The sequence below is a fragment of the Ancylobacter koreensis genome (assembly GCF_023016525.1).
GTDB classification, from domain to species: Bacteria; Pseudomonadota; Alphaproteobacteria; order Rhizobiales; family Xanthobacteraceae; genus Ancylobacter; species Ancylobacter koreensis.
The window spans coordinates 1,473,551-1,557,427 of the sequence record NZ_JALKCG010000001.1; the positions used below are offsets into that span (position 1 = coordinate 1,473,551).

General features: G+C 68.7%; 79 protein-coding genes (1 of these 79 running past the window's edge). 39 read left to right on the top strand and 40 right to left on the bottom strand.

Annotation, left to right across the window (positions count from 1 at the left end; all coding sequences use genetic code 11):
• The 9 genes from MWN33_RS06765 to MWN33_RS06805 all read left to right on the top strand — a co-directional run.
• A protein-coding gene (locus MWN33_RS06765) for a carbohydrate ABC transporter permease (RefSeq protein WP_247199659.1) crosses the window boundary here: on the top strand, window positions 1-452 show its 3' portion. 373 nt of this gene lie to the left of the window's left edge; only the last 452 of its 825 coding nucleotides appear in the window; its start codon lies off the left edge, out of view; its stop codon occupies window positions 450-452.
• A gap of 56 nt (window positions 453-508) precedes the next feature.
• Window positions 509-1,804 carry an extracellular solute-binding protein gene (locus MWN33_RS06770; protein WP_247199660.1) on the top strand — a complete coding sequence of 432 codons (1,296 nt, stop codon included), beginning with the start codon at window positions 509-511 and terminating at the stop codon, window positions 1,802-1,804.
• Between the two features lie 80 nt (window positions 1,805-1,884).
• Complete coding sequence (locus MWN33_RS06775) at window positions 1,885-2,775, top strand: carbohydrate ABC transporter permease (protein ID WP_247199661.1); 891 nt, start codon at window positions 1,885-1,887, stop codon at window positions 2,773-2,775.
• Between the two features lies 1 nt (window position 2,776).
• Window positions 2,777-5,071 carry a propanediol/glycerol family dehydratase large subunit gene (locus MWN33_RS06780; RefSeq protein WP_247199662.1) on the top strand — a complete coding sequence of 765 codons (2,295 nt, stop codon included), beginning with the start codon at window positions 2,777-2,779 and terminating at the stop codon, window positions 5,069-5,071.
• Entirely contained in the window at window positions 5,064-5,495 is a 432-nt protein-coding gene (locus tag MWN33_RS06785) for a diol dehydratase small subunit (RefSeq protein ID WP_247199663.1), read from the top strand. Before MWN33_RS06780 ends, MWN33_RS06785 begins: the two co-directional genes overlap by 8 nt.
• Window positions 5,496-5,510: 15 nt before the next feature.
• A complete protein-coding gene (locus MWN33_RS06790) occupies window positions 5,511-6,599 on the top strand; it encodes an ABC transporter ATP-binding protein (RefSeq protein ID WP_247199664.1) in 1,089 nt (362 codons plus the stop codon).
• The gene (locus MWN33_RS06795) at window positions 6,596-7,369 is read left to right on the top strand and encodes an SDR family NAD(P)-dependent oxidoreductase (RefSeq protein ID WP_247199665.1); all 774 of its coding nucleotides are present in this window, start codon (window positions 6,596-6,598) and stop codon (window positions 7,367-7,369) included. The genes MWN33_RS06790 and MWN33_RS06795 overlap by 4 nt, the downstream gene beginning before the upstream one ends.
• A gap of 32 nt (window positions 7,370-7,401) precedes the next feature.
• Window positions 7,402-8,460 (top strand): phosphotransferase, encoded by a 1,059-nt coding sequence (locus tag MWN33_RS06800; protein WP_247199666.1) that lies wholly within the window; start codon window positions 7,402-7,404, stop codon window positions 8,458-8,460.
• A 2-nt stretch (window positions 8,461-8,462) separates the two neighbouring features.
• Window positions 8,463-9,779, top strand: coding sequence for an aspartate aminotransferase family protein (locus MWN33_RS06805; RefSeq protein ID WP_247199667.1), 1,317 nt, complete (start codon window positions 8,463-8,465; stop codon window positions 9,777-9,779).
• Between the two features lie 27 nt (window positions 9,780-9,806).
• Here the strand turns inward: MWN33_RS06805 and MWN33_RS06810 are convergent, their stop codons facing one another.
• The 5 genes from MWN33_RS06810 to MWN33_RS06830 form a co-directional block, all read right to left on the bottom strand.
• On the bottom strand, window positions 9,807-10,685 hold the full coding sequence (locus tag MWN33_RS06810) for a carbohydrate ABC transporter permease (protein ID WP_247199668.1): 879 nt from the start codon (window positions 10,683-10,685) through the stop codon (window positions 9,807-9,809).
• Between the two features lie 135 nt (window positions 10,686-10,820).
• Window positions 10,821-12,095 (bottom strand): extracellular solute-binding protein, encoded by a 1,275-nt coding sequence (locus MWN33_RS06815; RefSeq protein ID WP_247199669.1) that lies wholly within the window; start codon window positions 12,093-12,095, stop codon window positions 10,821-10,823.
• Between the two features lie 85 nt (window positions 12,096-12,180).
• Window positions 12,181-12,978 carry a carbohydrate ABC transporter permease gene (locus MWN33_RS06820; RefSeq protein ID WP_247199670.1) on the bottom strand — a complete coding sequence of 266 codons (798 nt, stop codon included), beginning with the start codon at window positions 12,976-12,978 and terminating at the stop codon, window positions 12,181-12,183.
• Between the two features lie 16 nt (window positions 12,979-12,994).
• Window positions 12,995-14,119 carry an ABC transporter ATP-binding protein gene (locus MWN33_RS06825; protein WP_247199671.1) on the bottom strand — a complete coding sequence of 375 codons (1,125 nt, stop codon included), beginning with the start codon at window positions 14,117-14,119 and terminating at the stop codon, window positions 12,995-12,997.
• Between the two features lie 151 nt (window positions 14,120-14,270).
• Window positions 14,271-15,071, bottom strand: coding sequence for an SDR family NAD(P)-dependent oxidoreductase (locus tag MWN33_RS06830; RefSeq protein ID WP_247199672.1), 801 nt, complete (start codon window positions 15,069-15,071; stop codon window positions 14,271-14,273).
• A 160-nt stretch (window positions 15,072-15,231) separates the two neighbouring features.
• Between MWN33_RS06830 and MWN33_RS06835 the strand changes: the two genes are divergently transcribed.
• From MWN33_RS06835 to MWN33_RS06850, 4 genes are read left to right on the top strand one after another with little or no spacing between them, the layout of a single operon-like run.
• On the top strand, window positions 15,232-16,092 hold the full coding sequence (locus tag MWN33_RS06835) for a DeoR/GlpR family DNA-binding transcription regulator (RefSeq protein ID WP_247199673.1): 861 nt from the start codon (window positions 15,232-15,234) through the stop codon (window positions 16,090-16,092).
• 40 nt (window positions 16,093-16,132) lie between these two features.
• On the top strand, window positions 16,133-16,933 hold the full coding sequence (locus tag MWN33_RS06840) for a BtpA/SgcQ family protein (RefSeq protein ID WP_247199674.1): 801 nt from the start codon (window positions 16,133-16,135) through the stop codon (window positions 16,931-16,933).
• A 34-nt stretch (window positions 16,934-16,967) separates the two neighbouring features.
• A complete protein-coding gene (locus MWN33_RS06845; RefSeq protein ID WP_247199675.1) occupies window positions 16,968-18,470 on the top strand; it encodes an FGGY-family carbohydrate kinase in 1,503 nt (500 codons plus the stop codon).
• The gene (locus tag MWN33_RS06850; RefSeq protein WP_247199676.1) at window positions 18,467-19,114 is read left to right on the top strand and encodes an HAD family hydrolase; all 648 of its coding nucleotides are present in this window, start codon (window positions 18,467-18,469) and stop codon (window positions 19,112-19,114) included. The genes MWN33_RS06845 and MWN33_RS06850 overlap by 4 nt, the downstream gene beginning before the upstream one ends.
• Here the strand turns inward: MWN33_RS06850 and MWN33_RS06855 are convergent.
• The 9 genes from MWN33_RS06855 to mdcA form a co-directional block, all read right to left on the bottom strand.
• The gene (locus MWN33_RS06855; protein ID WP_247199678.1) at window positions 19,111-19,860 is read right to left on the bottom strand and encodes an SDR family NAD(P)-dependent oxidoreductase; all 750 of its coding nucleotides are present in this window, start codon (window positions 19,858-19,860) and stop codon (window positions 19,111-19,113) included. The genes MWN33_RS06850 and MWN33_RS06855 overlap by 4 nt on opposite strands.
• 82 nt (window positions 19,861-19,942) lie before the next feature.
• The gene (locus MWN33_RS06860) at window positions 19,943-20,854 is read right to left on the bottom strand and encodes an AraC family transcriptional regulator (protein WP_247199679.1); all 912 of its coding nucleotides are present in this window, start codon (window positions 20,852-20,854) and stop codon (window positions 19,943-19,945) included.
• Window positions 20,855-20,917: 63 nt separating this feature from the next.
• The gene (locus tag MWN33_RS06865) at window positions 20,918-21,850 is read right to left on the bottom strand and encodes an ACP S-malonyltransferase (protein WP_247199680.1); all 933 of its coding nucleotides are present in this window, start codon (window positions 21,848-21,850) and stop codon (window positions 20,918-20,920) included.
• Window positions 21,841-22,734 carry a triphosphoribosyl-dephospho-CoA synthase gene (locus MWN33_RS06870; RefSeq protein WP_247199681.1) on the bottom strand — a complete coding sequence of 298 codons (894 nt, stop codon included), beginning with the start codon at window positions 22,732-22,734 and terminating at the stop codon, window positions 21,841-21,843. Before MWN33_RS06870 ends, MWN33_RS06865 begins: the two co-directional genes overlap by 10 nt.
• Entirely contained in the window at window positions 22,728-23,453 is a 726-nt protein-coding gene (gene mdcG, locus MWN33_RS06875) for a malonate decarboxylase holo-[acyl-carrier-protein] synthase (protein WP_247199682.1), read from the bottom strand. Before mdcG ends, MWN33_RS06870 begins: the two co-directional genes overlap by 7 nt.
• 5 nt (window positions 23,454-23,458) lie before the next feature.
• Complete coding sequence (locus MWN33_RS06880; protein WP_247199683.1) at window positions 23,459-24,196, bottom strand: biotin-independent malonate decarboxylase subunit gamma; 738 nt, start codon at window positions 24,194-24,196, stop codon at window positions 23,459-23,461.
• The gene (locus MWN33_RS06885) at window positions 24,193-25,089 is read right to left on the bottom strand and encodes a biotin-independent malonate decarboxylase subunit beta (RefSeq protein WP_247199684.1); all 897 of its coding nucleotides are present in this window, start codon (window positions 25,087-25,089) and stop codon (window positions 24,193-24,195) included. Before MWN33_RS06885 ends, MWN33_RS06880 begins: the two co-directional genes overlap by 4 nt.
• Window positions 25,086-25,406 carry a malonate decarboxylase acyl carrier protein gene (gene mdcC, locus MWN33_RS06890; protein ID WP_247199685.1) on the bottom strand — a complete coding sequence of 107 codons (321 nt, stop codon included), beginning with the start codon at window positions 25,404-25,406 and terminating at the stop codon, window positions 25,086-25,088. Before mdcC ends, MWN33_RS06885 begins: the two co-directional genes overlap by 4 nt.
• A gap of 11 nt (window positions 25,407-25,417) precedes the next feature.
• A complete protein-coding gene (gene mdcA, locus MWN33_RS06895; protein WP_247199686.1) occupies window positions 25,418-27,070 on the bottom strand; it encodes a malonate decarboxylase subunit alpha in 1,653 nt (550 codons plus the stop codon).
• 369 nt (window positions 27,071-27,439) lie between these two features.
• On the opposite strand from mdcA, the gene MWN33_RS06900 reads away from it, so the two are divergent.
• The 6 genes from MWN33_RS06900 (at window position 27,440) to MWN33_RS06925 (ending at window position 32,491) form a co-directional block, all read left to right on the top strand.
• Window positions 27,440-28,423, top strand: a complete 984-nt coding sequence (locus MWN33_RS06900; protein ID WP_247199687.1) for a Bug family tripartite tricarboxylate transporter substrate binding protein — start codon at window positions 27,440-27,442, stop codon at window positions 28,421-28,423.
• A 93-nt stretch (window positions 28,424-28,516) separates the two neighbouring features.
• Complete coding sequence (locus MWN33_RS06905; RefSeq protein WP_247199688.1) at window positions 28,517-29,014, top strand: tripartite tricarboxylate transporter TctB family protein; 498 nt, start codon at window positions 28,517-28,519, stop codon at window positions 29,012-29,014.
• Window positions 29,015-29,023: 9 nt separating this feature from the next.
• Window positions 29,024-30,535 carry a tripartite tricarboxylate transporter permease gene (locus MWN33_RS06910; RefSeq protein WP_247199689.1) on the top strand — a complete coding sequence of 504 codons (1,512 nt, stop codon included), beginning with the start codon at window positions 29,024-29,026 and terminating at the stop codon, window positions 30,533-30,535.
• Between the two features lie 64 nt (window positions 30,536-30,599).
• A complete protein-coding gene (locus tag MWN33_RS06915; protein ID WP_247199690.1) occupies window positions 30,600-30,896 on the top strand; it encodes a DUF6166 domain-containing protein in 297 nt (98 codons plus the stop codon).
• A gap of 7 nt (window positions 30,897-30,903) precedes the next feature.
• Window positions 30,904-31,695 carry an alpha/beta fold hydrolase gene (locus MWN33_RS06920; protein ID WP_247199691.1) on the top strand — a complete coding sequence of 264 codons (792 nt, stop codon included), beginning with the start codon at window positions 30,904-30,906 and terminating at the stop codon, window positions 31,693-31,695.
• A gap of 67 nt (window positions 31,696-31,762) precedes the next feature.
• Window positions 31,763-32,491 (top strand): GntR family transcriptional regulator, encoded by a 729-nt coding sequence (locus tag MWN33_RS06925; protein ID WP_247199692.1) that lies wholly within the window; start codon window positions 31,763-31,765, stop codon window positions 32,489-32,491.
• Between the two features lie 76 nt (window positions 32,492-32,567).
• Here the strand turns inward: MWN33_RS06925 and MWN33_RS06930 are convergent, their stop codons facing one another.
• The gene (locus tag MWN33_RS06930; RefSeq protein WP_247199693.1) at window positions 32,568-33,677 is read right to left on the bottom strand and encodes a Zn-dependent alcohol dehydrogenase; all 1,110 of its coding nucleotides are present in this window, start codon (window positions 33,675-33,677) and stop codon (window positions 32,568-32,570) included.
• Window positions 33,678-33,845: 168 nt separating this feature from the next.
• Here MWN33_RS06930 and MWN33_RS06935 point away from each other — a divergent pair, with 168 nt between their 5' ends.
• From MWN33_RS06935 to MWN33_RS06980, 10 genes are all read left to right on the top strand, one after another.
• Window positions 33,846-34,649 (top strand): sterol desaturase family protein, encoded by an 804-nt coding sequence (locus tag MWN33_RS06935; protein ID WP_247199695.1) that lies wholly within the window; start codon window positions 33,846-33,848, stop codon window positions 34,647-34,649.
• A gap of 38 nt (window positions 34,650-34,687) precedes the next feature.
• On the top strand, window positions 34,688-35,083 hold the full coding sequence (locus tag MWN33_RS06940; protein ID WP_247199696.1) for a hypothetical protein: 396 nt from the start codon (window positions 34,688-34,690) through the stop codon (window positions 35,081-35,083).
• Between the two features lie 81 nt (window positions 35,084-35,164).
• Window positions 35,165-35,347, top strand: a complete 183-nt coding sequence (locus tag MWN33_RS06945; RefSeq protein ID WP_247199697.1) for a hypothetical protein — start codon at window positions 35,165-35,167, stop codon at window positions 35,345-35,347.
• Between the two features lie 173 nt (window positions 35,348-35,520).
• Complete coding sequence (locus MWN33_RS06950; protein WP_247199698.1) at window positions 35,521-36,435, top strand: glycosyltransferase family 2 protein; 915 nt, start codon at window positions 35,521-35,523, stop codon at window positions 36,433-36,435.
• Window positions 36,432-37,901 (top strand): sulfatase-like hydrolase/transferase, encoded by a 1,470-nt coding sequence (locus tag MWN33_RS06955; protein ID WP_247199699.1) that lies wholly within the window; start codon window positions 36,432-36,434, stop codon window positions 37,899-37,901. Before MWN33_RS06950 ends, MWN33_RS06955 begins: the two co-directional genes overlap by 4 nt.
• Window positions 37,898-38,578, top strand: a complete 681-nt coding sequence (locus MWN33_RS06960; RefSeq protein ID WP_247199700.1) for a 2-C-methyl-D-erythritol 4-phosphate cytidylyltransferase — start codon at window positions 37,898-37,900, stop codon at window positions 38,576-38,578. The genes MWN33_RS06955 and MWN33_RS06960 overlap by 4 nt, the downstream gene beginning before the upstream one ends.
• A gap of 130 nt (window positions 38,579-38,708) precedes the next feature.
• Window positions 38,709-39,734 carry a polysaccharide biosynthesis protein gene (locus MWN33_RS06965; RefSeq protein ID WP_247199701.1) on the top strand — a complete coding sequence of 342 codons (1,026 nt, stop codon included), beginning with the start codon at window positions 38,709-38,711 and terminating at the stop codon, window positions 39,732-39,734.
• A gap of 60 nt (window positions 39,735-39,794) precedes the next feature.
• Window positions 39,795-40,685, top strand: a complete 891-nt coding sequence (locus tag MWN33_RS06970) for a dTDP-4-dehydrorhamnose reductase family protein (RefSeq protein ID WP_247199702.1) — start codon at window positions 39,795-39,797, stop codon at window positions 40,683-40,685.
• Window positions 40,679-41,845 carry a non-hydrolyzing UDP-N-acetylglucosamine 2-epimerase gene (wecB, locus tag MWN33_RS06975; RefSeq protein WP_343312644.1) on the top strand — a complete coding sequence of 389 codons (1,167 nt, stop codon included), beginning with the start codon at window positions 40,679-40,681 and terminating at the stop codon, window positions 41,843-41,845. Before MWN33_RS06970 ends, wecB begins: the two co-directional genes overlap by 7 nt.
• Before the next feature lie 24 nt (window positions 41,846-41,869).
• Entirely contained in the window at window positions 41,870-42,586 is a 717-nt protein-coding gene (locus MWN33_RS06980) for a sugar phosphate nucleotidyltransferase (RefSeq protein WP_247199703.1), read from the top strand.
• Between the two features lie 18 nt (window positions 42,587-42,604).
• Here the strand turns inward: MWN33_RS06980 and MWN33_RS06985 are convergent, their stop codons facing one another.
• From MWN33_RS06985 to gcvA, 8 genes are all read right to left on the bottom strand, one after another.
• Entirely contained in the window at window positions 42,605-43,834 is a 1,230-nt protein-coding gene (locus MWN33_RS06985; protein ID WP_247199705.1) for a polysaccharide biosynthesis protein, read from the bottom strand.
• A 98-nt stretch (window positions 43,835-43,932) separates the two neighbouring features.
• Window positions 43,933-47,736, bottom strand: coding sequence for an NAD-dependent epimerase/dehydratase family protein (locus tag MWN33_RS06990; RefSeq protein WP_247199706.1), 3,804 nt, complete (start codon window positions 47,734-47,736; stop codon window positions 43,933-43,935).
• Between the two features lie 253 nt (window positions 47,737-47,989).
• Window positions 47,990-49,870, bottom strand: coding sequence for a response regulator (locus tag MWN33_RS06995; RefSeq protein ID WP_247199707.1), 1,881 nt, complete (start codon window positions 49,868-49,870; stop codon window positions 47,990-47,992).
• Window positions 49,857-50,750, bottom strand: coding sequence for a CheR family methyltransferase (locus tag MWN33_RS07000; RefSeq protein ID WP_247199708.1), 894 nt, complete (start codon window positions 50,748-50,750; stop codon window positions 49,857-49,859). Before MWN33_RS07000 ends, MWN33_RS06995 begins: the two co-directional genes overlap by 14 nt.
• The gene (locus MWN33_RS07005; RefSeq protein ID WP_247199709.1) at window positions 50,747-53,866 is read right to left on the bottom strand and encodes a response regulator; all 3,120 of its coding nucleotides are present in this window, start codon (window positions 53,864-53,866) and stop codon (window positions 50,747-50,749) included. Before MWN33_RS07005 ends, MWN33_RS07000 begins: the two co-directional genes overlap by 4 nt.
• A 191-nt stretch (window positions 53,867-54,057) precedes the next feature.
• A complete protein-coding gene (locus MWN33_RS07010; RefSeq protein WP_247199710.1) occupies window positions 54,058-55,365 on the bottom strand; it encodes an ATP-binding protein in 1,308 nt (435 codons plus the stop codon).
• The gene (locus MWN33_RS07015) at window positions 55,362-56,114 is read right to left on the bottom strand and encodes a response regulator (protein WP_247199711.1); all 753 of its coding nucleotides are present in this window, start codon (window positions 56,112-56,114) and stop codon (window positions 55,362-55,364) included. Before MWN33_RS07015 ends, MWN33_RS07010 begins: the two co-directional genes overlap by 4 nt.
• A gap of 453 nt (window positions 56,115-56,567) precedes the next feature.
• Complete coding sequence (gcvA, locus tag MWN33_RS07020; protein WP_247199712.1) at window positions 56,568-57,461, bottom strand: transcriptional regulator GcvA; 894 nt, start codon at window positions 57,459-57,461, stop codon at window positions 56,568-56,570.
• Window positions 57,462-57,648: 187 nt separating this feature from the next.
• On the opposite strand from gcvA, the gene MWN33_RS07025 reads away from it, so the two are divergent.
• The 3 genes from MWN33_RS07025 (at window position 57,649) to MWN33_RS07035 (ending at window position 60,002) form a co-directional block, all read left to right on the top strand.
• Window positions 57,649-58,476 (top strand): EamA family transporter, encoded by an 828-nt coding sequence (locus tag MWN33_RS07025; RefSeq protein WP_247199713.1) that lies wholly within the window; start codon window positions 57,649-57,651, stop codon window positions 58,474-58,476.
• 37 nt (window positions 58,477-58,513) lie between these two features.
• Window positions 58,514-58,927, top strand: coding sequence for a GFA family protein (locus tag MWN33_RS07030; RefSeq protein WP_425531959.1), 414 nt, complete (start codon window positions 58,514-58,516; stop codon window positions 58,925-58,927).
• Window positions 58,928-59,096: 169 nt separating this feature from the next.
• The gene (locus MWN33_RS07035; protein ID WP_247199715.1) at window positions 59,097-60,002 is read left to right on the top strand and encodes an NAD-dependent epimerase/dehydratase family protein; all 906 of its coding nucleotides are present in this window, start codon (window positions 59,097-59,099) and stop codon (window positions 60,000-60,002) included.
• Between the two features lie 16 nt (window positions 60,003-60,018).
• On the opposite strand, the gene MWN33_RS07040 is transcribed toward MWN33_RS07035, so the two are convergent.
• From MWN33_RS07040 to MWN33_RS07065, 6 genes are all read right to left on the bottom strand, one after another.
• Window positions 60,019-61,215, bottom strand: coding sequence for a glycosyltransferase (locus MWN33_RS07040; protein ID WP_247199716.1), 1,197 nt, complete (start codon window positions 61,213-61,215; stop codon window positions 60,019-60,021).
• Window positions 61,203-61,712, bottom strand: a complete 510-nt coding sequence (locus tag MWN33_RS07045) for a hypothetical protein (RefSeq protein WP_247199718.1) — start codon at window positions 61,710-61,712, stop codon at window positions 61,203-61,205. Before MWN33_RS07045 ends, MWN33_RS07040 begins: the two co-directional genes overlap by 13 nt.
• A gap of 336 nt (window positions 61,713-62,048) precedes the next feature.
• A complete protein-coding gene (locus MWN33_RS07050; RefSeq protein WP_247199719.1) occupies window positions 62,049-63,023 on the bottom strand; it encodes a Bug family tripartite tricarboxylate transporter substrate binding protein in 975 nt (324 codons plus the stop codon).
• Between the two features lie 98 nt (window positions 63,024-63,121).
• The gene (locus MWN33_RS07055; RefSeq protein ID WP_247199721.1) at window positions 63,122-63,886 is read right to left on the bottom strand and encodes a GntR family transcriptional regulator; all 765 of its coding nucleotides are present in this window, start codon (window positions 63,884-63,886) and stop codon (window positions 63,122-63,124) included.
• A 93-nt stretch (window positions 63,887-63,979) separates the two neighbouring features.
• Window positions 63,980-65,383, bottom strand: a complete 1,404-nt coding sequence (locus tag MWN33_RS07060; RefSeq protein ID WP_247199722.1) for an MmgE/PrpD family protein — start codon at window positions 65,381-65,383, stop codon at window positions 63,980-63,982.
• A gap of 1 nt (window position 65,384) precedes the next feature.
• The gene (locus tag MWN33_RS07065) at window positions 65,385-66,197 is read right to left on the bottom strand and encodes a phosphosulfolactate synthase (protein ID WP_247199723.1); all 813 of its coding nucleotides are present in this window, start codon (window positions 66,195-66,197) and stop codon (window positions 65,385-65,387) included.
• A 110-nt stretch (window positions 66,198-66,307) separates the two neighbouring features.
• On the opposite strand from MWN33_RS07065, the gene MWN33_RS07070 reads away from it, so the two are divergent.
• From MWN33_RS07070 to MWN33_RS07080, 3 genes are read left to right on the top strand one after another with little or no spacing between them, the layout of a single operon-like run.
• Window positions 66,308-67,381: an ornithine cyclodeaminase family protein gene (locus MWN33_RS07070; protein WP_247199725.1), complete on the top strand. Its 1,074-nt coding sequence runs from the start codon at window positions 66,308-66,310 to the stop codon at window positions 67,379-67,381.
• Between the two features lie 22 nt (window positions 67,382-67,403).
• Window positions 67,404-67,901 (top strand): tripartite tricarboxylate transporter TctB family protein, encoded by a 498-nt coding sequence (locus MWN33_RS07075; RefSeq protein ID WP_247199726.1) that lies wholly within the window; start codon window positions 67,404-67,406, stop codon window positions 67,899-67,901.
• A 33-nt stretch (window positions 67,902-67,934) separates the two neighbouring features.
• Complete coding sequence (locus tag MWN33_RS07080; RefSeq protein WP_247199727.1) at window positions 67,935-69,422, top strand: tripartite tricarboxylate transporter permease; 1,488 nt, start codon at window positions 67,935-67,937, stop codon at window positions 69,420-69,422.
• Window positions 69,423-69,439: 17 nt separating this feature from the next.
• Here MWN33_RS07080 and MWN33_RS07085 read toward each other — a convergent pair whose 3' ends face one another.
• Window positions 69,440-70,537 carry a LysR family transcriptional regulator gene (locus MWN33_RS07085; RefSeq protein ID WP_247199728.1) on the bottom strand — a complete coding sequence of 366 codons (1,098 nt, stop codon included), beginning with the start codon at window positions 70,535-70,537 and terminating at the stop codon, window positions 69,440-69,442.
• A 286-nt stretch (window positions 70,538-70,823) separates the two neighbouring features.
• Here MWN33_RS07085 and MWN33_RS07090 point away from each other — a divergent pair, with 286 nt between their 5' ends.
• Genes MWN33_RS07090 through MWN33_RS07100 form a run of 3 tightly spaced genes read left to right on the top strand, consistent with a single transcriptional unit; the run spans window position 70,824 to window position 73,247 of the window.
• A complete protein-coding gene (locus tag MWN33_RS07090) occupies window positions 70,824-72,137 on the top strand; it encodes an NtaA/DmoA family FMN-dependent monooxygenase (RefSeq protein WP_247199729.1) in 1,314 nt (437 codons plus the stop codon).
• Window positions 72,138-72,177: 40 nt separating this feature from the next.
• Complete coding sequence (locus tag MWN33_RS07095; protein WP_247199730.1) at window positions 72,178-72,693, top strand: flavin reductase; 516 nt, start codon at window positions 72,178-72,180, stop codon at window positions 72,691-72,693.
• A 35-nt stretch (window positions 72,694-72,728) separates the two neighbouring features.
• The gene (locus MWN33_RS07100; protein ID WP_247199731.1) at window positions 72,729-73,247 is read left to right on the top strand and encodes a flavin reductase family protein; all 519 of its coding nucleotides are present in this window, start codon (window positions 72,729-72,731) and stop codon (window positions 73,245-73,247) included.
• 15 nt (window positions 73,248-73,262) lie between these two features.
• On the opposite strand, the gene MWN33_RS07105 is transcribed toward MWN33_RS07100, so the two are convergent.
• The 5 genes from MWN33_RS07105 to MWN33_RS07125 are packed head-to-tail and all read right to left on the bottom strand — an operon-like array spanning window position 73,263 to window position 77,779.
• A complete protein-coding gene (locus MWN33_RS07105) occupies window positions 73,263-74,045 on the bottom strand; it encodes an amino acid ABC transporter ATP-binding protein (protein WP_343312655.1) in 783 nt (260 codons plus the stop codon).
• Window positions 74,042-74,818: an ABC transporter permease gene (locus MWN33_RS07110; RefSeq protein WP_247199732.1), complete on the bottom strand. Its 777-nt coding sequence runs from the start codon at window positions 74,816-74,818 to the stop codon at window positions 74,042-74,044. Before MWN33_RS07110 ends, MWN33_RS07105 begins: the two co-directional genes overlap by 4 nt.
• Entirely contained in the window at window positions 74,815-75,543 is a 729-nt protein-coding gene (locus tag MWN33_RS07115) for an ABC transporter permease subunit (RefSeq protein WP_247199733.1), read from the bottom strand. Before MWN33_RS07115 ends, MWN33_RS07110 begins: the two co-directional genes overlap by 4 nt.
• Window positions 75,544-75,567: 24 nt before the next feature.
• On the bottom strand, window positions 75,568-76,410 hold the full coding sequence (locus MWN33_RS07120; RefSeq protein ID WP_247199734.1) for a transporter substrate-binding domain-containing protein: 843 nt from the start codon (window positions 76,408-76,410) through the stop codon (window positions 75,568-75,570).
• A gap of 49 nt (window positions 76,411-76,459) precedes the next feature.
• The gene (locus MWN33_RS07125; protein WP_247199735.1) at window positions 76,460-77,779 is read right to left on the bottom strand and encodes an NtaA/DmoA family FMN-dependent monooxygenase; all 1,320 of its coding nucleotides are present in this window, start codon (window positions 77,777-77,779) and stop codon (window positions 76,460-76,462) included.
• Window positions 77,780-77,950: 171 nt separating this feature from the next.
• Between MWN33_RS07125 and MWN33_RS07130 the strand changes: the two genes are divergently transcribed.
• The gene (locus tag MWN33_RS07130) at window positions 77,951-78,304 is read left to right on the top strand and encodes a substrate-binding domain-containing protein (RefSeq protein WP_247199736.1); all 354 of its coding nucleotides are present in this window, start codon (window positions 77,951-77,953) and stop codon (window positions 78,302-78,304) included.
• A gap of 107 nt (window positions 78,305-78,411) precedes the next feature.
• Here the strand turns inward: MWN33_RS07130 and MWN33_RS07135 are convergent, their stop codons facing one another.
• The 5 genes from MWN33_RS07135 to MWN33_RS07155 all read right to left on the bottom strand — a co-directional run bounded on the left by MWN33_RS07135 (window position 78,412) and on the right by MWN33_RS07155 (window position 83,357).
• The gene (locus MWN33_RS07135; protein WP_247199737.1) at window positions 78,412-79,428 is read right to left on the bottom strand and encodes an ABC transporter substrate-binding protein; all 1,017 of its coding nucleotides are present in this window, start codon (window positions 79,426-79,428) and stop codon (window positions 78,412-78,414) included.
• Between the two features lie 92 nt (window positions 79,429-79,520).
• Window positions 79,521-80,315 (bottom strand): ABC transporter permease, encoded by a 795-nt coding sequence (locus MWN33_RS07140; protein ID WP_247199738.1) that lies wholly within the window; start codon window positions 80,313-80,315, stop codon window positions 79,521-79,523.
• Window positions 80,312-81,160, bottom strand: coding sequence for an ABC transporter ATP-binding protein (locus MWN33_RS07145; RefSeq protein ID WP_343312659.1), 849 nt, complete (start codon window positions 81,158-81,160; stop codon window positions 80,312-80,314). Before MWN33_RS07145 ends, MWN33_RS07140 begins: the two co-directional genes overlap by 4 nt.
• A 26-nt stretch (window positions 81,161-81,186) precedes the next feature.
• Complete coding sequence (locus tag MWN33_RS07150; protein ID WP_247199739.1) at window positions 81,187-82,131, bottom strand: hydroxymethylglutaryl-CoA lyase; 945 nt, start codon at window positions 82,129-82,131, stop codon at window positions 81,187-81,189.
• The gene (locus MWN33_RS07155; RefSeq protein WP_247199740.1) at window positions 82,128-83,357 is read right to left on the bottom strand and encodes a CaiB/BaiF CoA transferase family protein; all 1,230 of its coding nucleotides are present in this window, start codon (window positions 83,355-83,357) and stop codon (window positions 82,128-82,130) included. The genes MWN33_RS07150 and MWN33_RS07155 overlap by 4 nt, the downstream gene beginning before the upstream one ends.
• Between the last annotated feature and the right edge of the window lie 520 nt (window positions 83,358-83,877).

The window sequence follows — 83,877 nt, forward strand, 5'->3', positions numbered from 1 at the left end:
TCCTCATCTTCAAGCAGCTCGGCCTCGCCGACAGCCATCTCGGCCTCGTCATCACCTACCTGACCTTCAACCTGCCCTATGTGGTCTGGTTGCTGATGAGCTTCTTCAGGCGGGTGCCGCGCGAACTCGACGAGGCGGCGCTGATCGACGGTGCCGGCCCGTTCACCGTGTTCTGGCGCATCGTGCTGCCGGCGGCGCTGCCGGGCATCGGCGCGGCGGCGGTGCTCTCCTTCGTGCTGTGCTGGAACGAGTTCCTGTTCGCCCTGATGCTCACGGGGCAGCAGACCAAGACGCTGCCGGTCGCCATTTCCAGCCTGGTGACGCAGCAGGGCACGGCCATCGGCGCGGTGTGCGCCTCCACCATGCTCGCCATCGCGCCGATGGTGCTCATCTACTTCGCGATCCGAAAGCTCCTCGTTGCCGGGCTCAGCCTCGGCGCGGTGAAGGGCTGACCAACAAGCCCGACCCGATAACCGGCCTTCCAGTGTCAAAGCATAAGGGAACTGTCATGAAACGCGTGAAATTCGGCACCAGTGCCGCCGTGCTCGCCTTTCTCGCCGCCTCGCCGGCGCTGGCCGCCAGCGACGTCTGCAAGGGCTCGGACATCAACATACTGATGGAGACGGTGCCCGACACCGATGCCCTGCAGGCCGTCAAGGGCGACTTCGAGAAGGAATACGGCGCCAAGGTCAACATCGAGGCGGTCAACTACTCGCTGATGCACGAGAAGCTGGTGCCGAGCCTCACGGCCTCGACCTCCAGCTACGACGTGCTGATCGTGGACAGCTACTGGGTCGGCGAGTTCAAGACCGCCGGCTGGATCAAGGACCTCGACGCCCTCATCGCCCGCGACAAGGTCGACACCAGTCTCTACTTCCCAGCCCTGATGGCGCTGAACGGCACGGTGCAGGGCAAGACCTACATGCTGCCCTTCTGGCAGTACGCGATGGGCATCCTGTACCGGAAGGATATCGTCGACGATCCGGCCTTCCAGGCGGCCTACAAGGAGCAGTTCAAGCGCGACTGGCGCATGCCCGCCACGCTTGAGGAATTCGCCGAGGTGGTGAAGTGGGCCGGCAAGTACAAGGACATGTACGGCATCGCCATGGCCGCCCAGCGCGCCGACCCGGTGGTGATGGAAGCCACCAACTATCTCTTCGCCGAGGGCGGCGACTTCTACGACCGCACGACGTGGAAGCCGACCATGGACACGCCCGAGGCGGCCAAGGCCGTTACCGTCTATGCCGACCTGATCAACAGCGCCGCCCAGCCGGGCGCGCTCGGCGCCAATTTCGACGACGTCGCCAACACGCTGAAGCAGGGCAAGGCGATCTTCGCGATCAGCTACCTGTTCCTGTTCCCGACGCTGGAAGACCCCAAGGATTCCACCGTGGTCGGCAAGATGGGCTTCGCCCCCGTGCCGGGCAAGGACAGCTTCCTCGGCGCCTGGGGCTGGGCAGTGCCGTCCAACGCCAAGAACCCGGACTGCTCCTGGGAATTCCTGAAGTGGGTGGAATCGAAGGACGTCGCCTACAAGCGCGCCCTTGCCGGCGGCCAGCCCACCCAGATGTGGATCTACAACGATCCCGAATTCATCAAGAAGTGGCCGGCCATGTCGCAGGTCGGCACCGCGCTGGAACACTCGAAGGGCCTGCCGATCATGTCGCGCTCCACCCAGCTGGTGGAGACCTTCGCCGAGGTGATGGGCTCGGTGCTCGCCAACAATGTCCCGCCCGCCACCGCGCTCGCGGACTCGCAGGACAAGTTCGGCCGCCTCGTGAAGGGCGACCCGCTCCTCAAGTGAGCCGCGCCGTCCACCGCACCATCCGCTCCGGGGGCTCGGCCCCCCGGGGTTCGGGCCACACGACGTCAGGGTCGCGACCGATGACCACCGCCACGATCAGGGCCGGTTCCCCCGGCCGCCGCCGCAACCTCGCGCAGTACGTCTTCGTCGCTCCGGCGGTGATCGTGCTGGCGCTCGTGGTGGCCGCGCCCCTGCTGTACTCGATCTATCTGAGCTTCCAGGAATACATCATCACCTACGGCATGGGCGACTTCGCCGGCTTCGCCAATTATCTGGCGGTGCTGTCGGACGACTTCGCCCATGTGTCGTGGGTCACGCTGAAGCTCACCCTGCTGTGCGTCGTCTTCGAGTTCGTCATCGCCTTCGGCCTCGCGCTGCTGCTGAACCAGCCGCATCTGCCGGGTCGCTCCTTCTACCTCATCGTGCTGATGATCCCGGTGCTGATGACGCCGGTCGCCGTCGCGCTGATGTTCCGCCTGATGTTCAACCCGAGCCTGGGCATCGTGAACTGGGTCATCGGCCTTCTCGGCATCCCGCCGCAGGGCTGGTTCGGCGATCCCTCGCTGGCGCTCGGCACCGTGGTCTTCGTCGACGTCTGGCACGAGACCTCGCTGATGCTGCTCATGCTCTATGCCGGCCTCAAGGCGATGCCGGGCGAGCCGGTGGAGGCCGCGCGCATAGACGGCGCCAGCCGGCTGCAGATCCTGCGCTACGTGACCTGGCCGCTAATGAAGCCGGTGATCATGGTCACGCTGATGATCCGCATGATCGCGGCGCTCAAGAGCTACGACCTCATCTACATGCTGACCCAGGGCGGGCCGGGCAAGGCGACGGAGACCATCTCCTTCTACGCCTACCGCCTGGGCTTCCGCTTCCTCGACATCGGCCAGGCGGCCGCGGTCTCCTTCATCCTGCTGATCGTCGTGACCCTGCTGACCCTGGTGCTGCTGCGCACCATGCGGGAGAACTGAGATGAGCGAGGCGCGCAAGGACGGCGCGGCGCCCGCCAGCAACCGCTGGCGCCGCTTCGGCGAGTGGGATGCCCGCCCGCTGCGGCAGGACCTGTTCGCCGCCGAGAACCCGGAAGCCGGCTTTTCGGTGTTCCGCAGCCCGCACGATCCCGCCCCCTCGCTCACCATCGAGGACGGGCGCGTGAGCGTCATGGACGGCAAGGCGGCCGGCGATTTCGACATCATCGACGCCTTCATCGCCGCCCACCACATCGACCCGGAGATGGCCCCGGTCGCCATGGCCATGGATCCGGGCGCCATCGCCCGGATGCTGGTCGATATCAATGTGCCCCGACAGGATCTGGAGGCGCTCGCTCGCGGTTTGACGCCAGCGCGCCTCGCCGAGGTCGTGGGCCGGTTGTCCGCGCTTGAGATCACCTTTGCTTACGCGAAGATGCGCCAGCGCCAGAGCCCCGGCAACCAGGCCCACGTCACCAATGCCAAGGACGACCCACTCCAGCTCGCCGCCGATTCCGCGACCGCCGTCGCGCTCGGCTTCGACGAGATCGAGACGACGATGCGGGTTGCCTCCAATGGCTGGGCCAATGCGCTCGCCTGCACGGTGGGTGCGGCGGTCGGCCGGGGAGGGGTGCTGTTCCAGTGCTCCATCGAGGAGGCGGAGGAACTGCAGATCGGCCTCGCCGGCCTTGCCTCCTACGCCGAGACGGTCTCGGTCTACGGCACCGAGCGCGCCTTCATCGACGGCGACGACACGCCGTGGTCCAAGGCGCTGCTGACCGCTGCCTACGCCTCGCGCGGCATCAAGGCGCGCTGCACCTCGGGCGCCGCCTCCGAATTGCTGATGGGCTTCCACGAGAAGCGCTCGCTGCTCTATCTGGAGGCCCGTTGCCTGTGCCTCCAGCGCGCCATGGGCGTGCAGGGCACGCAGAACGGCGGCATCGACGGCGCCCCGCTCACCGCCTCCATGGCGGGCGGCGTGCGCGAACTGATGGCGGAGAATCTGATCGCCGTCTGGCTCGGGCTGGAGTGCGCCTCCGGCAACGACACGCGCACCAGCGAATCCGAGATCCGCGTCGGCGCCAAGATCACGCCCTATCTGCTCGCCGGCTCCGACCTCATCTGTTCGGGCTTCGGCTCGATCAAGAAATACGACAACTCGTTCAACCCCTCGCTTTTCAACGGCGAGGAGATCGAGGACTACCTTGTCCTCCAGCGCGACTTTCAGGCCGATGGCGGCCTCACTCCCGTCGACGAGGACCAGGTGCTCGGCGTGCGCATGCGCGCGGTGGAGGCGCTGGCCGACGTGATGGATGAACTGGGCCTCGCCAAGGTCGGCCGCGACCGGCTGCTGTCGGTGGTCTTCGCCTCCGGCTCGCAGGAAACCGAGAGCTTCACCGCCGGCGAGGTCACGCCGATCAGCGCGCAGATCAAGGCGCGCGGCATCACCGCCGTCGACGTGGTGCGCGCGCTCGCCCGGCGCGGCTACGAGCCGGAGGCGGAGAACCTCCTCCTCATGCTGCGCCAGCGCCTGTCCGGCGACTATCTCCAGACCTCCTCCATCGTCCGCGACGGGCGGGTGATGAGCGCCATCAACGATCCCAACACCTATCGCGGCCCGCAGACCGGCTACCGCATGAGCGCGCCGCGCTGGGACGCCGTGCAGGGCATCCGCAACGTGCTCACCCGCGAGCGCGTGCTGGCCGCCGAGGACATCAAGGATGCGGCCGAGGTCGACTGGCTGGTCGCGCGCGGGACGGCCGGCAGGGGCACGGACCCGAATGAGGTGGTGATCGGCGTCAGCCCCGGCTTCGCCCGCCAGCTCCACCGCACCACCGCCGGCCACCGGCTGGAGGATGTGGCGGAGGCGCTCGTCGGCGGCATCGCGGAGGGCGGCGGCACGGCGCGGCTGGTGCGCATGCTGCACACCGCCGACACCTCCTTCCTCGGCCTCGCCGCCGCCCGGCTGTCGGGCTCGGGCTACGGCATCGGCATCCAGGCCAAGGGCACCACGGTGCTGCACCAGGCCGACCGCATGCCCCATCTCAACATCGAGCTGTTCTCCAACGCGCCTCTGGCCAGCCTCGACCATTACCGCGCGCTCGGCCGCAACGCCGCCCGCTACACCCATGGCGAGGCGCCCGAGCCGGTGGTTGTGCCCACGCAGGGCGAGGCGCTCGGCGCCCGCTTCCATGTGCGCGTCGCGCTGCTCTACGCCATCGAGACCGCGCTGACCGATCCCGCGGCCGATCCGGTGGAACTCGACTATCGCCCCGACGCGGGAGGCGCGAATGTCTGACGATCCCGCCGACGACCTGTCGCTCTACCCCGTCTCGGAGAAGGCGCCCGAGCGCGTGCGCACGCCCACCGGCAAGCCGCTCTCCGCGCTGACGCTGGAGGCGGTTCTCTCCGGCGAGATCGGGCCGGAGGACGTCGCCATCACGCCGGAGGCGCTGCTCCTGCAGGCGCGCATCGCCCGCGCCGCCGGACGCGCCACGCTGGCGGAGAACTTCGAGCGCGCGGCCGATCTCGTCCGCGTGCCGCAGGAGCTGATCCTCGACACTTATGAGCTGCTGCGCCCGGGCCGGGCCCGCGACGCGCAGCAGCTTCTCGACCGTGCGACGCTGCTGCGCCGCGACTATGGCGCCGCGCGCGTCGCCGCGCTGATCGAGGAGGCCGCCGACGTCTATACGCGCCGCGGCCTCTTCGTGAAGCGCTACTGAGTGGGAGCACCGGCCTTGGCAGGCGTTACAATTCGGCAAGTCTCCAAGCATTTCGGGCCCGTGCGCGTGCTCGACGGGCTGGACCTCGCGATCGAGGACGGGGAGTTCGTGGTGCTCGTCGGTCCTTCGGGCTGCGGCAAGACCACGCTCCTGCGCATGATCGCCGGCCTTGAATCGGTCTCCGGCGGCGAGATCCGGATCGGCGAGCGGGACGTCACCTGGGTGGCGCCCAAGGACCGCGACATCGCCATGGTGTTCCAGTCCTACGCGCTCTACCCGCATATGACCGCCGCCGAGAACATGTCCTTCGGCCTCAAGCTGAACAAGACGCCCAAGGCCGAGATCGAGGCGCGCGTGGCCGAGGCGGCCCGCATGCTCAAGATCGAGCACCTGCTGGCGCGCAAGCCGCGCGAGCTTTCCGGCGGCCAGCGCCAGCGCGTGGCGATGGGGCGCGCCATCGTGCGCCGGCCGGCGCTCTACCTGTTCGACGAGCCGCTCTCCAATCTCGACGCGCAGCTGCGCACCAGCATGCGCACCGAGATCAAGCGCATGCACCTCGCCGAAAAGAAGACGGTGGTCTACGTCACCCACGACCAGATCGAGGCGCTCACCCTGGCCGACCGCATCGTCGCCATGAACAAGGGCGACATCCAGCAGATCGGCACGCCCGACGATCTCTATCGGCGCCCGGCCTCCGTCTTCGTCGCCTCCTTCATCGGCTCGCCGGCGATGAGCTTCCTGCGCGGCACGCTGACGGCGCCCGGTGCGGTGGCGCTGGAAGGGGTGGACACGCCGCTGCTGCTGCCGCCCTCCTGGGCCGGCATCGCCGCCGCGCCGGGCACGCCCGTGCTGCTCGGCCTGCGGCCGGAAGCCTTCGTCTACGCGCCCGGCAGCGCGGGGCGCTACGGGCTCGACGTGCAGGTCAACGTCGTCGAGCCCTGCGGCGCCGAGGTCTACGTCGTCGGCGAGGTCGCCGGGCAGGAGGTCACGCTGCGCTGCGCGCCCGGCAACGTGCCCCCGCTCGGCACGACCACCCGCGTCGCGATCGACCTCGACGGCATCCATCTGTTCGACGCGGCGAGCGAGCGGAGCCTGCGGCCATGATCCTCAAGGACCGCATCGCCATCGTCACCGCCGCCGGCTCGGGCATCGGCCGGGCGGTCGCCATCGCCTTCGCGCGCGAGGGCGCCCTCGTCTACGCCACCGACCGCGACGGCGCGGCGGCCGAGACGACCGCCGGGCTCGCCGGGAAGGGCGCGCAGGGGCATGTCCTCGATGTCTCAGACAGCGCAGCCATTGAGGCGCTTATCGCCGATATCCGGTCCCGCCATGGCCGGCTCGATATCCTGCACAACCATGCCGGTCTTCAGGTCGCCGGCGGGCTCGAAGAGATCGACGGCGGGCAGCTCGACCGCTCCTGGGCGATCAATGTGCATGCCCAGTTCGCCGCCTGCCGGGCGGCGATGCCGATCATGAAGGCGCAGGGCGGCGGGGTGATCCTCAACACCGCGTCGAATGCCGGCGTGTTCCTCGACAAGGGGATGCTCGCCTACATCACCACCAAATCGGCGGTCATCACCATGACCAAGCAGATCGCGCTCGACTATGCCCGCTTCGGCATCCGCGTGAACGCCATCTGCCCGGGCTGGGTCGATACCGCCTTCAACGACCCCTACACCGCCCAGCTCGGCGGGCGCGGGGCGCTGGAGAAGGTGGTGTCCGGCATGGTGCCGATGGGCCGCTTCGGCCGGCCGGAGGAGATCGCCGAGGCGGCGCTGTTCCTCGTCTCCGACCGTTCCTCCTACATCACCGGCCATGCGCTGGTGATCGACGGCGGCGAATGCCTGGCGGGCGGCGCCAACTCGACGCCGTGACCCCGGCCCCGCGTGCAGGTGCGAGTCTCCCCATGTCCGATGTCCTGACGGACGCCCCGCGGGCCGACGCGCTCGCGACGCCGTCCCCCTCGCTCACCGCCGGCCGGATCGAGCGGATCGTCCGCGACGAGTACGGGTTTGAGGGCCGGGCGCGGCTGCTCACCTCCGAGCGGGACCAGAACTTCCATTTCGCCGTGCCCGGCGGCGAGGCGCTGGTGATCAAGGTCACCAACCCTGCCGAGGACCGGCTGGTCACCGATTTCCAGACACGGGCGCTGCTGCACATCGAAGAGCGCGACCCCGCGCTGCCCGTCCCCTGCCTGCGCCGCACGCTCAAGGGCGAGGCCGTCTTCGTGCTGGAGGAGGACGGCGCGGGCATGGTGGTGCGCGCGCTGAGCTGGCTGGAGGGCGTGCCGCTCTATCAGGTTGAGCGCACCCCCCGCCAGCGGGCGGCGCTCGGCGCGGCGCTGGCACGCATGGGGCTGGCGCTCAGAGATTTCCGCCATCCGGCGGCCGGCCATTTCCTGCAATGGGACATTCAGCACGCCGCGAAGCTGCGCCCGCTGCTGGAGCATATCGAGGACCCGACGCGGCGGGCGCTGGCGACGGAATTTCTCGACCGCTTCGATGCCGAGGTCGCGCCCGTGCTGCCGGGCCTGCGCCGGCAGATCGTCCATAACGACCTCAACCCGTTCAACGTGCTGGTGGCCGCCGACGACCACGACCGGGTGACGGGCATCTTCGACTTCGGCGACATGGTGGAGACGGCGCTGGTGAATGACGTCGCCGTCGCCTGCAGCTACCAGCTCGCGCCGGGTGACGATCCGCTGGCCGGCGTCATCGACTTCGCCGCCGCCTATTGCCGGGTGCGCCCGCTCGACGAGACCGAGCTCGGCCTGCTGTTCGACCTCACCGCCGCGCGCATGCTCACCACCGTCGCCGTCACCAACTGGCGGGCGCTGCGCTACCCGGAGAACCGCGCCTACATCCTGCGCAACAGCCCCTCCGCCTGGGACGGGCTGCAGCGCTTCGCCGTCATCGGCCCCGAGCGCGCCCGCGCGCGGCTCGTCGCCGCCTGCCTGGGGAACTAACCATGTCCATGGTCAATGCGTTCGATCCCGATGCCGCCGCCGCCCTGCCGGAGGCGGAGAAGGAGCTGATCCGCCGCCGCGAGAAGCTGCTCGGCCCGGCCTACCGGCTGTTCTACCAGCAGCCGGTGCATATCGTGCGGGGCGAGGGCGTGTGGCTCTACGACCCGCAAGGCAACGCCTATCTCGACGTCTACAACAACGTCGCCTCGGTGGGGCACTGTCACCCGAAAGTGGTGCAGGCGCTGGCGCGGCAGGCCTCCACCCTCAATACCCATACGCGCTACCTGCACGAGACCATCCTCGACTACGCCGAGCGGCTGCTGGCGAAGGTGCCGGCCGAGCTCGGCCATATCATGTTCACCTGCACGGGCTCGGAGGCGAACGATCTCGCGCTCCGCATCACCCGCGCCTATACCGGCCGGCAGGGCATGATCGTCACACGCCTTGCCTATCACGGGCTCACCAGCGCGGTGTCGGAGCTCTCGCCCTCGCTCGGCGACTTCGTGAAGCCCGGCCCGCATGTGCGCTTCGTCGCGCCGCCGGACGGCTATCGCGGCGAGGCCGATGTCGGCGCCGCCTTCGCTGCTGGGGTGCGGGCGGCCATCGACGACATGCGCGCGCAGGGCATCGAGCCGGCGGCGCTGCTGGTCGACACCATCTTCTCCTCCGACGGCGTGTTCGCCGATCCGCCGGGCTTTCTTAAGGAGGCGGTCGCGGCCATCCGCGAGGCGGGCGGCCTGTTCATCGCCGACGAGGTGCAGCCGGGTTTCGGCCGGGTGGGGCCGCAGTTCTGGGGCTTCACTCGCCACGGGCTGGTGCCGGATATGGTGACGGTCGGCAAGCCGATGGGCAACGGCCACCCGATGGCGGGCGTCATGATGAAGCCGCATCTGGTCGAGGAGTTCGGCCGCAAGGCGCGCTATTTCAACACCTTCGGCGGCAATCCGGTGGCCTGCGCGGTCGGCCTCGCCGTGCTCGACGTGATGGAGGGCGAGGGCCTGCCGGAGCGGGCGCGCGAGGTGGGCGACTATATGCGCGCGGGCCTGCGCGATCTCGCCGGCCGCTGTGAGGCGATCGGGGACGTGCGCGGTGCCGGTCAGTTCACCGGGCTGGAGCTGGTGGAGGACCGGGCCACCAAGGCGCCGGCCGCCGGCCTCACCACCCGCATCGTCAACGGCCTGCGCGAGCGCCGCGTGCTGATCAGCGCCACCGGGCCGGGCGCCAACATCCTGAAGATCCGTCCGCCGCTGGCCTTCGCCCGCGAGCATGCCGATATCTTCCTCGACCGCTTCGCCGACGCGCTCAAGGCGAACGCCTGAGCGACGCCGCCGGGGCGTCGACGCCGGCTAGCGGCGGCGCTCCAGCGTGGCGAAGAACAGCACGGTCAGCCCCAGCACGATCAGCAGCAGCACGAAGGAGGCCGCCGCGCCCTCGTTGAGATGCAGCCCGAGAAAGGCACGGCGATAGGCGAAGAAGCTCAGCACCTCGGTGGAGGTGCCCGGCCCGCCCTTGGTGAGGATGTAGGGCAGGTCGTAGGTGCGGAATTCGTTGATGAGCTGGATGATCACCGCGATGGCGGCGACCGGCCGCAGCATCGGCAGGGTGATGTACCAGAACTGGTGGAAGGGCGTCGCCCCGTCGACCTCGGCGGCCTCATAAGGGTCGCGCGGCAGCGAGGCGAGGCCGGCGGCGAGGATCAGCACCACGAAGGACGTCTGCTGCCAGATGTCGATGCCGGCCATGGTCCACAGCGCGAGGTCGGCATTGCCGAGCCAGTCGACGCGCGGCAGGCCCAGCGCTTCCAGCGTATGGTTGACGATGCCGAGGTTGGGCTGGAGCAGCATGCGCCAGATCAGCGCCACGCTCACCGGCGACATCGCCATTGGAATGGTGAGCACGGCGAAATAGACCGGCTTCATCGTCACGGTGCGGTTGATCATCAGCGCCACCGCGAGGCCGATGACGAACTCGCCGGCCACCGTCACCACGGAATATTTGATGGTCAGCCACAGCGCGCCCCAGAACAGCGGATCGTTCATCATCGCCGCGTAGTTGGCGAGGCCGACGAACGGGGTGAGGGAGGGGCGCAGCAACGTGAGCGAGGAGACCGAGATCACCGCCGCATAGGCGAGCGGAAAGCCCATGACGACGGCGAGCATGAGGAGGCCCGGCGCCGCGAAGGCCCAGCCGTTCCGCCAGTCCCGATCCATGAGGGCCGCACGCATCGTGTCGTTCCGTCTCGTTCAAAGGCCCGCAGGCCGCATCGAAAGGGGGAGCCCCGCCCGGCGGGCGGGGCTCCAACGCTCACACATTGAGGGGTCGGGCGTGAGCGTTTCTCGTTCGCCTTTTGGCGAATTGGCTCACTTGGCGAGAAGCTGGGTCAGGCCGTCAGCCGCCGCCTTGAGCGCGTCCTCGGGCTTGGCCTGTCCGCCCGCCGCCAGCGAGAGCTGGGCGCCGAGCACGTCCTCGTACTGCGCGGAATAGGCGAAGATCGGGAAGGATTTGCCCGAGGCGACGACATCCAGCGCGGTCTTGTAGAAGGGGTACTTCGCCAGCACCGCCGGGTCGGTGTAGACGTCCGCGCGCACCGGTGCGTGGCCTTCCAGCGCGCGGGCGACCGAGGCCTTCTTGCCCTGCACCCACTCGATGAACTTCCAGGCCGCCGCCTTGGATTCATCCGAGGTGTTCTTCGGGATGCCCCAGCCCCAGCCGCCGCTCTCGCCATGGCCGCCCGGCATCACCGACAGCGCCAGCTTGCCGGCGACCTTCGGGCACTTCTCCTTGTTGTCGAGCTGCGGCAGCATCCACCAGTAGGTGACCATGCTGAAGGCGTCGCCCGCGCACATCAGGCGCATCGTGTCGTCGAGCGTGGCGGAGAGCGCGCCCTGCTGCGCGCCGTTCTGCACGTTGTCGGCGTAAAGCTTGAGCGCGGTCAGGCCCTCGGGGCTGTTCAGCGCCACCTTGCGGCCGGCATCGAGATAGGCGCCGCCGGCGGAGAACAGGTAGTTTGAGAACTCCATCGCGTTCGGGTCGCCGCGCTGGCCCTGCATGGCGGCGCCGACCACCTGGCCGCCCGCCTTGAAGAACTTGGAGAGCTCGACATATTCGGCCAGCGTCTTCGGCGGGACCAGCTCCTTGCCGGTCTTCGCCTTGTAGGCCGCCTTGACCTTGGCGTCTTCCAAGAGGTCCGTGCGGTAGATCAGGCCCATCGAGTAGTTGTACATGGGCAGGATCGGCGTCGCGTCCTTGGTCTGGCCGAGCAGGTCCAGCATGGACGGGATGAAGGGCTTCAAGTCGAAGCCGGACTTGGCGATGTAGGGGTTGAGGTCTTCCAGCCAGCCGGCGGTCGGGAATTCGCCGGCCCAGAGGAAGTCGACCTCCAGCACGTTGTAGTAGCTCTCCGGCGAGACGAGCTGGGCCACCAGCTTGTCGTGCATGTCGCCATAGCCGATCTTCTCGAACTCGACCTTGATGCCGGTCTCCTTCTCGAATTCCGGCAGCATCTTCTCGATGATCTGGGTCTCCGGCACGTCCTCCATCAGGGCGCGCAGGGTGACGGACTGGGCGTGGGCGGGAACCGCCGCCAGCAATGTGGCGCCGAGCAGCGCCGCCTTAAGGCTACACTTCAACTGCATCTCGTTCTCCTGTTCCTCTGGTTCGGGCATCGCCCGGCGGCGCACCCGTTGGGTCGTCCGCGCCCGCGAGGGCACGCTGGCGGCGTCACTTCACGCTGCCGAAGGTCAGTCCCTGCACGATGAAGCGCTGGATGAAGCGCGAGGCGATCACCAGCGGCAGGATGGCGAGCACCACGCCGGCGGAGACCTTGGCGATCTGCACGCCGTTCGATGTCTGCAGCGAGGAGAGCGCCACCGGCACGGTGGCCGTCTGTGGCCCGCTCAGCACCAGCGCGAACAGGAACTCGTTCCAGGTGAGGATGAAGCCGAGCACGCCGGCCGCCGCGATTCCCGGCAGCGAGACCGGCAGCACCACCCGCCAGAAGGCGCCCCAGGCGCTCGCCCCGTCGGTCTGCGCCGCCCATTCGAGATCGACCGGGATGCCCTCGAAGAACCCCATCAGGATCCAGATGAGGAAGGGCAGGTTGAGCGCGGCATAGACGATGATGAGGCCGGTCAGCGAGTTGGTGAGACCGACGGCGCGGAACAGCGCGAAGGCCGGCAGCACGATGGCGACGGGGGGCAGCATCTGCGTCGCCAGCACCGCGAAGCGCCCGCCCTTGCCGCTGGTCTTGAAGCGGGCAAAGGCGTAGCCGGTCATCGCCGCGAAGGGCAGGGCGATCACCACCGAGCCGGTCGCGACGATCAGGCTGTTCAGATAGGAGCGCCCGTAGCGGGTGCTGGTGAACAGGTCGACATAGTTGTCGAGCGTGAAGGCCGGCATCAGGTCGGAGGAGTAGGACAGCGGCTCGGGCAGGAAGCTGGTGCGCACCACCCAGAGCAGGGGCAGGAGGATGGCGGCACAGACGAGGAGCAATCCGAAGTGAAGAGCGAGCCGCCGCATGCCGTTTCCTCCGGGCTCAGGCCGCGACCGCGAGGCGCGGGCGCGGAAGGGCGCGCGTCGTCTGCGGGTCGAACAGGTGCATGGGGGTGAGGTCGAGATGGAGCGGCACGCGCGCGCCGACCGGTGCCGTGAAGTGCCGCGACAGCCGCGCCGAAATCTCGACCGGCGTGCCGGTGCCCGTCTGGCCGACCAATATGTTCTCGACGCCGAGCGCCTCCATGGCGACGACGTCGACGTCGAGGCGCTGGGTGCCGGGTTGCTGCGTCTCATGCAGGTCCTCCGGCCGCAGGCCGAAGATCACCTCGCGCCCGGCATGCGGGCCGTAGGCCTCGCGGTGGCGCTCCGGCACGGCGAGCTCGAAGCCCGGCCCGACCACGGCCAACCCGTCGCCGCGCCCTTCGAGGCGGGCGGGGATGAGGTTCATGGTCGGGGTGGCGAGGAAGCGGGCGACGAAGGTGTCCACCGGGTCGGCATAGACCTCCAGCGGCTTGCCGACCTGGATCATCCGCCCGTCGCGCATGATGCAGATGCGGTCGCCCATCGTCATCGCCTCCACCTGGTCGTGCGTGACGTGGACGATGGTGCGGCCGAGCCGGCGGTGCAGCTTCACGAGTTCCAGCCGCATCTCGGCGCGCAACTGCGCGTCGAGGTTCGACAGCGGCTCGTCCAGCAGGAAGGCGACCGGATCGCGCACGATGGCGCGGCCGAGCGCCACGCGCTGGCGCTGGCCGCCGGAAAGCGCGGCGGGCCTGCGGTCGAGATAGGGGGTGAGGCCGAGCAGGGCCGCCGCCTCGCGGATCTTCTCGTCGATGACCGGACGTGCCACGCCGCGCATCTTGAGGCCGAAGCCCATGTTCTCGCGCACGTTCATGTGCGGATAGAGCGCGTAGGACTGGAAAACGACGGCGATGTTGCGGTCGCGCGGGGCGACGTTGTTCACGCTGCGCCCGCCGATGCGCAGATCGCCCGACGAGATGCTCTCCAGCCCGGCGATCATGCGCAGCGTGGTCGACTTGCCGCAGCCCGAGGGGCCGAGGAAGATCACGAACTCGCCTTCCTCGATCCGCAGGTCGACGTCACGCACGCCATAGGCGCCGTTGGCGTAGAGCTTGGAGACATGATCGAGCTCGATCGACGACATAGATCTTCCTTGGGTCTTCCTCGGGCTGCCCAGCGGGACCCTCCCAATGCTGCGTCCGCAGCGGCGGGTCGTGTCGGCGGGCAGGGTCGTAAACAAACAAGTTCGAACGTAATGGGAAAATACGAACGCCGGCATCAGCCGGCGTTGTCGATCAGGTTGTGTAGACGCCGCCGGTCACGTTGACGCCCTGGCCGGTCATGAAGCGGGCCTGCTCGGAGGTGAGGAACACCACCACGTCGGCGACGTCCTCCGGCTGTTCGAGGCGGCCGAGCGGGGTCATGCCGATATAGTCCTCGATCACCCGCTCGGGGGTGACGCTGCGCAGCTTGGCTTCCCATTCGACTTCGCGGGTCTGCATGCCGGTCGCCACGAAGCCGGGGCAGACGGCGTTGACGCGGATGCCTTTGGGCGCCAGCTCGCGGGCGAGCGCCTGGGTCCAGCCGAGCACGGCGAACTTCGAGGCGGAGTAATGCGCCAGCAGCGGCGCGCCGACCTTGGCGGCGAGCGAGGCGGTGTTGACGATGCAGCCCATGCCCTCCTTCACGAAATGCCTTGCGGCGACTTGATTCGTGAGGAATACGCCGCGCGTGTTCACATCGAAATTGAAGTTCCATTCCTCGTCAGTGAGGTCGAGCGCGGGGTTCATGGTGGAGACGCCGGCATTGGCGGCGAGCAGGTCGCAGCCGCCGAGCTTCTCCAGCACCGACTGGAAGCCCGCTTCCACCGAGGCGCGCTCGCGCACGTCGATGGCGACCGCCACGGCGCCTTTACCGACCTCGTTCGCCGCCTTTTCGGCCGCCGCGAGGTTGATGTCGCCGATCGCCACCCGCACGCCCTGCCGCGCTAGCGCACTGACGATGGCCCGCCCGATGCCCGTCGCCCCGCCGGTCACGAGGGCGCGCCGGCCGGCGAGTTCGGGATAGGTCGGCGTCGGTGCGGCGCTGGCGGGCATCTGTGCAACTCCTCTGTTGGGCGCCGACTTTATCCGAACATCATCACACATCAAGTGGAAATGTGTGTTTGATCTTGTTCGTTTTCTGCGCTAGACAGAGTCAGCCGGGTTTGCGCACAAGGCTGTGAGGCGGGGCTGCGCAACCGGGCAAGGGGCAGAGATGAGCGACGACGTGTCATTTCGGGACAGGATGGGCGGGGAAGCCGCCAGTGGCGAGGAGCGCCAGCGCATGCTCTCGCATGTGCGCCACGCGCGCATTCTCGACCAGCTCAGCCAGTCCGGCGCCATCACCGTCACCGCCATCGCCGCCGATCTCGGCGTCTCCGACATGACCATCCGCCGCGATCTCGTCGAGCTGGAGCGGGAGGGCCGCCTCGTGCGCGTGCATGGCGGCGCGGTGCTTTCCGAGGCGCCGGCCAGCGTCGCCATGGACAGCGAGGAGCCGCGCTTCGACGCGCGCCTGCGCCGTGGCGCCGACGCCAAGAGCGCCATCGCCGCCTATGCCGCCAACCTCGTCACCGGCTACCGCACCCTCGCCATGGATGTGGGCACCACCACCTTTCTGATGGCCGGCCATCTGCGCGAGCTCGGCCATCTCAAGATCTTCACCAACAGCCTGCGCATCTCCGCCGTGCTCGATGGCGGCGCGCCCGAGGTCTATGTCGCGGGCGGACGGGTGCGGCCGGAGGAGATGTCGGTGCACGGGCCGACCGCCATCGCGCAGTTCGAGAAGCTGTGGTTCGACGCCGCCGTCATCGGCACGTCCGGCATCACCGCCGAGGGCTTCTTCGACTATTCCTTCGAGGACACCGACATGAAGCGCGTCTATCTGCGCCGGTCGGGCCTCAAGATCCTCTTGTGCGATTCCGCGAAGTTCCAGCGCATGTCGCTGGTTCAGGTCGGCGCCTTCAGCGAGATCGGCATGCTGGTCACCGATGCCGAGCCGCCCCCGCGCATCGCCGCCGCGCTCGCCGCCGCGCGAGTCGACGTGCGCATCGTCTCTCCACTTTCCGGAAACTGACGCGCGCGTGCCGCGCACCCGCCTTCAAGGAGTAGCGAGAATGGTATTCGAGTGTTTTGGCGACAAGAAGAAGGTCGTCATCGCCATGGCCCACATCGGAGCCCTGCCGGGTGCTCCGCTCTATGATGCCGATGGCGGCCTCGACAAGCTCATCGAGGGCGTGCTGGCGGATGTCGAAAAGCTGCAGGCGGGCGGCGTCGACGCCATCATGTTCGGCAACGAGAACGACCGTCCCTATGTCTTCAAGGGCTCGCCCGCCTCGGTCGCGGCGATGAGCGCCATCGTGCGGGCGGTGAAGCCGCATCTGAAGGTGCCGTTCGGCGTCAACTATCTCTGGGATCCGGTCGCCACCGTCGCCATCGGCGCGATCAACGGCGCCAGCTTCGTGCGCGAGATCTTCACCGGCCTGTTCGCCTCCGATATGGGCCTGTGGGAGCCGAACTGCGCCGAGGCAGCGCGCCTGCGCCACGATCTCGGCCGCGACGACATGAAGATGCTGTTCAACATCAATGCCGAGTTCGCCCACTCGCTCGACCAGCGCCCCATCGAGCTGCGCGCCAGGAGCGCGGTGTTCTCCTCGCTTGCCGACGCCATCCTCGTCTCCGGCCCGATCACCGGCCAGCCGGCGGACCAGTCGCACCTGCGCAAGGTGGCCGAGACCGTCAAGGACGTGCCGATCTTCGCCAATACCGGCGTCAACATCGACAATATCCGCGACATCTTCTCCATCGCTTCGGGCGTGGTGATCGGCACCCACTTCAAGGTCGACGGCAACACCTGGAACCCGGTCGAGGCCGCCCGCGTGTCGCGCTTCATGGATGTGGTGAATTCCATCCGCTGACCGCGCCGTCCTTTACCTGAAGGGTTTCCGCTCCATGGCCTATGTTCTCGGCCTCGACATCGGCACGACCTCGACCATCGGCCTGCTGCTGCGTCTTCCCGGCGAGATCGTCGGGGTGACCTCGCGGCCGGTGACGCTGTCGTCGCCCCATGCCGGTTGGGCGGAGGAGGACCCCGCGCAGTGGTGGGGGAATGTCTGCTCCATCACGCGCGAACTGATCGGCGCGGCGGGGATCGACCCCGCCGGGATCGTCGCCGTCGGCGTCACCGGCATGCTGCCGGCCGTCGTGCTGCTCGACGCGGAGGGGAAGGTGCTGCGCCCCTCCATCCAGCAGAGCGACGGGCGCTGCGGGGCGGAGGTCGCCGAACTGCGGGCCGAGAAGGACGAGGCGTCCTTCATCGCAAAGGCCGGCAACGGCATCAACCAGCAGCTCGTTACCGCCAAGCTGCGCTGGATCGCCCGGCACGAGCCCGACGTCTTCGCGCGCATCGAGACCGTGTTCGGTTCCTATGACTATGTGAACTGGCGCCTCACCGGCGAAAGGGCGGTGGAGCAGAACTGGGCGCTGGAGGCCGGCTTCGTCGACGTCGCGCGCCACGAGATCGACGACGAGCTCGTCGCCTGGGCCGGCATTCCGCGCAGCGCCATTCCCCGCAAGACGGCCTCGCACGAGGTGATGGGCCGGGTGAGCGCCGCCGGCGCGCAAGAGACAGGCCTTGCCGCCGGGACCCCCGTCATCGGCGGGGCGGCCGACATGATCGCCTCGGCGCTGGGCGCCGGCGTCACGGGCAAGGGCGACATATTGCTGAAGTTCGGCGGCGCCATCGACATTCTGGTCGCCACCGATCAGGTGAAGCCCGATCCGCGCCTGTATCTGGACTATCACCTCATTCCCGGCCTGTTCATGCCGAATGGCTGCATGGCGACGGGCGGCTCGGGGCTCAACTGGTTCGTGCGCACCTTCGCCGGCGGCGAGGCGCTCGCGGCCGAGCGCGCGGGCATCAGCGTCCACCAGCATCTCGACAGCCTTGCCGACGCACGACCGGCAGGCGCCGACGGGCTGACGGTGCTGCCCTATTTCCTCGGCGAGAAGACGCCGCTGCACGATCCCGCCGCGCGCGGCGTGTTCGACGGGCTCACCCTCTCGCACGATATCGGCCATCTCTGGCGGGCGCTGCTGGAGGCCTATGCCTATGCCTGCGCCCACCATGTCGAGGTGCTGCGCGACATGGGCCATTCCGCCGCGCGCGTGCTGGTGTCGGATGGCGGCTCGAACTCGCGTGTATGGATGCAGATCGTCGCCGACGTGCTCGGCCAGCCGGTGCATCGCCTGAAGGGCCACCCCGGCTCCTCGCTCGGCGCGGCGTGGACGGCGGCGGTTGGCGTCGGCCTCGCCGACTGGGACGGCATTGCCCGCTTCGTCCGGCAGGACGAGGTGCTGCTGCCCAATCCGGCCCATGCCGCGACCTATGCCGCCGGCTACAGGCGTTATCGCGACCTCTACCGCACCCTCCTCGCCGGGCGTGAGCCGGCATGAACGCGATGGCCGGGACGTTGCGCGCCGTCGCCTGGGACATAGACGGCACGCTGGTCGACAGCGAACCGCTGCACCATCGCGCGCTGCTGGCGGCCTGTCGGGCGCTCGGTTCGGACGTCTCCGACCTGCCGGACCAGGCGTTTCGCGGCATACACATGCACGATGTCTGGAAGCAGATCTCGCCGCGTCTCTCCGCCGAAGTGGAGGAGGCGGAGTGGATCGCGCGAATCAACGCGCATTATGTCGAGAACCGCGCCGCTCTGGTGAGCCTGCCGCAGGCGGTGGCGACCATCCGCGCGCTGGAAAGGCTCGGCGTGGCGCAGGCCTGCGTCTCCAATTCCAGCCGCAGCGTGGTCGACGCCAATATCGACGCGCTCGGCATCGCCGACGCGCTTTCCTTCTCGCTGAGCCTCGACGACGTGGTGCGCGGCAAGCCCGACCCCGAGCCCTATCTTTCCGCCTGCCGGCGCTTCGGTCTCGCACCCGCGCAGGTCGTCGCCGTCGAGGACAGCCTCTCCGGCGTGCTCTCCGCCCGCGCAGCCGGCCTCCATGTCGTCGGCTATCTCCCGAGCGGGGGCGGCTTTGGCGAGGCGGATCTCGTCATCGACCGGCTCGACGAGGTGATCGCGCTCTTCGCCTCCTAGGCGCCGCGCGCCTGCGACAGCGCCACCGCGTCCGCGCCGGCGGGAAAATGCAGCCGGCCGGACGTGTCGGCGACCGCCGCCCATACCGCCTCGGCGACATCGCTCTCCCGCGTCGTCATCGCCGGCGCGGCGAAGCTGGCGAAGATCGGCGCGGCGAAATCGGCGTAGGCGGGCGGGATGAGCTGGCCGATGTCGAGGCCGGCATTCTCGATGAAGCGGGTAGTCGGCCCGTATCCCGGCTCGACCAGCTTGACGCCGATGCCGAAATGGCCGAGCTCATGAGCGAGCGAGCCGGTGAAGCCTTCGATGGCCTGCTTGCTGGCGGTATAGGCCGCCGCCAGCGGCATGGCGGCCAGCGTGACGGTCGAGGTAACGTTGACGATCACCCCGGCGTGGCGCGCGCGCATCTGCGGGATCACGGCTTGGCACATCGCCATGGTTCCGAACGTGTTCGTCTCGAGTATCCGGCGTATATGCGCCATCGGCGTCGCCTCGAAGGCACCGACGACCCCGATGCCGGCATTGTTGACCAGCACGTCGATCGGCCCGGCGGCGTCGAGCGCGGCCGCGATGCTCGCCTCGCTTGTCACGTCGAGCGGCAGGAGGCGCAGGCGCGACGAGGCCGGCAGCACCGCAGCATCGGGCCGGCGCATGGTGGCGATGACGTTCCAGCCCTGCGCGAGGAAATGGCAGGCGGTGGCGAGGCCATAGCCCGAGGACGTACCGGTGATCAGGATCGTGTGCATGTGGACCTCCATCTGCTGTGGACGGTCCGGTGATAGGCGGCTCGGCTCGTACGATACATAATCGGACGTCCGATTAAATTCTTCAGGCGTCCAGAAACGCCTCGGTGCGGGCGAAGCGGCCGGGCGGGCAGCCCAGCCGCTTGCGGAAGGCGGTGCTGAAGGCGCTGGCGGATTCGTAGCCGATCTCTTCGGCGATGCGTTCCAGGGTTTTTTCCCCGCGGATCAGCGCGTCCTTGGCGAGCGCCATGCGCCAGCGCGCGAGATATTCGATGGGGCCGCAGCCGAGCGCCTGTGCGAAGCGGGCGGCGAAGGCCGAGCGCGACTGCCCGGCGATCCTCGCCAGCCCCGCAACCGTCCAGTCCGCCCGCACATCGGCGTGCAGGGCGGCGAGCGCGCGGGCGAGCGAGGCGTCGCGCAGGCCGTGAACGAGGCCGGCTCGCGCCTCGTCGGCGGCGAGCGGACCCCGGCGCAGCGCCTCGACGAGCAGCACTTCGAGCAGGCGCGCCAGCACCATCTCGCGGCCGGGCTCCTCACCGGCACCTTCCTCGGTGATGAGCGCGATCAGCCGGCCGAGCCGGTCGGCGCGCCCTTCGTCGGCCGGGATGTGGATCATGCGCGGCAGCAGCGCCAGCAGCAGCGGCGCATTCGCCCGCTCGATGCGGAAGGTGCCGCCGAGCGAGGCGAAATCCGCCTCGCCTTCCGCCTCGCCGTGGCGGACCGGCACCTCCATCGGCTCGCGCGGTGCGCCGGCAATGCCGGGATGGCTGCTCAGCGTGAAGGCCGGGGTGGAGGGCAGCAGCAGGAAATCGCCCTGTGCGAGCCGAAGCGGCGCCGCGCTCTCGAAGGTGATCCAGCACTCGCCCTTCAGGACGAGGGTAAAGCCGGGCGCGTCATGGGCGTCGTAGCGCACGGCCCAGCGGCCCCGGCCGGTGATCGGCTTGGCGATGGCGGTGTTTGGCCGAAGCAGGGCGATGATGTCGCTGAGCGGATCCATGCGGGACGATCCATAATACAAATGTCAGCCTGCATTATAGAGACGCCTGGAAAGTCAGGGCAATCAGCCCGCCTGCTGGGCGCGTTCGATCCATTTGAGAAGCCCGGAGGTCGAGCGGAAATCCTCGAAGGGGCGTACCGGGACGTCGGGCAGGATTTCCGCGCAGAGCCGCGTCAGGCTGTGGCCCGGGCCGATCTCGACCGCGCAGCGCGCGCCGCGCTCGCCTGCCATCTCAAGGCAGCGGCGGAAGTCGAGCCGTGTATGGAGCTGCTCGGCCAGCGCCTCCACCGCGTCGGCGGGGCTGGCGATGCTGCGTCCGTCGATCCCTGAAAGCATGTACTTGCGCGTCCGGTGCAGCGGCGCGCCTTCCAGCACGGCGCGGAAGGCCGGCCCGGCGGCGGCGATGAAGCGGGTGTGCGAGGCGACGCGGACCGGCAGGCGCTTCACCGTGCGCGCGCCCTGCGCCACCAGCGCGCCCTCGATGCCCGCCAGCGTTTCCGCCGGCCCGCCGAGCACCACATGGTCGGGCCCATTGACGATGGCGACGGCGAGGCCGGCGCCTTCCGCGAACGCGATGATCCTCGCCAGCGGCAGGCCGATCACCGCCATCATTCCCTGTTCGATGCCGCTCGCCCGGCTCGCCTCGTCCATGCAGCGCACGCGGGCGTCGATCACATCGAAAGCGGCGAGCGGGTCGAGGCCGCCGGCGCAGGCGAGCGCGGCGATCTCGCCGACGCTGTAGCCGATGCAGATGTCACCGGTCTCCTTGCCGAGCACGGCATGCAGGGCGAGACAATGCGCGGTGAGCAATATCTGGGCGGTGCGGTTGTCGGCATAGTCGAGCCGGTCGTCCGGCCCGCCCAGCCGGCGCAGGTCGAGACCGAGGCGTTCCGATGCCATCTCCAGCACCGGCCGCGCCGCCGGCTCGTCCACGAGCCGCTCGAACATGGCGGGGTGCTGGTTGCCCTGGCCGGGGCACAGAAGCATCAGCGCCATGGCAGCGCCCGTTCCGGCACCAGACCGCTGAGGGCGGCGAGGAAGAAGGCGGCGGCGACGAGATCGGCCGCGCCGCCGGGGCTGAGCCGCCGCGCGACGAAGGCGGCGTGCAGCGCGCGGGCACGCCCGAACCCTTCAGGCACCAGCATGCCGCCGGCCGCCATGAACTCGCCGGCCGCCCGCCGGGCATAGGCGAGCCCTTCCGGCCCGGCGCGGTAGAGCATGTTGTTGTCGTCCAGCACCGCCACGGTGGCGTAGAAGGCGTGCAGTCCCGCCGCCTCGATGCCGGCGCCGGCGCGCCGCGCCGCATGGAAGGCCGGCAGCGTGTGGGCGCGCAGCACGGGAAATCCGGCCGCCGCCTGCTCGCGCGCACCGGCCGCGCCGTAGCGCGCCCGCACCTGCGCGCCATGGCTCGCATCGACCGGCGAGCGGGCGGCGAGGATGTCGGCGCCCCACCGGCGGACCCGCGCGCACAGGCGCCGGCTGCGCTCCAGCGGATAGGCGGAAATATCCATTTCGTCGTCCATGCCCGCCGCAGCGGCCAGCAGGCCGAGCGAGAACACCGCGCCGCGATGGGTGTTGACGCCGCCCGTGGCGCGGAACATGCGCGCCTCCGCCGCGATGCCGATCGCCTTCATCCCGGCAAAGCTCGCCCCCTCCGCGCCGGCCTGTGCGAGGGCGGCGAAATAGCCCTTCAGCGCGGCGGTGCTGCGCAGGAAGGTCGCCGCGTTCATATCGACGTGGCTGCCGGTGTCGACGAAGCTCACCAGCCCCGCCTTGGGATAGAGCCGCAGTTCCATGCCGAGCGCCCACAGCGCGCAGCGGTCGATCTCGGCCGCCGTCGCGTGGATCGGCGCCGGATTTTCGCGCGCGAGGCTCAGCATGCGGCAACGCCCGGCCGCAGCAGCCGGCGAACCGCCTCGCGCGGCACCAGGGCGACCCCGTCGAGCCCGCGCACCAGCACCTCCGGTGTCGCGGTGAACAATTCGCGCCACGCCACCATGCGGTCGGAAGCCAGCGCGATCTCGCCGTCGAGACGCGGGCAGTCGCCGGCCCGCGCCTCGGAAAGCAGGGCGAGCAGCCGCTCGGTGTCGGCTTCCTCGCCCGGCTCGATCAGCAGGTCGATGTCGGAGGCGGGATGCAGATAGGCCTCGCCGGTCAGATATTGCCAGCCCAGCGAGCCATAGACGCGCACGCTCGCCCCGCTCTCCGTTAGTTGTGCGGCGAGCCGGCGCAGCGGCCGACGCCAGCCGGAGAAGGCGGCCTCGCAGGCCTCCGTCAGCAACGGCATATGGCCGCTCCGCCGCACCTCGTCGCGCCGCGCGGCGAGGGCGATGCGGCGGCGGTCGAGCCGGCTGGGCAGCGGCAGGCCGAGGGGAAGAGTGTCGGGAGCGGAGGCGGCCTCCTCGCGGCGCACGACGAAGGGGCGTCCCGCACAGGCCCAGGCGGCCGCCAGCGCGCGATCCGCCTCACGTTCCGTCCGCAACGATGCCGCCGGGTCGAGCCAGACCAGATCGTGGCGGGCGAGGCGTGGCAGGGCCGTCGCCGCCGGGCCGGGCCGGGCAGCGGGAGACCCGCTCCACGGGTGGAAGGCGTGGCGCATCGCCCTCAGGCTCCCGCCCGCACCTGCGCGGCGACCTCGCGCGCCAGCGCGCGCCCGCCGCGTTCATGGCCGAGATCGCGGCGGTCGTCGCGCGCGGCCGGCGGCTCGGCCAGCGCGGCCCGCAGATGCGCCCGCAGGTCGCCCGACCACACGGCGCGGATCGCGCCGACGCGGGTGAAGTTCTCCACTCCCGGCCCCAGCACGGGCGATGTCGCACACAGCTCGGTGAGCCGGTCGAGAGGCACCTTGGTCACGCGCGACATGGCGTTCAGCGCCATCACCCGCACCTCGGCCGAGGGCAGGGCGTAGCAGGCGTCGGTCGCCATGCCGAGCGCCATAAAGCCCGCGCTCACCGCCAGCTCGTTGACGAGGCCGATGACGCGGTGGCCGCGCCGGCGGGCGAAGTAGAGGCATTTAGTCAGATGAGCGAGGCAGCCATTGTTGCCCATCAGCTCGTCCCAGCGGCCGAGGCGGTGGCCGCTATTGTCGACGACGATCAGGATCGGCCGGCCGGGCGCGTCGCGCATCACGTCGAGCACGTGGCGGGCCATGGCGAGGGCGACGTCGGCGCCGATATAGGTGCGCCCGGTGGTGGCGAGGATGGCGACCTCCGCGCCGTCGAATTCGCCGACGCCGGTGATCAGGGCGCCGTCACGGTCGAGGCGGGCCTGCTCGAACAGCGTCCCGATCAGGCGTTCGGTGGATGAGATGTCAGGCGTCGCGGGAGCGGCATCGGCCTTCACGGGCGGTCTCCTTCCAGCACGGCGACGAGGCGGTTGAACTCATCCGCCTCGATGTCGGACACGCGGTCGGGATCGTTGACACCGAGCGCCGCCCAAATCTCGCGGGCATCCTTGGCGCCCTTGAAGCGGGCGACGCGGCCGGCGAGCCGGGCGTGCTCGGCTTCCAGCGCGTCGAGGTCGAAGGGGCGGGGCGCCCCGAGCACGGCGGCGACCGCGCTGCGGAAGGCGTCGATGTCATCGGCGACGATCTCGTCGATCTCGCCGGTCAGGCGGCGGTGCTTGGCGCCCATGGTGCGCCAGACCAGCGCGCGGTCCTGGGCATCGAACTCCTCGATGCCTTCCACCGCCTCGATCACCTCCGGGCCGGACACCGACAGGCGGCCTTCCTCGCTGGCGATGATGCGGTCGCAGGAGCGGGCGACGATGGAGGTGCCGCCATAGCAGCCATTGCGTCCGCCGATCACCGCGATGACCTCGATGCCGGCGGCGCGGGCGTCGAACACGGCGCGCTGGATCTCGCCCATGGCGATCAGCCCGGCATTGGCCTCGTGCAGGCGCACGCCGCCGCTGTCGAGCAGCAGCACCACCGCGTCCGGCCGCGTGTCGAGCGCGCGCTCCAAAAGGCCGGTGAGCTTGGCGCCATGCACCTCGCCGACCGCGCCGCCCATGAAGGCGCCTTCCTGCGCGGCGATCAGCACGGGGCGGCCCTCGATGGTGCCCTCGCCGACGACGATGCCGTCGTCGAAGGCGACCGGCATGCCGAGCGCGGGCAGATGCGGGCTGGTGCGGCGCTGCGCGGGGCCGCAGAACTCGCGGAACGAGCCGGCGTCGAGCAGGCCGCGCACGCGAGCGCGGGCCGTCGCCTCAAGGAAGCTGTGGCGGGCGGGGATCATGGCGCCTTCTCCCCGAGCCCGGCCCAGGCCTGGTCGAGCCGCAGCATCACCACGGCGGGGGTGGCGCCGCCATCGTTGATCGACAGGCGGATATTGGCGAGGCCGCGCCGCTCGACGAAATCGCCGATCACCTGCTGCCAGGTGTCGCCGAAGCCGTGGATCGAGGTGTCGACGGAGGCTTCGCAGGCCCCACCGAGATCGGCGCGCTCGATCATCACTTCCAGATTGCCCGAGCCGACGACGCCGACCAGCGCCTCGCCATCGGCCGACAAAGGCGTGCCGGGCCGGCCGGCGAAACGAAATTCCAGACGCTCCATGCCGCGTCCTCCTACCAGTTCTTGAAGCGCGCCGGCGGCGCATACAGACCCTCGGACCAGCGCACGAGGTCCTTGATCGAGCGGGCGGCGAGCAGGTCGCGGCTGGCGAGCCTTTTGTCGACGCCGATATCCTCGGGGTAGAGAATGGCGCCGCGCGCGCGCAGCTTCTCCACCATCTGCCGGTCGCGCTTGCGGCCGACCTCGGTGTAGCCGGCTACGCCCCTGATCGCCTGCGCCCGCTCGGCGAGGCTGTCGCAGAGCAGGAGGTTGGCGATGCCTTCCTCGGTGACGATGTGGGTGAGGTCGTCGCCATAGACCATCACCGGCGGCAGCGGCATGTCGAACGTGTCCATCAGTTCCCACGCGTCGAGCCGCTCGACGAAGGTGGGCGCGAGCCCTTCCTTGAAGGTCTCCACCATCTGCACCACGAGCTTGCGCCCGCGCGGCATGCCCTGCCGGTGCGCCTCCTGCCCGGCGCGGAGCCAGGCCGGGCTACCGTGCCGGCGGCCGCGCGATTCCGAGCCGAAATTCGGCGCGCCGCCAAAGCCCGTCATGCGGGCATGGGTGGCCGTGGAGGAATTGCCTTCGAGGTCGATCTGCAGCGTCGAGCCGATGAACAGATCGGCATAATGGCCGGCGAGCTGGCAGAAGACGCGGTTGGAGCGCATCGTGCCGTCGCGGCCGATGAAAAACACGTCGGAGCGCTCGGAGACGTAGCGCTCCATGCCGAGCTCCGAGCCGGCGCAGTGGATCGCCTCGATGAAGCCGGACTCAATGGCCGGGATGAGGGTGGGGCAGGGGTTCACCGACATGTAGCGGCAGATCTTGCCGCGCAGCCCCAGCTCCTCGGCATAGGTCGGCAGGATCAGCTCGATGGCGGCGGTGTCGAAGCCGATGCCGTGGTTGAGCCGGGTGACGCCGTATTTCTCGTAGATGCCGCGGATCACCATCATCGCCATCAGCACCTGTATGTCGGTGATGGCGCCGGGGTCGCGGGTGAAGATCGGCTCGATGTAATGGGGCTTGGGCGCCTCGACGACGAAGCTCACCCAGTCGCCCGGCACGTCGACGCGCGGCACCTTGTCGACGATGCGGTTTACCTGCGCGATCAGCACGCCCGAGCGGAAGGCGGTTGCCTCCACGATGGCCGGCGTGTCCTCGGTATTGGGGCCGGTATACAGATTGCCGTCGCGGTCCGCCGCCTCCGCCGCGATCAGGCTGACGCGCGGCGTCAGGTCGGCGAAATAGCGGCTGTAGAGCTCCAGATAGGTATGGATCGCCCCGACCTCGACCTTGCCGGCCTTGACGAGCTGGGCGAGGCGCAGCCCCTGCGGGCCGGCGTAGCAGAAGTCCAGCCGGCGGGCGATGCCGCTCTCGAAGATGTCGAGATGGGGCGCCAGCGCGATGTTGGACTGCACGACATGCAGCCCGTGCACCTTCGCGGGATCGACCTCGGCGAGGGCGCGCGAGAGGAAGTCGGCGTGCTTCTGGTTGTTGCCCTCGATGCAGATGCGGTCGCCCGGCTCGATCACCGCTTCCATCAGCGCGGTGGTCTGCGGGGAAGGGATCACCTTGCCGCCGGCGAGGGCGAGGCCCCGGGCGAGGCGGGCGTCGTAATTGCGCGCCAGACTGTTCCAGTCGCCGCGCACGGAATGGGTCGACACGTCCATCGGGCCGCCTCAGCCCGCGCGCCGGGCGGCGGCTTTAAGCGAGGTCGCGTGCCTGCCGCGACGGCAGGGTCCGGCGGCATCAATAGCTGTATCCATCACGATTCCTCCTGATATATTTTTTGCATGGCAAACCGGCGGCCCGCCGGCGGAAGATCATGCATTTGCCTGTCTCGCCCACCCACGAGCGGAAGGCACGAGGCGACCCTCTCAGCTTGCCACGATAATGGCACGGGCGCTTTGTTCGCAACTAGAATATCTGAAATATATGAGTTGCACATCATACTGATTTGATCCAGTATCATTCTAAGGCGCGGACAACGTGCGCCAGACAAAACACCTGTCACACCCTGGAGGAACGCCCTCATGAAAACCGCCGCCCTTGCCGGCGCAGCCCTGCTGCTGTCGACATTCGCCGCCTCGGCCTGGGAGCCGACCAAATCTGTCGAGATCGTCGTGCCCTTCGGTCCGGGCGGCGCGTCCGACCAGATGGCCCGCACCATGCAGGCCATCATCCAGAAGCACGGCCTGTCCAAGGAATCCTTCATCGTCGTCAACAAGCCCGCCGCGACTGGCGGCGAGGCGATGATGGACATCAAGAAGTCCAAGGGTGATCCCCACAAGCTGATCACCACCTCCAGCACCATCTACATGACGCCGCTCGCCACCAAGATTCCGGTGAGCTGGCAGGACTTCACCCCCGTCGGCATGGTCGCGCAGGACGAGTTCGGCCTGTGGGTGGCCAAGGATTCCCCGCTCAAGAACGTCGACGACCTGAAGGCGGCGGCGAAGGCCGCGAACCCGCCGATCAAGGTCGGCGGCGGCGGCTCCAAGCGCGAGGACGAGCTGATCTCGTTCGGCGTGTTCACCGAGCTCGGCGCGCCGATCTCCTACATCCCCTACAAGAGCGGCGGCGAGGCCTCGACCCAGCTCGCGGGCAACCACATCCTGGTCGAGACCAACAACCCCTCCGAGGACGTCGCCAACTGGCGCGCCGGCCTCACCCGCCCGCTCTGCGTGCTCTCGCCCAAGCGCATCGCCTACACGGCGAAGGTCACCGCCGACATGTCGTGGAACGACGTGCCGACCTGCGGCGAGCAGGGGCTGAAGTTCACCTACAACATGCTGCGCGGCCTGTTCATGCCGGGCGGCGTCACGCCCGAGCAGCAGGCCTATTACGTCGACCTGATCCAGAAGATCGTCGCGACGCCCGAGTGGCAGGAATATCTGGAGCGCAACGCGCTGCTGTCCGATGTGCGCGTCGGCAAGGACTATGTCGACTTCCTGAACGCCGACGAGGCCAAGCACAAGGATCTCATGGCCAAGGCCGGTTTCCTCCCGACCAACTGATCCGGGTCCTGACTGCGGCCCGCCGTCATCTGGCGGGCCGCTCCTTTTTTCGGTCGTGCCGGCAAGGCCCGATCCATGCGCCTGGAGTGGCCCATGTCATCCCTAGATCCTTACGAGACCGAGCCCGGCCTCTCCCGCCGGGCGGTCGAATGCGTCGTCGCCGCCCTTCTCGGCATTCTTGCCGTCGCCGTGCTGTGGGACAGCTACGAGCGCGGCGCCGGCTGGAGCAACGGTCCCCAAAGCGGGTTCTTCCCCGCCCGCATGGCGTGGATACTGCTCGCCGCCGCAGTGGTGGTGTTCGTTCAGGGCCTGCGCGCGGAAAGCCGCGTGGTCGTCACCTGGGCGCAGCTCAAGCAGGTTTTCTCGGTCCTGCTGCCGCTCACCGTTTATGTGTTCGCCATCGGCTATCTCGGCATCTACGTCGCCTCGGCATTCTTCCTCGCCGGCTTCATGATCGCCTTTGGCTCTTTCCGCTGGTGGGCGATCCTCGCCGCTTCGGTGCTCATCCCGCTGGTCACCTTCTGGGTGTTCGAGATGCAGTTCGAGGTGCCGCTGCCCAAGGGCCCGCTCGAAGCGATGCTCGGTTTCTGAGAGGGGACCATGGAAAATTTCGGCTACCTTCTCGACGGCTTCCAGGTCGCGCTGACGCTCCACAATGTCCTCTTCATGCTGCTGGGCGTGCTGCTCGGCATCGTGGTGGGCGTGCTTCCCGGCCTCGGCGGTCCCAACGGCGTGGCCATCCTGCTGCCGCTGACCTTCAGCATGGACCCGACCAGCGCCATCATCCTCTTGACCTCGATCTACTGGGGCGCGTTGTTCGGCGGGGCGATCACCGCCGTGCTGTTCAACATTCCCGGCGAGCCTTGGTCGGTGGCGACCACCTTCGACGGCTACCCGATGGCGCAGCAGGGCCGGGCGGGCGAGGCGCTGACCGCCGCCTTCACCGCCTCTTTCGTCGGCGCCATCGCCGGCGTCGTGCTCATCACCTTCCTGGCGCCGCTGGTGGCGAAGTTCGCGCTGCGCTTCGGCCCGGCCGAGTTCTTCGCGGTGTTCTTCCTCACCTTCTGCAGCTTCATCGGCATGGGCAAGGAGAACAAGGCGAAGATCATCGTCTCGCTGGCGCTCGGCTTCATCCTCGCCGGCGTCGGCATCGACACCATCTCCGGCGACATGCGCATGACCTTCGGCGTCACCGAGCTGATGAGCGGCATCGACTTCCTCGTCGTCGTCATCGGCATGTTCGGCATCTCCGAAATCCTGATGACGCTGGAAGAAGGCATGAGCTTCAAGGGCAAGAAGGCGAAGATCGACCTCATGGTGGTGCTGCGCACCTGGGCCGAGCTGCCCCGCTACTTCGTGACCTTCGTGCGCTCCTGCATCGCCGGTATCTGGCTCGGCATCTCGCCGGGCGGGGCGGTGGCGGCCTCCTTCATGGGCTATGGCCTCGCCAAGCGCTTCTCCTCACGCGGTGAGCGCTTCGGTACCGGCGAGATGGAGGGCGTGGTGGCGCCCGAGACGGCGGCCCACGCGGCGGGCACCACGGCGCTGCTGCCGATGCTGGCGCTGGGCATTCCCGGCTCGGCCACGGCGGCGGTGCTGCTCGGCGGCCTGATGATCTGGGGCCTGCAGCCCGGCCCGCTGCTCTTCGTCGAGCAGAAGGAGTTCGTCTGGGGCCTGATCGCCTCGATGTATCTCGGCAACATCGTCGGCCTCGTCGTGGTGCTGTCCACCGTGCCGCTGTTCGCCGCTATCATGCGGATTCCCTTCGCGCTGATCGCGCCGGTGATCCTGATGATGTGCGCCATCGGCGCCTACACGGTCGCTAACGCCTCCTTCGACATCTGGCTGATGCTGGTGTTCGGCGTTGTCGGCTACGTGTTCAAGAAGCTCGACTACCCGCTGGCGCCGATGGTCCTCGCCCTCGTGCTCGGCGACCGGGCGGAGGATGCGTTCCGCCAGGCGCTGATCGGCTCGGCGGGCGACCTCTCGGTGTTCTGGGACAACGGCCTCGTCACCAGCCTGATGGCGATCTCCCTCGCGCTGCTGCTCTGGGGCCCGATCGCCGATGGCCTCAGCCTGCTGCGCACTCGTCGCCCGGCGGCGGCCGAATGAGACCGGACGGCGCGGTCTTTCCCCCGCGCCGTCCGCCCCGACACAGCGAGCAAAGAGCAAAGCCATGAAGACCTATCGTGGAGACCGCACCATCGACGGCGTCGCCGTCACGGTCGACGGCACGCTTCTGCCCGAGCGGACCGACCTGCTGGAGATCAGCAAGGACGGCTTCGAGTGGAGCTATGAGGGCCACGCCCCCGCCCAGCTCGCCTTCGCCATGCTGGTCGACCATTTCGGCGACCCGGCGCAGGCCGGCCGCCATTACGAGCGCTTCATGCGCGACGTGGTCGCCAATTTCGGCAATGAGTGGGAATACACCAGCGCCGACATCGACGCCGCGCTGGCGGCGGTCGCCGCCTGACATGTCGATGTCCGTGCCCGCCGCCGCGCTTGAGGTCCATCTGCTCGACACTCCGTCCGGCCCGGTCGAGTGGTTCGGGCACGGCGCGGCGGCGCCGGCGCGGGGCTCATTCGTGCTGCTGCACGGCATCCAGAGCACGGCGGCGAGCTGGCGGGGCGTCGCCGGCCATCTCGACGACGGGCGCGCTCTGATAATCCCGAACCTGCGCGGGCGTGGCCGCTCGCACCGCCCCGCTACTGTGGCCGGCTACACGCTCGCCGGCTTTGCCGACGACCTCGCCGCCGTCCTCGCCATGGCGCCCAGGCCCGTCACGCTCGCCGGGTGGAGCATGGGCGTGCTGGTGACGCTGGCGACGCTCGACCGCCACGGGCTCGACGGCGTGAGCCATCTCATGCTGGCGAGCGGCACGGCTCGCCCGGGCGGCGAGGCGGTGTGGTTCCGCGCCGCGACGCCGGAGGAACTGGTCGCCGAGGCGCAGGCCCGCGCCGGTCGCCTGGGCCTCACCGAGGCCGCCGATCCGCTCGCCGTCGCCGGCGCCTGGCTCTCGGTGCGCGACTGCAACCTGGAGTGCGTTCTGCCGCGCATAACGGTGCCGACCCTGGTGCTGCACGGCGCGCGCGACGACGAGTGCCCGCCTTCCCACGGCAGGCGCATCGCCGCCCTCGCGCCGGGCGCCCGCTTCGAGCTTTGGGAGGGGGCGGGCCACCCCCTCATGGCCCATGATCCGCAACGCCTTGCGCGCACATTGCTGCGCCTTTGTGCCGCAGAAACGCCCGCTACGATCGTCGCATCCCAGTGATATTCCAATAGCATTGCAACAGTGCATCACTGCCGGCACAATCTCCGTGCAGCGTTCAGGAGTGCTCATGCCGACGGCAGGCGTAAAGCGGGCGAACAAGACCGACAGCAAGAAGTCCCCGGCCGCCCGCGCGCGCCGGTCACGCAAGTCCGAGACGCAGGATTTGACCCTGACGGATCGCGCCTATCGCGAACTGGAGGAGTTGATCTCCACCCTGCAACTGCCGCCCGGCACGGTGCTGTCGGAGCTGGTGCTGGTGAACCGGCTCGGCATCGGCCGCACGCCTATCCGCGAGGCCTTGCAGCGTCTCGCCCGCGACGGGCTGGTGCTGGTGCTGCCGCGGCGGGGCATCCTGGTCTCCGAGATCAACCTGCGCACCCAGCTCCGCCTGCTGGAGACGCGGCGCGTGCTGGAGCGTCTCATCGCCGAGCTCGCCGCCGAGCGCGCCAATGACGAGGAGCGCGACGCTTTCGGGGAGATCGCACGCGGCATGCGCGAGGCGGCCGAGCGGGCGGACGGGCTCCAGTTCATGCGGCTCGACCGCGAGATGAACACGTTGGCCGCCGAGGCGGCGCGGAACGAGTTCGCCGCGCGCTCCATGGGGCTGATGCACGCGCTGTCGCGGCGCTTCTGGTATCAGCACTACAAGCGCGTCGCCGACCTGCCGCTGGCGGCCAATCTCCACGCCGAGCTCGCCGCCGCCATCGCGCGTGGCGACCGGGCGGCGGCGGGCGCCGCCTCCGACCGGCTGATCGACTACATCGAATCCTTCGCGCGCAAAACGCTGGATGACTAAGACGCTGGACGACTGAGGCGCTCGACGATTGAGTCGGGCGTCACGTGCCGGGAAGCGCCCGGCACGCCGGCACCTTTCAGAACATGATCACGCTGCGGATGGTCTCGCCGCGCTTCAGCGCCGCGAAGCCCTCATTGATCTCGTCGAGCGCGATGCGCCGGGAGATCAACTCGTCGAGCATCAGCCGCCCGTCGAGATAAGCCTGTGCGAGCAAAGGGAAATCCCGCGCCGGCCGGGCTCCGCCATAGCTGGAGCGGCGAATGCGCTTCTCGCCCATCAGCGAGCCCCAGCGGAAGGCGACGTCGCTGGCGACGTCGATCTTGCCGAGCCAGACGATCTCCCCGCCGGGCCGCACTGCCTCTGCGCTGGTGCGGAAGGCGGCGGGATGGCCGGCCGATTCGATCACCACATCGGCGCCGCGTCCCTGAGTCAGCCCTCGCGCGGTGTCGGCGGCGTCTTCGGTGGCGGCGTTCACGAGGGTGTCGGCACCCATCCGGCCGGCGAGGGCGAGCTTGTCGCCGTTGAGGTCGACGGCTATGACGTGGCCGGCGCCGGCGAGCTTCGCCCCCTGCACCGCCGCCAGCCCGACCGCGCCGCAGCCGAGCACGAGAATCGTGTCGCCGGGGCGGATCGAGGCGACGTTCATCGCCGCGCCGGCGCCCGTCATCACGCCGCAGCCGATCAGGCAGGCGCGGTCGAAGGGCAGCGCCTTCGGCACGGGAATCGCCTGCTGGGCCGGCACGGTGCAGATCTCGGCGAAGGAGCCGAGATACATGAGCTGGCGCAGCGCCCGCCCGTCCGCCAGCCGCGCCCGCGGCGCGCCGTCGAAGCCGAAAGCCTGCGGGCCGTTGGCGAGATAGCCCTCGCACAGGATCGGCAGGTCGCGACCGCAATAGAAGCAGCCGCCGCAATGCGGGTTCCAGGAGAGCACCACATGGTCGCCGGGGCGCACGCCCTCGGCCTCCGGCCCGACCTCCTCGACGATGCCGGCGGCCTCGTGGCCGAGCATGATGGGCATGGGAAAGCGCAGCCCACCCTCGATCACTTCGAGGTCTGTATGGCACAGGCTCGCCGCCTTCACCCGCACCCGCACATCGCCCGGACGCAGGGGTTCGGCGATGACCGTCTCGATGGCGAGAGGTGCCTGCGCGGCATGCAGCACGGCGGCGCGATAGGTCAGCGGCACTGGTCGTTCTCCCCTTTTCCGGCCCCTCCGGCCCCCGACTTTCGGCAGGCTTTACGGAAGGGCGCTTGATCTCTGATGTAGCGGTGATATATTAGAAGTATCTCAACAGAAGACAAGCGTCCGGCACGGTGTCCGGGTGCGTGTAAGGGAAGGCCTCAGGAGGACGACATGGAACTCTCCGCCAGCGTCATGACCGACCGCCAGCGCAAATACCGGGCGACCTACAGGGAGCGGGTGGCCGGCTGGTACAATGGGTGGTTGCATATCGCGGTCATCTACACGATCGGCTTCACCGCGCTCTATGTGTACGTCTCGAACATCCGCGCCGTGGCGTGGTGGGAATGGCTCACCATTCCGGTGGTGTTCCTGTTCTGCAATTTCTTCGAATGGGCGCTGCACCGCTATGTGATGCACCGGCCCTCGCGCATCCCGCTGCTGCGCGCGGTCTATAACCGCCACACGCTGATGCATCACCAGTTCTTCACCGAGGAGGAGATGCGCTTCGCCGACCATCACGACTGGCGCGTCACCTTCTTCCCGCCCTACGCGCTGGTGACCTTCACGCTGATGTCTATCCCCGGCGCCGTGGTGCTGTCCTGGCTGGTCTCGCCCAATGTCGGCTGGCTGTTCATCACCACCACGACAGGCGTGTACCTGCTCTACGAATTCATGCACTTCACCACGCATATCGACGAGAACTGGTTCGTGCGGAACGTGCCCTTCATCAACACCAACCGTCGCCACCACGCAGCGCACCACAACCAGTCGATCATGATGGAGAGGAACATGAACCTCACCTTCCCGATCATGGACTGGGCGTTCGGCACCTCGGACCTCGACCGCGGCTTCCTCGGCCATCTCTTCAACGGCTACGACACCCGCTTCATCAAGACGGACATGCGCAAGACCTCGCGCACGCCCCGTCCCGCCGGCAGCGGTTCCTCCCCGATGAGCCAGCAGCCCGCCGAGTAGCGGGCCGCCCCACCCATCCGCGCCAGAAGGAGACCGTCATGGCCGCACTCGAACCGAATGTCGTCGCGCTTGCCTGGTTCGCCCTGTTCTCGACGCTGTGCTGCGTCGGCTTCCTGATCCTGTCGGGCTCGTTCCCGCTCAACGCCGCCCGCGAGCGGGGCCAGGCCTCCAGCCCGGCGCTGGCACTGCTCAACGGCGCGCTGATGCTCATGCTGGGCGGGCTCACCCTCGCCTTCGGCCTCATCGAACTGCGCCTCACCAGCGTGATCGTGGTGGCCGGCCTCGCCTTCCTGTTCGCCCCGGCCTCGTTCGAGATCTGGCCGGAACGCTGGAAGGACGGGCGCGCCGTGCTCGCCATCATGGCGGTCGCGCAGATCGGCGCGCTCGCCGCGCTCTACAGCATCGGGGGCGACGTGCTCGCCCCGGTCGTCTAGCCCGGATCGGGAGGGCCCGCGCCATGAGGAACAGCGCCGCCGCCCCGTCCGCCATACCCTATCAGCCCAACGGAGCCGACCATGCCCACGATTGTCAAACTCGCCATCTCGCTGATCGTGATTCTTGTCGCGGCTGCGGGCTATGCCCTGCAGGCGCATCTCGGTCAGGTCGGTCCGAAATACGCGGTGCTGGCCCTGGGGGCCTTCATGGTGATCGCCATGTGGCTGTTCCCGGAAGTCTCCCGTAAGGAAATCCGGAAGTAATCTGCCGGTACGGCAGCACTACCCGGCAACCCGGCCTGCTCCCAGGCCGGGTTTTCGTTATTTTCTTGGGTTCGCGGACCTCGCCCCAGCGGCGGCTCGCTTGAACGGCCTGGCACGCGAGGTACATAATCGGCCAAGGCTGCGACGGTTTCGCGCCCGCGTGATCGAATGAAATGAAAATCGTCTGCGTCATCCAGGTTCGCAACGAGGAGCGGTTTCTACCCGGCTTCCTCCTCCACCTGGCCCCACATGTCGATGGTATCGTCGTCCTCGACGGCGGCTCGACCGACGCGACGCTCGCCATGCTCGCCGCCGAGCCCAAGGTGCTCTCCGTGCTCAGGGAGAACGCCCCCGACGCCCCGCATGCGCACGAGATCGAGAACCGCCACCGCCTCATCGTGGAAGCGGCGCGGCTCGGCGCGGACTGGGTGGTGTGCCTCGACGCCGACGAGCGGCTGGAGGAGCGTTTCCTGCGCCGGCTGCGTGCCGATCTCCTCGTGCGCGAGCGGCAGGGCGCGCATGTGCTGTTCGTGCGCATCGTCAACCTGTGGGACAGCGCCGATCATTACCGCGTCGACGGCATCTGCCGGCCGCGCTGGACGGCGCGCCTGTTCCGCATGCCGCGCACCCTCACGCGGCGCGGACCGCTGCTGCACCAGCCCTGGTTCCCGCCCGAGCTTGACGACGCCCCGCGCGGCTACGCGCCCGCCAATCTCTACCATCTCAAGATGATCGAGCGGCGCGACCGCGAGGCACGCTTCGACAAGTTCGCCGCCATCGACCCCGATCACCGCCACCAGCCCATCGGCTACGATCACCTGATCGACGAGAGCGGACTGACGCTGCAGCCGATCCTGCCCTTCGCCGGCTATGTCGACCTGCCGGCGTCTGAATGGTTGCCGCCGCCCGCGCGCCCTGCGACGTCCGACTGCCGGAGCGACGCCGCCTTCGCCGCCCGCTTCCACCTCGACACCCGCGAGCGATTGCCGGCGCTGGCCGCACCGGGCACCCCCGCGCCGGAATGGCCGCTCCTGCACGGCTTCGACTTCGAGGCGTTGTTCTCCCGCGTGGGAAGCCGGGCGACATGATGAGCACGCCGCCCACCTCCCGCCCGCGCCGGAACCTGTTCGTCTTCCACCTCGAAAGCATCTCCTGGCAGACTCTCAACGCCTTTCCCGAGGCATTCCCGAACCTGCACGCGCTGATGGGCGAGGCGCGCAGCTATCGCTCGCATTTCGCCTCGGCCAGCTCCAGCCAGATGGTGATCGCCGCCTTCCTGCACGGCAATGATTTCGAGATGGACCGGGCCGAGGGCATCGCGACGCCGGCGGGCAATAATCCCAGCCTGTTCGCCACGCTTGAAGCCGCGGGCTACCGCACCTCGCTGCTGTGCGCCTCCGCCTATCCCCAGCGCCCGCTGCTGCGGATCCTCGCCGGCTCGCTCCCTACGGCGTGGAGCACCAGCGATTTCGGCGCGTTGCTCGCGCGCGTCGAGGCGGAGGTCGCCGACGGGCCTTTCGCCATCTATGTCTGGTGCCAGGTGCCGCATATCGAGGCGAATCTCGCCCTGGCCTCCCACGCCGCGCATCTCGACGATCTGCTGGCGGGCGGCTGCGCGGTGGCGGACAACCTGCTCGGTGCCATGGTGGAACTGCTGCGCCGGGCCGGCACGCTCGACGACACCACGCTCGTCGCCTATGGCGATCATGGCGACGATTTCGGCACGCACGGCTTCAAGAGCGGCATGCTGCACGGCACCGAGCCCTACACCTCGCTCATCCATACACCGCTGGTGATCCGCGACGCCGCGCTTGCCGCGGGCACCGACCATCGCCTCGTCAGCACGGTCGATCTGGCGCCGACCTGCCTCGAACTGCTGGGCTTCGCGCCGACGCTGCCCTTCGTGCCTTCCGGGCGGAGCGTTCTTTCCGGCCCGCCGCGCGGCGAGGCCTTCTCGCAGAACCTCACGGCCAACCAGCCGGACATGGTGGATGACGATGTGCGCCAGTGCTTCGCAGCGGTCGATCGCTCGCATGCGCTGCTGGTCACGCGGCGCGGGCTGGAGCTCTATAATCACCGGCTCGACCCCGGCAACCACGCCAACCTGCTGCATCATTTCGAGTTCGACGCCGAGGGCCGGCTGCGGCTGCTGGAACCGAAGGTCTGGACCCGCCCGCATTTCAGGACGGTGCATCACCTGTGGCGCACCGGGCTGCTGCAGGAAAGCGCGCTGCGCCTGCGCGACAGCCTCAGGGCCCATGTCGCCGCCAAGAACGACTATGTACGTGCCGGGATGGCGGAAACCAAGGGAGAGAGGGGCGAGCCGGGGCCGACCCTGCTCGACATGTCGGCCTTCGACCGCATCAACCGGATCGGGCGCGGCATCTTCTTCGATTCGGCCCGCGCGCCGGAGAGCCATCCGGAGGCCGAATCGCGCTGGCGTCCATGGACCGGCAGCGGCCCGCCCGGCGGCGCCAGGGCGCGCCCGCGCTGGAAGAAGCTGATGCCGCGGTTTCTCAGGCGGCTCTTCAACGGCAGGAAGCCTTCGCGATGACGGTGCAGGGTCTCATCCAGGCGGCCGGCAGCGGGTCGCGCCTCGGGTTCGGTCCCAAAGCCTTCGTGCGGCTCGGCGACCGCACGCTGCTGGAGCATGCGGTCGCGCTGCTGCGGCCGATGGTCGATCTCGTCATCGTCGCCGCGGCTGCCGAGGATGTCGCGCGTGCCGGCGAACTGGTGGCGGGCGACCGCGTGCGGGTCGTCGCAGGCGCACCGAGCCGCAGCCAGACCACGCGGCTGCTCGTCGAAGAAGCGTCCGCGCGCTGGCTCGTGCTGCACGACGTGGTGCACCCCTTCGCCAGCCCCGGGCTGGTCGCCGCCCTGCTCGACAAGGCGCGGGCGGCAGGCGGCGCGGCGCCCGGCCTCGTCAATGCCGAGTTCCTCTACAACAGGGACGGCGACCTGCTGCATGCGCCGGGCGAAGTGCTGATCGGCCAGAAGCCGGTCGCCTTCGCGCGTGAGGCGGCGATCGCCGGCTATGCCAGCCTGCCGGCGGGCGGGCTCGTCAGGGATCCGAGCTTTCTGGATATTCTGGAGCGCGGCGGGGTGCGCACCGCCTTCGTGCCGGGCAGCGCGCTGAACATCAAGATCCCCACCCCCGATGACCTTCGGCTGGCCAATGCGCTGCTCACGCTCGCCGCGGCTCCGGGCGTGGAGGGGCCGGCGAGCGGCTAGGCAAACGGTCAGGCTAGCGGCCAAGGAGGCGGCCAGGCTGGCGATGTCGCCGAGCCGGGATGTCACCTCGCCCCAACTTGTGGCGCGGCGCGGTGAAGTCGCGTATGGAGGCCGCTGCGAGGAGCGGTGCATGCAGCAGGATTGCGTTCTGATCACCGGAGGCACCGGCTCGTTCGGCCGGACCATGCTGCAGGATTTGCTGCGCAGGGGTTGCCCGGAAATCCGCATCCTCAGCCGCGACGAGGAAAAGCAGGACATGCTGCGCAATTCGCTGCGCAGCCCGAATGTGCGCTTCTATATCGGCGACGTGCGCGACCGCGACAGCGTGGACCGGGCGATGGCGGGCGTCACCCGCGTCTTCCACGCCGCCGCGCTCAAGCAGGTGCCGTCCTGTGAGTTCTTCCCGATGGAGGCCGTGCGCACCAACATCGTCGGCTCGGAGAACGTCGTGCGCGCGGCGGTCGAGGCCGGGGTGAGGAGCATCGTCTGCCTGTCGACCGACAAGGCGGTGTTCCCCGTCAACGCCATGGGCATGTCGAAGGCCATGATGGAGAAGATCGCCTGCGCGATCGCCCGCTCCATCGGCCCGGACGCACCGACCACCATCGCGCTGGTGCGTTACGGCAACGTCATGTACTCGCGCGGCTCGGTGATCCCGCTGTTCGTCCGGCAGATCAAGGAAGGCGCGCCGATCACCATCACCGAGCCCGGCATGACGCGCTTCCTCATGCCGCTGCGCGATTCGGTGGCGCTGGTGCACCATGCCTTCACCCATGCGCGGCAGGGCGACCTGTTCATCCGCAAGGCGCCGGCCGCCACGCTGACGGACCTCGCCACCGCGCTGAAGGAACTGTTCGGCCGTCCCGATCACCCGGTGGACATCATCGGCTGGCGCCACGGCGAGAAGCTCTACGAGACGCTGGCGAGTGCGCAGGACCTCAGCCACAGCGAGGATATGGGCGAGTATTTTCGTGTCAGCATGGACGGGCGCGACCTCAACTACCGCCCCTATTTCACCGAAGGCGATATCCATGCGGCCGAGCATCGCGACTACCACTCGCACAACACCGAACGGCTGGATGTCGAGGCGATCAAGTCGCTGCTGCTGTCGCTGCCCGAACTCGCGGCCGAGCTCGACGCGTGGAACCGGCGGTGAGGCCGGGTATGTCGCGGCGGGTGTCGGCCGGCGGGCGGGGTACATCGTGAGGACCGTGGCGTGAAAGTCGTTGTGCTCGGCGTCACCGGCATGCTCGGCAATGCGGCGATGCGGGTGCTGGCGCGCGAGCCCGGCATCGAGGTGTTCGGCGTTTCCCGCCGCCCGGTCACGGCGGAAGAGTTTCCGGGCATTCCGGCGGAGGCCTTCCTGCGTATCCCCGACGTTGCGGCGCTGGATGCCATTGGCGAAATCCTCGCCCGCACGCGGGCCGATGCCGTCATCAACGCCATCGGTATCGTCAAGCAGCTCCAGAGCGCCGACGATCCCCTCGTCGCCCTGCCGATCAACGCGCTGCTGCCGCACCAGCTCGCCCGCCTGTGCGCCGGGCATGGCGCGCGCCTGATCCATGTCAGCACCGATTGCGTCTTCGACGGCAGGCGCGGCGCCTACACCGAGGCGGACGTCGCCAACGCGACCGACCTCTATGGCCGCAGCAAGCTGCTGGGCGAGGTCGACGCGCCGAACGCCCTCACGCTGCGCACCTCGATCATCGGCCACGAGCTCGGCAGCCGGCACGGGTTGATCGACTGGTTCCTCGGGCAGGAGGGATCGGTCTACGGCTTCACGCGGGCGATCTTCTCCGGCCTGACGACGGTCGAACTCACGCGCGTCATCGCCCGCCATGTGCTGCCCGATGCCGGGCTGCGCGGGCTCTACCACGTGTCAGCGGCGCCAATCAGCAAATTTGACCTGCTGTCGCTGGCTGCGCGGGTGTATGGAAAGAGCGTCGCCATTCTGCCGCGCGACGAGCCGGTCATCGACCGCTCGCTGAATTCGGACCGGTTCCGGCAGGCGACGGGCTACCGGCCGCCGGACTGGCCCACGCTGCTGGAGGAATTGCGGACCGGCTATGGCATCCATGCGGCCGAGGGGGTGACGCGCCCGTGCTGAAAGTCATGACGATACTGGGCACCCGCCCGGAGATCATCCGCCTGTCGCGCATCATCGCCCGGCTGGACGCGTTCTGCGCACACAGCCTGGTCCATACCGGCCAGAACTACGATTACGAGCTCAACGAGGTGTTCTTCGAGGACCTCGGTGTGCGCCGGCCCGACCATTTCCTCGGCACCGGCGGGGGCACCCTCGGCGAGACGATGGGCCGTATCCTCATCGAGAGCGAGAAGGTGCTCGCCGCCGAGAAGCCCGACGCGGTGCTGATCCTCGGCGACACCAACTCCGCCATCTCCGCGCTGATGGCGCGGCGGATGAAGATCCCCGTCTACCATATGGAGGCCGGCAACCGCTCCTTCGACCGCAACGTGCCGGAGGAGACCAACCGCCGCCTTGTCGACCACATCTCCGATTTCAACCTCGTCTATACCGAGCATGCCCGCCGTCACCTGATCGCCGAGGGTATCGAGCATCGGCGCATCTACCTCACCGGATCGCCCATGCGCGAGGTGCTGGACCATTACCGCGACCGCATCCTCGCCTCCGATGTGCTGGAGCGCCTCGGCCTCGCGCCGCGCGGCTATTTCGTCGTCTCGCTGCACCGCGAAGAGAACGTCGACAGCCGGGCGCGGCTCGGCGATCTGGTCGACACGCTCTCCACGCTGGCGGCGCGCCACGACCGGCCGGTGATCGTCTCGACCCATCCGCGCACGCGCAAGCGGCTGGAGGAACTGGGCGTCGAGGCCGACGGGCGCGTACGCTTCATGAAGCCCTTCGGTTTCCACGACTACAACTGCCTGCAGATGAACGCCTTCTGCGCCGTCTCCGACAGCGGAACCATTGCCGAGGAATCGTCCATTCTGGGCTTTCCGGCGGTGACGCCGCGCGACGCCATCGAGCGGCCCGAGGCGCTGGACACCGGCTCCATCGTCATGACCGGCCTGTCGCGCGAGGCGGTGCTGCGCGGCGTGGAGATCGCCACCGGCTTCTTCGCCGCCCGCATGGCGGCCGGCGAGCCGCATCCGGTGCCGGAGGACTACAACGTCACCAACACGTCGGAGCGCGTCGTCAGCCTCGTTCTGGGCACCGCGCCGCTCTCCAATGGCTGGGATGGAATACGCGTGAACGACCTCGGCAAGCCGGGTCGGCACGGCGGATGAGACGGGTCTAGGGGCGGGCGAGCCATGGAACGCGCGAACAAGAGAACGGCGATCGTGCTCGCGGGCGGCAAGGGAACGCGGCTGCGGCCCTACACCATCACCATACCCAAGCCGCTGGCGCCGATCGGCGACAAGCCGATCGTCGAGCTGATGATCGAGCGTCTGGTGCGCGCCGGCTTCGAGCGCGTGGTGCTCGCGGTGAACCATATGGGCGACCTGATCCGCGCCTATTTCGGCGACGGCAGTCGCTGGGGCGTCGAGATCGCCTATTCGCTGGAAGAGGAGCCGCTCGGCACGGTCGGGCCGCTGCGCATCATTGACGGGCTGCCGGAGAACTTCCTGGTCGTGAACGCCGATGTGCTTACCGACCTCAAATTCATGTCGCTGCTGGAAGGCCACGCCGTATCGGGCGCGGTCTTCACCGTCTCCGCCATCCGCCGCGAGCAGCGCATCGAGTATGGCGTGCTCACTGTCGAGGACGGAGCACTGGTCGGCTTCCGGGAGAAGCCGGTCTTCGAGCACATGGTGAGCATGGGCGTCTATGCCGCCTCGCGGCGCATCGTCGACTACATCCCGCCCGCCGGCCCGTTCGGCTTCGACCAGCTCATGCTGGCGCTGCTCGCGGCGGGCGAGAAAGTCGCCGTCCATCATCATCACGGCCTCTGGCTCGATATCGGCCGGCCGGACGATTACGAGATCGCCAACGAGATGATCGCCGGCGACAAGGACCGCTTCCTCTGAGGCTGCAGTCGGTCGCGGTCAGGCACGCTGGTCGAGATGGCGCTCGGATTCGGCGTGGCGGAAGCCCGGGACGACACGCAGCAATTGTTGCTGGACATCCCGCTTGGTGACGTCGCGGGCCACGTCGTCGCGCAGTGCCGCCAGTTCCTCGATCACCGCCGGCAAGTCGACGGGATAGGCTGCGTAGGGGATGCCGCTGAGCTCCGCGAGCCCGATGCCGGCCGCGCTCTCGCCGGCGCCGACGAATTCCTCGTAGGGTTTCTCGCCGCCGGTATCGAGCGGCGTCACGATCAGCGGATAATGCCCCCGCGCCAGATCCGCCTCGACGCCCCGAATGGCCGCCGCCTCGTCCTCGTAATAGGCAGGCTTCAGCCCGTAATGGGCGAGCACGCCCTCGGCGATCTCCAGCAGCGGGCGCAGATTGGTCGCGGGGTCGAGATTGGGGAAGGCGATGTGCCCGGCCGGCGCCGCGCAGGCGGCGAGCAGGCAGATCTCGCCGGATTCGCGCAGGCTCACGAAGAAGCGGCGCGAACCGTCCGGCGCCGCCAGCGGCTGGCGCCGCGCGAGGCGAAACAGGAAGGCCTGCGGCAGGCTGCCATTGGAGAAGGCGACATTGGCGAAGCGCGTCGAGCGGCGCGTGGCGCCCTGCGTGCCGGCGTCGAACAGCACGTGCTCCATCAGCCGCTTGCTGGCGCCCATGAAGCTGGAAGGATTGGCCGCCTTGTCGGTGGAGACGGCGAAGATCTCTGCCCCCTCATGGCCGTAGAGCGGCAGCCAGCGCAGGAAGCGGTCGAGCTTCAGCACGTTGGTGTCGAGCATCTGCAGCAGCGAGGGCACGTCTTTTTCCGAGCGCACGTGCTTGTGGGCGGCGAAATGCAGGATGTGGTCATAGGCCGGCTCGTCGCGCAGATGCCGCTGCATGGCCGGGCCGCCGAAGTCGATCGGCAGGAAGCGCAGGTCCGGCGGCAGGACGATGTCCGCCTGCGAGCGCAGGTCGCGCGTCAGCTCGGCGAGCGGATTTTCACCGATGTCGACGACATGCACGGCATGCGGCCGGAACTTCAGCAGTTCGCGCAGCGTGCTGGCGCCGATGCTGCCGGCGCCGCCGAGGATCAGAAGCCGCTTTCCGCCGATGCGCTCGGTCAGGACATCTCTGGAATTCTCGACATCTCTGGTAAAGAGCGACGCTTTGCGATGGGTGGCGACGTAAGAGAGGTCATCGTCCGAGAATTTATCCAGTAAAGCCATCGCGAAAGCTTCCCCTTGGGTCGTGCCGGACTGTATACGGACCGGCGGGTGCGCTGGCAACCAAGTGGCCGTCGGACATGAGGGCATGCCGGGGGTGGCTACTTTCCCGGGTCGCGCCCGCTCTTTCGCCGTCGCGCGGGCGCGAGATACCTCTCGAAATAGAAAGGCTCGGCCCCGGGAAGGTCATCCGTCGGCAGCGTCGCCGGCTCGACCTCGAAAGCCCGGCTGCGCAATTGCTCGAACAGGTCGATCACGGCGTCGGGCGCGCTGTCCGGCGGCAGCAGCCAGGTCGCCGGTCGGCCCTCGCAGCGCTCGATCAGCGCACCGATGGCGCTGGCGACGACCGGCAGGCCGGCGGCCATGCCGTCGTTGAGCGAGTAGCACCACGTCTCCGGTACCTGCGAGGGATACCAGGCGAGGTGCGGGGCGATGGCGCCGATCCGCGCCGACAGCGTTCCCGGCGCGAACCAGCCGTGATTGACCAGCGCGGCCGAGGAGGGCAGGGGCTTGCCCATCTCCGAGGCGCCGAGGATGTGGAACTCGATCGGAATCCTGCGGGCGAGCACCCGCTCGGAGGCCTGCACGAGAATGTCCCAGCCCTTGTGGTCGGCAATGGGGCCGAAGACGAGGACGCGCAGAGGCTCATCGCCCCACAGGCGCGGCACGAATACCTCGCGCTGCTCGATCGGCGGCTTCAGCCAGTTCGCTGCGGCGATCACCTCGAATTCCGGCCGCAGCGCCCGCAGCCGCTGCGCCATGTCGCGGGAAATCGCGATGCGTCGCGCGGCCTTGGCGTAGAGCGGCAGCGGCGGCTCGCGCAGCAGCGCGACGCTGGGCGCGCCCTCGCCGACGAACCGGCCGTCGCGGCCGGACAAATGCGGCTGGTGGGCAACCAGATGATAATCGACCAGCGTCACGTCAAAGGGCAGCCCGAGCCGTACCAGCAGGTCCTCCAGCTCCGCCTCGAAACCGATGGCGTGATGAACGTCGACATGGTCGACGCCGAGGGCCTCCAGCACCTGCGCCAGCGCCCCGGTCTCCACGCGTTCGAAGGCGATCCCCTGCGGCGGGTGGGCCGCCGTGTCGGACAGGACGAAGGGGCGTCCGTCGCCGCCGAAGAGGAACAGCACGTTGGCGAAGCGCGCCAGCGCCTCGGCGAGCGCGCCCGCGTGGGTCAGCGTGCCGCCGCCCCAGCTGTGCAGGCAGAGCAGCACGGTGGGGCGGTCCGGGTCGAGCCGCTGTGCCAGCAGCGACACGGCGCCTTCGCGGCCGAGCGGGTCGACGCTCGGGCCGCGGGCCTGCGGCTGCGCGTCGGGCGGCACATAGGCCGAGGCCTCGCAGGGGCCATCGGCGAATTTCGGATGCGGCGGCAGGCCGCGCGGCGCGCCGCGCGTGAGGAAATGGCGCAGCGGGGCCTCACGGCGATTCCAGTCCGGCGCCCGCTGGACATAGAAGCTGCCGTGAAACCACGGATTCGGCTCGCGTCCCGCGCTCCATCCCGTGGCGAGATAGTCGACCCACACCCTGAGGCCGCTCCCGCCGACAAGGCCGTAGGTCGCGCGATACCAGGGCTCGTCGATGACATGGGCGAGACCCGCCCGGCGCAGCGTGTGGCGGATCAGGCGCGCGCCCGTCCGGCGCAGCGAGCGGGTGCGCAGCAGCCGGAAGCCGAGTGCCAGGTTGAGGCGCGCGAAGGGGCGCCCCAGCGCGGTCAGAGACTTTGCCGGCAGGTTCGGCAGGCCGAGCGCCGTGCGCTGCTCCGCCGCCCGATCCGGGGAGCCGGCGGGATGGGCGTCCCGCATCGCGCCGGAGAGGTGCCGCATCGCCTCGTCCCTGCGCGACGCCCGCAGCAGCCATGACGGCTCGCCCGGCGGGCTCGACAGGTCGACGACGGCCTCGTCGCCGGAGATCAGCGTCTCCAGGGCGGCAAGCAACTCGCTGGTCGAGGGCGGCCGAGGGCCGACATAGGCGAGGTCGGTTTCCCCGGCCCACTCCAGGGCGAGCGCGTCGGCCGGCGTCGGCGCCGAGGCGGCGCGCCGCAACGCGATGCAGTCATCGCCGTCGGCCGCTTCGAACGGATCGGCCGTCAGGATCAGCCAGCAGCGGCGGGGGAAGGGCCCCGGCTCGCGGCGTATCGCCGCCAGAGTCTCTCCGAGCGTTCCGGCGGGCGGGGTGAGGACGAGCGTATGCGGCAGTTGCAGCAGGGCCTGCCTTACCCGGAAAGCGGCATAGTTCGCCGCGCCCGCATATGGCGACTGCGCAAGGCTGCGGGCGACCCGGATCAGGAAGCGCTCGACCGAGCCGTCATAGGCGACCATCTGCTCGGGGGGCGTCCGGTCGATCATGGAAATCATGAGACAGTCGGCTTCCGGCAGGTGCGCCGGCGTGCGCGAGCCCTGCGCGGGATGAACGCGCTGCCTCACCAGCGTGCGCGGCACGTGGAGAAAGGGCAGCCGACGCGCGATGCGGAACCACAGCTCGTAATCCTGCGTGGTGGGCAGGCCGACCTTGAAGCCGCCCAGCTCCAGAAGGGTCTGGCGCGGGATGAGGAAGGTGCACCCGTTGAAGCGCCCGGTCAGAAGCCCGTCGAGCGGCCTCTCGGCAAGCCGCTGCGGGCCGAGCTCGACAATGTGCAGCGGCTCCCCGGCCTCCGACATGATTTCGTAGTCGCAGAAGACGAGATGCGGCCGGCCGGCCTCGCGCAGCGCGCGCACCTCCTCCTCGATCTTGCCGGGATGATAGAGGTCGTCATGGCTCAGCCAGCTGAACAATTCGCCGTCCATCGCGGCGATGCCGGCGTTGAGCGCCGTCGCGACGCCGCCATTGGACTTCTCGATGTAGCGGATGCGCCCGCCATAGCGCGCGGCGACGGCAGCGGTCGCCCCGCCATCCGTCGAGCCGTCATTGACGACCACGACTTCGAGGTTGCGATAGGTCTGTCCGAGCGCGCTGTCGATGGCCTCGGCGAGGAAATCGCCGCCATTATAGACCGGGATGACGATGGAGACCCGCGGTTCGCCGGCGGTCGGAACGGGTTCCGCCGCTTCCCCCGTCGCGCGCGCCGCAGCCACCGTGCGGGCGATACCCACCGACAGCGGGATGGCCCGCGCCCAGCCGGGAAGCCCGCCCGCCGGAGCCGGCCCGACGGACGCGTGCCCCATGAACGATGCCGGTTCGGGGGAGGCTACAGCGCGCTCGATCAGCCGAGCCAGGTCGCCGATGGACACCGTGTCGGCCGCCTCGACATTGAAGGCGTGGCCGGCGACGTCCGGCGCCAGCGCCGCCTGAACCAGCGCGTCGACGAGATCGTCGACATAGAGGAAGCGTCGGCGCACCTCCGCCGCCTGCGGCACGAGGGGATCGCCCGCCAGCGCGCGCGCCACGAAGTCCGGTACTACGGCGTCGCTCGCCTGGCCGGGCCCATACACGTTGGAGGGCCGCAGCACGACCGTCTCCACCCCGCCCTCTTGCCCGAAGTCCAGGACGAGCCGCTCGGCATCGAGCTTGGAGGCGGCGTAGACGCTGCGCGGGTCGAAAGCGCCGCTCGTACCGGGGGAGGGACCGAAGACATGCATGGTGGAGAGAAAGACGAAGCGCCCGATGCCGTTCGCGCGGCAGGCTTCGAGGGCATTCCGCGTGCCCGTGACGTTGACCGCGAGAGCGTCCGCCGGCGCCTCTTCCGCCTCGGTGACGGAGGCCTGCCCGGCCAGATGGAACATCACGTCCACCCCGAGGCTCGCGTCCCGCAGCGAGGCGGCATCGAGCACATCGCCGAGGGCGACGTCGTGCGCCGGCAGCGGCAGTTCGTGGTCCTCACGCCGGACGAGCGCCTTGACCCGCCACCCCTCACTCGTGAGGCGTTGCACCAGATGACGGCCGACAAAGCCGGTCGCCCCTGTCACGAACGCCGTCTTGCACCTGCGGACCATACCAGCGTGCGGCTGTGCGCCACCCTTGTTCGACGTGGCGCGGACACTGGCGCAACCGCCTCTGTGAATCAAGCCGCGAAGGTACCTTGCGATGGCATCAATCGGGGCGCGCAATCTCCGGTGTCTGCCCTTCGCTTCGCGGCCGTGCCGGACGAGACAGAGCGAAACGGCACCTAATGGCGACGGCGCGCCTCGCGGTGTCGTTCGCCTCTATACTGGCGGCATACTAGCGCGGCGCATTCGCGCGGGCGGCCGGCCGCAACGCGACCACCTTGGGATCGGTGCCGAGCATCCGGGCCGCCGCGTCGAGCAGCTGGCGCGGGGTGAAGGGCTTGCCGATCACCGGGGCCTGCGCGAAGGCGGGCGGCAGGTTCTCGCGCCCATAGCCGCTGACGAAGCTGAACGGGATGTTCTTGCGCGTGAGGGCGGCGGCGACATCGTCGACCGGTTCGCCCTGCAGATTGCCGTCTAGGAACACGGCCTCGACGGCTTCCGCGTCGATGGCGTGCAGCGCGTCGGCGACCGCGCCGACGGGGCCCAGCACCTTGGCGCCGGCATCCTCCAGTATGGAGATCAGCTCCAGAGCCACCAGCGGCTCGTCCTCGACCACGAGGATCGCCCGCCCCTCCAGCGCCGATTTCGGCGCCGCCGGCTCGACGCGCCTTGCTTCCTGCCGCGGGGCGGGGCGCGAGGGGGCGCTGTCTTCCTCGCCGCCGAGCGGCAGCAGGAAATCCCACAGCACGCCGTCGCCGCCATAGGACACGGCCGCCGATCCGCCGTCCGGCTTCACGCTGTTCTCGATCAGCATCGAGCCGAAGCCGCGCTTCACCGGCGCCTTGACCGGCGGGCCGCCGGTCTCCTGCCAGCGTATCTGCAGCCGCTCCGCCGCCACCGACCAGGTGAGCGCCACCCGGCCGGTCGGGCCGGAGAAGGCGCCGTATTTGATGGCGTTGGTGGAGAGCTCATGCAGGATCAGCGCGAGCCGCAGCGCGGTCTGCGGCCGCAATTGCACCTGCGGCCCGGAGGCCGAGAGCCGCTGCGGGTCCACTGCGCCGAGCTGAAGCTGGTCCTGCACCAGGTCCATCAGGTCGGCACCCTGCCACGTGCTGTCGCTGAGCATGCCGTGCGCGCGGGCGAGTGCCTGGATGCGGCCGGAGAAGGTCGCGGAGAACTGCTCGGGGCTGCGCGTGTAGCGCAGCGTCTGGGTGGCGATGGCCTGCACGCTGGCCAGCGTGTTCTTCACCCGGTGGTTCAGCTCGCCGATCAGCAGCCGCTGGGTCTCCTCGGCCTGCCGCCGCTCCGTCACGTCGAGGATCTGCACGCTGAGCGACAGCGGCCTGCCCTCGCCATCCCGCAGCACCGAGCTGTACCATTCGCAGTCGAGCATGGCGCCGGCGCGGGTCCGGCACCCCACCATGTTGTGGCCGCGCTGGTGCGCGGCATCCGCCATGGAGGATGCGAACAGCGCCATCAGCGCCTCGGCGCAGGCATCGGGCAGCCAGCCCAGCGCGTCGAGGCGGTGGCCGACCATCTCGCCGGCCGACCAGCCGAACAGGCGCTCGGCGCCCTTCGACCAGTCGCGGACCCGCATGTCGGGGTCGAATTCGACGATGGCCAGCGGCGAATTGTCGGTGTGCGCCTTGAGCCGGTCGAGCGCGCCCTGGAGCTGCGTCGCCGCCCGCGCGAGTTCGTCCTTCTGGCGCGCGAGCTGCTGGTGCTGCCGGGCGATGTCGAAGAAGACCTGCGCCTTGCTTTTGAGGATGAGCGGATCGACCGGCTTGTAGATGAAATCCACCGCGCCGGTCTCGTAGCCGCGGAAGCGGCGCCCCTCGTCGGTGGCGGCGGCGGTGACGAAGATGATGGGAATCCGCCGCGTGCGCTCGGTGCCGCGCATCAGCTCGGCAAGCTCGAAGCCGTCCATGCCCGGCATCTGCACGTCGAGCAGTGCGAGGGCAAAGTCGTGCTCCAGCATGAGTTCGAGCGCCTCAACTCCCGAGCGGGCCTTGAACATGACGAGGCCGTCGCGCCGCAGCAGCGCCTCCAGCGCGCGCAGGTTCTCGTCGATGTCGTCGGCCAGCAGGAACTTGACGGGTTCAAGCGGCTCCATGATGCGACTCTCCATGACGAGGCTTATGCGCGATGGCCGCCGAGCGGCGGTAGATGCGCTCGGGCTGGGCGAAGGGGGTGAAGGCGTCGGCGTGTTCGGGCGGGTGCAGGCTCTCGTTCATGCCGAGGCCCAGAAAGCCGCCCCGCGCCAGCGAGTCGCGGAACAGGCCGACGGCGCGGTTCTGCAGTTGCGGGTCGAAATAGATCAGCACGTTGCGGCAGGAGATGAGATGCATTTCGGAGAACACCGCATCGGAGGCGAGGCTGTGCTCGGCGAAGACCGTGCGGGCGCGCAGCGTCTTGTCGAAGACCGCCGCGCCATAGGCGGCGGTGTAGTAGTCCGACAGCGAGGTGCGCCCGCCGGACTTCTGGTGGTTAGAGGTGAAGAGCGGAAGCCGGTCGAGCTCGTAGATGCCGGCCTGCGCGCGCGCCAGCGCCGCCGGATTGATCTCGGTGGCGTAGAAGATGGTGCGCGATTCCAGCCCCTCCTCGCGGAACAGGATGGCGAGCGAATGCAGCTCCTCGCCGGCGCTGCACCCCGCCACCCACACCTTGAGCGAGGGAAAGGTGCGAAGATGCGGGATGACGCGCTCGCGCAGCGCGCGGAAATAAAGCGGGTCGCGGAACATCTCGCTGACCTGCACCGTCATGCAGTCGATCATGGTGGCGAGCAGCGGCGGCTCGTGCAGCAGGCGCGCCTGCACATGCGAGAGCGTCTCGCACCCGAGCCGCTGGCGCAGCAGTTCCGCCCGCCGGCGCAGCGAGGAACGCGAATAGGCGCGGAAATCGTAGTGGTAGCGCCGGTTGATCGCCTCCAGCAGCAGTTCCAGCTCGATCGCCTGGGCAGGACTCGCCGGCAGCATGTCGGGAGGTTCGCTCATCGCGGCATCCAGACACGGGCGAGCGAGAGCAGCTTGTCGACGTCGAGCGGCTTGGCGAGATAGTCGTTGGCGCCGGCGGCGAGGCACTGTTCCTGATCGTCCGCCATCGCCTTGGCGGTCAGCACGATGATGGGCAGCGACTGCCAGCGCGGGCGCTGGCGGATTTCGCGCGTGGCGGTCAGCCCGTCCATCTCCGGCATCATCACGTCCATCAGCACGAGGTCGATCCGGGTGCCGCTGGTTTCGGCCGCCTCCAGATGCTGGAGCGCCTCGCGCCCGTTGCGGGCGATCTGCACCTGCGCGCCATGTGGTTCGAAAATGCTGGTGATGGCGAAGATGTTCCGCACGTCGTCCTCGACCACGAGGATGCGCCGGTCTTCCAGCAGCGCGTCGCGGTTGAGCGAGGTCGCCAGCAGGGCGCGCTGCTGCTCGGGAAGCTCCGACACCACCTGATGCAGGAAGAGCGTCACCTCGTCGATGAGCCGCTCCGGCGACTTGGCGCCCTTGATGATGATCGACTTCGAATAGCGGCGCAGGCGCAGCTCCTCGTCGTCGGAAAGCTCGCGCGCCGTGTAGACGATCACCGGCGGGAAGGCCGTATCCTCGTCCCCGGCGAGTTGCTGGAGCAGGTCGAGGCCCGAGGTGTCGGGCAGCGTCATGTCGAGCACCATGCAGTCGAAGGTCTCGCCGCGCAGATGCTCCAGCGCTGACGAGGCGGTGGCGCAGCCGACCGTTTCGACGTCCTTCGTGCCGAGAAGCTCCCCCAGACCCCGCAACTGCGCGGGGTCGTCCTCCACGATCAGGATGCGCCGCACCGGCCGCGCCATCCGGCTCTCCAGCCGTTGCAGCGCCTGCACCAGCTCCTCGCGCTTCACCGGCTTCATCATGTAGCCGACCGCGCCATAGGCCATGGCGGCCTCGACATAATCGCTCACCGACACGACGTGGATCGGAATGTGCCGCGTGCGGGCGTCGCGCTTGAGCCGGTCGAGCACGGTGAGGCCGGTATGGTCGGGCAGCGCCATGTCGAGGATGACGGCGTGCGGCAGATATTGCCGGGCGGCGATCACCCCGTCATCGGCGGTGGCGGCGACGATGCAGCGGAAGCCGAGCTCATGGGCGAGGTCGAGCAGGATGCGCGCGAAAGCCGGGTCGTCCTCGACCACCAGTATGATGCGCTCGCCGGACTTGAGGCTCGCGCGGTCGTCCTCCACGCCGAAAACCGGGCGCGGAGCGGCCGGCGCGCCTTCCGGTACCAGGCGCGGCGCACCATGCGCCCGCCGGGACGGGCGCACCACGACCATGGGGGCGGGGCTCTCGCGGTCGGCGTCGGGGCCGCTGAACCGGCACGGCAGGCTCAGGCTGAAGGTGCTGCCTTCGCCGAGCCGGCTTTCCAGCCCGATCTCGCCGCCCAGCAGCCCGGCCAGCTCCCGCGAGATGGACAGGCCGAGCCCGGTGCCGCCGTGCCGGCGGTCGAGCGTGCCGTCGGCCTGGCGGAACGCGTCGAAGATCATGTCCTGATCCTCTTCGGCGATGCCGATGCCCGAATCGCGCACGGAGAAGACGACGCGTCCGTTCTCGTCCGCGCCGACGCCGAGCGTCACCTCGCCCGCATCGGTGAACTTGACCGCGTTCGACAGGAAGTTCCTCAGCACCTGTTCAAGGCGCTGCGGGTCGCTCTCCAGCCGCTCCGGCACGTCCGGCGCAATGTGAGTGCGGATCGTGACGCCCTTTTCCCCGGCCAGCGGTTCGAAGGCACGGGCGAGCTTCTCGACGAGCGGCACGATGGCCACGTCCTGCGGCTGGAGGTCCAGCTTGCCGGCCTCGACCTTCGACAGGTCGAGAATGTCGTTGATGAGGGCGAGAAGATCGTTGCCCGAGCTTTCGATCATCTGCGCGTAGCTGACCTGCTCCTCGCTGAGATTGCCGGTGCGGTTCTCGCTGAACAGGCGGGCCATGATCAGCAGCGCGTTCAGTGGCGTGCGCAGCTCATGCGACATGTTGGCGAGGAATTCGGACTTGTAGCGGCTCGCGGTGGACAGTTCGCGTGCCTGCTCCTGCAACGCGCCCTGCGCCTTGGTAAGGTCGTCCCGCTGGGCTTCCAGAAGCTGCGTCTGTTCTTCCAGATGGGCATTCGTCTCTTCCAGCTCGGACTGCTGGAGTTCCAGCCGGCGCTGGGAATCGTGCAGGGCGCGCGCCTGCTCCTGAAGTTCCTCATTGGCGGCGCCGAGTTCGTCGCCATGGGCGCGCAGTTCCTCGGCCTGGCGCCGGGTCTCTTCGAGCAGTTCTTCGAGGCGCGCGCGGTACTGTGCCGAGCGCAGCGCCACCCCGACTGGGCCGGCGATGCGCTGCAGCAGCTCCATGAGGGTGTCGGGCGGGTCGCCCTGAAAGCCCAGTTCGAGGACGCCGTTGACCGTGTCGTCCTCGCGCGTGGGCGCGATGATGAGGCTGCCGGGCTTTGCCCGCCCCATCGCCGATCCGAAATAGAGGTAGCCGTCGGGCACCTGCCGCAGGCTGAAGCTGCGGTCGTCGGCGATCGCCTGCCCGACCAGCCCGTCGCCCCGGCCTATCCTGGACGGCACGGGTGCGTCGGCCGGCACGCCGTAGCTGGCCGCGCGCGCGAAGGCGTCTCCCTCGCGCGCATAGAACAGCGCTGCCTGCGCGCCCAGCCGGTCCGAGAGGAAGGTGACGATCCGCTCGCTTAGCGCGGTTATGGCCAGGTCGCCCATCATCTGCCGGGAGAGCTCGACCTGCAGGGTCTGGAGCCACTCCTCGCGGCGCACGGCCAGCTTGTTGCGGATGAACATGAAGCCGGTAATGGCCAGCACCCAGACGGTGGCGATGCCCATGCCGCGATTGAGGCGGGCGATGTCCGGGTTGATGCCCGGCCGGTCGATGGCGAAGCCGAGGACGATGACCGCGCTCACGCACGCTGCGACGAGGAGCGGAACGGCCGGGCGCCGGGAGAGATAGGCGAGAACGGTCGGGACGAAATAGGTGATCCAGACGGCGGTCCCCAGCGGCACGGCGAGATCGGCCAGAAAGACCAGGATGGTGAGGAGGGCGAGGGCGACGTAAAGCGCCGGCTCCCGGTACTGGTTGGCGTTAAGAGTCATCGAACCGATTTCGTCCCCCTGTATGCCGCCGGGGACGCATGACGATCCGACGGGGCCGCACTGCCCCACAGTGCTGCCCGGTCGAAGGAAGGCTCGTCTGCCACTCTGCCCGGCGCTTCCAAACGCGCTTGGTGGGGGAAGGTTCCGGCTCCGCGCGAATTTTTTCCGCGAGCCGCCGGATACCGGCGCCGTCAGGCCGACATTGGCTCCGGGTCGGGCGTGGAGCCGGGGAGGGCCGGCAGGCGGACGCGCTGTTCCAGCCCGCCGCCGGGAAGATTGTCGAGGGTCAGCGAACCGCCGTGGTTGAGCACGATTTCGCGGGCGATGGCGAGACCCAGCCCAGCGCCAGGAATGGACGAGCCACGCGCGGGATCGACGCGGAAGAAGGGCTCGAAGACCTGCGCCAGAAGCGCCGGCGGAATCCCCGGACCGTCATCCGCGATACGCACGAGGGCGCCCTGCGCATCGGTGCCGACCTCGACACGCGCGCCCCGTCCGTGGGTGGACGCGTTGATCGCGAGGTTGCGGATGGCGCGCTTGAGCGCCAGCGGGCGGGCCGTGACCGTTGCGGGCCCGGTGGCGGCGAGCGTCACCGGCAGGCCGATCCCGTCGAGTTCGCCGACCACCTCGTCCACCAGCAGGTCGAGCCGCAGCGGCGTCTGTGCCGGGCGCTGCACCTCTTCGCGCACGAGGCGGATGGCGCTGTCGGCGATATGGTCGAGCTCGTCGAGATCGGCGATCCAGGCCTCGCGCTGGTCCTCGTCGAGGAACTCGGCGCGCAGCCGCATGCGGGTCATCGGCGTGCGCAGGTCATGGCCGGCGGCAGCGACCATGCGGATGCGGCTCTCCATCGCCGCCTTCAGCCGCGACGACAGCAGGTTGATGGCGCGCGCCGCCACGCGCACCTCGGTCGGGCCGTCTTCGCGCAGCGGCGCCATCTCGCCCTGCGGGCCGATGGCGGCGGCGGTGCGCTCGAGCAGGGCGAGCGGCGCTGTGAGGCGCCGCACGGCGAACACCATGACGGCGGTGGTGCCGATCGCCAGCATCAGCGCCCATCCCACTACCGCCCAGCCCGGATTCGGCGGCGCCGGCGGCATGGGAACCGGCAGGAGCAACCAGCGCCCGTCCGGCAGCCGCGCCGAGATCACCGGCGATCCCCCGTCCGGCGGGTTGCTGACCACGACCTCGCCGACCACCGGCGGGCGCCCGCCTTTCATGCGATCGAGAGCGGCGTTGAGGCCACGCATCGGTAGGGTGGCGAGCGGCCCTCCGGCAGGAGCGGGGGAGGCGCCGATCAGCCGGCCCGGCGAGGCGGGCGGCGTGTCGGGATGCGCCTCGATCAGCCCGGCGAGCAGCACGAGCTGCGCGGCGATCGCGTCCTCCGTCGCCTCGAAATGCGGCGGCGTCAGCAGCGCGAAGGACAGGCCGGTGGCGAGCACCACCACCAGCACGACGCCGCCCACCAGAAAGCCCGTGAGCTTGGCGCGCAGCGTGTTCACGTCTCTTCCCTTGCTCGTCCGGCGCGCGGCTCGCCGGTCTCGACTTCCACGGCGAACTGGTAGCCGCCATTGCGCAGCGTCTTGAACATCTGGAAGCTGCCCGCGTCGCCGAGTTTGCGCCGCAGCCGGCTCACGAGGACGTCGACAGAACGGTCGAACGCCGCCGCGTTGCGGCCCTGCGTGATGTCGAGGAGCTGGTCGCGCGAAAGCATCCGCCCCGGACGTTCCAGAAAAGCCATGAGAAGGTCGAACTCGGCGGCGGTGAGGGGGACCTCCACCCCGTCGGCACTGACGACCCGGCGGGTGGCCGGAGTGGCGGTGAAGCCGGCGAAGCGGAAGCGCTGCTGGGGCGCGACGCCGGGCGCCTCGGCCGCCGAGGTCCGGCGCAGCACCGCGCGGATGCGCGCCACCAGCTCGCGCGGGTTGAACGGCTTGCCGAGATAGTCGTCGGCGCCGACTTCCAGCCCGATGATCCGGTCGACATCCTCCTTCAGCGCGGTGAGCAGGATGATCGGCACGCGCGAGCGCGCCCGCAGCGAGCGGCAGAAGTCGAGGCCCGAGACATCCGGCAGCATCAGATCGAGTACCACGAGGTCGATGCGCCCGCTGGCAAGGCAGCGCTCGGCGCTGCGGGCGTCCTCGGCCAGCGAGACGCGGAAGCTCTGCCCCTGGAGATAACGCCCCAGCAGCTTGCGGATTTCGTGGTCGTCGTCGACCACGAGCACATGCGGGTTTTCCACGAGCCTCATTCCGAAATCACGGTGTCCGGTGCCAGCCCCTAGCCTATGCCGGCGCTTCTTGCCGGGAAGAATGGCAACTCAGTGTTGCTGCGTGCCGCCCGGCAATCTTCGGACATGAAACTCATGATTCGGAAATGCCGGGACCTCCCGAGGAAATGCGAGGGCTTCAAGGTGTCCCCTGTCCGCTGCGCGCTCTGCGCAGGATACAGGGAACATCGCATGAATGGCGACCTTGGCCGCTCGACGCCCCACTGCTGGGGCGCCGCCACCCCCGCACGGAACCGCCGCGCCGCCGTTCCCCCGCCGGGAAAGCGCCGCCTCGTCGGGATGCGGCGCTGGCTGCTCCGTCCCTTTGAACGCGATATGCCTTCGCCCTGTCCGCACGGGACGGAAGATTCCATGTGCGAGGAATGCGCCTGGCAATGGGCGATCCGCTGAGCAGGATCGGTTGCCCGGCCCTGTTCAGGAGGAGGCGTGCAGGTTTCCTTCGCGCGCGATCCATCCGAGGAAGAGGGTGATGGGCTCCTCCGCCTGCCGCTCGTCCCTGACATAGCTGCAATAGCTGCGGGCGGGCAGGGAAGGGCCGGGGAGCGGGGTGACGAGGCGCCCGCGCGCCAGGTCGTCGGCGATCAGCGCCGTCGGCCCCATGGCGACGCCGATGCCGTCGAGCGCGGCCTGCAGCGTCAGGTAGAAGTGGTCGAGGGTCAGCGCCTCGGCGGGCTCAAGCCCGGCGACGCCGGCCGCCGCCAGCCAGTCGTCCCACAGCCTCGGCAGGCTCAGCGTGTGCAGCAGCGTGTGGCCGCGCAGATCCCCGGCGGTCCGCAGCGGCAACCGCTCCATGAGCGCCGGGCTGCACACGGGCAGCCGCTCCTCGCGCAGGAAGGGCCGGGTGGTGTAGCCGTAGAACGAGTCCGGCCCGCCCCGGATCACCACGTCATGAAGGTCGGGCAGGGATTCCAGCGGCTGGTTGGAGGTCTCCAACCTTACCCGGATCGTCGGATGGCGCTCGCGGAAGCCCGCGAGGCGGGGCACCAGCCAGCGCAGCGCGAAGCTCGCCGGCGCGTTGACGCGCAACACCGGTCCCGCCTCGTGGCCATATTGCGCGGTCGCGGCGGCGATGCGGTCGAAGGCCAGCCCGATCTCGGCGAGATAGGCGCGCGCCGCCGGGGTGAGCGCGACGCGCCGGTTATGCCGCTCGAAAAGCGGGGCGCGCAGCCACTCCTCCAGCAGGCGCACCTGCTGGCTGACGGCGCCCTGCGTCACCCCCAGCTCGGTGGCGGCGGCCTTGAAGCTGCCGAGGCGCGCGGCGGCCTCGAAGGCGCGCAATGCGTTGAGCGAGGGCAGGGAGCGGCGCATTCGCGTTAGATTTCCTATCCAGCGTTCGGCGAATAAATGGTTTGTCGGCCGCAGACGCAATAGGCAAGCTATTTCATGTCTGGTCGCCGGAGTGCCCGCCCTTGGTTTCTTCCCCTTGCCCTCCCGTCCCGTTCCGTCCGCGCATTCACCGGGGAGGGCGGCGTCCTGGCGGCTGCGGGGGCCTCGCGTGAGCCCGCTCGTCCTCGCCTGCGTGATGGGGGCGGCGCTGCTGCACGCCGGCTGGAATGCCGTGCTGCGTGGCGGCAGCGACCGCTTCTGGTCGATGACGCTGATGATGGTCGCCGTCGCCTGCGTGACCGGGGTCGGGGCCTTCCTCCTGCCGTGGCCGGAGGCGGCCGCGTGGCCCTATGTCATCGCCTCGGCGCTGATCCACATCGCCTATAATCTCGCCCTCGTGCGGACCTACCGTTCGGGCGACCTCGGCCAGACCTATCCGATCTCGCGCGGCTCCTCGCCCGTGCTGGTGGCGCTCGGCGCGGCGCTCTTCGCCGGGGAGGCGATCAGCCTCGCCTCGGCCACGGGCATTGCGCTGGTGTCGGGCGGCATCGTCTCGCTGGCCTTCCAGCGCGGCCATGTGCGGGCCGATTTCCTGCCCGCTGCCCTCACCACCGGCGTGCTCATCGGCGCCTATACCGTGGTGGACGGCATCGGCGTGCGGCTGGCGGGCAATGCGCTCTCCTACGTCAACGCCATGTTCCTGCTGTGGAGCCTGTCGATGCCGCCGATCTTCTTCGAGCTGCGCGGTCGCCCGCCGGCCTACCGCCCGGCGCAGACCGCTTCGGCGCTGGCGGGAGGCCTCGTCTCGCTCATCGCCTACGGCATCGTCATCTGGGCGATGCAGTACGACGCCATGGGCGTGGTCTCGGCGCTGCGCGAGACCAGCGTGGTCTATGCCGCGATCATCGGCCGGCTGTTCCTCAACGAGGAACTGACCCTCCGCCGGCTCGCCTCCTGCCTTGCCATCGGCGTCGGGGCCGCCTGCCTCGTGGCCTGACGGCCGCCTCAAAGGGAACCAGACCATGCGAGACGACATGGACCTTCGCACCGGCGGCTGCCATTGCGGCGCGGTGCGCTTCGAGGTGGCGCTGGAGGACGGCTTCGGCACGATCCGCCGCTGCACCTGTTCCTATTGCCGCATGCGCGGCGCTGTCGTCGTGATGGCGCAGCCGGGCGGGGTGCGGCTCCTCGCCGGCGAGGAAGCGCTAGCCAGCTACCGCTTCAACAGCGGGACGGCGGAGCATTTCTTCTGCGCGCGCTGCGGGATCTACACGCATCACCAGCGCCGTTCCGACAGCCGCCTCCATGCCGTAAACGTGGCCTGCCTCGACGGGGTGAGCCCGTTCGATTTCGCCGAGGTGCCGGTGATGAACGGCATCAACCACACCAGCGACACCGGCCTTCCTACCCGCCGCGCCGGCACGCTGCGCTTCGTCCCCGCCGACTGAACGGAAGGGCTTTTAGCGCCTGCGCCGTGCCCGCCTATCCAGCGTTGCAGCCGGTGGAGGGCGCTGCATGTGCCTCAGGCGCGCACGTGCGGAACAGCCGTTCACGTGAGGCGTCGCCCGCGCAAAGCCGGCGCCCCGTGCGGTTTGACTCCCGGCGGGCTGCACGCCTATGCGTGGAAGACGGGGACCTCGTCCCCGGCAGGGGGATGTTTTGACACGCAGGCTCTTGGTCACCGGTGGATGGGGTTTTCTGGGCAAGCATGTCCGCGCCCTTCTCGCTCGCGAAGAGCTGACTGTCATTGCGCCGCGCCGCGACGAACTGGACGTGACACGGGAGTTCCCCGATCTCGGCGCGTTCGACGTGCTCATCCACCTCGCGGGCCGGACCTTCGTGCCGGATTCCTGGCAACGGCCGGGGCTGTTCTGGCAGGTGAATGCCGGCGGTACGATCAATGCGCTCGACGCCTGCCGCCGTCACGGCGCGGCGATGGTCCTGGTGAGCGCCTATGGCTACGGCAACCCGGACAGCCTTCCGATTCCGGAAGAGACGGTCCTGCGCCCGACCAACCCCTACGCCTTCTCGAAGGTCGCCGCCGAGGAGGCCTGCCGCTACTACGCGAAGGATCTCGGCGTGCCTGCCGTCATATTGCGGCCCTTCAACATCTATGGGCCGGGACAGGACGAGCGCTTCCTCGTGCCCTCCGTTCTGCGGCAAGCTCTCGCCCCCGATGTGGCGGCCGTCGAACTGGCGGACTGCGCGCCGCGCCGCGACTATGTCCACATAGACGATGTCGCCCGGGCGGTGGTCACGGCCGCGCTGCGCGAGGAGAAAGCGGGCGTCTTCAACATCGGCTCGGGACGCTCTCACTCCGTAGGCGAGGTCGCGCGGCTGATCCTTGACGCGGCCGGGGTATCGAAGCCCATCGTCGACCGAAAGCAGACCCGGCCGAACGAGATCATGGACACCGTCGCCGACATCTCCGCAGCCGCCCGCGAACTCGACTGGCGGCCGCGCACGAGCCTTGAAGCCGGTCTGGCCGCCCTTGTCGCGGACGCCCGGCCGCAGGCCGTCTGACGGCGGCGGGCCGTCCTCAAGCGAGGCCGGGCGCGAGGGAACGATAGAGCTCCCAGGCCCGCTGGCGATTGATCTCCCGCGACCAGCGCCGGCGCACCGTATCGAGATTGCGCTCGGCAGCGCTGTCGACCAGCGCGTCGTCGGTGAGTGCCCTCGCGATGGCTTCCGCAATCTCTACCGTGTCGTGCGGGGAGACGAGGAGGCCGGTCTGCCCGTCGACGATCCACTCGTTCACGCAGGACGAGGAGGTCTGGATCGGGAAAGCGCCGACCGTCATGGCTTCCAGAACCGTCGTCGGGATGCCGTCGGAGATGCTGACGCCGACGACAATGCGGGCCTGCGCCATGCGCCGCATCGCGTCGTCCGGCGTGGCAAGGTAGGGCAGGGCTTCGATGTCCAGCGCAAAATCCGCGCGCATGCGCGCCGCCCAGCTCTCCACCGGCGGGGAGGGCGAGAGAACGCCGATCGGCACTCCTGCGAGGTGTTCGCGGATCAGCGCGAGGGCGGAAAGCGCCAGCAGCCCGCGCCCGGCCCAGTTGTGATAGCCCTTGACGATGATGCCGCGCCGCGTCGATGGCGGCGACATTGCCATGCCGGCCAGTTGCTCAATATCCGCGCCGCCCGTCGCCGGCATGGGTTCGAGAGAGGGCCCGCGATAACCGAAGCGGCGCGCATTCGCGGTGTCGCGGGCGCAGTCGGGCAGGAACAGGTCGATCTGCGAGCAGAACCGCCGCAGCACCTCCTGATGCGGCTCGAAGCGCCGGAAGAATTCGAGATCGCTTCCCCAGCACGAGGCGATCCATGGCGGCCTCTCCCCGCCCCCGGCGAGCGTGTCGAGGCAGAGATAGCCGGCGAGCTGGGTCTCCAGTGTGTGCAGGATGTCAGGACGGAACTGCCGCAGCACCGACTGGAGCCGGGCGGGCGAGGCGAGCCATTCCGGCCGGATGGTCCTGTGCGTGCAGCGCACGAAGTCCCAGTCGGCATAGGCCTCCATCTCCCGCCCCTCGCTGATCTGCAGCGGGTCCAGCACCCAGACGCCGGCGGAAAGGTCCTTATGTATGTCGGCGAGCCCGACGCGCCGGTAATGCTCCGGGGGAGGCACCAGAACATGCGTTACCGGAAAGACGAGGAAGGTCGTCCGCCCGTCGTCGATGGTCTCGATCCATCGGTGCAGATGCGGGCTGTTGTGCATGCCGACGATCAGGAGGCGCATGCGTCCGGCCTCCCGGTGAACGACGGCTCGGTCAGCGTCGGGTCGATGAGCCGGGCCAGGCTGCGTGCCATGACCGGCGTGTCGTTGCCGTCCACGACGAGCATGCCCCGCCGGGCGGAGAGCGGGGGAAAGATGACGCCCACCAGAGACCGCCGCGCGATCTTGCCGATCCAGCGTTCGAGAATGCGGCCGTCCTCGCGGACCGCGAAGACGATGTCGGCCCGCACCCCGCGCAGTTGCTTCTCGCCGTGAAGGACGACGGGCAGGCCATGATCGGAGCCGAACACCTCGATGGCGGAGAGCTCATCTCCCGCGCCGGTCGTGAGCGCGTGGATTTCCACGCCGGCCAGATGACCGGCGATCAGGTTCAGAACCGCCATGGCATGGAAGCCGCGCGAGGTCGCCGTTTCCCGCACATCCACGAAAAGGCGCCGTGGGGCCTGCCCGTGTCCGCCGAACCGGCGCAGCGGTTCGACGATGCGCTGAAAAAGGTTCAAGCCCTTGCCCCTGCTTTGCATAACCACCCTCCGCTTTGCCTTTCCGGGATTCGGAGGAGGGCATGTGTACGGCCGCGCTGCGCCCGGCTCGCCGCCAATGTTGCGGCACGCCTCGGGCAAGAGGAGGGCTGGGGGAGGTGAGGGCTGGCTTGTGCCGCGACCACGCCCATCGGCAGGAAGCCTTCCGGTGACGGATACGATCCGTCCTCCAAGCACGCCGGCCGGGCGTCGACAAGCGGTTTCGCCGCGACGCGCCTTTCGGCGGCCATCGCGCCGGTGTCCGTCATGGAGCGGCCGGCGGTTCCCCGCCGGCCTGCCTTTCGGGACGCGTCGCGCTCAGTTCTGGGTGACGCCGAACTGCTTGAGGAAGCCTTCCTGCTCGGTGACGAATTTGGCCATGAAGGCCCGGTAGTCCGCCTGGCTCATATAGCCGGCGACGAGCGCGTCGGCCTCGTATTCCTTCTTGAACTCGGGATTGGCGAGGATCGCCTGCACGGCCTTCTCCAGCTTGGCGATGGTCGCCGGCGGCACGCCCTTGGGCGCCGCGAGGCCGCGGAACTTGCGGATCACGTCCTTGTCAAGACCCTGCTCCTGGATGGTGGTCGCGTTGGGCAGCGCCGCGAGCCGGTCCGGGTAATAGACGCCGAGCACCTTCACCTTGCCGGCCTCGATATAGCTGTTGAGCTCCTGCAACTCGCCGACGCCGAGGTCGACGCTGCCGCCGAGCACGTTGATCAGCAGCGCCGCGCCGTCGTCCTGCGGAATGACGGTGGCCTTGGCGTCATTGGCGCTGTTGATGCGCTCCAGAATCTGCCGCTCCAGCGAGCCGGCGGTCGAGCCGCCCCAGCGCGCCTTGCCGGGATTGGCCTTCGACCATGCCACGGCGTCCTTCATCGTGTTGAACGGGCTGCCGGTGAGCGTGTAGATGATCTCCGGGTCGAAGAACACGTTCACCGCATAGTCGATGTCCTTGTAGGTGACGGGTGGCGCGCTCAGCAGCGAGGTCGTCACATGGGTGGGCGTCGTTGCGTAGAAAACCGAGCCATCCGGCTTCGCCTTGGCGAGCTGCGCCATGGCCTTCGCACCGCTGCCGCCGGCCCAGTAGTCGACGACGAAGGTAATGCCCATCTCTTCGCTCAGTGCCTTGCTGAGCTTGCGCAGGAACAGGTCGGAGCCCGAGCCCGGCTTGGAATGGGTCGTCAGCGTCACCGTGGTGACGGGATAGTCGTATTTGTTGGTCTGCGCGGAGGCGCTGCCCGCGCACAGCAGGGCAAGCGAGGCGACGAGGCCCAGTGCGATCTTCGACGGCATGTTTGTCTCCCTACGGTTGATGTCTCGCGTTCTCGCGAGTTATATCTTATATAAGAGTTGGTTTGCGTCCTGATGGCAACCTCTCGCGAGGTCCGGTCTCAGGTCAGTTCGACGACATATTCGTGAGCGTCGGTGAGGCACCGGCTCACACGCCACTCCACATACTGGCCGTCGATCGCCTCGGCGATGCGGTCGACCTCCAGCAGCGGCGTGCCGGCAGGCATATCGAGCAGCGCGCCGTCTTCCTCCGTGGCGGCGACGGCGGTCAGCCGCTCCACCACCTTGACCACCAGCACGCGGTAACGCCGCTCGATGATGCCGTAGGTCGTCTCCGGCATCAGCTCGCGGTAGAGGTCCGCCAGCCCCGGAAACAGATAGGCGGGCTGGGCGACGCGTTCGATGATCTTCGGGACGCCGCCGAAGCGCCGCACGCGCAGCGAACGCACCACCTCGCGCTGCCCGGCGGGCATGCGCAGCCGGGCGTGCTCCGCCTCGGTCGCCGGGGCCGTCTCGATCGACACGAAGCCGGTCGCCGGCGGCTCCATCGCCGTGCCGCTCTTCGGCAGCACGCGGAAGAAGTGGTAGGTGCTGTGGCGCATCGAGGAGGCGTTGACGAAGGTGCCCTTGCCCTGCTGGCGCACCACGAGGTTCTGCGCCGCCATCTCGTCCAGCGCCTTGCGCACCGTGCCCTGATGCACGTTGTACTCGGCGGCCAGGCGCATCTCGCTGGGCAGCACCTCGCCCGGACCCCACTCGCCCTTGATGACGCGCGCGATGAGCAGATTCTTGATCTGCGCATAGAGCGGCATCGACTCGGGCAGCAGGCCGGCGGGCGGGCGGGGCTGGGGGGAAGGCGGGCTCATGCGGCGTTCGCAATTTCCGTTTCGTCAGATTCGGTGTGACAGGAATGTCATAGCATTCCCGTCGCTTCTTGCGGACGCGCATGGCGCGCCCGTTCACGCACGGAACCGGCCGAGCATGCCCATGTCGGGGCATTCCCGAAGGTCGAGGCAGAAGCGCAGCAGGTCGTCGGCGAATTGCGGCGAGAGCCCGCCATAGGCGACGTTGCCCCGCGCCTTGGCCACCAGCTCGTCGCGGGTCAGCGGCTCGCGCGCGCCGCCGCGGAAATGCGGCTGGCGGTACTCGACCACGCGTCCGTCATCCAGCGTCACCTTGATATGGCCGCTGTAGTTGCGCGGGTATTCGTTGTTCGGGTCGATGACGTAGCGGATCTTGCCGGCGAGGGCGAGGATGCGCTCGTCCTTCGCCTTGGCGTCGGTGAACTGCTCCAGCCCGGCGTCGCCGTCGAAATAGCCGACCGCCATGCAGAAGGGCATGCTGAACTTCGCGGCATAGCCCGAGGGCGGACGGTGCTTCACCGCCAGCGGCTCCCACAGACGGTCGACCAGCCCCTCGCCGGTCTCGCACTCGATGGAGACGATGCGCTCGGGCGCGATGCCTTCCTCGCGGAAGCGGATCATGCAGTCGATGAAGGGGTGGATCATCGTCCCGCAGGCATAGGGCTTGAAGGCGATCTTCTCCATCAGCCATTCCTCGCCGAGCCCCTTGAGCAGCGGCTCGTAGTTCGGCTTGGCGTCGCGGCCGAACACCTTGAAGATGTTGCGGGCGCCCTCGAAGACGGTGCGCGGACCGAAATAGCCCGAGCGGCCGAGCAGCGCAGCGCGGTAGCCCGACTGCGCCGCCCAGCCCGGATGGATGCGCTTGGTCCAGGCGCCCTCGGTGAGGAACTCGCCGATGCCGGAGGCGAAGCTGCCGGAAATGCCGAAGGCAAGGGTGAGCTGGCGCGCGTCGAGGCCGAGCGCGACGCCCGCGCCGGCGGTGGCCCCCAGCGCGCCGATGATGCCGACCGGATGGAAGCCGGCCTTGTGGATGGCGCCGGGCACCACGTGATTGAACCGGCACACCATCTCCATGCCGGCGATCATGCCGCGCAGCGCGTCCTCGCCGGAGCGGTGGAAGCGCTCGGTGGCGGCCAGCACGGCGGGCAGCACCATGGCGCCGACGCGGATCGGCGCGCCTTCCAGCGTGTCGTCGAAATCCTCGCCATGCGTCGCCGTACCGTTGATCAGCGCGGCGCCGGCGGCGTCGAGCGGGCGGGAATGGCCAATGGCGGTGCACGCGCCCTCACCGTCCCATCCCTCGATCAGCGAGGCGATGTAGTCAGTGTTGCGGGCGGCGACGCACAGGCCCGTCATGTCGATCAGGTCGTTGATCGCCATCTCCTGCGCCTTCGCGCCCATGTCGTCGAGGGAGAGGCGGGTCAGGACGGCAGAGATGCTCTCGGCGAGCGCGGTGCCCTGGAAGCCGACGGCTTCCTCGGTGGCGGTGGCGTGCGACATGTCAGTTGTTCTCCAGGCTTCCGACGAGGCCGAAAATGTGACGCCCGCGGATACCCCGGCGGGCGAGTTCGAGTTCGATCACCTGATGGTCGTCGACATCGAGATTGACGCCGTTGCCAAAGGTGCCAATGTACCATTTCTGCGCGGCGCCATCCTTGGCCTGGAAGATCAGGTCCTTGATGTCGAAGCGGGCGGCGATGTTGAGGATGACGTCCCAGCGGCTCTTCTCGACGTCCTCGCTGATGCCGTCAGCCTGCACCAGCACCTTCCAGGCGCCGGCCTTCTGATAGGCCTCGATCTGCCGGGCGATGTAGGAAACGCTCTTGGTCCAGTCCTCGGCGCCCTTCTGGCCGGCTTCGGCGACGACCTTGAGGCCGGCTTCGCCCGCCATGCCGATCAGCCGGCACTTGTCGTCGAGCGACATCGCCACCTGGGCGCTGGAGACCTCCACCGCGTCGGCGCCGAAGGCCTTCACCTCGGCATAGAAGCGCCGCGAGACGCATTGCATGAACGCCGCCTCGGTAATGTCGCCGGCGAAGAACACCGAGATGCCGGCGTCCTTCAGCAGCGCGACCTTCCGGCGGACGAACTCCGGCCGCATCAGGCGGTAGGTGCCCATGCCGAACTTGAAGAAATCGATGTGGTCGCCCGCCGATTCGATGAGATCGGTGGCGCGGCCGATCCCCATGCCGCGATCGGCGACGATGGTGAGCCCGCTCTCGCGCGGCCGCGCCGGGCGAGGGGCCATGCGCACGAAGGAGAAGGCGAAGGGGTCGGCCTCCGCCGGGGGCGGCGGATCGTTCTTATTCGGCATTTCTCTCCCCGAGGACTTGTTTCGTGACTCATATCTTATATAAGACATAACAGTCGCGCAAGAGACGCGGCAGGAGTGCCGCTGGTGCTTACCCAGGGGGAGGAAACGGTTTGCTGGTACTGTCCAACGAGGACGCGGAGCGTCTTCTGTCGATGGGCGAGTGCATGGATGCGCTCGCCACCGCCTATCGCGACGCCGCCGAAGGTGCCGCGCTTAACGGGCGCCGCTCCGACATGCTGACGCGCACCGCGCGCGAGGATGCGGTGTACTGCCTCAAGCTGGTCGGCGGCGTGGTGCCGAGCCTGAAGATCGGCGCGCTGCGGCTCAATTCGGACATTCTCACCTTTCCCGAGGCCAATGGGCGCCGGCGCAAGGTGAAGGTGCCGGCCGCGCCGGGCGACCGCTGGGTGGGCCTCGTCATGCTGTTCAGCACCGAGACCGGCGAGCCGCTGGCGATCTTCCCCGACGGGGTGGTGCAGCGCTTCCGAGTGGGCGGGGCGAGCGGGCTGGCCGTGCGCCACATGGCGCGGGAGGATGCGCGGGTCGCCGCCATCATCGGCACCGGCTGGCAGGCCGGCGCGCAGGCGATGGCCGTGGCGGCCGCGCGTCCCATCGAGGAGATACGCTGCTTCAGCCCCAATCCCGAGAGCCGCGCCCGCTTCGCCGACGAGATGAGCGCGCAGCTCGGCCTGCGCGTGGTGGCGGCGCCGTCTGCCGAGGCCGCCGTCGCGGGCGCCGATATCGTGCTGTGCGCGACCAACAGCCTGCAGCCCGTGCTGCGCCATGAATGGCTGGAGCCGGGCATGCATGTCGGCTCGATCCGCGACCGCGAGTTGCCGCCCGAGGTGCTGAAGGCGGTGGACCGCGTGATCATTCACGACCCGGACAATATGGGCAGCGACCATCTGGTGATCGCCAAGGGGGTCGACTACCGCGAGGGCACCAAGGAGATCGTCGGCGATCCCGAGCTTCTCGCGCTGACCCGCTCGCCCTCGCTGGCTGAGCTCGTCGCCGGCAAGGTGCCGGGACGCGAGAAGCGCGAGGAGATCACCTGCTTCCTGAACTATCACGGGGTCGGCTACCAGTTCGCGGCGACGGGTGCCGTGCTCTACGCCAAGGCGCTCGCCGCCGGGGCCGGGCACGCGCTGCCGGGCGAGTGGTTCACCGAGACGGTCCATCCCTGAGCCCTTCGAGAGGAGCCGAACCATGCGAAGCCGTTTGGCCAATGCGGGCGTGGGACTGTGGGCGGGTCTCGTCCTCCTCGCCTTCTCGTTTCTCTACTGGATGCAGGCCGATGCGCTCCCGCGCAGCTCGCTGGGCGGCTCCGTCGGCTCTGACGGGCTGCCCAAGCTGCTGGGCGGCGCGCTCGCGGTGATGTCGTGCCTGCTGATCGTCCAGTCGCTGCTGGCGAGCCCCGAAAAGCGGCAACAGGACCGCGAGGGCCTGCCGAGCCGCCTGGAACTCCTGCGGGCGCTCGGCTTCTGGGTCATCGCCGCAGGGTTCGTGCTGGCGCTGCCGTGGCTGGGCTATCCGGTGGCGGTCGCCGCCGTGCTGCTGGCGATCGGCATGTATTACGGGCGCCGCCCTTCGGCGTGGCTCATCGGCTTCGCCCTCGCCGGCGCCGCCATCTTCTATCTCCTGTTCCACACGCTGCTCGGCGTGCCGGTGCCGACCGGCATCTTCATGGACCTTCTCGCGCGCTGAGGCGGCCGCCGCAGACGCGCTTCGGAGTGAAGCATGCAGAATTTCATCTACATGGTGGAAGCGATGGCTTCCCCGTCCATCATCGCCGCCGCCTTCGCCGGGTGCCTCTGGGGCATGATGGGCGGCTCGCTGCCGGGGATCAGCACCTCCATCGCCATGGCGCTGCTGCTGCCCTTCACCTTCGACCTCAATCCCTCGACGGCGATGGTGCTGCTCGCCTCGGTCTATGTCGGCGCCGAATATGGCGGCTCGATCCCGGCGATCCTCATCCGCACGCCCGCGTCGGGTTCGGCGGCGGCGACCGTCTTCGACGGCTACGAGATGCATCGGCAGGGGCGCAGCGGCGAGGCGCTCGGCCTGTCGCTGGTCGGCGGCACCATCGGAGGACTCGTCGGCCTCATCGTGCTCGCGACCTCGACGGAGACCGTCGCCCAGCTCGCGCTGCTGTTCACCCCGCCCGCCTATGCCGCGCTTGGCATCCTCGGCATCAGCGTGGTGGCCTCGGTGTCCTCGGGCGCCATGGTCAAGGGCGTGATCGCCGGCATTCTCGGCCTCATGCTCGCCACCATCGGCACCGATCCGATCTCCGGCGTCGGGCGCTTCATCTACGGGCAGGCCGACCTGCTGGAAGGCATCAGCATCATCCTCATCATGATGGGCCTGTTCGCGCTGAGCGAGCAGATGATGCAGGCCGGCCAACCGGACATGGCGGCCGATCCCGAGGCGCGGCGCTCCACGCGGCTGGTGCTGCCGAGCCTGAAGACGCTGTGGCGGCTGCGCGTGCCGCAGGTGATCGCCTGGGTACTTGGCCTGATCGAGGGGCTGATGCCGGGTGGTGGCGGCTCCGTCGCCTCTTTCATGTCCTACAACGAGGCCAAGCGCTGGTCGAAGGAGCCCGAGAAGTTCGGCCACGGCTCGGAGGAGGGCGTGATCGCGCCGGAGACCGCCAACAATGTGGTGGCCTCGACGGCGCTGATCCCGACGCTCAGCTTCGGCATTCCCGGCTCCAACTCGACCGCCGTGCTGCTGGGCGCGCTGCTGATCCACGGCCTCCAGCCCGGCCCGCTGCTGTTCGCGCGCCACCCGGAGGTCGTGTACGGGCTGTTCGGCGGCCTCTTCATCGCCAATTTCGCCATGCTGGCGCTCGGCGTCGTCCTGCTCTCGCCGATCATCTGGCTGGTGAACCAGCCCAAGCCCTTCCTGCAGGGCGGCATCTTCATCCTCATCATGTCCGGCGTCTATTCGGTGAACAACAGCACCTTCGATCTCGGCCTGGTGCTGGGCATCGGCATGCTGGGCTTCACCCTGCGCGCGCTCGGCTTCCCGCTGCTGCCGATGGTGCTCGGCGCGGTGCTGGGGCCGATGATCGAATCCAACTACCGGCGCTCGCTCATGATGGGCGGCGGCGATCTCTCCATCTTCGTGCGCGACCCGGTCAGCGCGGTGCTGCTGGGCCTCGCCCTGCTGATGCTGGTCACTTCCTTCATCCGGGAGAGCCGGCACGCGGGCAAGGCGGGCTAAAAGCCCGCCGGGCATTCCTATGCCGCCGTCATGGTGCCGCCATGGGTGCTCGCGCGGGCGCCCTCACGCGCGCGCTCGTGGGCACTCTGGACCATGCGGGCGCCAGGTTTGACCGAGGCCAGCACGTTGTACGCCCCCTCGTGCTCGACCAGCATTCCGCAGCTCGTGGCGAAGTCCGGACGCGGCAGCAGGCGGCTTTCGCCCAGTTCCATGTGAACGTCGATCAGGCAGTCGACGAAGCGGCGGGCCAGCTTGAACTCCGCCGCGCCGGGGCCGACCATGGCGGTGATCGGGTTGACGATGCGCATCAGGTCCGGGCGCAGCGCCCGCAGCGTCCCGGCCGCGAAGAGCGGCTCCGCCGTGTGGTCCAGCACATAGCCGATATTCCGGCCCGACAGGATCAGCGCGAGCTGCGACTGGATGCCGAGGCCGATGTCACCGGAGGCGGCGCCCGAGCGCGTGCGCTCGGGATGGTAATATTCCAGATGCCCGCGATTGCAGTAGGAGGCGGCCTGGATGTCCGCCATGGTCAGCTCGTCGTCCGGCACGGTGAAAAGCGGGTGCTTGTCGCCGCAGCACATATAGCCCTGCTCGTCGAACAGATGCTGGTAGAGGAGCTGGGGATACTGCTCGTTCACCAGCCCGATGCCGACATGCACCATGCCGTCGGCGACCCGACCGGTGAGCTGGAAGCCCAGCATCACCTCCATGCGGAATCGCACATTGGGGTAATATTGCGAGAAGCGGTGGATCGCCTCGTGGATACGGGCCGAGGGGTTCTCGACAATGCCGTCCTGAATGCCGACGCAAAGTTCGTAGGCGACGCTCTGATTGACGTTCGACGCCTTCTGCTTGAACGCCTCGATGGAGGCGAACAGCTCCTTGGCGGCCCTATAGACCTCCTCGCCCTCGCGGAACAGCTTGAAGCCCTTGGGCCCGCGCCGGCACAGCCGCGTGCCGAGGCGGATCTCCAGCGTCTTCAGGCTTTCGCTCAGCGTGGATTGCGAGAGATTGAGCGCCGCCTGCGCGGCGGTGAAGCTGCGCTCCTCGACGATGGTGCAGAAATAGCGCAGCAGCTTCAGGTCTACGTCGTAGATCTGGCTGAGGTTCGACATGGCCGGCCCTTTCTGACGTCGATTGCACGCGCTCCCCCTCCATTCGCATCGTAGCAAATTGTGCGCCGCAGCAGGGCGGGCCGGAATTCCTTGTGATTCCGGCCAGACGGGAATGTCTATCGTTTAATCACGTAAGGGTTAGTGCCTATCCATTAGTCGTTCGCGACAGGATTGCTCAAAGCGGAGGCCGCGCGCGCCAGAACATCGCTTGGGGTTTTGGCGATGGCGGCCTGCCAAAGCGTGGGCATAGGCTTCCCGGCATCCGTCGTCGGCCTGGGAGACCATCGTGAGCGCGAAGCCGTTGCATCTGGGATGGTTCACCAACTTCGCCGTCGACGAGTGGACCCGTCCCTTCTCCGGCGGTGGCGGCGATCCCTGGGACGGCGGCTTCTATATCGACATGGCCAGGGCCATGGAGCGCGCCTGCTTCGACTACATCATGCTCGAAGACACGCTGATGATCTCGGAGGCCTATGGCGGCAACACCGAGATGTACCTCAAGCACAACATCATGGGTCCGAAGGCCGATCCTTCGCCGCTGGCGGCGCTGATCGGGGCGAACACCACCAATCTCGGCGTAGTGGCGACCTTCTCCACCATGGCTTATCCGCCCTTCATGCTTGCGCGGCTGTGCTCCACGCTGGACAATATCTGCCGCGGCCGCTTCGGCTGGAACATCGTGACGACGGGCGAGGACCTCGCGGCGCAGAATTTCGGCATGGACAAGCTGCCGCCTCGGCAGCTCCGCTACGACATGGCCGACGAATATGTCGAGCTGGTCAAGCAGCTCTGGGCGAGCTGGGAGCCGGATGCCGTCGTGCGCGATCCCGCTACCGGCACCTATGCCGACTACACCAAGATCAAGCCCATCAACTTCAAGGGCACCTATTACAGCAGTCGCGGCCCGCTGAACTGCGCGCCCTCTCCGCAGGGGCGGCCAGCCTTCGTGCAGGCGGGCGGCTCGCCGCGCGGGCGCGAATTCGCCGCCATGACCGCCGACAGCATCATCGCGCCGTCCATGGGCGTCGCCGGGCTGAAGGCCTATCGCGATGACGTGCGTGCCCGTGCCGAGGCAGGAGGGCGCGACCCGGACGAGATCAAGGTGCTTTTCGTGGTCGCTCCCATCCTCGGGGAGACCGAGGCGGAGGCGAAGGACAAGGCCGCGCGCATCATCGAGGCGCCGGACTATTACGAGAAGACGCTGGCGCTGGTCGCGGCGATCACCGACATCGACTTCTCGAAATTCGACCTCGACCAGCCCCTGCCGCACCTCACCACCAATGGCGAGCAGGGCTCGCTCGACGCTTTCCAGCAGTCGGGATCGGGCAAGACGCTGCGCCAGCTCTGCGCCGACCAGCTCTCGCGCGGGCTCGACGGCCTCGTCGGCACGCCTGATCAGGTCGCCGAGCGCATGGGGGAGGTCATGGCGGAGGTCGGCGGCGACGGCTTCCTCATCACCCGGCCCTTCACCACCAATATCAGCCGCCAATACATCAACGAGATCTGCGAAGGGCTGGTGCCGGCCCTGCAGCGGCGCGGGCTCGCCCGCACCCGCTACACACCCGGCGCCACGCTGCGGCAGATGCTGCGCGAGTTCTGAAGCCGTGGACCACGCCCCGGCCCGCACCTCTGGAGGACCGATGAGCGCAACCGCACCGGGCGGCGCGGAAGACGCCGTCAGCCGCGACATCTACCGTGCCGGCATGGCCAAGCTGCCGGCGGCGGTGAACATCATCACCAGCATCGGCGAGGAGGGGCGCTGCGGCTTCACCGCCTCGGCCGTCTGCTCGGTCACCGACAGCCCGCCGACGCTTCTGGTGTGCGTGAACCGCTCCAACCAGTCGCACAAGGCCATCGCCACCAGCCGCGTGCTGTGCGTCAACACCCTGGCCGGGCCGCATCACGAGGCGCTGTCCATGGCGTTCGCCGGCGGCGTCAAGACCATGGGCGAGCGCTTCGACGGCGCGCCGTGGATGGAACTCGTCACAGGCGCCCCGGTGCTGGCGGAGGCGACCGTCGCCTTCGACTGCCGCGTCACGCGCATGGCGAGCGTCGGCACGCATGACGTGATGTTCTGCGAGGTGCTGGGCCTGCACGAGGGCGGCAGCAGCGAGGGACTGGTCTATTTCGGCCGGCGTTTTCACCATCTGACCTGACCCATGCCGGCAACACCAGCCGGAGGAGGATCAACATGACGGCCCTGGAGGCTGAACATCCCGTCGACGCGAAGACCTTCTGGCGCGTGCTGGGGGAACGCGCGACGGGCATGACCGTCGTCACCGCGCAGGGCGAGGACGGCCCGGCGGGCTTCCTCGGCCTGTCGGCGGCCCATGTCGCGGCCGACCCGCCGACCATGCTGGTCAGCATCGACGCGAAGACGAGTGCGCTCGGTCCCATCCTTGCCCGGCGCCATTTCGCGGTGAACTTCCTGCCCGCCAGTGCCTCTCACGTCGCCGACGCCTTCTCGGGCAAGGCCGGGCTCTCCGGCGCCGACCGCTTCGTCACGGGCGAATGGGAGACGCTGGCGACCGGCGCGCCGGTGCTCAGGCAGGCGCTCGGCGTGTTCGACTGCACGGTGGACCAGGTGGTCGAGCGCGACAGCATCTCCATCGTCATCGGAACGGTGGTCGGAGCGCGGGCGGCGGGGAGCGGCGAGCCGCTGGTGTTCTTCCGAGGCAAGACCATCGCGGGGCTCGCGTCCGCAGGCTGAACCGCGCCGATCCGCTCAGCGCAGGATCTGGGCGAGGAAGCCGCGCAGCCGCTCGCTGCGCGGTTGGGCGAAGAAGTCGTACGCCGGGCCCTGCTCGACGATCATGCCCCGGTCCATGAACACGCAGCGGTCGGCGACGCGGCGGGCGAAGCCCATCTCATGGGTGACGCAGACCATGGTGACGCCGGTTGCCGCCAGTTCCTCGATCACTCCCAGCACCTCGTTGACCATTTCCGGATCGAGCGCCGAGGTCGGCTCGTCGAACAGCAGGATGCGCGGCTCCATGCAGAGCGCGCGGGCGATGGCGACGCGCTGCTGCTGGCCGCCCGACAGCCGGGCCGGGTATTTGCCGGCATGGTCGGCCAGATGCACCCGCTCCAGATGCCGCATGGCGAGCCGCGCGGCCTGCTCCTTGCCGAGCCCCCGGTTGAGACGCGGGGCGAGCATGCAGTTCTCCAGCGCGGTGAGGTGGGGGAACAGGTTGAAGTGCTGGAACACCATGCCGACCTCCTGCCGGATGTCCTGCACGGTGCCTTCCTCGGCGGTGAGCTCGATGCCGTTCACCCTTATGCGGCCGCCGTCGTGGCGCTCCAGCCCGTTGATGGTGCGGATCAGCGTCGACTTGCCGGAACCGGAGGGGCCGCAGATCACCACCTTCTCGCCGCGCCGCACTTCGAGGTCGACGCCGTCGAGGGCGCGGTGGCTGCCATAGAGCTTGACCACACCGTAAAGGCCGATGGCGGGCTCGTCGGCTTCGGGAACGGGCGCGGCGCCGGGCGTTTCGGTGGAGGGCGTCACAGCATGGCCTTTGCGAGGCTGGAGAGGCGGCGCAGGCCGAATCGGCGCGGCGCCTCGGCGGTGAGGGGTGATGCCTCCTCGCGCTGGTGGCGGCCGAGCCAGCGGCCCCAGAGCTCGAAGCCGATGCGCAGCAGGTTGATGAACGCCCAGTAGAGCGCCGCCGCGCACAGGATCGGGGTGAAGGGATCGTAGGTCTGCTCGAAGATGCCGTTGGCGACGGCGGTCAGGTCGGTGATCGTCACCACCGAGACGATGGCGGTGCCCTTCACGAAGCTCACCACCTCATTCTGGTAGGCCTTCAGCCCGTAGCGTATGGCCAGCGGCATCTTCACCCAGATGAAGATGTGCCGGCGGGAGATGCCGAGCGCCTCGCTGGCCTCGACGATGCCGCCCGGCACCGCCAGCAGACTGCCGCGCAGCACCTCGGTCATGTAGGCGGCGTGGTTGAACGTCAGCGCGACGATGGCGCAGCCGAAGGGCGAGCCGAACAGCAGCCAGAGCGGCCCCTCGCGCAGCAGGGCGATCTGCCCGAAGCCGTAATAGACGACATAGAGCAGGATGAGCAGCGGCGCCCCGCGGAAGAACACCACGAACAGTTCGGCGGGCAGCGACAGCCACCGGCGCGCCGACATGCGGGCGAAGCAGATGGGGAAGGCGAGGGCAAGCCCGAACAGGAGCGGCAGCACGGTGATGAGCACCGTGACCTGCAGCCCGGCCAGCAGTTCCGGCAGGCTGCGCCAGGCGAGGTCGAAGTCTATCGGCAGCCCGCTCATGCCTCCGCCCCTGCCGAGGCGCGGGCGGGCGTCCGCCTGATCCCGCGATCGAGGCGGATCTCCAGCACGGTCGCGAGTTTGAGCGTGAGAGCGCTGAAGGCGATGAACACCAGCGCGGTGGCGATGAAGAACAGGAAGGGTTCCTTGGTCGCCCCGGCGGCGATCTTGGCGCTGGCGACGAGGTCCTGAAGCCCGGCGAGGGAGACGAGTGGCGTCTCCTTGAGCATGAAGCTCCACACATTGACGAGGCCGGGCAGGGCGAGCCGCATGGCCTGCGGCAGGATGACCTTGCCCCACATCACCGCCGGGGGGATGGCGAGCGCGCGGGCGCCCTCGAACTGGCCCTTCGGCAGGTTGTCGATGGCCCCGCGCACCAGCTCGGCGATGTAGGCGGCGTAGACGGCCGCGAAGGCGGCGACACCCGCCCCGAAGGGCGAGATGTCGATGGCGGCGCCGAATTCCCCGAACACGGCGGACAGCATCGCGCTGCCGCCGTAGTAGACGAGGAAGATAACGAGCAGCGAGGGCACGCCCATGAAGATGGAGGCGTAGACGCGCCACGCCGCCCGCACGAAACGGTTCTTCGACAGGGTGATCACCCCGATCAGAACGCCGAGCACGAAGGCGGCGGCGAAGCTGGTGAGGAACAGCTCCAGCGTGACGAGGGCGCCCTCGCCCAGCTGGCGCAGATAGCCTGCGATGTCAGCGGGCGAGAGGTTCGTCATCGTGGCGATCCCCGGGGGTCGTCGTCAGTTGGTCTTGTCGCAGGCGGCTTCGCTGCTCAGCGTGGCCACCGGCACGTATTTCTTGCGGATCGTGGTGTAGGTGCAGTCCTTGATCATCTCGGCCAGCGCGGTGTTGACGCGCTTGACCAGCTCTTCGCTCTTCTTGGGGAAGATCCAGCTATAGCCGCGCTCGGCCTCGGGGATCGCGGGGTCGCCCAGCCAGTGGTCGCCGCCGGCGAGCTCGTAATCCTTGCCCTCGGGCTTGGCGATCAGCTCCAGCGTCCAGTTGATCTTGGAATCGAACACCAGGTCGAGACGGCCGGCCAGCAGGTCGAGCTTCATCTGGTCGGGGTTGTCGTAATAGACCTCGACGAAGGTGTCCTTGCCGAAGTGCTTGTGGATGTAGGGCACCATGGAGGCGCCGCGCTGAAGGGCGATGCGCAGGCCCTTTCCGGTGACGCCTTCCTTGGTCAGCGTGTAGTTGCTGCCCTTCTTCACCACGAAGGTGGCGGGGTTGTAGACGATGGGCGTGGAGAAGAGCGCTTTCTCCACGCGCTCGGGCGTCGGCGAGATCTGGGTGACGATGCCGTCGAACTTGCCCTGCAGCATGGACGGGATCAGCGCCTTGAAGTCCATGACCACGATCTCGCAGTCGGCGCCGATGCGCTTGCACATCTCGCGCGCCAGCTCCGGCTCCATGCCGGTGAGGTTGCCCGAGGAATCGACCATCGAGAAGGGCGGGTAGACCCCCTCATTGCCCAACTTGAGCTTCTCGGCCGAGGCCGGGGACAGCCCGGCGCCGAGCGCCAGCATGAAGAGGACGGCACTGGTTCGGCGGAGACGATGGCGCAGAGCGGGGGTGGTCATCGGCGTCGTTCCATGGGTTCGAGGAAGTCGGGTCGAGGGAAACGCGGTTTCAGAATTCGAGAAGGTTGTCGCGCAGCTGTTCATGGGCGTAGGCGCGCCTTGTCAGGCCGCGCCGCTGCAGCACGGGCACCAGCCCGTCCATGATGGTGGCGACCGAGCGGCGCGAGACGTCGGGCAGCACCAGCAGGAAGCCGTCGCCGCCCACCTCCTGCATGATCTCGTCCATCTGGCTGGCGACGCTGTCGGGCGTGCCGACCACATCGACGCAGTAGCCGCAGCTCACATGGTCGATCATCGCCTGGCGCAGCGGCTTGTCGCCGGCGCGGGTAAGGAACTGCGAGAGCGAGGACTGGTGGCCGTTGGTGGTGAGCGTCAGCTCGCTCACCGGCGTGTCGAGGTCGAGCCCGGAGAGGTCGAGATTCGTGCTCCAGCCGAAGCGGGCCATGCGGGCGTCGAGGTTCTGCGCGGCGGAGACGCGGCGCTGCTCGCCGAACCATTTCGCCTGCTCCTCGGTCTCGGCGACGACGGGGGAGAGCAGGAACAGCACCTTGCAGCTGTCGGGATCGCGGCCCATCGCCGCCATCTGCGCGCGGATGTCGTCCCTGTACTGCTTCATGCTGGCGACGCCGTTGGGGGCGGCGACGATGGTGTCGGCGTGGGTGGCGGCGATCTTGCGCCCGCTCTTGGAGCCGCCGGCCTGCGCGATCACCGGCTGGCCCTGCGGGCAGGGGCCGGAGTTCAGCGGCCCGCGCGAGGCGTAGTACTTGCCCTTGTAGTCGATGGTGTGGACCTTGTCGGGGTCGATCAGGATGCCGTTCTCGCGGTCGTCGAGGATCGCGCCCGGCTCCCACGAGCCCCACAGGCCCTTGACGATGTCGATATACTCCTCGGCCATGACGTAGCGCTCGTCATGCGGGGGCAGCGCGTCCTGGCCGAAGTTCTGCGCCGAGAAGTCGGAGGAGCCCGTCACCATGTTCCAGCCGGCCCGCCCGCCCGAGATCTGGTCGAGCGAGGAGACGATGCGGGCGGTGAGATAGGGGTGATAGGCGAAGGTCGAGAGCGTCGGCACGATGCCGAGCCGCTTGGTGGAGGCCGCCATCAGCGTGGCGACGACCGAGGGCTCCTGACGGGGCACGCAGATGCCGCCCTTGAGGAAGATGTCGCGCGAGTTCTGCCAGTTCTGGCCGATATAGATCGAATCCTCGATGAGGATGTAGTCGAAGCACGCCCGCTCCATCGACCGCACGAGGTCGAGGAACATGTCGGCGCTCATCCATTCCTGCGCGATGTTTCCGGTCCAGGGCTCGTTCCAGGCCTGGATGCTGGAGCCTTGGAGAAACCACGCGAGATGGAACGGATTGGCCGGCATGACGCACCTTCTGCTCGAAACGGACCGCGACCGGGCGGTCGACACTGAGCGTGAAGGTTAGAGTGGCGCCTCGCGGCGGATACATCGGCAAGACACGAAGCTTGCTTTGTCTGCCTGTCCTATAGGCGTGCTGAAAAAACGATCAGAACGTCGCAATCATGATCATGGGGGATGGCCGGGCCCGACATCCCGCCGGGCCCTTCATTGGTCGCACAGTGCCGTGAGCGCGGCGTCACCGCCTTCATCGCGGCGTCGAGCCTGATGTCGATCAACGTCATCCAGGCCATCGAGGCGAGCGGGCGCCGCGTGCCTGACGACGCTGCGGTCGTCGGCATCGGTGGCCGGGCGCTGGCGGAAGGCGGCAATCATCGCCTCGCCCGCGTCGATCTCGGTCTCGACGCCTGCAGCCGCGCCGCCCTCGACTACATCGCCGGGCGGATCAGCGGCGAGACGCCGGCCGCCGGCTTGCTCCAGCCCCCGCGCCTCGAAAGCGCGCCTTCGCTGGCGCCGCCACGGCCGGCCTGAGCCGGGAGAAGGCGCGGGCCTTCGACGAAAGCGCCGTCCATCCGGGGATGGACGGCGCGGGAACCGCAGACAGTGGCCGGTCGGGACCGGCTACCGCGTCGGCTGGCCTACTGTTTGGCCTTCGCCTTGGCGAGGAAGGAGCCATCGAAGGTCTTGGAAAGGTCGATATTGGCGGCGCTCAGATCGGGATCGGTAGTGGTCAACAGGTTGAGGGCGCTCTTCATGCTCGCCTCGTCGATGTTGCCATCGGTCGAATAGGCCTGGCGCGAGGCATTGAAGGCCTTGATGTAGAGGTCCTTGTCGCCCAGCCAGTATTCCTGCGGCACCGTCGCGGCGACCTGTTCCGGCGTCGCCGTCTCCAGCCATTTCAGCGTCCGGTAGAAGGCGTTGGTGAGCGCCTGGACGGTGTTCGGGTTCGCCTTGATGAAGCTTTCCTTCAGGTAGAGCACGGCGGCCGGGTTCATGCCGCCGAATACCTGCTGGGTCCCCTCGGTGGTGCGCGTGTCGACCAGCACCTTGATGGCGTCGAGGTCCTGCAGCTTCGAGATGACGGGATCGAGATGCGAGATGGCGTCGATCTCGCCCTTCTGCATCGCCGCGACTGCCGAGGGGCCGCTGCCCACGCCGATGAACGAGGCGTCGTCCGGGTTCAGCCCCGCCTTCTTCATGAGGTACTGCACGAGGATGTAGGTCGAGGAGCCGGGCGCGGTGACGCCGATTTTCGCCCCCTTGAGGTCGGCGGCCGATTTGATCGTGTCGGCCTTGTCCTTGCGCACCGCGACCACGATGCCGGGATAGCGGCCGAGGTCGATGACGGCGCGCACGTCCTGCTTCTTCTCCTGCATGCGGATCGTGTGCTCATAGGCGCCGGTCACGGCGTCGACCGAGCCGCCGATGAGCGCCTGCAGCGACTTGGAGCCGCCGCCGAAATCGTTGATCTCGACGGTGAGGCCCTCATCCTTGAAGTAGCCGAGACGTTCGGCCAGCGTCAGCGGGAGATAGTAGAGCAGCGGCTTGCCGCCGACGCCCAGCGTCAGGTTGGGCTTTTCGATCTCGGCGGCCTGCGCGGCGCCGAAGGCGGAGATGAGAAGGCTCGTTGCGAGCAGCAGGGCACGCATCTTCATTGATCTTCCTCCCGTTTCTTTCCCAATTATGGAGCCTGTTCTAGCGGCGCCTGTGGTGTCGGCAAGGGTTGGGATCGGCCCGGTCCCGCCCTCTAGTTCTGTTCGCTGGCGGATTGCGGCCGCCACACGAGAAGCCGGTTCTCGATGCGTGTCACGGCCCAGTCGATGACGAGCACGAAGGCGGCAAGGATGACCATGCCGGCGAACACGCCGGTGACGTCAAACACGCCCTCCGCCTGATGGATGAGATAGCCCAGCCCCGCCGCCGAGCCGAGATATTCGCCGACCACCGCGCCCACCAGCGCGAAGCCCACCGCCGTGTGCAGCGAGGAGAACATCCACGACAGCGCCGAGGGCCAGTAGACGTTGCGGAAGAGCTGGCGCTCGTTCATGCCCATCATGCGCGCATTGGCCAGCACCACCGGGCTCACTTCCTTCACGCCCTGATAGACGTTGAAGAACACGATGAAGAACACCAGCGTGACGCCGAGCGCGACCTTCGACCAGATGCCGAGGCCGAGCCACAGCATGAAGATCGGTGCCAGCACCACGCGGGGCAGGGCGTTGAACATCTTCACATAGGGGTCGAACACGGCGGCGACGGTGGGCTGGCGGGCGAACCAGAAGCCGAAGACGACGCCGGCGACGGAGCCGATGAGGAAGGCCAGCACGGTTTCGCTGAGCGTGATCCACAAATGCTTCCAGATCACGCCGGTGGCGAACAGCGTGTAGACGCGCACCAACACGTCGCCCGGTTTCGAGAAGAAGAATTCCGGCAGCAGATAGGTGTCGCCGATCGGCACGGTGGCGCCGACCTGCCAGATGGCGAGCGCGACGAGGGCGACAAGCAACTGGAGGAGCAGGAGCTTGACGGGATGAAGCTTCATGGCGCGAGGTCCTCCCCATAGGTCTTGGCGACCTCGGCCTTGAGCTGGTTCCAGATCTGCCGGTGAAGCGTGTGGAAGCGCGGGTCGAGGCGGATGTCGGCCGCGTCGCGCGGGCGGTCAAGGTCGATCGGGTAGTCGCCGATGATGCGCGCTTCGGGGCCTGCCGACATGATGACGACGCGGTCGGAGAGGGCGATCGCCTCGTCGAGGTCATGGGTCACGAACAGCACCGCCTTGCGGTCCAGCGCCCACAGATTCAGGAGCAGCGTGCCCATGATCTGCCGCGTCTGCGCGTCGAGCGGTCCGAAGGGCTCGTCCATCAGCAGGATCTTCGGCTGGCGCACCAGAACCTGCGCGAGGCCGACGCGCTTGCGCTGGCCGCCGGAGAGCTGGTGCGGGTAGCGGTCGCCGAAGCGGCCGAGGCCGACCTTCTTCATCCATTCCTGCGCCTGCGCGAGGGCGTCGGCGCGGCGCGTGCCGCCGATCTCCAGCGCGATGGCGACATTGTCGAGCGCCGTCTTCCACGGCATCAGCGCGTCCTGCTGGAAGAGATAGCCCGCCTGCGCGTTCAGCCCGCTCAGCGGCGTGCCGAAGACGGTGACATGGCCGCCGGCCGGCTTGAGAAGGCCGGCGGTGGCGTTGAGCAGGGTCGACTTGCCGCAGCCCGTGGGGCCGACGATGGCGACGAATTCGCCCTCGCGCACCTTGAGCGAGGTCGGTGCCACCGCCTTGTAGACCGGCTGGCCCTTCATCGCGAAACTGATGCTGACATCGTGGAGTTCCACCGCCATCGCGGCGCCGGACGCCGGCGGCGGGGCGGCGGCATGCCCGAGGGCGGCCTCCATGGCGCGTTCTCCCGTCTGTTTTCCTGTCACGAGGCGGCCAGATGAGCGGGGGCGGGATGCAGATCCCCGCTCCGGCCCGCCTTGGCGACCTGCCCCGGGGTGTCGTGGCCGACGAGGGCGGGCAGCGTGCGCGCCAGTGCGAGCAGGGCCGGCAGGTCGACGCCGGTTGTCACGCCCATCTCGCCGAGCATGTGGACGAGGTCCTCGGTCGAGATGTTGCCGGTGGCGCCGGGCGCGAAGGGGCAGCCGCCCAGCCCGCCGAGCGAGGCGTCGAAGCGGTCGGCGCCGGCGTCGAGCGCCGCCAGCACATTGGCGAGGCCGAGGCCGCGCGTGTTGTGGAAATGCAGGGTGAGCGGCAGCGCCGGAAAGCGCCGCCGCACCGCGTCGACCAGACTGGCCACCTGTCGCGGATTGGCCATGCCGGTGGTGTCCGCCAGCGTCACGGAATCGAGGTCCAGCGACAGGTAGTCCTCGATCAGCGCCAGTACCTTCGCCTCTGGCTGGGCACCCTCGAAGGGGCAGCCGAAGGCGGTGGCGATCGAGCCGTTGAGTGCGGTGCCGCTCCCCTTCGCGGCCTCCGTGATGGCCCGGAAACCGGCGAGCGACTGTGCCGGCGTCATCCGCATATTGGCAAGGTTGTGCGTCTCGCTCACCGACATGACGAGGTTGAGCTCGTCCATACCGGCGTCGAGCGCCTCCTGCGCGCCGCGCAGGTTCGGCACCAGCGCGACATAGGTCACGCCGGGCCGGCGCCGGATGGCACGCGCGACCTCTCGCGCATCGGCAAGGTTCGGCACCGCCCTAGGCGAGACGAAGGACGTCACCTCGATCTTCGAAACGCCGGTCTCCGACAGCGCGTCGATAAGGGCGATCTTGTCGGGCGTGGGCAGGAAGCGCGGCTCGATCTGGAGCCCGTCGCGCGTGACGACCTCCTGCACGTGGACGCGGGAGGGCAGGGCGTCCCAGTTCATTCGTCCTCCCCCCGCTTGATGGCGCCGGCCTGTGCGAGCCTTTCGATCTCCCCGGCACTGTAGCCGAGCTGTGCCAGCACAGGGGCGGTATGTTCGCCGAGCCGGGGGCCGAGCCAGTTCACCGCGCCCGGCGTCTCCGAGAACTGCGGCACGATGCCCGGCATCTTCATCGCGGTGCCGTCGGGCAGAGTCGTGGGAAGGATCATCCGGCGGGCGAGATATTGCGGGTCCGACACGATGTCGGCCACCGAATAGATGCGTCCGTTGGGCACCTCGGCGCGGTCGAGCGCGGCCGTGACCTCTTCGAGCGAATGGCGGCCGGTCCATTCGGCGATGGTGGCGTCGATCAGCTCGACATGGGCGACACGCCCGTCATTGGAGGCGAAGCGGGGGTCGAGCGCCATGTCGTCGCGGCCGATCGCCGTCATCAGCCGCCGGAAGATGGCATCGCCATTGCCGGCGACGATGACGTAGCTGCCTTCCGCTGTGGGATAGGAATTCGACGGCGCGATGCCCGGCAGTGAGCCGCCGGAGCGCTCGCGCACGAAGCCGACCACGTCATATTCCGGGATCAGGCTCTCCATCAGGTTGAACACGCTCTCATAGAGCGAGACGTCGATCACCTGACCGCCGCCGCCGCCGGTCTTCACGTGCAGCAGCGCCATCAGCGCACCCATCACCGCGTGGAGCGCGGCAAGCGAATCGCCGAGGCTGATGCCGGTGCGCGCCGGCGGTCGGTCCGGGTCGCCGGTGGTGAAGCGCATGCCGCCCATCGCCTCGCCCACCGCGCCGAAGCCGGGGCGCTCGCGATAGGGCCCGTCCTGTCCGAAACCGGAGATGCGCACCATGACGAGCTTGGGGTTGACCTCGCGCAGCGCCTCCCAGCCGAGCCCCCAGCGCTCCAGCGTGCCGGGGCGGAAGTTCTCGACCAGCACGTCGGCGTCGCGCACGAGGCGGCGAACGATCTCCTGTCCCTCGGGGAGCCGCAGGTCGACGGCCACCGACTTCTTGTTGCGCGACTGGAGATACCACCAGAGCGAGGTGCCCTTGTGCAGCTTGCGCCATTTGCGCAGCGGGTCGCCCTCGCCGGGAGCCTCGATCTTGACCACCTCGGCGCCGAAATCGGCCATCAGCCGCGTGGCGAAGGGCGCGGCGATGAGATTGCCGAGCTCGACGACGCGAATGCCGGAGAGGGGACCGGCGGCACGGGGCGCGCTATCGTTCACCGCGTTCTCCGGGGCGGCGCTCTCAACGGCCGCGCTCTCAACGGCGCTGTTCTCCGGGGCAGTGTTCCCTTGGGCCGCGCTCTCTTGCATCGACGACGCTCCTCACCGTTTTTCTATCGGCCGAGCCGGCGTCCGGCAGGTTTGAGGCAATGACGACGTGCGGCAGGCCTGAGCGGGCCGGATCTCTCGCCCCGCGCCTGAGGCCGGTCGACCGATTCCGCCACAGTATCGACGCCGGAGCGCGCGCCGCCAAGAGCATGATTGCGTGCCCATACGTTCGCCGCAGGCCGCAGGAAGCTCAGGCACGGCACGTGAGCCGAGCCCATCGGCAGAGGGATGTGCCGAGCGTGTGCTGAGCGACCGGCGGTAGAGGACGGGCGCGGGCGCTGTGTCGAGGGGCCGGCGGGGTCGCCGCCAGCCCTCATGCATGGGCCCTCATGCTCCGGCCCTTTTGCGCCGGCTGCCTGTCAGAACTTCCAGTCGAGGGTTCCGCGGACGGCCTGGTCGGTGGCGCCGTCGC

Coding starts and splice junctions, on each gene's coding strand:
- MWN33_RS06770 (WP_247199660.1), top strand. CDS start 509: ATGAAACGCGTGAAATTCGGCACCAGTGCCGCCGTGCTCGCCTTTCTC.
- MWN33_RS06775 (WP_247199661.1), top strand. CDS start 1,885: ATGACCACCGCCACGATCAGGGCCGGTTCCCCCGGCCGCCGCCGCAAC.
- MWN33_RS06780 (WP_247199662.1), top strand. CDS start 2,777: ATGAGCGAGGCGCGCAAGGACGGCGCGGCGCCCGCCAGCAACCGCTGG.
- MWN33_RS06785 (WP_247199663.1), top strand. CDS start 5,064: ATGTCTGACGATCCCGCCGACGACCTGTCGCTCTACCCCGTCTCGGAG.
- MWN33_RS06795 (WP_247199665.1), top strand. CDS start 6,596: ATGATCCTCAAGGACCGCATCGCCATCGTCACCGCCGCCGGCTCGGGC.
- MWN33_RS06800 (WP_247199666.1), top strand. CDS start 7,402: ATGTCCGATGTCCTGACGGACGCCCCGCGGGCCGACGCGCTCGCGACG.
- MWN33_RS06805 (WP_247199667.1), top strand. CDS start 8,463: ATGTCCATGGTCAATGCGTTCGATCCCGATGCCGCCGCCGCCCTGCCG.
- MWN33_RS06810 (WP_247199668.1), bottom strand. CDS start 10,685: ATGCGTGCGGCCCTCATGGATCGGGACTGGCGGAACGGCTGGGCCTTC.
- MWN33_RS06815 (WP_247199669.1), bottom strand. CDS start 12,095: ATGCAGTTGAAGTGTAGCCTTAAGGCGGCGCTGCTCGGCGCCACATTG.
- MWN33_RS06820 (WP_247199670.1), bottom strand. CDS start 12,978: ATGCGGCGGCTCGCTCTTCACTTCGGATTGCTCCTCGTCTGTGCCGCC.
- MWN33_RS06825 (WP_247199671.1), bottom strand. CDS start 14,119: ATGTCGTCGATCGAGCTCGATCATGTCTCCAAGCTCTACGCCAACGGC.
- MWN33_RS06830 (WP_247199672.1), bottom strand. CDS start 15,071: ATGCCCGCCAGCGCCGCACCGACGCCGACCTATCCCGAACTCGCCGGC.
- MWN33_RS06835 (WP_247199673.1), top strand. CDS start 15,232: ATGAGCGACGACGTGTCATTTCGGGACAGGATGGGCGGGGAAGCCGCC.
- MWN33_RS06840 (WP_247199674.1), top strand. CDS start 16,133: ATGGTATTCGAGTGTTTTGGCGACAAGAAGAAGGTCGTCATCGCCATG.
- MWN33_RS06845 (WP_247199675.1), top strand. CDS start 16,968: ATGGCCTATGTTCTCGGCCTCGACATCGGCACGACCTCGACCATCGGC.
- MWN33_RS06850 (WP_247199676.1), top strand. CDS start 18,467: ATGAACGCGATGGCCGGGACGTTGCGCGCCGTCGCCTGGGACATAGAC.
- MWN33_RS06855 (WP_247199678.1), bottom strand. CDS start 19,860: ATGCACACGATCCTGATCACCGGTACGTCCTCGGGCTATGGCCTCGCC.
- MWN33_RS06860 (WP_247199679.1), bottom strand. CDS start 20,854: ATGGATCCGCTCAGCGACATCATCGCCCTGCTTCGGCCAAACACCGCC.
- MWN33_RS06865 (WP_247199680.1), bottom strand. CDS start 21,850: ATGGCGCTGATGCTTCTGTGCCCCGGCCAGGGCAACCAGCACCCCGCC.
- MWN33_RS06870 (WP_247199681.1), bottom strand. CDS start 22,734: ATGCTGAGCCTCGCGCGCGAAAATCCGGCGCCGATCCACGCGACGGCG.
- mdcG (WP_247199682.1), bottom strand. CDS start 23,453: ATGCGCCACGCCTTCCACCCGTGGAGCGGGTCTCCCGCTGCCCGGCCC.
- MWN33_RS06885 (WP_247199684.1), bottom strand. CDS start 25,089: ATGATCCCCGCCCGCCACAGCTTCCTTGAGGCGACGGCCCGCGCTCGC.
- mdcC (WP_247199685.1), bottom strand. CDS start 25,406: ATGGAGCGTCTGGAATTTCGTTTCGCCGGCCGGCCCGGCACGCCTTTG.
- MWN33_RS06900 (WP_247199687.1), top strand. CDS start 27,440: ATGAAAACCGCCGCCCTTGCCGGCGCAGCCCTGCTGCTGTCGACATTC.
- MWN33_RS06905 (WP_247199688.1), top strand. CDS start 28,517: ATGTCATCCCTAGATCCTTACGAGACCGAGCCCGGCCTCTCCCGCCGG.
- MWN33_RS06910 (WP_247199689.1), top strand. CDS start 29,024: ATGGAAAATTTCGGCTACCTTCTCGACGGCTTCCAGGTCGCGCTGACG.
- MWN33_RS06915 (WP_247199690.1), top strand. CDS start 30,600: ATGAAGACCTATCGTGGAGACCGCACCATCGACGGCGTCGCCGTCACG.
- MWN33_RS06920 (WP_247199691.1), top strand. CDS start 30,904: ATGTCCGTGCCCGCCGCCGCGCTTGAGGTCCATCTGCTCGACACTCCG.
- MWN33_RS06925 (WP_247199692.1), top strand. CDS start 31,763: ATGCCGACGGCAGGCGTAAAGCGGGCGAACAAGACCGACAGCAAGAAG.
- MWN33_RS06935 (WP_247199695.1), top strand. CDS start 33,846: ATGGAACTCTCCGCCAGCGTCATGACCGACCGCCAGCGCAAATACCGG.
- MWN33_RS06940 (WP_247199696.1), top strand. CDS start 34,688: ATGGCCGCACTCGAACCGAATGTCGTCGCGCTTGCCTGGTTCGCCCTG.
- MWN33_RS06945 (WP_247199697.1), top strand. CDS start 35,165: ATGCCCACGATTGTCAAACTCGCCATCTCGCTGATCGTGATTCTTGTC.
- MWN33_RS06950 (WP_247199698.1), top strand. CDS start 35,521: ATGAAAATCGTCTGCGTCATCCAGGTTCGCAACGAGGAGCGGTTTCTA.
- MWN33_RS06955 (WP_247199699.1), top strand. CDS start 36,432: ATGATGAGCACGCCGCCCACCTCCCGCCCGCGCCGGAACCTGTTCGTC.
- MWN33_RS06960 (WP_247199700.1), top strand. CDS start 37,898: ATGACGGTGCAGGGTCTCATCCAGGCGGCCGGCAGCGGGTCGCGCCTC.
- MWN33_RS06965 (WP_247199701.1), top strand. CDS start 38,709: ATGCAGCAGGATTGCGTTCTGATCACCGGAGGCACCGGCTCGTTCGGC.
- MWN33_RS06980 (WP_247199703.1), top strand. CDS start 41,870: ATGGAACGCGCGAACAAGAGAACGGCGATCGTGCTCGCGGGCGGCAAG.
- MWN33_RS06985 (WP_247199705.1), bottom strand. CDS start 43,834: ATGGCTTTACTGGATAAATTCTCGGACGATGACCTCTCTTACGTCGCC.
- MWN33_RS06995 (WP_247199707.1), bottom strand. CDS start 49,870: ATGGAGCCGCTTGAACCCGTCAAGTTCCTGCTGGCCGACGACATCGAC.
- MWN33_RS07000 (WP_247199708.1), bottom strand. CDS start 50,750: ATGAGCGAACCTCCCGACATGCTGCCGGCGAGTCCTGCCCAGGCGATC.
- MWN33_RS07005 (WP_247199709.1), bottom strand. CDS start 53,866: ATGACTCTTAACGCCAACCAGTACCGGGAGCCGGCGCTTTACGTCGCC.
- MWN33_RS07015 (WP_247199711.1), bottom strand. CDS start 56,114: ATGAGGCTCGTGGAAAACCCGCATGTGCTCGTGGTCGACGACGACCAC.
- gcvA (WP_247199712.1), bottom strand. CDS start 57,461: ATGCGCCGCTCCCTGCCCTCGCTCAACGCATTGCGCGCCTTCGAGGCC.
- MWN33_RS07030 (WP_425531959.1), top strand. CDS start 58,514: ATGGACCTTCGCACCGGCGGCTGCCATTGCGGCGCGGTGCGCTTCGAG.
- MWN33_RS07035 (WP_247199715.1), top strand. CDS start 59,097: ATGCGTGGAAGACGGGGACCTCGTCCCCGGCAGGGGGATGTTTTGACA.
- MWN33_RS07040 (WP_247199716.1), bottom strand. CDS start 61,215: ATGCGCCTCCTGATCGTCGGCATGCACAACAGCCCGCATCTGCACCGA.
- MWN33_RS07050 (WP_247199719.1), bottom strand. CDS start 63,023: ATGCCGTCGAAGATCGCACTGGGCCTCGTCGCCTCGCTTGCCCTGCTG.
- MWN33_RS07055 (WP_247199721.1), bottom strand. CDS start 63,886: ATGAGCCCGCCTTCCCCCCAGCCCCGCCCGCCCGCCGGCCTGCTGCCC.
- MWN33_RS07060 (WP_247199722.1), bottom strand. CDS start 65,383: ATGTCGCACGCCACCGCCACCGAGGAAGCCGTCGGCTTCCAGGGCACC.
- MWN33_RS07065 (WP_247199723.1), bottom strand. CDS start 66,197: ATGCCGAATAAGAACGATCCGCCGCCCCCGGCGGAGGCCGACCCCTTC.
- MWN33_RS07075 (WP_247199726.1), top strand. CDS start 67,404: ATGCGAAGCCGTTTGGCCAATGCGGGCGTGGGACTGTGGGCGGGTCTC.
- MWN33_RS07080 (WP_247199727.1), top strand. CDS start 67,935: ATGCAGAATTTCATCTACATGGTGGAAGCGATGGCTTCCCCGTCCATC.
- MWN33_RS07085 (WP_247199728.1), bottom strand. CDS start 70,537: ATGTCGAACCTCAGCCAGATCTACGACGTAGACCTGAAGCTGCTGCGC.
- MWN33_RS07095 (WP_247199730.1), top strand. CDS start 72,178: ATGAGCGCAACCGCACCGGGCGGCGCGGAAGACGCCGTCAGCCGCGAC.
- MWN33_RS07100 (WP_247199731.1), top strand. CDS start 72,729: ATGACGGCCCTGGAGGCTGAACATCCCGTCGACGCGAAGACCTTCTGG.
- MWN33_RS07110 (WP_247199732.1), bottom strand. CDS start 74,818: ATGAGCGGGCTGCCGATAGACTTCGACCTCGCCTGGCGCAGCCTGCCG.
- MWN33_RS07115 (WP_247199733.1), bottom strand. CDS start 75,543: ATGACGAACCTCTCGCCCGCTGACATCGCAGGCTATCTGCGCCAGCTG.
- MWN33_RS07120 (WP_247199734.1), bottom strand. CDS start 76,410: ATGACCACCCCCGCTCTGCGCCATCGTCTCCGCCGAACCAGTGCCGTC.
- MWN33_RS07125 (WP_247199735.1), bottom strand. CDS start 77,779: ATGCCGGCCAATCCGTTCCATCTCGCGTGGTTTCTCCAAGGCTCCAGC.
- MWN33_RS07130 (WP_247199736.1), top strand. CDS start 77,951: ATGGCCGGGCCCGACATCCCGCCGGGCCCTTCATTGGTCGCACAGTGC.
- MWN33_RS07135 (WP_247199737.1), bottom strand. CDS start 79,428: ATGAAGATGCGTGCCCTGCTGCTCGCAACGAGCCTTCTCATCTCCGCC.
- MWN33_RS07140 (WP_247199738.1), bottom strand. CDS start 80,315: ATGAAGCTTCATCCCGTCAAGCTCCTGCTCCTCCAGTTGCTTGTCGCC.
- MWN33_RS07145 (WP_343312659.1), bottom strand. CDS start 81,160: ATGGAGGCCGCCCTCGGGCATGCCGCCGCCCCGCCGCCGGCGTCCGGC.
- MWN33_RS07150 (WP_247199739.1), bottom strand. CDS start 82,131: ATGAACTGGGACGCCCTGCCCTCCCGCGTCCACGTGCAGGAGGTCGTC.